This window comes from Salinispora fenicalii (assembly GCF_000514815.1).
In the GTDB taxonomy this organism is placed as follows: Bacteria; Actinomycetota; Actinomycetes; order Mycobacteriales; family Micromonosporaceae; genus Micromonospora; species Micromonospora fenicalii.
Window position 1 is genome coordinate 115,344 of the sequence record NZ_AZWQ01000019.1, and the last position, 98,581, is coordinate 213,924.

The 98,581-nt window shown below is 69.2% G+C and carries 96 protein-coding genes, 1 tRNA gene and 4 pseudogenes (1 of these 101 running past the window's edge); 36 read left to right on the forward strand and 65 right to left on the reverse strand.

Annotated elements, in window-relative coordinates:
• Nucleotides 1–578, reverse strand: the 5' portion of a protein-coding gene (locus B116_RS0109620; RefSeq protein WP_027659950.1) for a carbonic anhydrase. 121 nt of this gene lie to the left of the window's left edge; the window shows 578 of its 699 coding nt (coding positions 1–578); the start codon lies at nt 576–578; the stop codon falls past the left edge of the window.
• 295 nt (nt 579–873) lie between these two features.
• Here B116_RS0109620 and B116_RS0109625 point away from each other — a divergent pair, with 295 nt between their 5' ends.
• The gene (locus B116_RS0109625; RefSeq protein ID WP_027659951.1) at nt 874–1,410 is read left to right on the forward strand and encodes a C39 family peptidase; all 537 of its coding nucleotides are present in this window, start codon (nt 874–876) and stop codon (nt 1,408–1,410) included.
• Between the two features lie 50 nt (nt 1,411–1,460).
• On the opposite strand, the gene B116_RS0109630 is transcribed toward B116_RS0109625, so the two are convergent.
• Complete coding sequence (locus tag B116_RS0109630) at nt 1,461–1,643, reverse strand: antitoxin (protein WP_027659952.1); 183 nt, start codon at nt 1,641–1,643, stop codon at nt 1,461–1,463.
• Nucleotides 1,644–1,743: 100 nt separating this feature from the next.
• On the reverse strand, nt 1,744–2,391 hold the full coding sequence (locus B116_RS0109635) for a dienelactone hydrolase family protein (RefSeq protein WP_027659953.1): 648 nt from the start codon (nt 2,389–2,391) through the stop codon (nt 1,744–1,746).
• A gap of 231 nt (nt 2,392–2,622) precedes the next feature.
• Here B116_RS0109635 and B116_RS27810 point away from each other — a divergent pair, with 231 nt between their 5' ends.
• Nucleotides 2,623–2,799 carry a hypothetical protein gene (locus tag B116_RS27810; RefSeq protein ID WP_018221437.1) on the forward strand — a complete coding sequence of 59 codons (177 nt, stop codon included), beginning with the start codon at nt 2,623–2,625 and terminating at the stop codon, nt 2,797–2,799.
• Between the two features lie 50 nt (nt 2,800–2,849).
• On the opposite strand, the gene B116_RS0109645 is transcribed toward B116_RS27810, so the two are convergent.
• The 15 genes from B116_RS0109645 to pdxH form a co-directional block, all read right to left on the reverse strand.
• Nucleotides 2,850–5,225, reverse strand: a complete 2,376-nt coding sequence (locus tag B116_RS0109645) for a glycoside hydrolase family 65 protein (protein WP_027659954.1) — start codon at nt 5,223–5,225, stop codon at nt 2,850–2,852.
• Nucleotides 5,222–5,977: an HAD family hydrolase gene (locus tag B116_RS0109650; protein WP_027659955.1), complete on the reverse strand. Its 756-nt coding sequence runs from the start codon at nt 5,975–5,977 to the stop codon at nt 5,222–5,224. Before B116_RS0109650 ends, B116_RS0109645 begins: the two co-directional genes overlap by 4 nt.
• Before the next feature lie 59 nt (nt 5,978–6,036).
• Nucleotides 6,037–6,501, reverse strand: a complete 465-nt coding sequence (locus B116_RS0109655) for a DUF4442 domain-containing protein (RefSeq protein ID WP_027659956.1) — start codon at nt 6,499–6,501, stop codon at nt 6,037–6,039.
• A gap of 64 nt (nt 6,502–6,565) precedes the next feature.
• A complete protein-coding gene (locus B116_RS0109660) occupies nt 6,566–7,873 on the reverse strand; it encodes an ABC transporter ATP-binding protein (protein WP_027659957.1) in 1,308 nt (435 codons plus the stop codon).
• A 151-nt stretch (nt 7,874–8,024) separates the two neighbouring features.
• The gene (locus B116_RS0109665; RefSeq protein WP_027659958.1) at nt 8,025–10,220 is read right to left on the reverse strand and encodes a bifunctional glycosyltransferase/CDP-glycerol:glycerophosphate glycerophosphotransferase; all 2,196 of its coding nucleotides are present in this window, start codon (nt 10,218–10,220) and stop codon (nt 8,025–8,027) included.
• 11 nt (nt 10,221–10,231) lie between these two features.
• Nucleotides 10,232–12,196: a DUF5941 domain-containing protein gene (locus B116_RS0109670; protein ID WP_027659959.1), complete on the reverse strand. Its 1,965-nt coding sequence runs from the start codon at nt 12,194–12,196 to the stop codon at nt 10,232–10,234.
• Nucleotides 12,193–12,942 carry an ABC transporter ATP-binding protein gene (locus B116_RS0109675; protein ID WP_018722338.1) on the reverse strand — a complete coding sequence of 250 codons (750 nt, stop codon included), beginning with the start codon at nt 12,940–12,942 and terminating at the stop codon, nt 12,193–12,195. The genes B116_RS0109670 and B116_RS0109675 overlap by 4 nt, the downstream gene beginning before the upstream one ends.
• A 1-nt stretch (nt 12,943) precedes the next feature.
• Nucleotides 12,944–13,771: an ABC transporter permease gene (locus B116_RS0109680; RefSeq protein WP_027659960.1), complete on the reverse strand. Its 828-nt coding sequence runs from the start codon at nt 13,769–13,771 to the stop codon at nt 12,944–12,946.
• Nucleotides 13,772–13,822: 51 nt separating this feature from the next.
• Complete coding sequence (locus tag B116_RS0109685) at nt 13,823–15,220, reverse strand: L-serine ammonia-lyase (RefSeq protein ID WP_027659961.1); 1,398 nt, start codon at nt 15,218–15,220, stop codon at nt 13,823–13,825.
• A 232-nt stretch (nt 15,221–15,452) separates the two neighbouring features.
• Complete coding sequence (locus B116_RS0109690) at nt 15,453–16,613, reverse strand: acyl-CoA dehydrogenase family protein (RefSeq protein ID WP_027659962.1); 1,161 nt, start codon at nt 16,611–16,613, stop codon at nt 15,453–15,455.
• Between the two features lie 34 nt (nt 16,614–16,647).
• Nucleotides 16,648–16,953: a type II toxin-antitoxin system VapB family antitoxin gene (locus tag B116_RS0109695; protein ID WP_018722342.1), complete on the reverse strand. Its 306-nt coding sequence runs from the start codon at nt 16,951–16,953 to the stop codon at nt 16,648–16,650.
• Between the two features lie 184 nt (nt 16,954–17,137).
• Nucleotides 17,138–17,740: a nitroreductase family protein gene (locus B116_RS0109700; RefSeq protein WP_027659963.1), complete on the reverse strand. Its 603-nt coding sequence runs from the start codon at nt 17,738–17,740 to the stop codon at nt 17,138–17,140.
• A gap of 13 nt (nt 17,741–17,753) precedes the next feature.
• Nucleotides 17,754–18,680, reverse strand: coding sequence for an aldose 1-epimerase family protein (locus B116_RS0109705; RefSeq protein WP_018722344.1), 927 nt, complete (start codon nt 18,678–18,680; stop codon nt 17,754–17,756).
• 17 nt (nt 18,681–18,697) lie between these two features.
• Nucleotides 18,698–19,990 carry an MFS transporter gene (locus B116_RS0109710; protein ID WP_018722345.1) on the reverse strand — a complete coding sequence of 431 codons (1,293 nt, stop codon included), beginning with the start codon at nt 19,988–19,990 and terminating at the stop codon, nt 18,698–18,700.
• Nucleotides 19,987–20,652, reverse strand: coding sequence for a pyridoxamine 5'-phosphate oxidase (gene pdxH, locus B116_RS0109715; RefSeq protein ID WP_027659964.1), 666 nt, complete (start codon nt 20,650–20,652; stop codon nt 19,987–19,989). The genes B116_RS0109710 and pdxH overlap by 4 nt, the downstream gene beginning before the upstream one ends.
• 240 nt (nt 20,653–20,892) lie before the next feature.
• Between pdxH and B116_RS0109720 the strand changes: the two genes are divergently transcribed.
• The 3 genes from B116_RS0109720 (at nt 20,893) to sepH (ending at nt 24,688) form a co-directional block, all read left to right on the forward strand.
• Nucleotides 20,893–21,999 carry a citrate synthase 2 gene (locus tag B116_RS0109720; RefSeq protein ID WP_018722347.1) on the forward strand — a complete coding sequence of 369 codons (1,107 nt, stop codon included), beginning with the start codon at nt 20,893–20,895 and terminating at the stop codon, nt 21,997–21,999.
• A 303-nt stretch (nt 22,000–22,302) separates the two neighbouring features.
• Nucleotides 22,303–23,430 carry a phosphoserine transaminase gene (gene serC, locus B116_RS0109725; protein ID WP_027659965.1) on the forward strand — a complete coding sequence of 376 codons (1,128 nt, stop codon included), beginning with the start codon at nt 22,303–22,305 and terminating at the stop codon, nt 23,428–23,430.
• 184 nt (nt 23,431–23,614) lie between these two features.
• The gene (sepH, locus tag B116_RS0109730) at nt 23,615–24,688 is read left to right on the forward strand and encodes a septation protein SepH (protein WP_018722349.1); all 1,074 of its coding nucleotides are present in this window, start codon (nt 23,615–23,617) and stop codon (nt 24,686–24,688) included.
• Nucleotide 24,689: 1 nt separating this feature from the next.
• Here the strand turns inward: sepH and thpR are convergent, their stop codons facing one another.
• From thpR to B116_RS0109755, 5 genes are all read right to left on the reverse strand, one after another.
• The gene (thpR, locus tag B116_RS0109735; RefSeq protein WP_018722350.1) at nt 24,690–25,268 is read right to left on the reverse strand and encodes an RNA 2',3'-cyclic phosphodiesterase; all 579 of its coding nucleotides are present in this window, start codon (nt 25,266–25,268) and stop codon (nt 24,690–24,692) included.
• A gap of 30 nt (nt 25,269–25,298) precedes the next feature.
• Nucleotides 25,299–25,805 carry a hypothetical protein gene (locus B116_RS0109740; protein ID WP_018722351.1) on the reverse strand — a complete coding sequence of 169 codons (507 nt, stop codon included), beginning with the start codon at nt 25,803–25,805 and terminating at the stop codon, nt 25,299–25,301.
• A gap of 79 nt (nt 25,806–25,884) precedes the next feature.
• Nucleotides 25,885–27,165: an MFS transporter gene (locus B116_RS0109745; protein WP_018722352.1), complete on the reverse strand. Its 1,281-nt coding sequence runs from the start codon at nt 27,163–27,165 to the stop codon at nt 25,885–25,887.
• Nucleotides 27,166–27,226: 61 nt separating this feature from the next.
• A complete protein-coding gene (locus B116_RS0109750) occupies nt 27,227–27,676 on the reverse strand; it encodes a MarR family winged helix-turn-helix transcriptional regulator (RefSeq protein ID WP_026321746.1) in 450 nt (149 codons plus the stop codon).
• A gap of 115 nt (nt 27,677–27,791) precedes the next feature.
• Nucleotides 27,792–29,303 (reverse strand): NCS2 family permease, encoded by a 1,512-nt coding sequence (locus B116_RS0109755; RefSeq protein WP_018722354.1) that lies wholly within the window; start codon nt 29,301–29,303, stop codon nt 27,792–27,794.
• 50 nt (nt 29,304–29,353) lie between these two features.
• On the opposite strand from B116_RS0109755, the gene B116_RS0109760 reads away from it, so the two are divergent.
• Complete coding sequence (locus B116_RS0109760; protein ID WP_027659966.1) at nt 29,354–29,599, forward strand: DUF2530 domain-containing protein; 246 nt, start codon at nt 29,354–29,356, stop codon at nt 29,597–29,599.
• Between the two features lie 18 nt (nt 29,600–29,617).
• On the opposite strand, the gene B116_RS0109765 is transcribed toward B116_RS0109760, so the two are convergent.
• A complete protein-coding gene (locus B116_RS0109765; protein ID WP_027659967.1) occupies nt 29,618–30,496 on the reverse strand; it encodes a DUF3027 domain-containing protein in 879 nt (292 codons plus the stop codon).
• An 85-nt stretch (nt 30,497–30,581) separates the two neighbouring features.
• Here B116_RS0109765 and B116_RS0109770 point away from each other — a divergent pair, with 85 nt between their 5' ends.
• Both B116_RS0109770 and B116_RS0109775 read left to right on the forward strand, forming a co-directional pair.
• Complete coding sequence (locus tag B116_RS0109770; protein ID WP_027659968.1) at nt 30,582–32,171, forward strand: MFS transporter; 1,590 nt, start codon at nt 30,582–30,584, stop codon at nt 32,169–32,171.
• Nucleotides 32,168–32,818 (forward strand): futalosine hydrolase, encoded by a 651-nt coding sequence (locus B116_RS0109775; protein ID WP_027659969.1) that lies wholly within the window; start codon nt 32,168–32,170, stop codon nt 32,816–32,818. The genes B116_RS0109770 and B116_RS0109775 overlap by 4 nt, the downstream gene beginning before the upstream one ends.
• Here B116_RS0109775 and B116_RS28990 read toward each other — a convergent pair.
• A complete protein-coding gene (locus tag B116_RS28990; RefSeq protein WP_223874548.1) occupies nt 32,714–33,217 on the reverse strand; it encodes a transposase in 504 nt (167 codons plus the stop codon). The genes B116_RS0109775 and B116_RS28990 overlap by 105 nt on opposite strands.
• A 139-nt stretch (nt 33,218–33,356) precedes the next feature.
• On the reverse strand, nt 33,357–34,079 hold the full coding sequence (locus B116_RS0109785) for an ArsR/SmtB family transcription factor (RefSeq protein WP_027659970.1): 723 nt from the start codon (nt 34,077–34,079) through the stop codon (nt 33,357–33,359).
• Between the two features lie 66 nt (nt 34,080–34,145).
• Here B116_RS0109785 and B116_RS0109790 point away from each other — a divergent pair, with 66 nt between their 5' ends.
• Complete coding sequence (locus tag B116_RS0109790; RefSeq protein WP_027659971.1) at nt 34,146–34,793, forward strand: flavin reductase family protein; 648 nt, start codon at nt 34,146–34,148, stop codon at nt 34,791–34,793.
• 3 nt (nt 34,794–34,796) lie between these two features.
• On the opposite strand, the pseudogene B116_RS28765 reads toward B116_RS0109790, so the two are convergent.
• Together B116_RS28765 and B116_RS26495 are read right to left on the reverse strand one after the other, a co-directional pair.
• Nucleotides 34,797–34,906 (reverse strand): annotated as a pseudogene (locus B116_RS28765) (helix-turn-helix domain-containing protein); the annotation flags it as partial.
• A 120-nt stretch (nt 34,907–35,026) separates the two neighbouring features.
• Nucleotides 35,027–35,209 carry a helix-turn-helix transcriptional regulator gene (locus tag B116_RS26495; RefSeq protein WP_082312773.1) on the reverse strand — a complete coding sequence of 61 codons (183 nt, stop codon included), beginning with the start codon at nt 35,207–35,209 and terminating at the stop codon, nt 35,027–35,029.
• 56 nt (nt 35,210–35,265) lie between these two features.
• Between B116_RS26495 and B116_RS24960 the strand changes: the two genes are divergently transcribed.
• Nucleotides 35,266–35,631: a GNAT family N-acetyltransferase gene (locus tag B116_RS24960; protein ID WP_223874549.1), complete on the forward strand. Its 366-nt coding sequence runs from the start codon at nt 35,266–35,268 to the stop codon at nt 35,629–35,631.
• A gap of 77 nt (nt 35,632–35,708) precedes the next feature.
• Here B116_RS24960 and B116_RS0109800 read toward each other — a convergent pair whose 3' ends face one another.
• On the reverse strand, nt 35,709–36,320 hold the full coding sequence (locus B116_RS0109800) for a pyridoxamine 5'-phosphate oxidase family protein (RefSeq protein ID WP_027659972.1): 612 nt from the start codon (nt 36,318–36,320) through the stop codon (nt 35,709–35,711).
• A 93-nt stretch (nt 36,321–36,413) separates the two neighbouring features.
• The gene (locus B116_RS0109805; RefSeq protein WP_223874550.1) at nt 36,414–36,713 is read right to left on the reverse strand and encodes a hypothetical protein; all 300 of its coding nucleotides are present in this window, start codon (nt 36,711–36,713) and stop codon (nt 36,414–36,416) included.
• Between the two features lie 162 nt (nt 36,714–36,875).
• On the opposite strand from B116_RS0109805, the pseudogene B116_RS26500 reads away from it, so the two are divergent.
• Nucleotides 36,876–37,312, forward strand: a pseudogene (locus B116_RS26500) (macro domain-containing protein).
• Nucleotides 37,313–37,377: 65 nt separating this feature from the next.
• On the opposite strand, the gene B116_RS0109815 reads toward B116_RS26500, so the two are convergent.
• Nucleotides 37,378–37,749, reverse strand: a complete 372-nt coding sequence (locus tag B116_RS0109815; protein WP_027659974.1) for a cyclic-phosphate processing receiver domain-containing protein — start codon at nt 37,747–37,749, stop codon at nt 37,378–37,380.
• Between the two features lie 827 nt (nt 37,750–38,576).
• Here B116_RS0109815 and B116_RS0109820 point away from each other — a divergent pair.
• From B116_RS0109820 to B116_RS28235, 3 genes are all read left to right on the forward strand, one after another.
• A complete protein-coding gene (locus tag B116_RS0109820; protein ID WP_223874551.1) occupies nt 38,577–39,368 on the forward strand; it encodes a hypothetical protein in 792 nt (263 codons plus the stop codon).
• Between the two features lie 304 nt (nt 39,369–39,672).
• Complete coding sequence (locus B116_RS0109825; RefSeq protein ID WP_027659976.1) at nt 39,673–40,158, forward strand: hypothetical protein; 486 nt, start codon at nt 39,673–39,675, stop codon at nt 40,156–40,158.
• A gap of 25 nt (nt 40,159–40,183) precedes the next feature.
• Nucleotides 40,184–40,567, forward strand: a complete 384-nt coding sequence (locus B116_RS28235) for a site-specific integrase (protein WP_223874552.1) — start codon at nt 40,184–40,186, stop codon at nt 40,565–40,567.
• Between the two features lie 131 nt (nt 40,568–40,698).
• On the opposite strand, the gene B116_RS0109835 is transcribed toward B116_RS28235, so the two are convergent.
• Nucleotides 40,699–40,782, reverse strand: a tRNA-Tyr gene (locus B116_RS0109835).
• A 147-nt stretch (nt 40,783–40,929) separates the two neighbouring features.
• Between B116_RS0109835 and B116_RS0109840 the strand changes: the two genes are divergently transcribed.
• The gene (locus B116_RS0109840; protein WP_027659978.1) at nt 40,930–41,424 is read left to right on the forward strand and encodes a YajQ family cyclic di-GMP-binding protein; all 495 of its coding nucleotides are present in this window, start codon (nt 40,930–40,932) and stop codon (nt 41,422–41,424) included.
• A 78-nt stretch (nt 41,425–41,502) separates the two neighbouring features.
• Here B116_RS0109840 and B116_RS0109845 read toward each other — a convergent pair whose 3' ends face one another.
• From B116_RS0109845 to B116_RS0109855, 3 genes are all read right to left on the reverse strand, one after another.
• On the reverse strand, nt 41,503–42,714 hold the full coding sequence (locus B116_RS0109845; protein ID WP_027659979.1) for a tyrosine-type recombinase/integrase: 1,212 nt from the start codon (nt 42,712–42,714) through the stop codon (nt 41,503–41,505).
• Entirely contained in the window at nt 42,704–43,150 is a 447-nt protein-coding gene (locus tag B116_RS25930; protein ID WP_155255741.1) for a helix-turn-helix domain-containing protein, read from the reverse strand. The genes B116_RS0109845 and B116_RS25930 overlap by 11 nt, the downstream gene beginning before the upstream one ends.
• A 427-nt stretch (nt 43,151–43,577) precedes the next feature.
• Nucleotides 43,578–44,294 (reverse strand): SDR family oxidoreductase, encoded by a 717-nt coding sequence (locus B116_RS0109855; protein WP_018722369.1) that lies wholly within the window; start codon nt 44,292–44,294, stop codon nt 43,578–43,580.
• Between the two features lie 231 nt (nt 44,295–44,525).
• Here B116_RS0109855 and B116_RS0109860 point away from each other — a divergent pair, with 231 nt between their 5' ends.
• Nucleotides 44,526–45,407, forward strand: a complete 882-nt coding sequence (locus B116_RS0109860; protein ID WP_027659980.1) for a YoaK family protein — start codon at nt 44,526–44,528, stop codon at nt 45,405–45,407.
• 79 nt (nt 45,408–45,486) lie between these two features.
• Here the strand turns inward: B116_RS0109860 and htpX are convergent, their stop codons facing one another.
• The 7 genes from htpX to B116_RS0109895 form a co-directional block, all read right to left on the reverse strand.
• Nucleotides 45,487–46,356 (reverse strand): zinc metalloprotease HtpX, encoded by an 870-nt coding sequence (gene htpX, locus B116_RS0109865; protein WP_026321749.1) that lies wholly within the window; start codon nt 46,354–46,356, stop codon nt 45,487–45,489.
• Nucleotides 46,357–46,477: 121 nt separating this feature from the next.
• A complete protein-coding gene (locus B116_RS0109870; RefSeq protein WP_027659981.1) occupies nt 46,478–48,061 on the reverse strand; it encodes an NADH-quinone oxidoreductase subunit N in 1,584 nt (527 codons plus the stop codon).
• Between the two features lie 19 nt (nt 48,062–48,080).
• A complete protein-coding gene (locus tag B116_RS0109875; RefSeq protein ID WP_027659982.1) occupies nt 48,081–49,592 on the reverse strand; it encodes a complex I subunit 4 family protein in 1,512 nt (503 codons plus the stop codon).
• Nucleotides 49,589–51,538 (reverse strand): NADH-quinone oxidoreductase subunit 5 family protein, encoded by a 1,950-nt coding sequence (locus B116_RS0109880; protein WP_027659983.1) that lies wholly within the window; start codon nt 51,536–51,538, stop codon nt 49,589–49,591. The genes B116_RS0109875 and B116_RS0109880 overlap by 4 nt, the downstream gene beginning before the upstream one ends.
• Nucleotides 51,535–51,945, reverse strand: a complete 411-nt coding sequence (gene nuoK / locus B116_RS0109885) for an NADH-quinone oxidoreductase subunit NuoK (RefSeq protein WP_027659984.1) — start codon at nt 51,943–51,945, stop codon at nt 51,535–51,537. The genes B116_RS0109880 and nuoK overlap by 4 nt, the downstream gene beginning before the upstream one ends.
• Nucleotides 51,942–52,505 carry an NADH-quinone oxidoreductase subunit J family protein gene (locus B116_RS0109890; protein WP_018722376.1) on the reverse strand — a complete coding sequence of 188 codons (564 nt, stop codon included), beginning with the start codon at nt 52,503–52,505 and terminating at the stop codon, nt 51,942–51,944. The genes nuoK and B116_RS0109890 overlap by 4 nt, the downstream gene beginning before the upstream one ends.
• A complete protein-coding gene (locus tag B116_RS0109895; RefSeq protein ID WP_188116014.1) occupies nt 52,502–53,230 on the reverse strand; it encodes a NuoI/complex I 23 kDa subunit family protein in 729 nt (242 codons plus the stop codon). The genes B116_RS0109890 and B116_RS0109895 overlap by 4 nt, the downstream gene beginning before the upstream one ends.
• A gap of 237 nt (nt 53,231–53,467) precedes the next feature.
• Here B116_RS0109895 and B116_RS0109900 point away from each other — a divergent pair, with 237 nt between their 5' ends.
• Complete coding sequence (locus B116_RS0109900; RefSeq protein ID WP_027659986.1) at nt 53,468–54,529, forward strand: glutathione S-transferase family protein; 1,062 nt, start codon at nt 53,468–53,470, stop codon at nt 54,527–54,529.
• 308 nt (nt 54,530–54,837) lie between these two features.
• Here the strand turns inward: B116_RS0109900 and B116_RS0109905 are convergent, their stop codons facing one another.
• Together B116_RS0109905 and B116_RS0109910 are read right to left on the reverse strand one after the other, a co-directional pair.
• Nucleotides 54,838–55,623, reverse strand: coding sequence for a hypothetical protein (locus B116_RS0109905; protein WP_018724230.1), 786 nt, complete (start codon nt 55,621–55,623; stop codon nt 54,838–54,840).
• Entirely contained in the window at nt 55,620–56,519 is a 900-nt protein-coding gene (locus tag B116_RS0109910) for an ABC transporter ATP-binding protein (RefSeq protein WP_018724231.1), read from the reverse strand. Before B116_RS0109910 ends, B116_RS0109905 begins: the two co-directional genes overlap by 4 nt.
• Before the next feature lie 131 nt (nt 56,520–56,650).
• On the opposite strand from B116_RS0109910, the gene B116_RS0109915 reads away from it, so the two are divergent.
• Together B116_RS0109915 and B116_RS0109920 are read left to right on the forward strand one after the other, a co-directional pair.
• On the forward strand, nt 56,651–57,910 hold the full coding sequence (locus B116_RS0109915; RefSeq protein WP_027659987.1) for a sensor histidine kinase: 1,260 nt from the start codon (nt 56,651–56,653) through the stop codon (nt 57,908–57,910).
• The gene (locus tag B116_RS0109920; RefSeq protein ID WP_027659988.1) at nt 57,889–58,635 is read left to right on the forward strand and encodes a response regulator; all 747 of its coding nucleotides are present in this window, start codon (nt 57,889–57,891) and stop codon (nt 58,633–58,635) included. The genes B116_RS0109915 and B116_RS0109920 overlap by 22 nt, the downstream gene beginning before the upstream one ends.
• A gap of 8 nt (nt 58,636–58,643) precedes the next feature.
• Here B116_RS0109920 and B116_RS0109925 read toward each other — a convergent pair whose 3' ends face one another.
• The 4 genes from B116_RS0109925 to B116_RS0109940 all read right to left on the reverse strand — a co-directional run bounded on the left by B116_RS0109925 (nt 58,644) and on the right by B116_RS0109940 (nt 62,465).
• On the reverse strand, nt 58,644–59,825 hold the full coding sequence (locus B116_RS0109925) for a methyltransferase domain-containing protein (protein WP_223874553.1): 1,182 nt from the start codon (nt 59,823–59,825) through the stop codon (nt 58,644–58,646).
• An 80-nt stretch (nt 59,826–59,905) separates the two neighbouring features.
• Nucleotides 59,906–60,868, reverse strand: coding sequence for an EamA family transporter RarD (gene rarD, locus B116_RS0109930; RefSeq protein ID WP_033667490.1), 963 nt, complete (start codon nt 60,866–60,868; stop codon nt 59,906–59,908).
• Nucleotides 60,869–60,897: 29 nt separating this feature from the next.
• Nucleotides 60,898–61,860 (reverse strand): complex I subunit 1/NuoH family protein, encoded by a 963-nt coding sequence (locus B116_RS0109935; RefSeq protein ID WP_027659991.1) that lies wholly within the window; start codon nt 61,858–61,860, stop codon nt 60,898–60,900.
• Entirely contained in the window at nt 61,860–62,465 is a 606-nt protein-coding gene (locus B116_RS0109940) for an NADH-quinone oxidoreductase subunit C (protein WP_027659992.1), read from the reverse strand. The genes B116_RS0109935 and B116_RS0109940 overlap by 1 nt, the downstream gene beginning before the upstream one ends.
• Before the next feature lie 177 nt (nt 62,466–62,642).
• Between B116_RS0109940 and B116_RS0109945 the strand changes: the two genes are divergently transcribed.
• A complete protein-coding gene (locus B116_RS0109945; protein ID WP_027659993.1) occupies nt 62,643–63,689 on the forward strand; it encodes a glucose 1-dehydrogenase in 1,047 nt (348 codons plus the stop codon).
• Between the two features lie 32 nt (nt 63,690–63,721).
• On the opposite strand, the gene B116_RS0109950 is transcribed toward B116_RS0109945, so the two are convergent.
• The 4 genes from B116_RS0109950 to B116_RS0109965 form a co-directional block, all read right to left on the reverse strand.
• The gene (locus B116_RS0109950; protein WP_018724240.1) at nt 63,722–64,288 is read right to left on the reverse strand and encodes an NADH-quinone oxidoreductase subunit B; all 567 of its coding nucleotides are present in this window, start codon (nt 64,286–64,288) and stop codon (nt 63,722–63,724) included.
• A 134-nt stretch (nt 64,289–64,422) separates the two neighbouring features.
• Nucleotides 64,423–65,925, reverse strand: coding sequence for a pyridoxal phosphate-dependent decarboxylase family protein (locus B116_RS0109955; protein ID WP_027659994.1), 1,503 nt, complete (start codon nt 65,923–65,925; stop codon nt 64,423–64,425).
• On the reverse strand, nt 65,922–67,415 hold the full coding sequence (locus tag B116_RS0109960; RefSeq protein ID WP_018724242.1) for an MFS transporter: 1,494 nt from the start codon (nt 67,413–67,415) through the stop codon (nt 65,922–65,924). The genes B116_RS0109955 and B116_RS0109960 overlap by 4 nt, the downstream gene beginning before the upstream one ends.
• Nucleotides 67,416–67,426: 11 nt before the next feature.
• Entirely contained in the window at nt 67,427–67,762 is a 336-nt protein-coding gene (locus B116_RS0109965; protein WP_018724243.1) for an MGMT family protein, read from the reverse strand.
• A gap of 61 nt (nt 67,763–67,823) precedes the next feature.
• On the opposite strand from B116_RS0109965, the gene proB reads away from it, so the two are divergent.
• Together proB and B116_RS0109975 are read left to right on the forward strand one after the other, a co-directional pair.
• Nucleotides 67,824–68,933, forward strand: coding sequence for a glutamate 5-kinase (gene proB / locus B116_RS0109970; RefSeq protein WP_018724244.1), 1,110 nt, complete (start codon nt 67,824–67,826; stop codon nt 68,931–68,933).
• 52 nt (nt 68,934–68,985) lie between these two features.
• A complete protein-coding gene (locus B116_RS0109975; protein ID WP_027659995.1) occupies nt 68,986–70,227 on the forward strand; it encodes a glutamate-5-semialdehyde dehydrogenase in 1,242 nt (413 codons plus the stop codon).
• A 124-nt stretch (nt 70,228–70,351) separates the two neighbouring features.
• On the opposite strand, the gene B116_RS0109980 is transcribed toward B116_RS0109975, so the two are convergent.
• The 5 genes and pseudogenes from B116_RS0109980 to B116_RS0110000 all read right to left on the reverse strand — a co-directional run bounded on the left by B116_RS0109980 (nt 70,352) and on the right by B116_RS0110000 (nt 75,977).
• Nucleotides 70,352–70,858, reverse strand: coding sequence for a protein-tyrosine phosphatase family protein (locus tag B116_RS0109980; RefSeq protein ID WP_018724246.1), 507 nt, complete (start codon nt 70,856–70,858; stop codon nt 70,352–70,354).
• An 88-nt stretch (nt 70,859–70,946) separates the two neighbouring features.
• Nucleotides 70,947–71,529 (reverse strand): annotated as a pseudogene (locus B116_RS0109985) (transposase).
• 53 nt (nt 71,530–71,582) lie between these two features.
• The gene (locus B116_RS0109990; RefSeq protein WP_027659997.1) at nt 71,583–72,428 is read right to left on the reverse strand and encodes a prenyltransferase/squalene oxidase repeat-containing protein; all 846 of its coding nucleotides are present in this window, start codon (nt 72,426–72,428) and stop codon (nt 71,583–71,585) included.
• 108 nt (nt 72,429–72,536) lie between these two features.
• Complete coding sequence (gene moeZ / locus B116_RS0109995) at nt 72,537–73,787, reverse strand: adenylyltransferase/sulfurtransferase MoeZ (RefSeq protein ID WP_027659998.1); 1,251 nt, start codon at nt 73,785–73,787, stop codon at nt 72,537–72,539.
• A gap of 75 nt (nt 73,788–73,862) precedes the next feature.
• A complete protein-coding gene (locus B116_RS0110000; protein ID WP_223874554.1) occupies nt 73,863–75,977 on the reverse strand; it encodes a hypothetical protein in 2,115 nt (704 codons plus the stop codon).
• Nucleotides 75,978–76,314: 337 nt separating this feature from the next.
• On the opposite strand from B116_RS0110000, the gene B116_RS0110005 reads away from it, so the two are divergent.
• From B116_RS0110005 to B116_RS0110025, 5 genes are all read left to right on the forward strand, one after another.
• Entirely contained in the window at nt 76,315–76,974 is a 660-nt protein-coding gene (locus B116_RS0110005; RefSeq protein ID WP_026322082.1) for a TetR/AcrR family transcriptional regulator, read from the forward strand.
• Between the two features lie 64 nt (nt 76,975–77,038).
• A complete protein-coding gene (locus B116_RS0110010; RefSeq protein WP_018218186.1) occupies nt 77,039–77,266 on the forward strand; it encodes a DUF3107 domain-containing protein in 228 nt (75 codons plus the stop codon).
• 593 nt (nt 77,267–77,859) lie between these two features.
• Nucleotides 77,860–79,533, forward strand: coding sequence for a DEAD/DEAH box helicase (locus B116_RS0110015; RefSeq protein ID WP_027660000.1), 1,674 nt, complete (start codon nt 77,860–77,862; stop codon nt 79,531–79,533).
• 102 nt (nt 79,534–79,635) lie between these two features.
• Entirely contained in the window at nt 79,636–80,844 is a 1,209-nt protein-coding gene (locus B116_RS0110020) for a class I SAM-dependent methyltransferase (RefSeq protein ID WP_027660001.1), read from the forward strand.
• Nucleotides 80,845–81,011: 167 nt separating this feature from the next.
• Entirely contained in the window at nt 81,012–81,428 is a 417-nt protein-coding gene (locus tag B116_RS0110025) for a helix-turn-helix domain-containing protein (RefSeq protein WP_027660002.1), read from the forward strand.
• Between the two features lie 43 nt (nt 81,429–81,471).
• Here the strand turns inward: B116_RS0110025 and B116_RS0110030 are convergent, their stop codons facing one another.
• The gene (locus B116_RS0110030) at nt 81,472–83,610 is read right to left on the reverse strand and encodes a RecQ family ATP-dependent DNA helicase (RefSeq protein ID WP_027660003.1); all 2,139 of its coding nucleotides are present in this window, start codon (nt 83,608–83,610) and stop codon (nt 81,472–81,474) included.
• A gap of 104 nt (nt 83,611–83,714) precedes the next feature.
• On the opposite strand from B116_RS0110030, the gene B116_RS0110035 reads away from it, so the two are divergent.
• Complete coding sequence (locus B116_RS0110035; RefSeq protein ID WP_027660004.1) at nt 83,715–84,512, forward strand: hypothetical protein; 798 nt, start codon at nt 83,715–83,717, stop codon at nt 84,510–84,512.
• Nucleotides 84,513–84,539: 27 nt separating this feature from the next.
• Here B116_RS0110035 and B116_RS0110040 read toward each other — a convergent pair whose 3' ends face one another.
• Nucleotides 84,540–85,286 carry an SDR family NAD(P)-dependent oxidoreductase gene (locus tag B116_RS0110040; RefSeq protein ID WP_026322083.1) on the reverse strand — a complete coding sequence of 249 codons (747 nt, stop codon included), beginning with the start codon at nt 85,284–85,286 and terminating at the stop codon, nt 84,540–84,542.
• A 179-nt stretch (nt 85,287–85,465) separates the two neighbouring features.
• On the opposite strand from B116_RS0110040, the gene B116_RS0110045 reads away from it, so the two are divergent.
• Together B116_RS0110045 and B116_RS0110050 are read left to right on the forward strand one after the other, a co-directional pair.
• The gene (locus B116_RS0110045; protein WP_027660005.1) at nt 85,466–86,800 is read left to right on the forward strand and encodes a TrkH family potassium uptake protein; all 1,335 of its coding nucleotides are present in this window, start codon (nt 85,466–85,468) and stop codon (nt 86,798–86,800) included.
• Nucleotides 86,790–87,458: a potassium channel family protein gene (locus tag B116_RS0110050; protein ID WP_027660006.1), complete on the forward strand. Its 669-nt coding sequence runs from the start codon at nt 86,790–86,792 to the stop codon at nt 87,456–87,458. The genes B116_RS0110045 and B116_RS0110050 overlap by 11 nt, the downstream gene beginning before the upstream one ends.
• A gap of 72 nt (nt 87,459–87,530) precedes the next feature.
• Here the strand turns inward: B116_RS0110050 and B116_RS0110055 are convergent, their stop codons facing one another.
• From B116_RS0110055 to B116_RS0110065, 3 genes are all read right to left on the reverse strand, one after another.
• Nucleotides 87,531–89,084 carry a fused MFS/spermidine synthase gene (locus B116_RS0110055; RefSeq protein WP_027660007.1) on the reverse strand — a complete coding sequence of 518 codons (1,554 nt, stop codon included), beginning with the start codon at nt 89,082–89,084 and terminating at the stop codon, nt 87,531–87,533.
• A 36-nt stretch (nt 89,085–89,120) separates the two neighbouring features.
• Nucleotides 89,121–90,134, reverse strand: a complete 1,014-nt coding sequence (locus tag B116_RS0110060) for a coiled-coil domain-containing protein (RefSeq protein ID WP_027660008.1) — start codon at nt 90,132–90,134, stop codon at nt 89,121–89,123.
• Between the two features lie 233 nt (nt 90,135–90,367).
• Complete coding sequence (locus B116_RS0110065) at nt 90,368–91,180, reverse strand: inositol monophosphatase family protein (RefSeq protein WP_027660009.1); 813 nt, start codon at nt 91,178–91,180, stop codon at nt 90,368–90,370.
• A gap of 334 nt (nt 91,181–91,514) precedes the next feature.
• Between B116_RS0110065 and B116_RS24970 the strand changes: the two genes are divergently transcribed.
• The 3 genes from B116_RS24970 to B116_RS27440 are packed head-to-tail and all read left to right on the forward strand — an operon-like array spanning nt 91,515 to nt 92,744.
• Entirely contained in the window at nt 91,515–91,865 is a 351-nt protein-coding gene (locus B116_RS24970) for a type II toxin-antitoxin system RelE/ParE family toxin (RefSeq protein WP_223874555.1), read from the forward strand.
• A gap of 55 nt (nt 91,866–91,920) precedes the next feature.
• On the forward strand, nt 91,921–92,313 hold the full coding sequence (locus B116_RS26515) for a helix-turn-helix domain-containing protein (RefSeq protein WP_082312775.1): 393 nt from the start codon (nt 91,921–91,923) through the stop codon (nt 92,311–92,313).
• The gene (locus B116_RS27440; protein WP_155245769.1) at nt 92,310–92,744 is read left to right on the forward strand and encodes a hypothetical protein; all 435 of its coding nucleotides are present in this window, start codon (nt 92,310–92,312) and stop codon (nt 92,742–92,744) included. The genes B116_RS26515 and B116_RS27440 overlap by 4 nt, the downstream gene beginning before the upstream one ends.
• Before the next feature lie 14 nt (nt 92,745–92,758).
• Here the strand turns inward: B116_RS27440 and B116_RS27445 are convergent, their stop codons facing one another.
• Nucleotides 92,759–93,157, reverse strand: a complete 399-nt coding sequence (locus B116_RS27445) for a hypothetical protein (RefSeq protein WP_027660010.1) — start codon at nt 93,155–93,157, stop codon at nt 92,759–92,761.
• Nucleotides 93,158–93,623: 466 nt separating this feature from the next.
• Between B116_RS27445 and B116_RS0110080 the strand changes: the two genes are divergently transcribed.
• Together B116_RS0110080 and B116_RS0110085 are read left to right on the forward strand one after the other, a co-directional pair.
• Entirely contained in the window at nt 93,624–94,865 is a 1,242-nt protein-coding gene (locus B116_RS0110080; protein ID WP_223874556.1) for a metal-dependent hydrolase family protein, read from the forward strand.
• Nucleotides 94,866–95,224: 359 nt separating this feature from the next.
• Complete coding sequence (locus B116_RS0110085) at nt 95,225–95,869, forward strand: LysE family translocator (RefSeq protein ID WP_027660012.1); 645 nt, start codon at nt 95,225–95,227, stop codon at nt 95,867–95,869.
• 500 nt (nt 95,870–96,369) lie between these two features.
• Here B116_RS0110085 and B116_RS24975 read toward each other — a convergent pair whose 3' ends face one another.
• Both B116_RS24975 and B116_RS0110095 read right to left on the reverse strand, forming a co-directional pair.
• Nucleotides 96,370–96,558: a DUF397 domain-containing protein gene (locus B116_RS24975; RefSeq protein ID WP_018221516.1), complete on the reverse strand. Its 189-nt coding sequence runs from the start codon at nt 96,556–96,558 to the stop codon at nt 96,370–96,372.
• Nucleotides 96,555–97,418, reverse strand: a complete 864-nt coding sequence (locus B116_RS0110095) for a helix-turn-helix domain-containing protein (protein WP_027660013.1) — start codon at nt 97,416–97,418, stop codon at nt 96,555–96,557. Before B116_RS0110095 ends, B116_RS24975 begins: the two co-directional genes overlap by 4 nt.
• A gap of 957 nt (nt 97,419–98,375) precedes the next feature.
• On the opposite strand from B116_RS0110095, the pseudogene B116_RS26535 reads away from it, so the two are divergent.
• A pseudogene (locus B116_RS26535) lies at nt 98,376–98,581 on the forward strand (flavin reductase); the annotation flags it as partial.

The following is a 98,581-nucleotide window of genomic DNA, read 5'->3' on the forward strand; positions in this document are numbered from 1 at the left end:
GCGGAGCGGTCCAGCAGGGCGGCAACGGTCTGCTCGACATGCTGGTCCACGATCTGGTCGAGGTCGGTGACCCCGGCGGCCTTGGCCCGACGGACGCTCGGCAGCACCGCCTCCACCACCGCACGAAGGTGGCCCGAGGCCGGTACGCCGGTGGCCTCAGCAGAACAGGCCGCCTGCACCGCGCCGCAGGACTCGTGCCCGAGCACCACCACCAGCGGAGCACCCAGCGCGGTGACCGCGTACTCGATGCTGCCGAGCACCTCCGGTCCAGCGGAGTGCCCCGCCGTGCGTACCACGAAGAGGTCGCCCAGACCGCGGTCGAAGATGAGCTCAACCGCGAGCCGCGAGTCGGAACAACCGAGGATCACCGCGAAGGGCTGCTGCCCCTCCGCTAGCGCGATCCGGCGGCCGACATCCTGGTGCGGTCGGTCCGGAGTTCCGACGGCGAACCGCCGGTTGCCGGCGTGTAGCTCGGCGACCGCCGCTCGGGGGCCAACCGGCTGCCGAAGAGCGCCGGAACCACCGGCGGAAAGCTGATCCGCGCCCGACTGCGTATCGGGCGTTTCGGGGCGATTCATGCCCTTACCTCATCCCTGTGGAGGCCCCAACCTGAAGGCCCGGTGTACGGGGACTCGGGCCTCCTCCACGCTCACATGAAGCAAAAAGCACGTCAAGGCATGCGTGATCTGCGCTTCAGATGTTGGTGGCGAACGCCCGGACTCTCGCCGAGGAATGCCCACCGCGTCCGACCCGTTGTAGCTCCGGTACCCCTGGCGTCCCGGACCATCGCGGCCCGGTTCCGCCGCCCGTGCCGAGCGCCGCGTGGTGCTTGCCGTCCCCCTCCGGACGTCAGACCCCCGAAGGAGCCCGACCATGAGCACGATCACCCCCACCGGCCGCCGCTCCGGCGCCGGACTACTGGTCACCGTCGACTACCAGGCCCAGCCCAACTTCTACTACTGCGGGCCGGCGGCGACCCGAATGGCGCTCTCCGCGCTGGGCCGGCCACTGCCGCAGGATGAGGTCGCCCAGCGGCTCGGCACCACCCAGGCCGGCACGGACTCGGCCCTGGACGTCACCCGCGTTCTCAACGAGCTGACCGGCGACGTGTACCGAACCACCGAGATACCGGACATGACGGCTAAACCAGACGAGGTTCACCAGCTTCGCGAGGACACCCAACACGCCCTGGCACAGGGACGCGCGGTCGTGGCCAACGTCCGGGGGACCACGGTCGACACCGACGGCACCCCGCACTCGTACGAGGGGGGCCACTACCTAACGCTAGTGGGCTACCGCGCCGAGGACGACCTCCTCCGGGTCGCCGATCCCGCCGCGGAGAAACGCGAATACTGGATGGCCGTACCGAAGGTCGCCAACTGGATCGCCGAACGCGGCTACTCCTCCTAACCGCCTTCGGGCCGGCCTCCCCAACGGGGAGACCGGCCCATTCGGCTATGTCAGCGGTTCCGGTCACCCTCACCGGTCCGGGACTTCATCATGTCCACGCCGCGGTCGACCTGCTTCTTGTACCGGCCGCCGGTGCGCTCGTTGAGCATGCCACCGGCCTTCTCCATGCCCCGGTCGACCTGCTCGTCCTGCTTCTCGACGTACTCCCTGGCCTGGTCCATGAATTTCTTCATGTGGTCCTCCTAGGGTCGGGGTGTGGCAACGTACGGCGTTCCCCAGCGCCCAGGGGCACAAACACCCACCCACGCCGAGGCAGCGGGGACCGGCCGCTGATCACCCAAGGTGGTCGGTGAACCAGCTCGCCGCCGCATCGGCCACCTGCTCCAGCGCGCCGGGCTCCTCGAACAGGTGCCCGGCATCGGGGACCACCGTCAGCTCCGCCTGCTCCGGCAGTGCCGCCCGAGCCTGCTCATTCAGGGTCAGCACCTGGTCGTCGAGGCCCCCCACGAGCAGTAGGGTCGGCGCGCGCACCCGACCCAGCGCCGGGCCCGCAAGATCCGGCCGGCCGCCTCGGGAGACCACCGCGCCGACCGTGTCGGGGCGCTCGGCGGCGGCCACCAGGGCGGCGGCGGCCCCGGTGCTAGCCCCGAAAAGCCCGATCGGCACCGCACCCACCGGCTCTCCACTGGCCAGCCAGTCGACGATCGCGGACAGCCTGTCGGCCAACCGGCCGATGTCGAACCGGAGCTGCGCGGTTCGCGCGTCGGCCACCTCCTCGTCCGGGGTGAGCAGGTCCACCAGTACGGTGCCGAGCGCGCTGCGATTGAGCACCTGCGCCACCGCGACATTGCGGGGACTCCGCCGGGAACTGCCGCTGCCGTGTGCGAAGAGCACCACTCCGGCCGGCTCCGGCGGCACCCGAAGATCGGCCGTGAGTTGGACGTCCCCAGCCGGAACCGGCACCTCACTCCGTACGTCCATAGCTCCGTTCCTTCCCACCCGCTCGCCCGCCATGCGTACGCCCCGGGCCCGTCCACGGCTCGACGCGCCCACCACCGCCCGGTGGCGCCGGCGTCCCGCCCCGAGCCGGCCCCTCGGCCAGCGACCAGGGTAGGCCGGGTCTCGTTTCGCCCGGGTGGGCTCGGGTACGCGGTCGGTGAGGGCAGACCGTACCGGCGCAGGCGGCGCCGGTGATGGATCGGGAGGATCGCCATGGCGCAGCAGCAGGAGTCTCGACAACAGGCCGCCGAGCGGGAACGACGAAAGCGCGACGCGAACCGTAACCGGGACTGGGCGGACGAGGCAGCGCGGGCGCGTACCGCCGATGATCCCCGAGCGATGGCGCCGCGCGACGCCGCGGGCCGCCCCTCCCAGGGCAGACAGCTGTGAGGCGCTGACATCGGTCGGGGCCCAATCCGGCCCCGGGGCGGGCCCCGACCCTACGGTTCCCGCTCCGGGAGGCGGATCAGCGGGTCCCGGCCGGGCGGCTGCTCCGGGGTCTGGCTCGGCTCACTCACCGATGGGGTCGGCCGGGTCACCGATTCGGCCGCGGTGACCTCGATCCGCTCGCCGTGGTGCAGCAGCTCCAGCCTCTCCTCCGGGTCGCTGTGCTGCAACGTGTAGGTGGTCTGGTGCGGCTGGATATCGACCCGGAGCTGGGTCCGGTGCCAGTGCAGGGAGAACTCCAGCCGGCCCAGCCGGCTGGAGAGCCGGGGCGCAAAACAGAGCGTTCCGTCGTGCTCGCGCAACCCGCCGAACCCGGCGACCAGGGCGATCCAGGAACCGGCCAGGGAGGCGATGTGGACGCCGTCGCGGGTGTTCTCGTTCAGGTCGTGCAGGTCCATCAACGCGGCCTCACGCAGGTAGGTGTGGGCTAGTTCCGGATACCCCACCTCGGCGGCCAGGACGGACTGGGTACAGGCCGACAGCGACGAGTCGCGGACGGTACGGCGCTCGTAGTAGAGAAAGTTGCGCAGCTTCTGCTCCGGGGTGAACGCATCCCCCCGCCAGTGCATCGCCAACACCAGATCGGCTTGTTTGATCACCTGCCTGCGGTACAGATCAAAGTATGGATAGTGCAGCAGCAGCGGGTACTTCTCCGGCGGCGTGTGGACGAAGTCCCACTCCTGGAACCGGGTGAAGCCCTCAACCTGCTCGTGTACGTCGATTTCCTGGTCGTATGGGATATGGATGGAGGCGGCGGCGTCCCGCCATGCCGCCGCCTCCTCATCGGTGACTCCCAGGTGCGCGGCCTCGTCCCGGTACCGCATCGCCGTCTCCGCGGCGGTGATCAGGTTCCGCTGCGCCATCAGATTGGTGTAGATGTTGTCGTTCTTGATGGCGGTGTACTCGTCCGGGCCGGTCACCCCGTCGATGTGGAACTGCCCATGCCGGTCGTGGTGGCCCAGTGACCGCCACAACCGCGCGGTCTCCACCAGCAACTCCAGGCCGATTTCGCGCTCCAGTTCGGTGTCCTGGGTGGCCTGCACGTAGCGGCGAACCGCGTCGGCGATGTCGGCGGCGATGTGGAAACCGGCGGTGCCCGCAGGCCAGTAGCCGGAGGACTCTGGCCCCTCGATGGTGCGCCAGGGGAAGGCCGCGCCGGCCAGGTTAAGCGTGCGGGCCCGTTCCCGTGCGGTCGGCAGAGTGTGATGCCGCCACTGCAGGGCATCGCGCACCGCGCTGGGGTGGGTGTAGGTGAGCACCGGCAGCACAAACATCTCGGTGTCCCAGAAGGCGTGGCCGTCGTACCCCGGCCCGGTGAGGCCCTTCGCTGAGATCGGCCGACGCTCGGCCCGGGTACCCGCCTGGAGCACGTGAAAGAGCCCGAAGCGTACCGCCTGCTGCACCTCGGGGTCGCCCTCCACCAGCACATCGGCTGAGTCCCAGAACTCCTCCAGGTACTCCCGCTGTTCCCGCAACAACCCGTCCCACCCGTCCAGCTGGGCGGCGGCCAGCGCGGCGCCGACCTGGTCCCGCAGCGCCGGCAGCGATCGGCGGCTGGACCACCCGTACGACAGGTATTTCACGACCCGCAGCGTCTCGCCGGGCTTGAGCACGCAGGCGATGGTGGTCCGTACCCAGTCCTCGTACCCCTCGGATTCGATGTTGGTCCGCGCGGTGGTCTGTACCTCGTGCTCCATCGCGGCGGCGAGGCGCAGGCCAGAGACCTTCGTACGGTGGATCAACAGGCCACCGTCATGGGTGGTCAGCTCCTCCTCGGCCAACAACGGCGACTCCAGCACCGCCGCCACCCGCGGATCTTTACTCTGGGCCGGCAGGGTTTCGTTGGCCACCAGCTCCGACTGGACGATCAGCCGCAGTGGCTTGCCGTCCACGACCTCGACCTCGTAGTTGATGGCGGCGGCGGAGCGCTGGCGGAACGAGACCAACCGGGTGCTGCGGACACAGACCTCCCGACCGGCCGGCGACCGCCAGTGCACGGTCCGGTGCAGCGTGCCGTCGCGCAGGTCGAGCACCCGCTCGTGGGCGAGGAGTTCGCCATATCGCACGTCGAGCGGCTCGTCGTCAACCAGCAGCCGGATGAGCTTGCCGTTAGTGACGTTGACGAGGGTCTGTCCGGACTCGGGAAAACCGAAGCCGGCCTCCGCGTGCGGCAGAGGGCGGAGCTCGTAGAAGGAGTTCAGGTACGTTCCCGGCAAGCCGTACGGCTCACCTTCGTCGAGGTTGCCGCGCAGGCCGATGTGCCCGTTGGAGAGGGCGAACACCGATTCGGACTGCGCTAAGACATCCATGTCCAGCCGGGTTTCTCGGACCTGCCACGGCTCGACCGGGTACGCGCGCTCTCGGATCATGCGCCCGGCTCCCGGTTCTCGATCAGCTCCGCGAGGTCCTGCACGACGACGTCCGCGCCCTGCGCCAACAGGGCGTCGGCCTGCCCGACCCGGTCCACGCCCACCACGTACCCGAAGTCACCGGCTCGACCGGCGGCGACTCCGGCGAGGGCATCCTCGAAGACGGCCGCGTTACCCGGCGCAACCCCGAGCCGTTCGGCCCCGGCCAGGAAAGTGTCCGGTTCTGGTTTGCCGCGTAACTTATCGGCGCGGGCGACGAGCCCATCAACCCGGGTTTCCAGCAGCTCCTCCAGCCCTGCTGCGGCGACCACCTCACGGCCGTTGGCGCTGGCGGTGACGACCGCGCGGCGCAGCCCGGCGTCGGCCACCGCCCTGAGGTACGTCACCGAGCCGGGGTAGACGTCCACTCCATGCGTCCGCAGCTCCTGGAGCAGCCGGACGTTCTTGCAGTTGCCGATGCCGTGGACCGTCTCGGCCTCGGGCGGGTCGTCCGGCGTTCCCTCCGGAAGCACGATGTCACGCGAGGCGAGAAAGGTGCGGACCCCGTCGTACCGGGGCCGGCCGTCGACGTACCGGCGGTAGTCCTCATCCGGGTCGAATGGTTGGAACGGCTCGTCGTTGTCGGCGGCGTGCCGACGCAGGAACTCGTCGAACGTCGTCCGCCACGCGGCGTTGTGGACGCGAGCGGTTTGAGTGAGCACCCCGTCCAGGTCGAACAGGCAGGCGGTCACGTGCGCAGGCAGGCCCAGCATTGTTTGAATCTATCCAGCCTGGTCGTGGCGCAGACCGTTTCGGCGGTCAAACGCGCCGATCAGTGCGGACGAAGTGTCCAGACGATGGTCATCTCGCCGGTCGGTTTCCCCTCCTCGGTGGCGATCTCCACGGGTACCGAGAACTCGGGTCGCTCTCCGGCGTCCAGCTCCGCGACCACGTCGGCGACCGGCCGATCGAGCCGCGCGGTCGCCCGCACCGGCCCCATGGCGAGCTTCCGGTACGCGATCTCAGCGCTGACGGCGAGCGGTGTCGCCCGGTCGAGCACCGACGCGAACGCGGCCACCACGACCGCACCGGAGGCGGTCTCGCCGAGGGTGAACATGGCGCCGGCGTGCGGCCCACCGACATGGTTGTGGGTGGCCGGCGTGTCGGGCAGCCGGACCACAGCCTGGACCGCGCCGTCGGCCTCGGGGGCCACCTCGACGAATTCGACGCCCAGCGTACGGGCGAAGGGCACGGCCGCCAGCATGCTGGCGGCCACCTGACTCGCATCGATGCTCATACCCGCACACGTTACCGACGGGTAACCGAGGCGACAAGGCAACGCCCAGCGCCAGATTCCCGTGTCAGCGCCAACCGACGTCGATCCGGGCGCCGTGCTCGTCGAAGAAGTGCAGGGCATCCATCCGGATCCGGATCGCCAGCTTCTGCCCCGGAGATACCGCAGGGTAGGGCGCCAGCCGCACCGCCAACTCCGCTGGGCGACGGTGGTGTCGACCCGGATCGCGAAACACGCTGACCTGCGTACGGCTCGCCGCGGCCTGCGGCCCCTCGTCCGCCGTACCAGCCCGACCGGCGACCCGCCGCATCGCCCGGCCGAACCGACGCAGGCCCCGTCGCCGGACCGCACCCCCGTCTGCCGGCACCGCCGCTTCGTCCACGACGACCGCGGTAGCCCCGATGTCGAGAAAGGCGAGCGATTCGTGCCCGTGATGCTCCAGATGACGGATCTGCCCATGCAACACCGGACCAGGGGTGTTCGGTGCGGTCGGGGTCAGCGCCTCGGCCCGCATACCGACCACGATCCGCTCGCCGTGATAGTGGCCTACCGCCCGGGCCCGCATGTCGTCCCACGGGAGGTGCAACTTCTGCTCTCCGAGGGAGAGCGCGACATATCGGTCCAGGTGCACGTGGACCGCGGCCTCCAGCAGGTTCATCCGCGGGGTGCCGAGAAACGTGGCGACGTAGAGGGTGGCCGGGCGGCCGTAGACCTGAGTCGGGGTACCGACGTCCTGCAGGACCCCTTTGCGCATGATCGCCACCCGGTCGGCCATGGTCAGCGCCTCGGTCTGGTCGTGGGTCACGTAGATGGTGGTGACCCCCAGCTCCCGGGTCAGTCCAGAGATCTCCGCCCGCAGCTCGGAGCGGAGCCCGCTGTCGAGATTGGATAAGGGCTCATCCATCAGGAAGAGCTCCGGCCGACGCACGATCGCCCGCCCCATGGCGACCCGCTGACGCTGACCGCCGGAGAGCTGCCCGGGCCGGCGGTCGAGAATGTCGCCGATACCCAACGCGCCCGCGACATCGGCGACCCGTTCGCCGCGCCGCTCCGCCGCCAGGCCGGCCAGACGCAGCGGAAAGGCGATGTTGTCGCCGACGCTCAGGTGCGGATACAGGGCGAAGTCCTGGAAGACCATCGCCACCGAACGATCCCGGGGCGGCAGATCGTTGGCGAGTTCGCCGTTGAGCAGAACCGCACCGGAGGTCGGATCCTCCAAGCCGGCGACCATGCGCAGCAGCGTCGACTTGCCACAGCCAGAGGGGCCGAGCAGCACCATGAACTCACCGTCGTTGACGTCAAGGTTCACCCGGTCAACGGCGAGGGTGCCGGTCCGGAAGACCTTGGTCACATCCTTGAGCGCGACGGCGGCCACCCGTTCCTCCCCCACCCGACCAACTCGGACCTGAACGACTGTGACGAGCCCCACCCGACCTGTGCATCGGATGAACGTACAGTCTTCGCCGCAGGACAGCTCCGCGGTGGGCCAGCAGAGCAGGACGTTGGGGGATCAGGCGCGGTGGGCGCTAATCGGCCGGATCAGCTTCGGCGACCTCCGCACCAAAGATCCGCTGGACCACCCGTTCGGCGGCGTGGCCGTCGTCGAGCTGGCAGAACCGCTCCCGGAACTGACGTCGCGCCTCCTCTGCCGACGGATCACGCAGCGCACCGGAGCGGACGAGATCGAGCAGACCGGCGAAATCCGTCGCCACCGCACCCGGCGGTTCCGCGACCACATCCAGGTAGACCCCGCGGGTCAGCCGATACGCCGCCCAGTCCGGCGCATACACGACGATCGGCTTATCCAGGACGGCGTAGTCGAACATCGCCGACGAGTAGTCGGTGACCAGCACGTCGGCGGCGAGGTACAGATCCTCCACCCGGCGATAGTTGCTCACGTCGATCACTCGGTCCCGGCTGGCCAACCGTGACGGCTGGCGATTCCGGTCGTGGAAGTAGTGGCTACGCATCAGCAACCGACCGGTTGGTCCCAACGCGGCGAGGAACTGGCCCGGGTCGAACGGCGGCTGATACCCCGGCAGGTGCTCACGGTGCGTCGGCGCGTACAGGACCACCTGATCGTCAACCCCCAGGCCCAACTCGGCCCGGATCCGCAACACCTCCTCGGCAGTCGCGGTGGACAGCCGGTCGTTGCGGGGATACCCCACCTCAAGAGTGGTGTACTTGGCTGGGTAGGCCCGCTCCCACATCTGGGTGGAGAAGCTGTTCGAGGTAATGCTGTAGTCCCACCGGTCCGCCCGGCGAAGTAGCCCGCCGAAGTTCATCCGGCTCCCACCCGGGTAGCGCTGCTGGTCCAGGCCCATCACCTTGACCGGCGTGCCGTGGTGGGTCTGCACGTGCACGGTACCGGGGCGTTTACGGACGAAATCCGGGAAGTTGACATTGTTGACCAGCCAGCGGGCCCGCGCCAACGCCCGGTAGGCGGCAGGGGTGCCGTCGATCACATAGTCCACGCCCGGCGGCAGCGAATCCACCTTGTCCCGCCGAACGATCCACACTCCCCGTATGTGCGGGGCGAGCCGACGAGCGGCTTCATAGATGGCCGCCGGGTTGCAGGCGTAACCGCGGTACCAGTAGGCGGCGTACACCGCCAGCTGCGGGTCAACCGGCCGCAGCAACTCGGCCTGGTAGTACTTGCGCAACCCGGCGCCCCGAGCCCGCCGGGCGGACCGCCTCGCCCGTCGGCGGACCTGCCGCGACTGCCGGGCAACGACGTCCCGCGCTCGGGATACACCGCGCAGCGCGTTGAACGTACGCCACCGACCGGTGGCGACCAGTCGGTGCTTCAGCCCTTCGATCCCTTCCTGGGCCGGCAGGCCCCGCGCCGGACGCCAGCGGTCGTAGTCAGCGCTGATCTGGGCGAAGAAGGCGGATCGCAGGTCCGGGGGAATCCGCTCCCCGGCACCGAGAACGGTCAGGTAATGCCAGATCATCCGTTCGAAGAGCGCCACGCGGAGATCATCATCCGCCAGCTCTCCCTCATCCAGGAACTCAAACACCCGGTGCCACTGGGTGAAGACCTCGAAGTGCCGGTCCCCGAGGGTCCGGGTAATCGCACCGGCCCGCCGCTGCCGGTAGTTCAGGCAGACCCGATCCAGCACCCCGATCCGCTTAGCGCACAGGAACACGGGATAGCTGAACGAGACATCCTCGTACCAGCCAGGGGCGAAGCGCAGCCCGTGCTCGAGCAGGAACTCGCGGCGCAGCACCTTATTCCACGCGGTATGCAGCAGGTGGAGCGTCTCCGGCCGATCACGCAACTCGAACGTCTCCGGTCCGAGCGGATCGGGGAAGACGTCACGCATCCCGCTCCGGGTGGAACGCCCGGTCCACCAGGCGCGCACATGGTCCACAACGAGGACATCAGGGTCGGTGGCGCGCAGCCGCTCGACTACCTCGGGGAGGCACTCCGGCACCAGCCAGTCGTCACTGTCAACAAACCACACGTACTCGCCGGTGGCCTGGTCCAAACCGGCGTTACGGGCCGGACCGAGCCCCTGGTTCTCCGGTAGCCGAAGGGCCCGCACCCGTTGGTCTCGGGCCGCGTACTCGGCCAGGATCTCACCGCTGCCATCCGGCGAGCAGTCATCGACACCAATCACCTCGATATCCGCTACCGGCTGCCCGAGGATCGAGTCCAGGCATTCGCGCAGGTAGCCCTGCACCCGGTAGGCCGGAACCACGAAACTGATCAGTGCCACCCGATCCCCCCCTAACCCGGCGAGCAACCGCTACCACCGGTCGATCCCGCCGCCCTTTTGGCGCGGGCAGGCTTGATCACCCAGGCGAGAGTAACACTTCCTGCTAGTACCAACCAAAAGTAGGCAGCGAGTATAGCTACGCCAATCTCAACAATTCCGGAAATCGCCGATAGAGCCAGCACCGTCGACCGCCCTTCCCAACCCAGCATGGCGTCGTGCAACGGCGGGGCCAGCTTCCGCTTCTCCAATCGTGCGGTCAGGTCGTAATGGTGCAAGGTCAGCACAAAGATATACCCGAAGATCAGCCAGGCTGGGACGCCGCCGAGCACACCGACCGCGACCGCGAAGAGATACTCCGCCGCACGCAGCGCCGCCGGCACCAGCCAGTCCAGGGCCCCGCCGTGCGCGGCCCGAGCCCCCGCGGCGGCCAGCAGCAGCCCACCGAGCCCGACCAACGCCGTCCACCGCGGGAGGGGGTCCGCACCGAAGAGCGCGAGCCCGAGCAACACCGCCGCCACCAGTACCGCCGACACCGCCAGCCCCAGCGGGCCCGGCCAGCGCAACGTCGGCAGGGCGCGGGCCAGCGGTCCGTCGTCGCGATGCAGGCTGGTATCCACCAGATTCAATACTCCGACCTGCATCGAGCGGGCCCGCAGCAGCCGCAGCGCCGCGGTGTACCCAAGCGCCAGCACCATCCCGGTCAGCACCGCGAGGAGGGCGACCCGCTGGTCAAACAGGGCCGCCGCCAGGGCGATCAACGCCCATCGCTCACCGATCGGGAAGACCACCGTCCGCTTCAGCCAGTAGGTCACCGAACCGACGTCGGCCTGCACCCGGTTGGAGGCGGCACTGAGCCGGGCACCGAACCCACCCGACGAGGTCGCCCGCGGCCGACGGGCCGCCTCGTCGTGCATCGCGCCGTACCAGGTGTCGCTCATGTGGCGGACGGTCTGCACGGCCATCGCGGCGATCGCCAGGGCCCAGCCGTAACGGAATCCGGCCTGGGTGGCGCCGTAGCCAAGGCCGGCGTAGACGATGAACTCCTTGGCCCGGTCGGCCATGGTGTCGAGCCACCCGCCCCAGGCGCTGAAGTTACGGGTGTAGCGGGCGAGTTGCCCATCCACGCAGTCCAGCACGAAACCCAGGTAGAGCAGCACCGCACCGGCGACCAACGCGGGCCGCCCCCCGGCGCCGAAGAGCAGCGCAGCCGCCACCGCGAACGCCACCGAGAACATCGTGACCGTGGTGGGGCTCAGCCGGAGTCGGGCCGCCGCCTTGGTCACATACGGCGACCAGGTACTGACAAAGAAGGTGGTGAAGAAGTCATCGCGCTCCTTCACCGCCAGCCGCAACTCAGCCCGGTCCGGGTCGACGGCGGAGACGGCCGCCTCGGCTGCGGCCCGGTCGTCGGCAGCGGTGACCCGGTGCGCGACGAGTAGGCGTACCCGGTGGGCGAAGGTCACCGCGTCGCGGGCCACCAGGTTGGCGAAGAGCCGGTCAACGGCGGGCTCGTCGTCCACCAGACCGTGGGCCGTAGCGGCTCCCACCGGCACGACCTCAGCGGCGGTCGCACGCGCGGCGGCGACCAGGATCGGCAGATTTGCCGGATCCACCCGCAGCGCACCACCAAACACACCGGTGGCCTCGCCGTCCAGTGCCGCCGGCGACCCAGCGGCCACCACCTGCCCACGATCCTCTCGGACCACCGTCCGACCGGGCATCGGCGAATCGGCGAGCACCAGCGCCACCGTCGGCTCAGCCGGGCTGGTCGCGAGGTGCCGCAGGACGGCCGTGTGCGCGACCAGATCAGCGCCGGTGACGAGAACCGGGCCGGTAGCCGACTCCGCCAGGTCAGCCAGCGTGGCCAGGTCACCGACCAGCCGCACCTCATCAATCCCCGCGTGGCGGCACTGTCCGGCCAGGCGGTCGGCGAGGCCCGCTGATCCGTCGTCAGTCAACACGAGCGCGAGCGTCACCGGGCCACCGCCCCGTGGTACGCGGCCAGCGCCTGGGCCATCGTCCCGTCCACTACCATTCGGCCGGCATCGAGGTAGAAGCCGCGCCGGCAGAACCGGGTCAGGTCCTGTTCGTTATGTGATACCAGCACCAGGGTGCGCCCCTCTCCGAGCAGACGGTCGATCGTCGCATAGCACCGCTGGCGGAATTCGGCGTCCCCGACCGCGGTCACCTCGTCCATCAACAAGACGGGGTGCGGCAGGTGCGAAATGATCGCAAATCCGAGCCGGACTTTCATGCCGGACGAGTAGTGCCGCACCGACGTGTCGAGGGCCTGCTCCACCTGCTTGCCCGCGAACGACACGATCTCGTCCACCCGGCGACGCAGGTAGCTCGGTGAGAGACCGTGTAGGCCCCCAACCAGATACAGGTTCTCCCGGCCGGTCAGCTCGGCGGAGAAGCCGGCGGAGAGCTCCAGCAGCGGAGCGACCGCGCCGCGCACGGTGATCCAACCCTCATCGGGGATCAGCACCCCGGCGATGAGCCGCAGCAGGGTGCTCTTGCCGGTGCCGTTGCGGCCGATCACCCCGACCGTGTCGCCGGCCGCAATCGAGAAGGAGAGATCCCGAAGCGGCCAGAACCGACCATCGGCACGACCACCGCGACGCCCCTGGTGCAGGGCGAGGTCCCGCAGCCGCAGTTGCCGGCGGCGGTTCCGGACGAAGCGAATTCCGAGCCCCGCTGCTTCGATGATCTGATCGGCCATCTCACAGCTCCTTGAGGACCGCCGGTTCGAGGCGGCGGAACGTCCACCAACCGACGGCGAGCACCAATAAACAGCCGGTAATCGTGGTACCGAGTAACTGGGCATCGGGGAACTCGTCGGGGTACCAGACCGCGTGGTGTAGTTGGAAGATCCCGACCAGGGGGTTTAGCTCGTACCCGACTTTAAGCCAGTCGGGCAGGCTGGAGTCCCGAACTAGGCCGAAAGGGTAAATGATCGGTGTGGCGTAGAAGAGCACCCGGACGACCAACCGCATGACTCGCTCGACGTCGCGCATCAACACGTTGGCCGCGGAGAGCAACAGGGCCAGGCCGACCAGCAGAACGCCCTGAAGGGTGATGGCCAGCGGGAGGGCGAGCACCGACCAGCCGGGGTGAATCCGCCCCGCCACCGCGTACACCGCCGCGGCCGCCACCAGGAGGGGCAGGCCGGCCAGGTACTCGGCGACCCGCCCGGCAACCCGCCCGATCGGAAAGAACTGGCGGGGAAGGTTCATCGTGGTGATCAACCTGGCCTGGCCGGTCAGCGCGTTGGTCGCCTCCCCCAGCGCGGAGCTAGCCCACATCCAGGCGAAGATCCCGGTGAACAGGAACAACGGGTACGAGTCAGCCGCCTCGCCTAGATACCGACCAGTGTCCCGCTCGTACAGCACACCGAAGACGAACCAGTAGGTGGCTCCGAAGCCCAGCGGCTCGATCAGGGACCAGAGATAACCCAACGCGGACTGCTGGTACTTAACCGCGAGGTCCCGCCGAACGAGGATGCGTAGCGCGCCCCGATGCGACCAGAGTGTCCCGACGCCAGCGTTCACCGCGTCGCCTCCTGCCCGGTCCGCGCCGCACCCCCGGTGCGCCGGTGGCGCTCAGCACTCGATCACGTTGACGGCGAGGCCGCCTCGCGCCGTCTCCTTGTACTTGACCTTCATGTCCGCCCCGGTCTCCCGCATCGTCTTGATCACCTTGTCGAGCGAGACGTGGTGCACACCATCACCCCGCAACGCGAGCCGGGCAGCCGTGATCGCCTTGATGCTAGCCACCGCGTTCCGCTCGATGCAGGGGATCTGCACGAGGCCGCCGACCGGATCGCACGTCAGCCCCAGGTTGTGTTCCATGCCGATCTCGGCGGCGTTCTCCACCTGCTCCGGGCTGCCCCCCAGCGCCTCGGCCAGCCCGGCCGCCGCCATCGAGCAGGCCGAACCCACCTCACCCTGGCAACCCACCTCAGCGCCGGAGATGGAGGCGTTCTCCTTGAACAGCACACCGATGGCGCCGGCGGCGAGCAGGAACCGCACCACACCATCCGGGGTGGCACCCGGCCCGAACCGGTCGTAGTAGTGCAGGACCGCCGGAATAATCCCAGCCGCGCCGTTGGTTGGCGCGGTCACCACCCGGCCACCACCGGCGTTCTCCTCGTTGACCGCGAGGGCGAAGAGGGTCACCCAATCCATCGCGCGCAGCGGATCCACCGCCCCCCGGCCCGCCGTCGACCGCATCGGGTCGGCGTCCATCATCAGACCGCGGTACAGCTCGGCGGCCCGCCGCCGGACCCGCAGCCGGCCGGGGAGCACACCGTCGCGTTCGCAGCCCCGCGCCACGCACTCCCGCATCACCCGCCAGATCTCCAGCAGGCCGGCGCGCACCTCCCGCTCGCTCCGCCAGGACAGCTCGTTGGCGAGCATGACCTCACTGATGGACAGCCCGGTCTCCCGGGTCACGGCCAGCAGCTGCGCACCGGTCGAGAAGGGGTAGCGCACCGGGGTGGTATCCGAGGTGATCCGGTCCGCCCCCGCCGCCGCCTCATCCACGACGAACCCACCGCCAACCGAGTAGTAGGTACGGGCCCGGAGCTCGCCACTGGTCGAGTCGTAGGCGGCGAAGGTCATCCCGTTCGGGTGGTACGGCAGTGACCGGCGGCGGTGCAGCACCAGGTCCCGAGCCGGATCGAAGTCAATCTCATGTGCGGCGAGCAGCGAGAGCCGGTGTTCGGCGCGGATCTGATCAATCCAGCCCTCCACGGCGTCGGTGTCGACCGTCTCCGGCTCCTCACCGGCGAGCCCGAGCAGGACCGCCCGATCGCTGCCGTGGCCGCGACCGGTCGCTCCCAATGAACCGAACAGCTCGGCGCGGATCCGTACCGTCGCGTTGAGCAGCCCGTCCGCCTTGAGGCCGGCGACGAACGTCCGGGCGGCACGCATCGGCCCGACGGTGTGCGAGCTGGACGGCCCGATACCGACACTGAAGAGATCGAAAATACTGATCATTGCTGCACTTCCTCGCCGTCCTACCCGCCGTGCGGGCACCGGTCCGGGTGACCGCCGTCAAACGGACATCCCGGGTGCCCGGATCTGTCGGGCCGGCCGGCCAGCCTACCCGCCCCGGCCCCGACACCCACCCTGATGTCGCAGCCCACACCGGGGCCCGCCCTTGCCGAAGCGGTCCGGCGAGAGCGGACAGGCCGGTCAGCGCGGGCGCCAACCCCTCGCCGGCAAGCGATCAGGCGAAAGCGGACAGACCGGTCAACCGCTGCCCGATGACAAGCTGGTGGATCTCGGAGGTGCCCTCATAGGTAAGCACGCTCTCCAGGTTGTTGGCGTGCCGCAGCACCGGGTATTCACCGGAGACGCCGTTGGCCCCCAGGATCGTGCGGCATTGCCGGGCGATGGCCAACGCCTCCCGCACGTTGTTGAGCTTGCCCACGCTGACCTGGTCGGGGCGGAGCCGATGGGCGTCAGCGAGCCGACCGAGCTGCAAGGCCAACAGGTAGCCCTTGCTCCACTCCACCGCCATGTCGGCGAGCTTCGCCTGGGTGAGCTGGAACCCGGCGAGCGGGCGGCCGAACTGGGTACGGCTGCTCGCGTACTGCAGCGCCGTCTCCAGGCAGTCCCGGGCCGCGCCGAGCGCGCCCCAGACAATCCCGTGCCGCGCTTCGGTGAGGCAGCCCAGCGGCGCCTTCAACCCGACGGCCTCGGGCAGTTGGGCCGATGCCGGCACCCGTACGTCGTCCAGAGAGATCTCCCCCGTCACCGACGCCCGGAGTGACATTTTGCGCCGGATCTCGCGCACCGTCACCCCGGGCGTCCTGGTCGGCACGGCGAAACCGCGGATCCCCTCGTCGGTGCGCGCCCAGATCACCGCGACGTCCGCAATCGTCGCGTTGGTGATCCACATCTTGGTGCCGTGCAGCACCCAGTCGTCGCCATCGCGACGGGCCCGGGTGGCCATCGACGCCGGGTCGGAACCGTGGTCCGGCTCGGTCAGCGCGAAACAGCCGATCGTCTCCCCGGTAGCCATCGTGGGCAGCCAACGCTGCTTCTGCTCCGCGCTGCCGTAGCGCCAGATGGCGTACATCGCCAGCGACCCCTGCACCGAGACCAGAGAGCGGATGCCCGAGTCACCTGCCTCCAACTCCAGGCAGGCCAGACCGTAGGCGATGGCCGAGGAGCCGGCGCAGCCATACCCGGTCAGGTGCATGCCGAGCAGGCCCAGCTTGCCGAACTCCCGGGCCAGTTCCCGGGCAGGCACGCGACCTTCCTCGTACCAGGCGGCGACGTACGGCCGCACCTGCTCGTCAACGAGTTGACGGACGACGGTGCGAATCTGCCGCTCCTCGGCGCTCAGCGACGAATCGACGTCCAGCAAGTCGAGAGGGCTCATAGCAGCACCTTAACGAAGACTCATCCCGCGTCGCTCAGTCGACCGCCGCGGGAAAGACGAATACCCGGGCATGGATCTGGTTACGCTGCTGCAGCGCGGCTCGCAGCGCCCGATGCAGCCCATCCTCCAGGTAGAGACCGCCGTTCCACTGCACCACGTGTGGAAACAGGTCGCCGTAGAAGGTCGAATCCTCGGCGAGGAGTTTGTCCAGCGCCAACTCACGCTTCGTAGTGATCAACTGATCCAGTCGCAACGGGCGCGGAGGGATCTCGGCCCACTGCTTGAGCGTCAGGCTGTGCTCGGGGTATGGACGCCCATCCCGGACCGCTCTGAAGATCACGACAGTTAGCTCCCCTCCCCGCGACCGGCTGCCCCGACCCGGCACCGCTGCACGCGACGCCGCGGGCAGCGGCGCCAATGACCATGTCAGCCTAACCGGCCAAGTCACGCCGTGTTCTACTGCTTTATGCCATTTTCGCCTCGACAGTTCGGTTTATCAACCGGACAAACCGCATTCTTCGGCATTAACTCCATCGACCACGGCGGACCACCTCGTCCACCGGGCGACGTCCACGGCGCAGCGACGATGATCGTTGATCCACCGCACGGTAGCCGATGGTGACCGCGCCGACCGGCTCATACTCCAGGGGCACACCAAAAGCGGCTCGATACTCCTCCAGCCGCTGCGGCGGAATACCGAAAAAGCACGCCCCCAGACCCTCATCAACGGCGGTGAGCAGCATCAACAACGCGGCGAAGCCGGTGTCGATGTACCAGTAGGGCATCGACCAGCGCCCCGTCGACCGGTCCGCCCACCCCTTGTCCGGCTCCGCGTACCGGTCCAGGTATGCCGACCGGTTGGCGTGCGGCACGATGATCAGCGGGGCCCGACGCATTCCGGCCAACCAGCGTTCCCGGCCGCCCGTACCCGGCGTGGTCGCCGCCCAGAACCGATCCCGATCCTCGGCGGCCTCCAACACCAGGAAACCCCACCCCTGGGAGAAGCCCGCCGACGGCGCCCGGATCGCATGCGCCAACACGCGGTCCACCACCTCCGGCGGGACCGGCCGATCCGGGTCGTAGTTACGGACCATCCGACGACGCCGGACCACCTCGACGAACTCCATCGCACCTCCTCGACTACGCCAGCCGGATGCCCCAGGCGCCGCGCCAGGTCTCACCCGGCCGTAACGTAATCAGATCCCGGCCAGAGCGAAACGCATCCGGCGGGCAGGTCATCGGCTCCAGCGCCACCGAACGCCGACGCCGTGGCCCGGGTCGGGTGTCCCCGGTGAAGACCTGCCACCAGCCGAACCGCCGGTCCGCCCAGACCCGAATCCGGGCCTCGCCGTCCGGGGCGGCCAGCTCAACCGCCGAACCGCCGTCGCCGTCACGGATCACGTCACCGAAGGTGTCGTCGAGCACCGCCCGGCCGATCCGACGCGGCGCGGTCCAGTCGTACTCGGTGCCGACGACCGAGGACTGGGCGATCGGTAGTAGCCGCCCGTCCACCTGCAACCGGCTCCGCGCCGGCAACCGCAGCACCACATCGTCCACCGAGCCGCCCGGCACCCGCAGGTACGGGTGCGCCGCGAAGCCGAAGGGCGCTGGTTCGCCGCCGCCGTTGGTCACCTCGTGCTCGGCGTGCAGCCCGTCCGGGCCGACACGCCACCGACTCCGCAGCCGAAGCGACCAGGGATAGCCGGGGGTCGCGGCCAACTCATAGCCGAGCGTCACCGCGTCGGCCGATCGTTCCAGCAACTGCCAAGGCACCCAGTTGACCAGCCCGTGGAAGGCCGCGTTGTGCTCCGGATCGCTGATCGCCAGCTGAAGGTCGCGGCCCTCGAAGTGGTAGCTACCGTCCCGAAGCCGGTTCGGCCAGGGAGCGAGCACCTGGCCGGCGGAGTCCGGGCACAGCTCGGCTGAGCTGTACCCGTCCAGGTGCTCCACCCCGTCGGACCGGTAGGTACGGATTCCACCACCAACCTCGACGATCACCGCCTCGTGTCCGGCAGCCGCGATGGTCCACTGTGCCCCCGAAGGGGCCCACTGCCCGGGGAAGTCCATCCCCGGACCTTAACCGGTCAAACCCGCTGCTCGCTGGCGACAGCGGCCGCCCGATAGCGAATCAGGGCCGGGAAGGCCACCGCCAGCCCGAGCGCGAATACGGCCGAGAGCAGACCACCACCGACCCAGGCGACACCGCTGCCGAAGCCACCCGCCATCGCGCCGGCCCGCAGATCACCGAGGCGCGGTCCCCCGGCGACGACCACCGTGTTCACCCCCTGAAGCCGGCCCCGCATCCGGTCCGGCGCGTAGACCAACAGCATCGACTGGCGAATCACCGCGCTGACCAGATCAGCCGCCCCGGCGACCGCGAGCAACAGGACCATCAGCCAGAGCTGCTGGGCCAACCCCGCCGCCGCGACCGCCAGACCCCAGCCGACTACCACCACGACCAGCCCGAGCCCCTGCCGGCGCAGCCGGCTGATCCAGCCGGAGGTGAGGCCGGCCAGCATGGCGCCGATCGCGATGGCGCTGAAGAGCCAGCCGACCGCCGCCCCGCCGCCGAACCGCTCCTCGGCGATCTCCGGAAACAACGCCCGTGGCATCGCCAGCACCATCGCGATCAGGTCAATGCCGAACGACAACAGCAGCACCGGCGTGGTGGCCAGGTACCGGAGTCCGTCCCTGATCCCCGCCAACCCACCACGCCGCGCCTCGCCGTCGCGAAGCGGCTCCGGCGGCATCGCCGGCAGCCGCAGCGCGGCCACCACCAACCCGGTGAACAGGAGCGCGTCCGCCGCGTACGCGATCGGCAGTCCACGCTCGGTGCCGCCGACCGCGAAGATCAAACCGGCGGCGAGCGGACCGACCACCGAGGCCGCCGTGAAGGCGGTGTAGTTCAGGGTGGCTGCCGCCGGAACCAGCCCCGGTGGCAGCAGTCGGGGCAGAGCCGCGGATCGCGCCGGCGAGCTGATCGCGAAGCCGGCCGAGTGGACGGCCACCAGCGCCAGCAGCAGCACCGGGCTGCCCACGCCGAACGAGGCCTGCGCCAGCAGGCCGAGCATCGTGGTCCAGAGCAGCGCCGAACCGGCGAGCAGCACCCGACGCCGGTCCCGCGCATCGGCCACCGCTCCACCCCAGAGCCCAAAGAGCAGCAGGGGTACAAAACCGGCGAGGCCGAGCAGGCCGACCCAGAAGGACTCTCCGGTCAGGGCGTACATTTCGACCGAGACGGCGACCGAGGTGAGCTGGAAGCCGAACATCGCCATGGTGTTGCCGAGCCACATCCGACGGAACGCCGGCACCGACAGCGGACGCAGGTCGATCGCCCACCGGCCGCTCCGCCGCTGGGCCTGACGCACCTCGGTCACGGCGCCAGCCGCTCGACGACCCAGCCGCCCCCGTCGGTGACACGGAACCGCAGCCGGTCGTGCAGCCGGCTCGCCTGGCCCTGCCAGAACTCCACCTCGTCGGGGCGAACCCGAAAGCCACCCCAGTGCGGCGGCGCCGGGATCGACGACCCGTCAACGAAGCGCTCCGCCACCGCCCGGTACGCGGCGTCCAGCGCGGCCCGGTCCGGGAGCACTCGCGACTGCTCACTCGCCCACGCCCCGAGTTGGGAGCCCCGCGGCCGGCTGGCGAAGTACGCCTCGGTCTCGGCACGCTCGAGCCGCTCCACCCGGCCGGTCACCACCACCTGGCGCTCCAGCACGAACCAGGGGAAGACCAGGCTCGCGTACGGGCTGGCGGCTAGCTCGGTGCCCTTGCGCGACCCATAGTTGGTGAACAGGACGAAGCCGTCCGGTCCATACCCCTTCAGCAGCACCGTACGGGCGCTCGGCCGGCCAGCCGCGTCGGCGGTGCCGAGCACCATCGCGTTCGGCTCGGGCAGACCGCCGGCCACCGCTTCGGTGAACCAGCGGTCGAACTGGGCATACCAGTCACCGGCCAGGTTCGTCTCGGTCAGGCCCAGGTCCGCGGCGTACTCGTTACGCAGGTTCGCCGGCGGCACTGTGTCGCCTGTCACATCCACTCCCCTCCCAGATGGCAGGCCGACCCGTTGTGGCGCTGGCAGCCTGCCCGTACACCCCAGTGTCACTGATCCCCCGACGGCCGTTCCGGCCGGGGATGTCGCGTGAGGCACAACGGTCACGGGTCGAAAGTCCCGTAGTCAGCAGGCAAGATGTCACGAACACATCCCTGAGGGTCGCCATGGGCGCCGGGCCCGACGAGGGCCCGTCCCGGGCGCACCGTGCCAGATCCAGGAGACGACATGGCCGACTTCAAACCGGGACTGGAGGGCGTCATAGCCTTCGAGACCGAGATCGCCGAACCCGACCGGGAGGGTGGCTCGCTGCGTTATCGCGGCGTGGACATCGAAGATCTCATCGGTCAAGTCTCGTTCGGCAACGTCTGGGCCCTGTTGGTGGATGGACGATTCGGCCCGGGGCTACCGCCGGCCGAGCCATTCCCCGTCCCGGTTCACTCCGGTGACATTCGGGTGGACGTACAGTCCGCGGTGGCGATGCTCGCCCCGTACTGGGGTCTACACCAGCTGCTCGACATCGCCGACGAGCAGGCCCGCGAGGACCTGGCCCGGGTATCGGTAACCGCGCTCTCCTTCGTTGCCCAGTCCGCGCGGGGCCTGGGCCTGCCGGCCGTGCCGCAGAAGGAGATCGACAAGGCCTCCACCATCGTCGAGCGCTTCATGAAGCGCTGGCGGGGCGAGCCGGACCCGCGGCACGTCAAGGCCGTGGACGCGTACTTCATCTCGGCCGCCGAGCACGGCCTGAACGCCTCCACCTTCACCGCCCGCATCGTCGCCTCCACCGGCGCGGACGCGGCGGCCTGCATCTCCTCCGGCATCGGTGCGCTCTCCGGGCCGCTGCACGGCGGTGCGCCCTCCCGGGTGCTGAACATGCTCGAGGCAGTGGAGCGCAGTGGTGACGCCGAGGGGTACGTCCGGGGCGTGCTCGACCGCGGTGAGCGGCTGATGGGCTTCGGTCATCGGGTCTACCGGGCCGAGGACCCGCGCGCCCGGGTGCTTCGCCGCACCGCCAAGGAGTTGGGGGCCCCACGCTTCGAGGTCGCCGAGGCCCTGGAGAAGGCCGCCCTGGCCGAACTGCACAGCCGCAAGCCGGACCGGGTTCTCGCCACCAATGTCGAGTTCTGGTCCGCGGTCGTGCTGGACTTCGCCGAGGTGCCCGCCCACATGTTCACCTCGATGTTCACCTGCGCCCGAATGGGCGGCTGGAGCGCCCACATTCTGGAGCAGAAGAAGCTTCAGCGGCTCGTCCGCCCCTCCGCCCGCTACGTCGGACCCGGCCCCCGCCGGCCGCACGAGGTCGAGGGCTGGGACCAGGTTCCGCACGGCGTCTGACCGTCGCCCGAGCTGGGACGAGGTTCCGCAGGGCGTCGCACGGTCGCCCGAACTGAGACCAGGTTCCGCACGGCGTCGGACCGTCATCCGAGCTGAGCCAACCGCACCGGCGGGGCTGTGGCGTACGCCTCACCCCCGCCGGTGAGACCGGCGGCCATCCAAGAGGCGACGGGTGTAAGGATGAGAGCTGGCAGCGCCGCCGTTCGGAGAGGATCGGCCGTGCGCGCCCCGCATTGCGCGCCCTCGATCCACTCCAGCACATCCCCGGCCCCTCCCTCGCCCTTGCGGAAGGAATCCAAGACCGTGGCTGACGCATCGACCATCCGAATTCCCGACGACATCAAACCCGCCGACGGGCGATTCGGCTGCGGCCCGTCCAAGGTTCGTCCGGCGGCGGTCTCCGCGCTCGCGGCGGCGGCGAACGGCTATCTCGGCACCTCGCACCGCAAGAGCACGGTCCGCAACGAGGTCGCCCGGCTACGCCGGGGGATCGCCGAGTTCTTCGCCCTGCCCGAGGGGTACGAGGTCGTCCTCGGTAACGGCGGCACCACCGCCTTCTGGGAGGTCGCCGCGTTCGGCCTGATCCGGGACCGGGCCCAGTTCGCCAGCTTCGGCGAGTTTGGCGCCAAGTTCGCCAAGTCTGTCCAGGACGCACCGTTCCTCGGTGCGCCGACCATTCACCAGTCGCCGGCCGGTAGCGCCCCGAGCCTGGTGGCGGAGGCCGGCGTGGATGTCTACGCCACCCCGCACAACGAGACCTCCACTGGTGTCGCGGTGCCGATTCACCGGGTGCCCGGCGCGGACGAGGACGCGCTGCTGCTGGTCGACGGCACCTCCGGCGCCGGCGGTTTGGAGGTCAACGTCGGCGAAACCGACGTCTACTACTTCGCCCCGCAGAAGTGCTTCGGTTCCGACGGCGGTCTGTGGCTGGCCCTGATGTCCCCGGCGGCGTTGGCCCGCGCGGCCGAAGTCAAGGCCACCGGCCGCTACATCCCGGCCTTCCTCGACCTGAGCACGGCGATCGACAATTCGCGGCTGGAGCAGACGTACAACACTCCCGCCCTGGCCACCATTCTCCTCGCCGCGGAGCAGACCGACTGGATGAACGCGCAGGGGGGCCTGACCTGGGCAGCCAAGCGCACCGCGGAGAGCGCCGGCATCATCTATGGCTGGGCGGAGCGCTCCCCGGTAGCCACGCCGTTCGTCACCGATCCGGCGCTGCGCTCCAACGTGGTCGCCACCGTTGACTTCGTGGACGAGGTGGACGCCACCGCCGTCGCGAAGGCGCTGCGAGCGAACGGGATCGTGGACACCGAGCCATACCGCAAGCTCGGTCGTAACCAGCTGCGCATCGCCCTCTTCCCAGCGATCGAACCAGCCGATGTGGAGGCGTTGACCGCGGCCATCGACCACGTGGTCGAACGACTCTGACCGCCCGTCACGGTGGGTGGCCTTCCGGACCCCGGCAGCCACCCACCGTGATCATTGTCGCAGCTCCGTCGGGAATCGCGGGGTGTCGGTTCCCCCACCTGCGCGCCGATGGGCGTACGGTGGTGCGAGACGCCCGGGTGGCTCGCCTGTGGCGCGGGCCAGCGAAGCGGGACGGAGGCAGACCATGCGCCCAGTACGCTTCGTCGCCCTCTCCGAGGACGGCCAGGCACTGGTCCTCACCGACGAGGTCGGGCGACTTCTCGCGCTCCCCCTTGACGAGCGCGTCTCCACCGCCCTGCACACCGAGCCCGGGGCCGCACCCCTGGCGGTGGCCTCGACGCCGGGCACCGATCCGGCCCCGACCCTGGCCCCACGCGACATCCAGGCCCGGATCCGGGCCGGTGAGTCCGCTGAGGATGTCGCCCGGATCGCTAGCGTCCCCGTTGACCGCGTGCTGCGCTACGCCGGCCCGGTTCTCCAGGAGCGGGCCATGCTCGCCCAGCATGCCCGGCGCACCCGCCTGCGGGGGGCCGAGAAGCCGACCCCGCTCGCCGAGGTGGTCAACGGTCGGCTGTCCCAGCACGGCATCGACACTGAGAAGATCTCGTGGGATGCGTGGCGTCGCGACGACGGGACCTGGCGCATCGTCGCCACCTGGCCCTCCGGCAAGGCCACCGCCCAGGCGGTGTGGGAGCTGGAGAAGTCCCGGCAGTCGGTCACGCCGCACGACGACATGGCGCAGTACCTCTGCGCCGAGCGTCCCATGCCGATCCTCGGGCAGGAATCGACGTCCGATCGTGGTGGCCACGGGCTGCCCGGCCCGGCACGGGCCGAGCCCGGGCGCGGTGGGCACGCCCTGCCAGGTCCGGCTGAGCCCGCCCGGCCGAGCCGCGATCCGATTCGTGCCGGTCGGGACGCCCTGCTCGCCTCCCTGGACCGCCCACTCGGCGGTGCTTCCGGCCGTGGCCTTGAGCCCCGGAGCCCGGCTACCCCGGAGGCGCCGCGGCCACGAACAGTCGCTGGCGGCGCGGCGGCGCTACTCGGCGGCGGCCCGGGTTCGGCCTTCGACGACGACTCGGACGCGCCGAAGGAGGTGCCGGCTGTCCCCTCGCTGGCCGTGCTCCGGCCGCGCCGTACGGGTGCCGCGACGGCGGGCAGCACCGAGTCGGGCGAGAGCAGCAGCAAACCGCGCAAGCGGCTACCGAGCTGGGACGACGTGCTCTTCGGCAGCGCCCCGGCAGCCCGCGAGTCCTCCTGACTCACAGCTGCCAGCCGGCCAGGCGGTCATAGCTTCGGCGCGGGCCCGGTTGGCTGCGCGTCAACACCAGTTCCCGCGCCGACCACTGCGGGCCCTCGTAGGCCTGTAGCGCCGCGACATCGGCCGCCACCTCGGCCGACGGCAGTCGGTCGCGGGGCCGGGCCACCGTCAGGTGCGGGCGCAACGGCTTCTCGTCGTAGCGCAGGTCGTTGGCCCGCAGCCGGGATCGGACCAGTCGTCCCAGCAGGTGCAGCTGCGCCACCTCACCCCGCAGGTCCACCCACAGGACGGTGGAGCGGCCCTGTCCGAACGTCCCGCCGCCAGCCAGGCGAAGCCGCGGCGGGCTCGGCCATGAGTCGCGTGACCGCCGCGCAGCCTGGTCGAGCGAGCGCTCCACGTCCCCCAGCCGGTCCGCTGCCACCGCTGCGAGGAAGGCGAGCGTGACGTGCGCCTGGGTCGGGTCGGCGAGGCGGACACCGACGCCGGCGCCGGCGGCCCTGCCGACTCGCAGCTCCGTGACCCGCACGCGGAGGTGCTCCACCGCCGCTGGTGGCGGGTAGACGGCGACGAAGAGTCTCAACCTGACCGCCGTCGCTCCGCCAACTACCACTCAACGGTGGCGCTGTCGGTGCTCGGGCCGGGCTGCCGGCAAGATCAGCCCCGCCCGGTGCAGCAGTCCCTCGACCCGGACCCGCTCAATCTCCCGGTCCGCCCCGGTCAGCTCGTCCAGGTGCTGCGTGATTCCGAGGGCGGCACAGGCCAGCCGAAGTCGACCGTCGTAGCTGGCGAGCGCCGCTTCATGCCAGGCGGTGGCCCGCCCGTACCCGAACCGATGGCCCCGGAGCTGGCGGAGCTCCGTGGCGAGTTTTTCCAGGGGCTGCCGATCCGGTCGGTCCAGCCGACTCAGGTCGATGTTCCGGGTGAGCGCGTCGGCCTCGACCGCCCGATCCAGGCGAGCGATTATCCGCCGTTCCCGGTGCCGGTTCCGCCACTGCGCCCATCGGAAGGCGAAGCGGTCAACCAGTTCGTCGGCGCAGATGAGCAGGGCGATCAGCATGGGTAGGCACACCACGGCAGCGACCATCAGGGTCACCAGCAGCGCACGTCCCACCTCCACGCCCCGACGCTAAGCCGGTTGCGATCGCCCTGCCACCGATTTGCCGTAATAAACCGTTTTGTCCGCTTGGACGCGGGGCTCACACCCGTTCGGTGACGTAGAAGCGGGGCATCGGCAGCACCCGGAACCGCAGCCGAGCTCCCGAGCGGCGCAGCTGCCAGACCAGGGCGAGCAGCGCGGCGGTGAGGGAGACCAGCCCGCCCATCCAAATGCTGGCCCCGGCGCCGTACGTCTCGGCGAGCCACCCGATGACCGGCGCGCCGACCGGGTTGGTGCCCAGGAAGACCAGCACCCACAGCGCCATGACCCGGCCCCGGAAGGCGGCGTCAGTGCCCAGTTGGATGCGCTGGTTGCAGGCCTGGGCGAAGAAGACCGTGGAGAAGCCGGTCGGCAGGAGCAGCGCCACCACCAGCCAGTAGGTGGGAGCGAGCCCGACCAGGGTGCCGAAGATGGCGCAGACGATGGCCGCGGAGAGCACCAGCCACACCGAGGGGCGGCTGCGACGCCCGGTACCGGCCAGGGCCCCGGCCAGTGCGCCTACCGCGAGGGCGCTGCTGAACAGACCGAACGAGGCGGCCCCGGTGTCGAAGACGGTCTTGGCCAACGCGGCGAGAGTGAGCTGAAAATTGAAGAGTGAGGTGGCGATGACCGAGATCAGGAACATCGGCAGCAGCAGATCCGGCCGACCCCAGACGTAGCGCAGCCCGTCCACAACCCGGGCCGAGTCCCGCTCCTCGCGCGGCGGTAGCGCCTCGCGGTGCAGCTCGGCCGGGCGAATCCGGATCACGTTCACCAGCGGCGCGATCGAGCTGAGGGCGGTGACCAGGAAGACCGGCCCCACGTCAACGGCGGCGATGGCGAGGCCTGCGAGGGCGGGGCCGACGATTCGCGCGGAGTTGAAGGTCGCGGCATTGAGGGAGAGGGCGTTCGGCAGCAGCGGGGTGCCGACCAGTTCGGAGACGAAGGCCTGCCGGACCGGGGTTTCCACCGCGTTGGCGACGCCGAGGAGGGCGGCGAAGGTGAAGACGTGCCAGAGCTGCACCCGGCCGGTGATCACCAACAGGCTCATAGCCAGGGCCAACACCGTCCAGAACAGGTTGGCGGCGAAGAGCAGGACGCGCTTGTCGTACCGGTCGGCGAGCCGCCCGGAGATCAGCGTGAGCAACAGAACAGGAGCGAACTGGAGGGCGGTGACGATACCGAGCGCGGTGGCGGAGTTGTCGCTGAGCTCGAGGACGAGCCAGTCCTGGGCGATGAACATCATCCAGACGCCGATCAGCTTGATCAGCTGTCCGGAGGCGAATAGCCGGTAATTGCGGACCTGTAGGGACTGGAATATCGTGCTCAGCTTCTTCTGCACTCTTGGTGCGCCTCCCTCGCGTACGCGTCATCGCCGTGACGGCGCAGGCGAGGCGGGAGCCTCAGGTACGGGTGACCTGTTGCAGAATCTCTGCTGCCTGGCGCAGCGTCTCCCGTTCCTCCGCACTCAGTTCGGCCAACCGGTGGGCCAGCCATTGGTCCCGAACGCGCTCAAACTGGTCCAGCACCGCTCCGCCCCCCTCCGTCGGGGCAAGGATCACCTGCCGGCCGTCGGTCGGGTGGGGGGTTCGCTGCACGAGGCCGCGCTCCTCCAGTTTCGCGACGATCTTGGTCATCGTCGGCGGCTGAACCCGTTCGACGTCGGCAAGTTCCCGGGGCGTCAGCGCGCCCGCCAGCCGGAGGCTGGTGAGCGCGGAGAGCTGGGTAACCGTTAGGTCACCAACCGGTCTGGCCTGGCGGACCCGCCGGTTGAGTCGGGTAATCGCATCCCGCAGCTGGACTGCCAGCTGCGCCGGTGGCACGCTCTTCGCCGTCACCGTCTGCTCCGTCACTGTAGTTAGCCTAACTAATAAGCCTAGCTAACGACATGCGATATGACCAGGCTCACGCGGAGTACGCCCTACGCGGGGCGCAGGGCCGGTCCGCTACCCGGCCCTGCGCCCGGCGTCACAGCAGCACAGACTCGATCGGCCCGCGCAGGAAATACAACACGAAGAGCGCCGCCACGCCGTACAACAGCGGATGAACCTCCCGCGCCTTACCCCGAGCGACCTTCATCAACACGTACACGATCAGACCGGCACCGATGCCGTTGGAGATCGAGTACGTGAACGGCATCAACACGATCGTGAGGAACGCTGGGATCGCGATCTCGAAGTCGGTCCAGTCGATGGTCCGCACCGCGGTCATCATCAGGAACCCGACCACCACAAGCGCGGTTGACGCGGCCTCGAAGGGCACCACCAACACCAGCGGCGTAAGGAACATCGCCAGTAGGAAGAGCACCCCGGTGACCAGGTTGGCCGCGCCCGTCCGGGCACCCTCCGCGACACCGGCCGCACTCTCGATGTACGCCGTGTTACTCGACACGCTCGCGGCGCCACCGCCGGCCGCGGCGATCGAGTCGACCAGCAGGATCTCCTTCGCCCGGGGCGGGGTGCCCTGCTCGTCGAGCATCCCACCCTCCTGGCCGACAGCCACCATCGTGCCCATCGTGTCGAAGAAGTCGGTAATGATCAGCGTGAAGATGAACATCAGCACGACCAGCCAGCCGGCTCGGCTCCACGAATCGAGCACGTTGAACCGGCCGAGTAGCGACAGATCCGGCACATCCAGGATTCGGCTCGGCAACTCGGGCACGGTCAGCGACCAGCCCTTGGGGTTCGACACCCCGTTGACCACGGACGGGCCGATGTTGCCCAGCGCCTCGATGACGAGCGCCAGCCCGGTCGAGGCGAGGATGCCGATCAGGATCGCGCCCTTGACCCGACGCACCACCAGCACCAGAGTCAGCAGCAGACCCACCACGAAGACCAACATCGGCCAACTGACCAGCTTGCCGCCGATGCCCAGGCCGACCGGGACGGTGGTGTTCGCCGCGTCCGGGAGCCGCCGGACGAAACCCGCGTCAACCAGACCGATGATGGTCAGGAACAGCCCGATGCCGACCCCGATCGCCGCCTTCATCTGGGTGGGCACCGAACGGAACACCGCGGTACGCAGCCCAGTCAACACCAGCACCGCGATGATCAAACCTTCGATCACCACCAGACCCATCGCGTCCGCCCAGGTCATCTCCGGAGCGATCTCGTACGCGACCAGCGCGTTGACACCGAGACCGGCGGCGACCGCCAGCGGGAACCGGCCCACCACACCCATCAAGATCGTCGCCAGGCCGGCAACCAACGCGGTCGCCGCAGCGAGCGCCGGGATCGGCAGCCGTTCCCCGGCGCCGTCAACGGCGGAGCCGAGGATCAGCGGGTTGAGCACCACGATGTAGGCCATCGTGAAGAAGGTCGCCAACCCACCCCGCACCTCACGGCCCAGCGTCGAACCGCGGGCGGATATCTCGAAGTAGCGGTCGAAGCCGTTCCGCGGTGTCGCGGGCGGCGTGGCGTCGTCGGGCGGGGCTACTGCCATCGGTTCCTCGCAGGTGCTCTCTTGTTTCGTCGGCCGCATCGTCGCAGATCGTCGGCCTGCCAGGAAAACTGATCCCGTACGCTTGCTCCGTGCTGAAGCAGCCGCAACCGCGGCCCGAACCGCTCGACCCGCCGATGGTGCCGTTTACCCTCGCCGGGATGGCCGGCTGGGCGATCGCCGGAATCGTGCTGCTGTTCTTCCGCGACCAGTTGGTGGAGACCGGCCGCGAGGGCTGGCTCTGGACCTGCCTGGCTGGGTTCCTGTGGGGTCTGCCCGGTCTCGCCGTGATGAGGCGGCACGACACGCACCGACGTCGCCGCCGCGCCGGTCACTGACCCAGGCCGACGATCACCTCACGGTTGGCCATTCGACTCCGCCACCTCGACAACCTCGGCCGCCGCATCGGCGACCTCCGTCACCTCGGCGACCTCGGCCAACCCATCGGCCTCCCGCACCGAGACAGCCTCCACCGCGCTGTCATCGTAGACGGTCGGTAGCTCCTCGACCGGGGTCTCGGGCGGCTCGACCAGAATCTCCGAGTGCGCACCGCAGCCGTGGTCGGCGCTGACCACCCGGCCGTCGTCCGGGGCGAAGAGGTTGCCACAGGCACCGAAGGACTGGCACAGCGCGCCGGCGAGCGGCAGATAGAAGCCGCAGGTCCCACAGCGGGCAGTCACCGGAGCGGCGGTGGCGATCGGTGCGGTTGGCCCGTGGTCGCCGTCGTACCACCGTTGGGCTGCTTCGCCGCGCCCCTCCCGGGACATCACCCGCGCCCGGCCGAGACCCAACTCCCAGGCGGTCTCCTCGACCGCCGGGTCGTCGGAGAGCAGGTAACCAGGCTGGAGCCGGTCGTCGTCGGGCGGGCTGGGCAGCAGGTCACCCGGGCCGAGGTCACCGGGCTGCAGCCGCTCCTGCCAGGGCAGCCAGCCCGGGGCGAGCAACGCATCCGGGCCGGGCAACAGCACGGTCTCACACACGGTGACCGCACGACTGCGGGGCACCCGGGTGACGGTGACAGCCCAGCGCCAGCCGCGATAGCCCGCGAGCCGACACTCGAAGTAGTGCGTGACGAGGCGATCACCCTCGGCAAGGGTCTGCAGATGATCGCCGACATCCGCCGGGTCGACCTCGGTGATGGCCTCGCGCGCCACCTCGACGGCGGCGGCACAGACCTGGTCGAGACGGGGGGCACGAGCGGAGGCGGACCTGGTCACCCGACCATTGTTCCCCATGCGTGGGACCACCCGACAGGGACTCCCCGAACCAAACGCGGCAGTGGTGGCGCGCATATCGAGCCGATGGGCAAGACTGGTGCACATGCCGTCCTCCGTCCGCTCCGAGCGCTCCTTCCTCGGCTGGACTGTCGGCAGCGGCGTCAAGGCCGTTCGCCTGCTGCTGCGCGGTTCGGTCAACGGCGGCCGCTGGATGACCCGGTCAGTGGGGCGGGCCCGCGCCCGGGGCGCCGGCGGGGAGACCGGCATGGTCCGCCTCTTCGACCTGCACGCGCTCTCCTGCGCCGGGGACACCCTGATCGCGATCGGCTTGGCCGGGACGATCTTCTTCAACGTGCCGCTCGGAGAGGCGCGCAGCAAGGTCGCGCTCTACCTGCTGGTGACCATGATCCCGTTCGCCCTACTCGCCCCGGTGGTCGGCCCGCTGCTTGATCACTTCCGGCACGGCCGACGGTACGCACTGGCCACCAGCATGCTTGGACGGGCCTTCCTGGCATGGTTGATCTCTGACTACATTCACGGCTTCGGCCTGTACCCGGCGGCCTTCGGAGTGTTGGCGCTCTCCCGGGCGTACGGGGTGGCCCGGTCCGCCGCCGTACCCCGGCTCCTCCCGGAAGGGCTCGGGCTCTCCCAGGTCGGGGCCAGAGCCAGCGTGTACGGCACCATAGCCGGCGCCCTACTCGCACCGATCGGTCTGGCCGCCTTCTGGTTCGGTCCGCAGTGGCCGCTGCGGGTCGCCTCGGTGATCTTCCTGGTTGGCATGGTCATCGCCCTGCGGCTACCACCGAAGGCGGACTCGGAGCCGCCCGAGCGGGTACCGCGCCCGCTGCGGGCGCTCCGGCGAAGCTCCGACGACCGTCCCCTCGGCCGGGGCCGCCCGCATGGCCGGCTGGTGATCGCCACTCTGATCGGCGCCGCCACGCTACGCGCGGTCTACGGCTTCCTACTGCTCTTCCTGGCCTTTGCCATCAAGGCCGGCGACCTGACCACCGCTGTCTTCGGCCGGGACCTGGGCGACGAGGCCGCCCTCGGGCTGGTCGGCGGGGCACTGGCGATTGGCAGCTTCCTGGCCACCGCGATCGGCACCCGGCTGCGGATCCACCGCCCGGCGGCGCTCCAATCCAGCGGCATGGTGATCATTGCCGGGGTGGCCGTCCTCGCCACGCTCAAGTTCTCGCTGCTGATGGTCGCTCTGCTCTGCCTGGTCACCGCACTGACCAGCGGCATCGCCAAGCTCGCGGTAGACGCCTCGATCCAGGAGCGCATCCCCGAACGGCTGCGTGCCAGCTCGTTCGCCCACTCGGAGACAGCGCTGATGCTCGCCTTCGTCGCTGGCGGCGGGCTGGGCCTCGTCCCCTTCGATGGCCGGCTCGGCATCGCCGTCTCCGCCGGGGTCGCGACGCTCGCCACGGCCCGCGGCATCCTGGTCGCGGGCCGGCTGCGGGCGGAGCGGCTAGCTGGCCGGCCGTTGGCGGATGACGAACTCGCCGAGGACGAGTCGGCCCTGGTCGAGCCCGCCTCCGACGACCCGACCCCCACCTCGCCCGCCCCGAGACCGGGCACCGGGGGCGACGTTGACCCGGCACCACCGGGGTTCCATCTCTACCGCCCGTCGTCGGCGGTCGGCGGGCCGGGCAGCAGCGACGACGAGACTCGCCAGGGGCCGATCCCGTGACCGGCGTCCTGGTCGTCACCGCGGTTCCCGCCGAGGCCGAGGCGGTCCGTGCGGGGCGGGGGCCGACGGTCACGGTAGCGCCGGTCGGGGTCGGTCCGGCGGTGGCCGGGGCTGGCACCGCCCGGCTGCTGGCCGTGGCAGAGGCCGCCGGCCGCCCCTACCGCCTGGTCGTCAGCGCGGGCGTAGCGGGTGGCTTCCCGGATCGGGTGGAGGTCGGTGGAACGGTCGTCGGCACCAGTGCGATCGCGGCCGACCTGGGTGCCGACTCCCCGACGGGTTTCATCCCCGTGGACCAGCTCGGGATGCCGGCCGAGTTGCTGGGCGCCGGCCCCACCATCACCGCGGACCCAAGCCTGGTGGCCACACTCCGGGCTGCAATTCCGGCCGCCGCGGTGGGTCCGGTGCTGACCGTCAGCACGGTAACCGGAACAGTCGCCGGGACCGACGCGCTCGTCCGCCGGCACCCCGACGCGGTGGCCGAGGCCATGGAGGGCTACGGGGTGGCCGTCGCCGCCGCAGACGCCGGCCTGCCTTTCGTCGAGCTACGCACCATCTCCAACCCGGTCGGGCCACGCGACCGCAACGCCTGGCGCCTCCGCGAGGCTCTCGCCGCCCTCACCGAAGCCGCCGCGGCCCTTCCCGGCTAGAAGGTGGTCGGGTCGGGCGGTCTGGGCATAGTCGGGTCGGGGGCATAGTCGGGTCGGGGGGCATGGTCGGGGAGGTCGAACCGCGGTGTCAGCACCAATCCGTCGCGCTGCTGTTGATAGCCGCACGCGAGTAGGAATCCGAGGCCAGGAACTCTCCTCCAACTGGCGAACCCTGCGCCGCAACGCCGCGTTCTCGTCCTCCACTGACCCAGCCGTCGGCGGCGCCACCGCCCCGGCCGCGTCACCCCGACGCTGATCACCAGCGTGGACCCAACTACGCAACGTCGCTCGGTTCACCCCGAGATCGTCAGCGATCTGCGCGACCGTCGCCCCCGGCTGAGACCGATACAACGTGACCGCATCGGCCTTGAACTCAGCGGGGTAGTGCTTGTTCACCATCTGTCAGGAACCCTGATCTCCCCGGACATCACGCTCCAAGGCTCAAGTGTCCAAGACCAGGGGGACAACTCCCGTCCCGTGCCTCGCGGAGGGACGGGCCAGGCAGGGTTCCGGGTGACGTCGTGAACGTAGGCTCGGACTAGTCAGCCCGGGGCTGGCGCAGCGATTGCTCCTCCATGCCCAGGTGTCGCACCAACGCCTGACGGCCCGCGACGGTGATGGTGACCGCACGGCTGGTACCGATACGGGTGATCCAGCCGGAGGTGAACGCGTGGTGGCACAGTGCGGCGCCGACCGCTCCGGCTAGGTGGGGGCGGCGGGCAGTGAAGTCCAGGCAGGCGCGTAGTGCCGGTCGGCGACGCGCATTGGCCGCGGATACGGCAATGCCGAGATCACCCAGCCAGGCCACCCCATCAGTGGTCAGCGACAACCCGTGTCGCCAGGTCAACAGGCCACGCTCGGTCATCGCGTCGGCTATGGCTACCGCAACGGTGCCAGCCAGGTGGTCGTAGCAGGTCCGCGCGTGCGCCAGAGCATGTCCGCGACGTGCGCCCGCCAGCGACCGCGTGGGAGCCGAGCGGTGTCCGGCCGCGGCGGCCACGGCCTCGATCAGCGGCGCGGCCTGACCGTCGATCTGCAGATATCGGTGTCGGCCCTGACGGTGCTGTACCAACAGCCCCGCGGCGACCATCCGATCAGCGTGCTGGCTCAGCGTCGACGCCGCCACCCCGGCGTGGCGGGCCAACTCGCCCAGTGTCCAGGCCCGTCCATCGAGCAGAACCAGGCACACCATTGCCCGGGTGTCATCGGCGAGCAACGACGCCCAGCCTGCGACCGCCGAGGCGGCCTCGCGGGAGTCCATCGCCCGAGCATGGCACGGCGACATTTCGGCGACCACCGAAACACTTCGGGCCTAGCCTCGCCACCTATGCCAACCCTCAGTGACCCGACTGCCGCCACACACGTAACAATCAGCCCGAAGATCCTGTATTTCGGTACCCCGGTGGTGCTGCTCAGTACCGAGAACGACGATGGCAGTGCCAACCTGGCACCGATTTCGTCGGCATGGGCACTGGGCCACACCGTCGTACTCGGCCTCGGCTCCGACGGGCAGAGCGGCCACAACCTCACCGCACGTCCCGAGATGGTCATCAACCTGCCCGCCGCCCATCAGTGGCAGGCGGTCGAACGTATCGCGTCGCTGACCGGCCGGCATCCGGTACCGGCCAGCAAACGCGACCGGTTTCGCTTCGAACCTGCGAAGTTCACCGCCGCCGGCCTGCGCCCGCAAGACTCACTGCACGTACACCCGCCTCGGGTCGCCGACTGCCCGCTACAGGTGGAGGCCCGGGCCAGCCGGATCCACACCGCCACCGGCGGCGCCTTCCTCATCGTCGAAGCCCAGGTCCTCGCCGTGCACGCCGACGCCGGTATCGTCGTGACCGGCACCGACCACGTCGACCCCAACGCCTGGAATCCACTGATCTACAACTTCCGCCACTACTTCGGCCTCGGCGCCCAACTCGGCCACAGCTTTCGCTCCGAGACGCCCGCGGCCAATCCGAGTTCTTCTTGAGAAGATGTCGCACAACACGGCCAGCACCATCAGCGACAGCCGCTCCGGGTGCCGGTGACCAGCCGGTGAACCTGGGAGGCGGACAAGTCGATCCCGTGCTCGTGCAGCAGCGGCTCTCCCAGGCGCGGTAGCCAATGGTCAGAGGGACGGGCAGCTCAACGACCGCTTGTGGACAACATGGCAGTACGGTCTTCGCGAGTCCTCACCGGAACCACCCATCCCCAGCAATGTTCTCAGAGCCTCCAGGCAGGCAGGCGACGAGTTCGACGCCAACGGCATGGAACAGGCGCTCGACCGTCCGTACCCGGGTCCGCCCCGGGCTGGGCCTCGATTCGCGCCACGGTGCTCTTTCGTACGCCCGAACGCTCCGCCAGCTCGCGTTGGCTCAGGTCGGCCCGATGGCGCAGGACGCGCAACGTGGCGCCGAGATCGAGGCGTGCGCCTCGGGGTGGAGGTCGGGGTGCGCCTCGGGGTGGATCTGCGCTTCAGGATGGAGAGACACAAAACGATGTTCCTCGGGCGCGGACGCGGGCTTCAACAGGCCCGCAGACTGGGAGAAGAGCCGGTGCTCGCCGCCCGGATTCGCTACCTGCCAGAGGTGGTCAAGTTCGAACGCGTGGAAATACGTACCAAGTGCCGGGGAAGAGGCTACGGTCACCTACTGTTCCGTTTCATGATCGACTTCAGCAGGCGAAAAGGGTACGACCGCCTCTACCTACACGCCCAGTCTCGGCCGCAGCAATTCTACGAAGGCTACGGCTTTCACACCGTCGGCAGTCCTTTCGTGTTTTCCGACCATGCGTACGTAGAGATGCTGGCTTCGGGGATGCCAAAGTAACAGCGGGGAAGCTCTGGTCGGGACAGCGGTTTGCCGGATCGCCGTCCCGACCCGGGCCTCCCGCCCGGTCATAGCGGCTATGCCTCGCCCGAGCCCGAGTTACCCGACGGCATGGACGGCAGCGGCAACGGTAGGCCTGGGAGTCCGTCGATGCTGGTGGCGACGAATTCCTTCTTCTCGAAGTACTGCCCCAGCGACGCGTCATCCTCCCGGGAGAAGCGCTTGGCGTGCAGATCCCGATCAACTTCGTAGGTCATCAACGGCACAGCATAGCCGCAGGTATCGCGGATGAGATCGGCGTGCACGATGATAATCGCGCGTAGGCCGTGCAGCGAGGTGTCGATGTGGGGAAAGTTGGACATGACATCACACCAACGTGGGTCATCCCGGAAGACAGGCTCACCGCGCCCATGGATGCGCACAATGTTGGGTGGCCCCTGGAACGCACACCACATCAGGGTGATACGCCCATTCTCGCGCAGATGCGCGATCGTCTCCGCGTTGCTTCCTGCGAAGTCCAGGTAGGCCACCGTCAAGTCGTCGAGGACGGCGAACGATCCAGCGAGTCCCTTCGGCGACAGGTTGACGGTTCCTGACTCGGACAGCGGTGCCGTCGCAGCGAAGAATATCGGCTGCGCCTCAATAAACTCCCTGAGCCGACCAGAAATCTTCTCATGCGTCTTCCCCATGATTGACACCCTTCCAGTCCAGACGAAAAAAGACATTGGCGCACGCCGCCGTCATTGGAGGCGGCTGCTGCTGCCTCTACCGGCTCAGTCGACTCAGATCCACCGCACATCATCAGCCTCAAGAAGCAGCCTCTTCAAGCCACTGCGTGTCTCGGTATCGTGCTTGAAGGTGATGCTGACTCGCCCACCATCGATATGTTCCATCTCTGCGGGAATCCAGAGCTCGGTCAGCAGTGGTATGGCGTTGGTGACTTCGCGAATCGTAAGCACGGACACCTTCTCCACAATTCGGTGCTCCTGACCAGCGGCGTCCACGATGCTCACCGCCAGGCTGCCGGGGAATGGATCACTGGCCCACCGAAGAGCGGTCGCGCGCACGATCACGTCCGTCATATTCACAGCGTAAAGCCTGGGCGCATACCGCCGGAACACGCATCTGCCGCATCGGCGGGTGGTAGCAGCTGTCGGTGGTGGTCTCATGGAGTCCACTACCACGTGGTGGAGTCGGCGGGCCGACATGCTGTCGCCGGCTGTGCCAAGATTTCTGCTGTGGCAATGATCGAGATCGTTATGGGTGACATCACGCGCGAACGGGTCGACCTGCCGGACCCCGGCTGGCGCGGGCCGGGGGTGCGGTCGGCCCCTGCGAGCCGGGTGACGCGAAGGCGACTCCGGCGTTTGACCTCGACCCGCCGGTTCGGCACGTCATCCACACCGTCGGGCCGATCTGGGAAGGCGGTGGCTGCGATGAAGCCAACGTCCTGGCCTCCTGCTACCGCAGGAGTCTGCAGGTCGCTGACGGACTCGGCGCCCGGACAGTTGCCTTCCCGGCGATCGCGACCGGCGTGTACGGCTTCCCTCCCGAGCAGGCCGCCCGAATCTCGGTGACAACGATCAGATCAACGCCAACAACTGTTCAACGGGTACGACTCGTCGCGTTCGACGACGACACTCGGGCGTACCTGCAAGTCGCGATGGCAGCCACCAGGTGACCCATCCGCAGCTAGCCACGAGGCGGACGGCCGACAAAACCTCTTGGACGGGGCAATCGCTGTCACTACGTCACAGTGAGATTGTCGAAGTAGGCAACGTCCGGCGAGTTCGACACGATGTTGACGCGGTAGCCCCAACGCCGGAGGGCCTGGGCCATCTTCGTGGCTCCGGCCGGGTTGGCGGAGTGGATGTTGATGATGCCGACATCAAGCGGTCGGCCATCGAAGGCAGCATGCTCCAGAACCTCGACAACCGGCCAGATCGTGTCGCCCTCTCCAAGATCGTGATCGAGCCACAGTTCGTCCAACCGTTGATCGCGGCAACGCTCGAGAAGTTCCGCTCCCGCGGTACTAGTACGGGCCACGTCCGCGCTTCGGCCGTCAACGAACGAGCGTAGATCGTCTACAAGGACGATTCGGTATTCATACGATGGCACACGAAGATGATGCCGGCCTTGCACCCACCTTGACCAGGTGCATGGATCTGCCTCGATCGGCCCGCCTAGGATGCGGACAAGTCCCTACCAGCACATTTGACGGTTAAGCTTGGGTTCCATATGGAACAGAGCCAGGCTGCTCGATACCGACACCGGGCCTCCTCACCCTGGGCCGGCAACCATACGACCTCCGGGCCGCGTGCGCGTCCTACTGGCTCTCCCGTGGGATCTCCCTGGCGTTGGTAGCCCGGCGGGCGGGGCACAGCATCAAGGTTCTGCTGGAGATCTACGCGAGTTGGATCTTCGGCGAGGAGGCGGCAGCGACGAAGCGGATCGAGGAGAGGTGCGAACCTTCGAAGCTTTCGCGACGGACTAAGCATTCATGTTACCTTTTAGGATGATTTGCTGCCTGTTCATCAACTCCATCCCAGCGGCTTTACTGCTATGACAACGCAGAATGCCCGATCTTATACGGTCGCACCCTGCGCGGCAGTTTCCGAACCTGACTTCCTTGACTGAACGGAATATTGGCCAGTTTTCACTCTAAATGGACGCCAGGTTTGCCGACTCAAAACGGTGACTACCAGCCAAGCAAGAACAAACATGATTAAAACACCCAGCGAGAACCACCGCCGCGAGCCAGAGGCAATAGAAGCCATTCTGATACATACAAGTCTGTCGAATTCACGACAGCGGTGGCAGCCTCCGAACATTGAGCCTCAGGAGTACGGTAGCCAATAGCTGGCCGTGACTTGAAATTGTCGATGCCGTCAATTTCAGATCGCCGAATATTTGGCAATAGCTCATGGGGAGAGGATGGGTATACGATGAGACTCGTCGAACTCGACAGAAGTACTGTGACCGAGAGGCAGATCCGGGAAACGGACGACTACAGGGCAATGTGCCAAAACAATGACCCAGCCCGTGTCCTCACAGCTTGTATCCTCTTCCTTCGCGGTGACTTCGACTCACTCGATGACGCTATCGCGCAAGCGGCACTACAACGGGAAGTCGCCCATACCGCCGAGCAAAAATTAGTGGATCGCGCGACGATGAGGTGGGTTCCGTCAGGACCCGTGGGCGAATCACCTACGAACAACAGCTTCGTCAACCTCATCACCGGCGAGGGCGAGGTGAATCTCTTCGACAGAAGCGCCGAAATGAACTGCTGGGAAGCGGTGATCGTCGCAGCAATGCTGAACGGAAACATCGTGAATCCCGATACGCTGAAGCACCTCTACACCAAGGACGAACCGAGAAGTTTCACACCGACACTCGTTCGCCACCTGGCAATGCAAAGGCACGCCTACAACGGCGCAGGGCCTCTACTGTCTCGCCCCGTCATGGGTGACGTCGTCATGTTCTCCGACCTGGATCATGTCGTACTGGCCACCGGCAAAGGCGTATACGCACCAGCAGCACGAGAAGGCCATCCGGAACAGGCCGGAGGTAGGCAGGTGATTAGCTTCTGGCCCGCGCCGTTTATTAAGAACTTTCAGCCAGGAACCGCGGCGACCGTGTCCCTAACCACGGTGGAAGGCATCCACCAGTGGATACGCGAATACGGCAAGAACGCGGATGTGATCTTCGGCTGCCCCAATTGGCGAGCTCTCAGGTGATCAACTAGCCGTGTGACCAAACAGTAAGGATCGAGTGCAGCATAACGAGCCTCCTCAACATATGACTACCCATGACTGCCGGCCGGAGGCCACAGCCGTAGCTGATCTTTGATAGTCACGTTCTGAGGCCGGGGACATGCGGTTGAAGCGTTGCCTGGTCTCGCATGATGGTTGACGAATCGGCGTCGCAGGATGCTTGACGCCAGGTCGAGATCGAATAGTGCTGGTGTTTCGGTCGATGATAGGGGTGTTGGGCCCTGAGTGGTCATGGTCCTGTAGGCCGTTGCGCCTGTAGGATCTGCTGATGATCGAACCGTCGCTGGTCACTCGGTCGTCGTTGCGGCGCGTGGTGCCGATCGTGGCACCGATGCCGATGGCCAAGCTGCCGACCCGTATGTGGTCCGCCGAGCAGTGGGAACGGATCAAGCTCGGTTACAAGGCTCGCAACATGGACGAGAAGTGGAACGTGTTCGTTGAGGACCAGGTCGCGTTCCTGCATCGCAGTTGGACCGGCAACGGGGTCTTCGAAATGTCGTTTGCGCCCGTTGGTGGCGGTGGTTGGCGTATTTCAGCGGCAGCGGTGGAGTCCGACCCGTCGCGTTACCGTCGCAGCTCTGAACGGTACGACCGGGTGATGGTCGAGCTGGTGCTCAGCACGATCGTGCTCGGTGAGCCTGCCCTGGATCTGCGCGGCGAGCTGGTCGCGCTGACATCGCAGGAGTCTGGACGCACCGATCTCCCTGCAGGCGTCACCGAACACAGTGCGCTCGGGCTGAGGTCTGCCCCATAGCCCTGCTTGATCGCCACATCGAGCAGTGGCCGCCCGGACCCAACAGCCGGCTCTTTGTCACCCGACGCGCGGGCCGGGCGGGATCTACATCGCCGCGAAGAGCCGGCCGGTTACCCGCAATGCGATAGACACGGCGTTCCGCAAGGCCCGGGCTGCCGCGTTTACCCCGATCGAGCAGGCATCGCCGCTCGCACGCCGACCGTACGACCTTCGGGCCGCATGCGTGTCCTACTGGCCCTCCCGTGGGATCTCCCCGGCGCTGGTAGCCCGGTGGGCGGGGCACAGCATCAAGGTTCTGCTGGAGATCTACGCGAGTTGGATCTTCGGCGAGAAGGCGGCAGCGACGAAGCGGATCGAGGAGGCGTTCGAGCTCTTCCCCGACAGCGACGGGGACATCCGCCCCACCTGATCAGGCCCGAATTTCGGGGGACGTATGGGGGACAGATAGCGAGATCAAGTGGCACCGAGTGAGACCGAATGAGACTCACGAAGAAGGCCCCTGACCGGCGTTTGCGCTGGTCAGGGGCCCCTTTCTGCACCTGGTGGCGGGTGAAGGATTCGAACCTTCGAAGCTTTCGCGACGGATTTACAGTCCGCTCCCATTGGCCGCTCGGGCAACCCGCCAGGGCACCCGCCGCGTCATGACGCGGCGGTGAGAGCAAGGATAGCGGCTCGCCCCGACACGGCCGCAACCGGGTACCGTCAGGGGGCGCACGGCTGGCCCGTAGTGCACATAACAGGACAGACCGCCAGGACAACAGGAGTATCAGCATGGCAGCCAACCCGTCGTTCGACATCGTGAGCAAGGTCGACCGTCAGGAGGTTGACAACGCCCTCCGCCAGACGGAGCGGGAGCTCTCGACGCGGTTCGACTTCCGGGGCACCGGCGCCGAGATCTCCTGGTCCGGCGAGGAGGCGATCAGCCTTCGGGCGGAGACCGAGGAGCGGGTCCGAGCCGCGCTCGATGTCTTCAAGGAGAAGCTGGTCAAGCGGAACATCTCGCTGAAGTCGTTGGACGCCGGGGACCCGCGCGGGTCGGGTAAGGAATTCAAGGTCGACTGCAAGGTGATCCAGGGCATCGAGACGGACAAGGCCAAGGCGATCAGTAAGAAGATCCGCGACGAGGGCCCGAAGGGTATCCAGGCGCAGATCCAGGGTGACCAACTCCGCGTGACCGGCAAGAAGAAGGACGACCTGCAGGCCATCATCGCCATGCTGAAGGGTGAGGACTTCGGCGTGGCACTCCAGTTCACCAACTACCGCTGAGGTCAGCCCGGAATGTGCCCGCGACCAGGAGCAGAGCAACCCGCCAGGATCGCGGGCACAGATCTGGCACAACTCGGCTTATCGTGTCCCCCGCAATCCGGTCGAGCGGAGCAACGCCGAGTCAATCAGGGATCTGGTCGTGTCGACCGCATCCGGCCAGTGGCCGACGTAAGTGTTCAGTGTGATCGTTGGCGTGGTGTGGCCCAACGCGAGCTGGACAGTCTTCACGCTCGCCCCACCGTGAATCAGCACCGTGGCATAGTAGTGCCGCAGCGAATCAAACCTGGTCCCCTTCGGCAGGCCGGCCTCGGCCACGGCCAGCGGCCAACGGTGCGACCAGCTGTTGCGATTGATCGGTGCCCCGTCGGTGTCCAGAAAGACCAGCTTGGCCAACCGGCGGACCGGCCGGCGCGGGTCTGTGTCGTCGTCGATCTCCACCTCGGTCACCGGGAACGCCTCGATGTGCCGGGAGAAAGCCTCGCCGACGACATCGCTCAGGTCCACGGTCCGCTTGCTTGTGGGCGTCTTCGGCGGGGCGAGAAACGGCTTGCGACCGGCGGTCACCTTGAGCTGCTGCACCACGCTGATCTTCCGGCGCAGAAAGTCGATGTGCTCCAGCTCCAGGCCCCACAACTCACCCTGCCGAAGCCCGGAACCGGCCGCGATGACCGGCTGAGCCTGGTAACGGCCCGGCCGGCCGTCGAACAAGGCAAACGCATCCGACAACGCGTACACCTGGGCACCTGTCGGCACCCACAGGTCCGCCCGATCAACCTCTGGTAGCTGGATGCCCTGGCACGGGTTGAAGTCAATCACCCGGTCGATCGCCGCCGTGGTGAACATCGACACCAGGTAGGAGTAGACAACCCGAAGGGTGCTCGCCTCCAATACCCCGGACCGGTCTTTCACCCAGCTCTGCACGTTACTCGCCCGCACCCTGGCGATCGGCACCTTCCCCATGATCGGATAGACGTGGACCCGCAACGCCCGCTCGACCCGCTCCGCCGTCGAGTCCTGGTGCAACCGGCCCTTCCGCCATTCCTCGCCGTACGACTCCACGGTGACCCGGTCGGCCGCCTGGTCGACATACACGCCACGGGATACATCAGCCCGCATCGTGGCATCGTGCCTCTCGGCATCCGGCTTCTTGGCAAAAAGCGCCTCGCGCTTGCGGCCGGCGTCATCGACGTACCGAACGCGCCAGCGTTTCCCACGGCCGTGCCGCTTGGACGGCACCCGTTCGCCGTCCGGGCCGCGCTTTGTCAAATACCAGAGATCGTCAACGGCCATCCCGGCCCACCTGATAGCGCTCCGGGGTCCATGGCCAGCCCGAGGGCGCTTGCCATTCCGCGTCGGGCACCTCGGAAAAGTACTGCTTCGGATCGACAGTGTCGATGATCGTCTGACCGCGAATCCATGCACGCACGGGCAGCGCAGGGATCGGTCCGCCGACAGGAACCAGCTGATAAGGCGTGTCTTCGTTCGCGTCGATCGGCATGAGCAGGTGCACCGGTGCCACGTCGAGCACGTAGGCCAGCACCAGCCATTCCTCCACTGTGACGTACGAGCGGCGTCCGGATTCGAAGTTGGTGACGATCGACCTGTCCAACCTGGTGCCGAGCTTCGCTATCTCTTCGCCCAGGCGCTGCGCAGACCAGCCCCGGCCCTCCCGAAGTTCCTTGACGCGGTTTGCGATCGCGCGGTGCGGCGTGAGCAAATGTGTCACGGACACACAATAGCTTGCCTGCTGGACACAGCCGCAACGCACGCTAACGTGCTCTCTGCATACGAGATTGAGCGTCAGAAGTGCAATCATGCGTGACAAACGCACCCTCGCCACGACGGCCAAGCGGGCCGCCGCCAAGGATGGCGACCCAGTAAAGATCATGAAGTCGCAGGAAGCGGTAGGGGTCGCCGGACAAGTCGTGGTGCCGGCATGGCCCCGGCTGACCACCAGCGACGCCGCTCCGGAAGCCTCATCACGCTGCTGGCCACTCGGGTCGCCGCCGGAGAGGGTGGGCCGGGCGCTCGGGTCGCCGCCGGAGAGGGTGGGCCGGGCGCTCGGGTCGCCGCCAGGAAGGGTGGACCGGGCGCTCGGGTCGCCCTTCGAACGGGCCTGGCGGCGACCGGACTCTCCGTTGGGCCCACCACGGTCAGCGCTGCGGGCCTACGACCTGCTCGAAACGAAACTCCCGGATGAAGCAGTCCCGCGGCTGACTGACCGCGAAGAGCACGCAGTCCACAACAGATCGTGCGGTCAGGTCGTCGGATGCCGCCCGTGGACCGTGTTGCACGAAGTCCGGTGGGAAGAGGGAGATGACTCGAATTCCTTCGGCCCGTAGTCGATGGGACATGATCTCGGCGAAGCCGGCCTGGGCGTGCTTGGCGGCGTAGAAGGCGGGATGGGCTGCCGAACGGTGGTGGCCGACCTCGCCGCAGGCAGAGATCATGTTGACGATGTCCGGCCGCGTTGACGCTCGCAGTAGCGCCAGCAGGTGTTTGGTCAGCAGAACCGTACCGGTCGCGGCGCCGCTGATCGTGGCGATGATGTGGTCATCCTCGACGTCGCCGAGGTCCGCACCGGGCAGGTAGCCAGCACCGTTGTTGACCAGGACGTCGAGGTGGTCGGTACGCTCGGCCAGCGCCGCCGCGAACGCGCGTACCGAGTTGGGGCTGGTCAGGTCACAGCCGAAGGCCTCGCCGCTCCCCCGCCCCCGCTGTCGGATTATTTCCGTGGTGCGTCTGGCTGCCGCCTCGTCGCGGGCGGAGACAAACACCTGCGCGCCGTGCTCAGCGAAGGCGGTCGCCAGGAGGCGTCCGGAGTCGCGCCCGGCGCCGGTAACAGCAACCCGTAGTCCGTCGAGATTCACCACAAGATCAGAGCAGTTGAAGCTGACTTGATGTCAAGAGTGGGGTCACCTGCGGTGCCCCTCGGATGCGCCCGTGCCTGGTCCGGAGCATGAAAGCTGACAACGGGGGAAGAAGCGATCCCGGCGATGGTCGCGAAGGGTGACCAGCCGGAAGGGCGACGGACCGGGAAGAATGACGGGTCGCGAAGGGCGACGAACCGGGAAGACTGACGGGCCGGGAAAGGCAGCCGGATGCGGGGGGCGGGAGCGCAGGACGCGAAGTTCGGCCACCCGGACCTGTCGCACCGGGCTGTGGCGCGTCTCCTCGTCGTACTCTCCGCCTCCTCCGGCTGCCTCGACGTGTTCTGTGTGACACAGCTCGGCGGGTTCTTCGCCAGCGTGATCACCGGCAATCTGGTCCAGCTCGGGCACAATCTCGTCGCCGTCGATCCTCGCCTGCTCAGTGGCGGGTCCGTTGCGGTCGGCGGCTACGCGGTCGGTGTGGCCGGCGGCACCCTACCGCTGCGTCACGCCGGGTTGGGCTGGCGTTCCCGTACCCACGTGGTAACCGCGGCCCAGGTGCTGATCCTGGTCGGGGTGGCGGGTGGCTGGTGGGCCACCGGAGGGCAGCCCGGCTACCCCGCCTCCCTGGTTCTACTCTTCGGCGCCGCGACGGCCAGCGGGATACAGAGCGTGGTGACGATCAGCTCCGGAATACCCCACGCCACCACGACGTACCTCACCGGATCGCTCACCTCCATCGTGCGGGGGGTGGTCTTCGACCCGCACCGGTTCGCGGCGGGTGCGGCCGGCGTGACCCGGTTGGTGGGGCTTCTCGGCGGCGCGGTGCTCGGCGCGGTGGTACTGCGGGTCGCGCCGCTCTGGGCGCCGGCACTCGCCGCGGCACTGGTGGCCTCGGTCCTGGCCACTGCGATCGCCATCAGCCGGTCACGCCGCCGGCTGCCGTCGCGCTCACCGAGCGAAGACGAGCAGTCACCAGGCGAAGACGAGCGTTCACCGGGCGAAGATGAGCAGCAGGATCACCGTGAGGATCGCGCTGATCAGCACCGAGCCGAGGCAGCCAAGGCGGTTGGAGAAGAAGACGAACACGGAGGTCGTGGTACCCACCGCTGACTGGTTCAGGCACCGACTTGCGCCACGGCGGCCAGGACCTGGGCCGCACCGGAGGAGCCGGTGCCTGAACTCAGCCGAGTCAGCGGTACTGGATCGGGCCGGCGCTACCGGCCATCTGCTCCAGCCGGGCGACCCGCTCCTCCATCCGGGGGTGGGTGGAGAAGAGCGCCGCCATGCCGCCGCCCTTGAACGGGTTGTCGATCATCAGGTGGGCGGCGCTGGTGAGCTGTCCCTGCGGCGGCAACGGACGCGCCTGGGTGCCCTTGTGAATCTTCCGAAGGGCGCTGGCCAACGCCAACGGATCTCGGGTGAGCTGGGCGCCGGAGGCGTCCGCCTGGAATTCGCGGCTACGGCCGATCGCAAGCTGGATCAGCGTGGCGGCGATCGGTCCCAGGATGATGGTCAACAGCAGCACCACCGGGTTGCGCCCCTCCTCGTCGTCACCCCCGAGCCGGATGAAGAACGCCAGGTTGGCCAGGGCGGTGATGATGCCGGCCAGGCCGGCGGCCACGCTGGAAATGAGAATGTCCCGGTTGTAGACGTGCGACAACTCGTGCCCGATGACCCCACGCAGCTCGCGATAGTCGAGGATCTCGACGATCCCCTGGGTGACACAGACGGCCGCGTTCTGCGGGTTCCGACCGGTCGCGAATGCGTTGGGCTGTCTGGTCGGGCTTACGTAGAGCCGGGGCATCGGTTGCCGGGCCTCGCCGGCCAGTTCCCGCACCATCTGGTAGAGCTCGGGGAACTGTGCCTCACTGACCGGTTGGGCCCGCATCGCGCGCAGCGCGAGCTTGTCGGAGTAGAAGTAGCTGACGCCGTTCATCCCCAGCGAGATGACGACGGCGATGACCAGTCCGCCACTGCCGCCGAACCAGTAGCCCACCGCCAGGATCAGGGCGGTGAGCAGGCCGAGCAGCGCGGCGGTCTTCAGACGGTTATGGTGCACGGTCACTCCTTCGGTGCGCGGACCGCGTCGATCCGCTGACCGGTTCAACACCACCGGTACCCGTCAACCATCCGTCATATGGCTGTGAAATGCCTGGTAACGAGGGGTGCAGGCCGCTGGGTCAGCGGGCGGCGAGGTCGAGCACGAGCTGCGGGGCGAAGCCGACCACCAGCGCCACGACCGTCGCCGCCGCCAGGACCACCGCGACTGGCTTGGCCCGGACCAGCACCGCTGTCGGATCGGCTGGCACCACCGCCGGACCGGTCGCGACCGCTGCCGGGTCGGTCGCCGCCACCACCGGGTTGGCCGCCGTCGGACCCCTCACCGCCGCCGGGTCGGTCGGTACCGCTGCCGGCCGGTCGGTGGACCAGAGCCCGGCGACGACCCGCAGGTAGTAGGCCAGGCCGAGCACCGCGTTGACCGCCACCACCAGGGCGAGCCAGCCGGCACCGCCGTCGAGCAGCGACCGGACCACGGTGACCTTGGCGAAGAGCCCGGCGAGGCCGGGCGGCAGACCGGCGAGACCGACCAGTGCCAGCGCCAGCCCCACCGCCGCCCAGGGCCGGCGCCGGGCCGCGCCCCGCAACTCGTCGAGAGTGCCGCCGTCCGCGCCCGCCGGTCGCAGTGCGACCACGGCCGCGAACGCCGCCAGCTCCAGGAGCACGAAGAAGACCGTGTACGCCACCGCTGCCGCGTACGCGGCGGCACGGGCGTCAGCGGTCCGGCCCGCGGCGAGGGCCAGCGCGCCGAGCGGCGCGAGGATGTAGCCCGCCTGGGCCACCGAGGACCAGGCGAGCAGCCGTACGGTGCGGCGCTGGCGCAGCGCCACCAGGTTACCGACGGTCATGGTCAACACCGCGAGCAGCGCGAGCACCGGGCCGGTGATCCGGGCCGGCAGTGCGTGCTGCACCACCGCGAGCAGGGCCACCACCCCGCCGAGCTTCGAGACCGTGGAGAGGTACGCGGCCACCGGCAGCGGTGCGCCGTCGTAGGTGGTGGGCGCCCAGGCGTGGAAGGGCACCGCCGCCACCTTGACCGTCAGCCCCACCACGACCAGCGCCACGGCGACCGTGGTCAGCGGGATGTCAAGGAGCTCCGGCTGCTCGGCGAAGAGCACCCCGAGCCGGCCGAGGTGCAGCGCGCCGGTGGACGCGTAGAGCAGGGCCGCCCCGAGCAGGGTTAGCGTCGTGGCGACCACGCTGACCACGAAGAAGGTCACCGCCGCCTCGATGCTGGCCAGGTTGCCCCGGCGCAGGCCCACCAGGACGTACAGCGGAAGGGTTAGCGTCTCCAACGCCACGATCAGGGTGATCAGGTCACCGGCCGCACCGAGCGCAACCCCACCGGTCATCGACGCGGCGAGTAGGAAACAGTACTCGCCCACCGGCGTCGCCCCGGCCCGCAGCAGCGGCCCGGAGAGCCCCAGCACCCCCAGGGTGAGCAGCGCGACGAGTACGGCGACCAGGGCCGCCCGGCCACCGAAGACGTACGAGCAGTCGGCGCCGACGCAGAACGTACGACGTTCGCCGCCTCCACCGACGAAGATCGCGCCGGTGGCCGTGGCGAGCGCACCGAGCGCGGCGGCGGAGACGGTGACCCGCGCCCGGGCCACCAGCAGGTCGGCGAGGAGCACCAGCACCGCCGTCCCGGCGGCCAGGTACGCCGGCAGCAGCGCCACGTTGTCGACGATCTGCACCATGCTCATGCCCGAACCTCCACCCAGCTCACGGGCGCCCCGCCAGCAGGGCGTCAACCGGCACCTGGGCCACGCCCAGGACCAGGATCGGGGCCAACCCCACGGCGAGCGTGAGCAACACCAGCGGCGCCCAGGTCAGCAGTTCCGCCCTCGCCACACCCGGCCCGACCTGCGCCACCGCCGAGCTGGCTCGGCCGTGGGTGACCTGGCGGAGCAGTCGCAGGAGGTACGCGGCGGTGAGCGCACCACCGAGCGCCGCGAGGACGGCGAGGGTCAGCCAGAGGGGACCACCGACCCGGACCGCGGCGACCACGGCGAAGGCCTCTCCCCAGAAGCCGGCCAGGCCGGGCAGGCCCAGCGAGGCGACGGCGGCGAAGCCGAGCAGCCCGGCCAGCCGGGGCGCGGTCTCCCGCAACCCGGACAGGTCCGCCAGGTCACCGGTGTGCGCCCGGTCCTTGATCGCGCCGGCGAGGAAGAACAGCAGGCCGGTGATGATCCCGTGCGCGATGTTGCCGATCAGGGCTGCCCGCAGGCCGGTACCGGTGAGCGTGGCGACACCGAGGAGCACGAAGCCCATGTGCCCCACGCTGGAGTACGCGATCAGCCGCTTCAGCTCGGTCTGCGCCAGGCAGACCAGGGAGCCGACCAGGATCGCCGCGACAGCGAGCACGCCGAGCACCGGCGCGGCCCATTCGGCGCCTTCGGGGGCGACGCCGACCGCGACCCGGATCAGCCCGTAGGTGCCCATCTTGAGCAGCACTCCGGCGAGGATCACGCTGCCGACGGTCGGTGCCTGGGTGTGCGCGTCGGGCAGCCAGGAGTGCAGCGGCCACAGTGGGCTCTTCACCGCGAAGGCGAGTGCCAGCAGGGTGAACGCGGCGAGTTGTGGGCCGCGGGAGAGTCCGGTGCCGCCGGTCAGCGCCACGATGTCGGCCGTGCCGGCAGCGGTCACCACCACCAGGACGCCCACCAGCAGCAGCACTGAGCCGAAGAGGGTGTAGAGGGCGAACTTGCGGGCCGCCCGGTACCGGTCCGGCCCACCCCAGCCAACGATGATCGCGTACATCGGCAGGAGGACGACTTCGAAGAAGACGAAGAAGAGCACCAGGTCGAGGGCGAGGAAGGTGCCGAGGATGCCCACCTCGACCACCAGCAGCAAGGCCACCAGGGCCCGCCCGCTCCCCCCGCTGGGGACCTTCCACAGGGTGTAGCCGCAGCAGAGCAGGGTCAGCAGCGCGGTCAGCACGACCAGCGGCCAGGAGATGCCGTCCACCCCGAGGTGGAAGCGGAGGTCCAGACCGGGCACCCAGGGCAGGTCCACCTGATGCCAGGGGCGGACCGCGGGGCTCGGATCGGTGCCCGCCCCGGCGTCGTCGCCCCCCACGACCAGCGGCAGCGCGGCGACCAGGGTCAGCCCGGCGGCCACCGTACCGACCAGGCGGGCGGCCCGGTCGTGCCGGAGCGCGGCGACGACCGCCGCGCCGGCCGCCGGCACCGCCAGCACCGCGACCAGCAGGACCTGCCCCATGAGCCCACTCATGCGTCGCCTCCGATCAGCACCGCCGCCAGCCCGATGAGCAGTGCGCCGGCCAGCACGCCGGCTGCGGCCCGGGGCAGCGTGGCGCGGTGCCACGCCGCCAGCCCGCCCCCCAGCCACCAGGCGACCCGACCGCTGCCGGTGACCGCACCGTCCACCACCACCTCGTCGGCGGTACGCGCGCCAGCGGCGAGCCGGCCGATCGGGCGTACCACCAGGGTCTGCTGGAGGTCGTCGAGCCAGAACGCGCGGGCGGAGAGCGGTCGCAGCGGACCCAGCAGCACGGCCGGGTCACCGGCCGGATCTCGCCGCCAGCGGGCCCAGGCGAGCCCCGCCCCGAGCGCCAGTAGAGCGAGCGGCAGCAGCACGGTCGGGCCGAAGTGCACCAGCGGATCGGCGGGCAGCAGCTCCGCGGGGCGCTCCCGAGTGGCCGGCCCGTACGGTTCGAGCCACCCGGCGAAGGTTCCGGAGAATCCGGCCAGACCGAGCAGCGCCGCCGGGACGGTCAGCAGCAGCACCGGCCAGCGCAGCACCGCGGGCGGGTCGTGTGGCTGAGGCAGCGGGCTGCGGGGCGCGCCGAAGAAGGTACGCAGCAGCAGCCGGGTGGCGTACCCGGCGGTGAGGGCGACTCCGGCCAGCCCGGCCAGCCAGACCGACCAGCCCACCCAGGCCGGCGCGGGGCCGCCGTGCCGGGCGGCTTCCTCGGCGGCGTACAGCACGGAGTCCTTGCTGAAGAAGCCGGACAGCGGCGGCAGCCCGGCCAGCGCGCCGAGGCCGACCAGCATGGACCAGAAGGTCACCGGCATCGTGCGGCGCAGGCCACCGAGCTGGGACATCAGCGCGGTACCCGCGGCGTGGATCACCGCCCCGGCGGCGAGGAAGAGCAGCGCCTTGAAGGCGGCGTGGGTGAGCAGGTGGAACAGGGCCGCCGCGGGTGCGCCCACGGCCAGCGCGCCGGTCAGGTAGCCCAGCTGGGAGACCGTTGACCAGGCGAGGACCCGCTTGAGGTCGTCCTGGGCGATGGCGGCGAACGCGCCGAGCAGCAGGGTGATCGAGGCCAGCACACCGAGCACCGCCAGGGCGACCGGCACCTGCACGAAGAGAGGGAAGAGCCGGGCGACGACGTAGACCCCGGCGGCCACCATGGTCGCCGCGTGGATCAGCGCGGAGATCGGGGTGGGGCCGGCCATCGCGTCGGGCAGCCAGGTGTGCAGCGGGAACTGGGCGCTCTTGCCGGCCACCCCGGCGAGCAACAGCAGGCAGGCGGCGGTGAGCAGACCGGTGGCGTGGTCGTGGCCGAGCACGTCGGCGATCCGGAAGCTGCCCGCGGAGACGCCGAGCAGCGCGATCCCGAGCAGGAAACCGACGTCACCCACCCGGGTTACCAGGAAGGCCTTCATCGCGGCGCCGGGTGCTGCGGGCAGCCGTCGCTCATGGGCGATCAAAAGGTACGAGCAGAGGCCCATCACCTCCCAGCCGACCAGCAGCAGGATGAGGTCTCCGGCGACCACCACCAGCAGCATCGCGGCGGTGAAGAGGCTGATCTGGGCCGCGTACGGCGGGTAGCGGTGGTCGACGTCCACCTCGTCGTGTGGGCCGTTCCGGAGGTAGCCGATCGAGTAGACCTGCACCGCGAGGGCCACCGCGGCGACGGCGACCGCCACCAGCGCCACCGTCGAGTCCAGCCGGACGCCGAGGGTGACCGTCAGGTCGCCGAAGTCGATCCAGGTCCGGGTGGCCTCGGCCGGTGCGTCGAGGGTGGCCAGCAGCGCGACCGCGAGAAGTAACGACAGGGCCGCGCCGGTCGTCCCGAGCGTGATCGCCGCCCGACGGGCCCGCTGCCGCGCCGCACCGGCTTGCGGGGACGCCGGCGGCAGCAGGAGCCCGAGCAGGCCGGTCACCAGGGGTACGGCCGGCAGCAGCGTGCCGAGCAGGGTGGGCGTGCTCACCGGTCTGCCTCCCCAGGGGTGGCCGCCGCGGCGGGCGGGGGTGCCGACGGCTCGGCCGGAGAGTTCGGCGACGGGGCCTCGGTCGGGGAGTTCGGCGACGACGGCTCGGCCAGCGGCACCTCGTCCACGGCCACGCTGGCGCGCAGCCGGTAGAGCTGCAGCACGATGGCCAGCCCGACGCCCACCTCAGCAGCGGCCAGCACGATCACGAACAGCGCGAAGACCTGGCCGCCGTGCGGCAGCTGGGATCGAACGGTGGTGTCGGCGGTGACCAGGATCAGGTTCACCGCGTTCAGCATCAACTCGACCGCGATCAGCACCAGGATGGCGTTGCGCCGGCGCAGCACCCCGTACGTGCCGAGCCCGAACAGCAGGGCGGCGGTGACGTAGGGGATGACCGGCCTCACCGGGACCGCCTGCCCTCGGCGGAGGTGTCGCCCGCTGCGCTGTCGCCGGCCTGGTCCACCGGCGACCGTCCGATGTCCGGGCGGGACAGGATGATCGCCCCCACCAGGGCGGCGAGCAGCAGCACCGAGAGCACCTCGAAGGGCAGCACCCAGCTGCCGAAGATCTGCTCCCCGATCCGTTCGGCGCTACCCGCCGTGGGCAGCGGCACCGACGACCATCGGTACGCGTCCACCAGCAGCGCGGCCAGCCCGAGCCCGGCGCCGCCGCCGATCAGCGCGGCCGGCCAGCCCGGTCGGTCCAGATCGGTGGAGGCGCCGATCGGAGCACGGGTGAGCATCACCGCGAAGAGCAGCAGCACCACCACCGCCCCCACGTAGATCAGCACCTGCACCCAGGCGACCAGTTCGGCGGTGAGGACCAGGTACATCCCGGCCACGGCGGCGAGGCAGAGCACCAGGTAGAGGCCGGCCCGGACCAGGTGTCGGGTGGCCACCGCCAGGGCACCGGAACCGACTGCCAGCGCGCCAAGGGCGAGCAGCAGCGCGTCGGTGCCGGTCACGGGGTCGGGCCTTCCCCGGTGGCATTCTCCTCAGCTGGTCGGGACCCGGGGCGGGGCGGTGGGCGTTCAGCAGAGCGGGGCGGAGCGGCCGCCGGGCGATCCGCGGGGCGGGACGGGGCCGCCGGGCGATCCGCGGGGTGGGACGGGGCAGCCGCCGGGGGCTCGGCGGGGTTGGCCGGGATCGCGGCCTTACGCGCGGCGGCGGTCTCTTCCTTGGCCGGCTCGCCGTTCGGGTCGTGCGCCGGCGGCGGCGGGACGGTGCCCATCCACTCGCCCAGGTGCTCCTTGTCGTGCAGGAGGTCCTTGATGTCGTACTCGGCGTACTCGAACTCCGGGGACCAGTAGAGCGCGTCGAACGGGCAGACCTCGATGCAGATCCCGCAGTACATGCAGAGCGAGAAGTCGATGTCGAACCGGTCCAGCACGTTGCGCTGACGGGCACGGGCCGCCCCGGGCACCACCACCTCCTCCTTGTGCGAGTCGATGTAGATGCACCAGTCCGGACACTCGCGGGCGCACAGCATGCAGACCGTGCAGTTCTCCTCGACCAGCGCGATCACGCCGCGGGAGCGCGGCGGCAAGGCCGGGGCGACATCCGGGTACTGCTGGGTGGCCGAGCGGCGGGTCATCGTCTTCAACGTGACCCCGAGCCCCTTAACCAGGCCCACGCCGGGCAGGCTGCGCTCACCGTCGGCCGGGTCGCTGCGCTCGCTGGGGTCGGTCATGCCGACCATCCTGCCCTGTGCCCCCCGGCGGGCGCGACCACCACCCGGCGCGGAGTGCGGCGGGCGGCCGGTGCGGGCGGCGACCATCGGCCGGGGCGAGCTGCGGCTGTCGGCCACAGCCGGCGGGTGACCCATCGGTCGGGCGAGGCACGGCCGGGTTACGGCGCGACGCTTCGTGCGCCGTCTGATCCGGAGATGATGGGTGGTGGGCGCAGCGCGACGACCAGAGGGGGCAGCGTGACCGAGGGCGCGACGGCGGGCAGCGGCGAGGCGGCGCTGCGCCGCACCGGCGGAAGGTACATCGAGCCGGGCGGCGAGTTCACCCGGGATCAGCGCTACATCGCCACCCGGATCACCGCCGACGGCGGGGACGGCTGGCCAGTGGAGCCGGGGCGGTACCGGCTGGCGGTGAGTCGCGCCTGCCCGTGGGCGAACCGGCTGGTCATCGTCCGACGGCTACTCGGGCTGGAGGGTGTCCTCTCGATGGCGATCGCCGGCCCGACCCACGACCGGCGAAGCTGGAGCTTCGACCTCGACCCCGGTGGGCGGGATCCGGTGCTGGACATCGAACGACTCGCGGACGCCTACTTCGCGCGCTTCCCCGGCTACGACCGCGGGATCACGGTCCCCGCGATCATCGACGTACCGACCGGGCAGGTGGTGACCAACGACTTCGCCCAGATGAGTCTCGACCTGTCGACCGAGTGGACCGCGTACCACCGCGACGGGGCACCGGAGCTCTACCCGCAGCGGCTCCGGGACGAGATCGACGAGGTGAACGCGGTGGTCTTCGCCGATGTCAACAACGGGGTCTACCGCTGTGGCTTCGCCGGCAGCCAGTCGGCGTACGACCGGGCGTACCAACGGCTTTTCGACCGACTGGACTGGCTGAGCGACCGGCTGGCCGAACGCCGCTACCTGGTCGGGGAGACGATCACCGAGGCGGACGTACGGCTGTTCACCACGCTGGTCCGCTTCGACCCGGTCTACCACGGCCACTTCAAGTGCAACCGCAGCAAGTTGACCGAGATGCCGGTGCTCTGGGCGTACACCCGGGACCTGTTCCAGACCCCCGGATTCGGCGACACCATCGACTTCGATCACATCAAGCGGCACTATTACGAGGTGCACGGGGACCTCAACCCGACCGGGATCGTCCCGCTCGGGCCGGACCTGGCGAACTGGCTGACACCGCACGGTCGGGGGGAGTTGGGTGGTCGCCCCTTCGGCGACGGCACCGCCCCACCGCCGCCCCCACCAGCCGAGCGGGTCGACCCCGCACACACCCCACTGCGCTGACTGAGCCGCCGTGAGTCGCCGCCGGTGAGCCCCGGAGGTCGAGAGCGTCGACGGTCGGCCGGTCCGGCCTTGTCGTCGGTCTCGAAGTCTCGGAGCAGTGCGTCCGTACGAACCTCGGGACGACATGTCGATCCTTGGCGAGCGAGGTGAAACCGCCCCGCCCAGCTGTGAGGCCGAGGGCGGGGCAGTTCGCTGCCATACGACGCTTGTTGCGACCCCGTCAGACGTGATGAGTGACGCGCAGGGACGCCTCATGCCCAATCCAGAGTTCTTGACCGTGGCGACGCCGGGCTGCCGTGTGTCGCGCATCAGGAAACCTCCCGCCTCAGGGTCCGCAGCAGGCCGGCGACCAAGGGCACGGCCACCCAGGCCAGTACCGAGACCGCCAGCCGGCCCCACTGCCCGGCGGTCATCTCATTGCCGTAGAGCGGTTCCATGGTGATCGAGGTGTCGAGCCAGTTGGCTGGTCCCTGCAGCGCCGAGATCATCGCGGCGAGGATGCTCCAGACCGTCGGCAGCAGCAGATAGCCGACGATCGCCAGCGGGGTGTTGAGCAGCAGCAGGCCAAATGCGGCCCCCATCAGTACGTTGACCAACTGGATCACAGCCGCGTTTAGTACCAACGCCCACTCGCCGTCCCAGCTTCCCGCGCCACCGGTGGCCTTGGCGGCGAGGGTACCGGCGGCGGCCACAGCCAGGCTCACCAGCACCGACGCGAGTGCCGCCAGCACCACCGCCGCGAGTTTGGCCAGCACCACCCGTTCCCGATGTGGAACCAGGGCGTACGTGGTCAGCGCGGTGCGCTGCGTCCACTCCGAGGTGATTGACAGGATGCCGACCACCGGCAGCAGCAGGCCCACCGGGAGCAGCGACGGAGCGAGGAAGCCGGTGAAGGTCTGCTCCGCGTCGTCCAGCACGAACAGCTGCACCACGGCGATGGCGACCGCGATCAGCCCGATGGTGGCCAGCAGCCAGCGGCCGGCCCTGGTGTCGGTGAGCTTGCGTAGCTCGATCGAGGTCAGTCGGGCTATGGACGGCCTGACGGCCGCGACGCGGGAGTCCGTCTCGGTGGTGGGCTCGGCGGTCATGGTCACTTGACGGCCTCCTTCGTGGTCGCGCCCGCGGTGAGGGTGAGGAAGAGCTGTTCGAGGCCGCCGCCGGCGGCGGGCCGCAGCTCGGTGAGGACCAACCCGGCGTCGGCGGCGGCCTGGCCCACCACGCCCGGCTCGGCGTGCACGACGAAACCGCCATTGGTGTCGGCGGTGGCGTCCAGTGCAGCCCGCTGCAGAGTGAGCCACAGGGCATGCGAGTCCCGTGCCCGGACCAGGGTGCCCGTGTCGGCGAGCAACTCATCCCTGCCGCCCTGGGCAACAATCCGGCCGCCCCCGATCACCAGCAGCCGGTCGGCGACCGCCTCCACCTCGCGCAGCAGGTGCGACGACAGCAGCACGGTGCCACCCCGGTCAGCGAAGTCGCGCAGCAGGCCGCGCATCCAGTAGATGCCCTCTGGGTCCAAGCCGTTGGCCGGCTCGTCGAGGATCAGCACCCGGGGGTCACCGAGCAGCGCCAGCGCTAGGCCGAGTCGCTGCCGCATCCCCAATGAATAGGCACCGACCCGCCGCCTGGCGGCGACCGCGTTCAATCCGACCAGGTCCAGCACCTCGGCGACCCGGCTACGGTCCACGCCCATCGTCGTGGCGGCCAGGGCCAGCGTCTCCCGCCCGGTGCGCCCCGAGTGCTGGGCCGAGGCGTCGAGCAGCACCCCGATCTCCCGCCCCGGATTGGGTAGCTGCCGGTACAGCCGGCCGGCGACCGTTGCGCTGCCGTCGGTCGGCGGGGTCAACCCGCAGATCATCCGCATGGTGGTGGATTTGCCGGCACCGTTCGGCCCGAGGAAGCCGGTAACAGTGCCGGGCTCGCAGTGGAACGAGACGTTGTCGACGACCGTGTGCGGGCCGTACCGCTTGATGAGGTGTTCGACCATGATCATGGCATCGAAACTGCCGGAACCACCCGGCGGTGTGCTGCGGCCGGCCGACTGTCGTCGGGTAGACCTTGGACCATGACCGGCGTCGACTTTAGTAGCTGTCGGGTCCCCCGGCCGGTCCCTACGATTGACCAGTGACCAGCGCCGCCGTATCCGAACACTCCTGGCTCCTTCCGAGCACTCTGACGGCCCCCACGGCCCGAGCCCGGCGGACACTGCGGGATTGGTTCGTCGACAGCCTTTGCTTCCTGGTTGCCCTCGGCTGGGCGGTGGTGGCGTGGGACGATTCGCTGTCGGCCGAGCCGGCGTTGGCGCTGAACGCCGGACCGGGCTGGCTCAACGAGGTCGACCTCCTGGCCAGCCTGGTGCTCTGCGGTGCTCTCTGGGTCCGTCGGCGCTGGCCGGTGGGCCTGGCGTTGGCCAGCCTGCCGCTGGCGCTGTTCTCGGTCGGTGGCGGCGCGGCGCTGCTGATCATTTTGTTCACGGTGACCGTGCACCGGCCGTTCCCGGTCGCCGCCGGCATGTTCGGTGCACACCTGCTCGCCACGCCGATCCATCTGCGGCTGCGCCCCGAACCGGTGACGTCGCTGTGGTTGATCGTGGGTTGGACCCTGTTGACCCTCGGGGCCGTGCTGGCTTGGGGCATGTTCGTCCGGGCACGCCGGCAGCTGGTGGTGTCGCTGCGGGAGCGGGCGCACCGGGCCGAGGCTGAGCAACAGCTGCGAGTGACGCAGGCTCGACAGTTGGAACGTACCCGCATCGCCCGGGAGATGCATGATGTGTTGGCGCACCGCATCTCGTTGCTCAGCCTGCACGCTGGAGCACTGGAATTCCGTCCAGATGCCTCGCCCAAGGAGGTGGCCAGGGCGGCCGGGGTGATCCGGGACAGCGCACACGCCGCCCTGCGGGACCTGCGGGAGGTGATCGGAGTACTCCGGGCGGAGACCGGAGTGGCGGAGGGCGCCGAACCGGAACGACCTCAGCCCACCCTCGTCGACGTGCCGACGCTGATCGGCGAGTCTCGAGCCGCCGGTGTCCGGGTGAGTGTCGTCGAGGAAGTCGCCGACCGGGTGGAGCTGCCGCCCGCGGTGGGGCGCAGCGTGTACCGGATCGTGCAGGAGGGGCTGACCAACGCCCGCAAGCACGCCCCGGGTGCGGTGGTCGACGTGCGGCTCGCCGGGTGCCGGGGCGACGGGCTCACTGTCGAGATCCGCAATCCCTGGCCGGTAGGTGCGGCGAGCCCCGTTGCCGGCTCCGGTGACGGCATCCCCGGTGCCGGGACTGGGCTTATCGGTGTGGCCGAGCGGGTCGGTCTGGCGGGCGGGCGACTGGAGCACGGACGGGACGCAGCCGGGCACTTCCGGCTCGCCGCGTGGCTGCCGTGGCCGGCCTGACCAGTCCGTCCGGCGAGCCGGGCCCGGTGGGGTCAAGCGGCTTGCCGGGTGGTGGGGGGGCACCGGCCGGTCCGGTTCGGGTGTTGATCGTCGATGACGATCCGCTGGTTCGGGCTGCGCTGTTGATGATTATCGACACTGTGGCGGATCTTTTGGTGGTGGGAGAGGCCACCGACGGCACCGAGGTGCCCGCTGCCGTGGCCGCGTACGCGCCGGACGTCGTGTTGATGGACATCCGGATGCCGCGGCTCGACGGGCTGGCGGCCACTGAGAAGTTGCGGTCCACGACCAACCCACCCGAAGTATTAATATTGACTACCTTCGATGCTGATGAGCAGGTGCTGCGGGCGTTGCGGGCTGGGGCGGCTGGCTTTCTGCTAAAGGACACCGCACCGACTGAGATCGTGCACGCCGTCCGGCGGGTGGCAGTGGGTGAGACCATGTTGTCTCCGACGGTTACCCGCCAACTGGTCGCGCACGTCACCGGGGGCGTTGGCGCCGATTCACGCCGGCAGCGGGCGCAGGGGCGTCTTGCCGTGTTGAGTGAGCGGGAGCGGGAGGTCGCGATCGCGCTCGGCCAGGGCCGCAGCAACGCCGAGATTGCGGGGGAACTGTTCATGAGTGTGGCGACAGTCAAGGCGTACGTGTCGCGGCTGCTGGCGAAACTGGACCTCAACAACCGGGTCCAGGTGGCGCTTCTGGTCCACGACGCCGGTCTGGTCTGAGCAGAGGGTCAGACGGGCAATGGCCAGCGGAAGACACCGGCACGGCCACCTCCGCCCTGGTGGCGAGCCGGGTGATCGAGCCACGCGTACTGGATGCCGCCAGTGGTGGCGGTGATCCCGAGACGATCGCGTCGCGGCTTGTGGTGGTCAATCCACGACCGCCACGCCGCTTCGACGGTGTCCCACAGCCGCCTGGAGGACGACTGCCGGACGTACAGCGGCCCATCGGCACATCGTTCTGCGGTGGCGATATCAGCTCCGTCGTGGACGGTAAGGCCGGTATGCGCCAACTCGTTGTCGAAGTGCTCGACAAAATGCAGCGTCGGCTGGTGGAGCAGGAGCCACAGCCGAAAGTCGGGGTCAGCCAGCGCCTCGGGATCAAGGCCACTGACGCCGAGGCCCGCGAGATCATCAGAAACAGGTTGGGGCTGGTCGGCGAGGAAGCCGACCGGCATCGCCCGGGTGGCAGGACGCATCGCCATGAACCACGCCTGTTCCACGTCGAAATGACCGGACACCTTGTCGGGGCCAGATTTGGTCAGCACCGCGAGCGCCCCGCCCATGGTTAACGGGGTGACGATCCGTCCGCCGTCGGCAAGCTGATCGATCCATGCTGGTGGCACCCCTCGGGTGGCGCAGGTCGACAGGATGCGGTCATACAGGCCGTGACCCTTGACGCCCAGCGCACCGTCTCCGGCAACCACCGTGGGCGCATAACCCACGGCATTCAAGCGGCCGGTGGCTTCGGCCACCAGGGCGGCGTCGATGTCCACACTGACCACGTTCTGCGCGCCGACCCGGTGGCACAGTAGGGCGGTGTTGTAGCCGGTACCAGTACCGATTTCTAGCACGCGGTGACCGTCTGTAACGTCAAGGATATGCAGCATCCTGGCCACCAGTGACGGTAGGGAGGCTGAGCTGGTGACGACCCTCCTGTCCTCGTCAGCCACCCACTGGGTCACCAGGAAACGGTCCGTGTACGCAGCTTTCAGCCACTCCGGACGGTGAGCGGAGATGGCGCCGTCCACGAGCCGGCTGGGACGGTTGTACTCGTCAAGTTCCCAATATCGAGGTACGAACACGTGTCGCGGGGTGCCCTCGAACGCCGCCCGCCACTGGTCATCGGCTATCGCGGATTCAGCGGCAAGCTTGTCTGCCAACGTAGCCGCCCACGGCTGCCAGTCAGTCAATTCGTCACCCTTTCTCCAGTAGGTCAGCAGGTAGCCGGGGGTAGTTCGCCCGGAACCAGTCACTACTCAGGACCGACAGTTCAGCCCGAAACGATCTTGCGCTCTTGCTGAGGTGAAGTACCCGACCTGGGTTGAACCGCGGGCAAAGCTCCTTCCGCAGGGTGCGGGGGGAGGCGGCGGGCGGCGCGGACGGCATCGACGGTGAAGACGGCGAGCGCGAGCCAGACCAGGGCGAAGCCCGCCAGGCGCGCGGGAGGCATGGGCTCGCGGAAGATGATGACGCCGCAGCCGAGTTGGAGAATCGGGGCGAGATACTGAAGCATCCCGAGGCTGGTGAACGGCAGCCGGTTGGCCGCACCAGCGAACAGCAGCAGGGGAATCGCGGTTGCCGCTCCGGCCGAAACCAACAGGGCGGTGTGTCCCGCCGACACCGCCCCGAACGCGGCCCCGCCGGTGCCACCCAGCCACGCCAGGTACGCGAGCGCGGGGAGGGCGAGGACCGCCGACTCCACGAAGAGCCCCTCGGCGGCGGGTAGGCCGAGCCTCTTCTTGACCAGCCCGTACCCGGCGAAAGTGAACGAGAGGACCAGCGCCAGGTACGGCGGGCGGCCGTAGTCGACGGTCAGCACCACGACCGCCGCCCCGCCCACGCCCAGGGCCGCCCACTGCGCGGGGCGCAGCCGCTCCCGCAGTACAAAGACTCCGAGTAGCACCACGACGAGCGGGTTGACGAAGTATCCGAGGGAAGTCTCCACCACCCGCTCGGAGTTGACCCCGTAGATGTAGGTGCCCCAGTTGAGGGCGACCAGCACGGCGGCGACGCCGAGCGCGGCCAGGGCCCGTGGTCTGCGCAGCAGCGCCCGCAGGAAGCTGCGGTTGCGCATCGCTGCCAGCACCAGCGCGACGAAGACCACGGACCAGACGATCCGGTGGGCCAGGATCTCCACCGGGCCCGCCGGCCGCAGCAGTCTCATGTAGAGCGGAGAGAACCCCCAGAGCACGTACGCACCGATGCCGTACAGGTAGCCGAGCTTGCGAGGCATCACTCCGCAACGCTAAGGGACGGCATGCGTTACAGGGCGATGCGGACGGTGACGGTCAGGACAAGCTGGGCCAGCGACACGGGGACCAGCACCAGCCAACAGAGCCGCTGGAGCTGATCCGCACGCAGGCGCGGGTAGCTGACCCGGAACCAGATGATCACGAAGCTGACCGCGGCGACCTTGAGCAGGGTCCAGAGCCAGCCGAGCTGCGCGTCGGCGAACGGCCCCTGCCAACCGCCGAGGAACAGCACGGTGGTGAGCGCGGCGATCACCACGACCCCCACGTACTCGGCGAGCAGGAAGAACGCGAAGCGCAGACCGGTGTACTCGGTCAGGTAGCCGAACACCAGCTCCGAGTCGGCGATCGGCATGTCGAACGGCGGCCGCCGGATCTCGGCGAGCCCCGCTACGAAGAAGACAATCATCGCGGGGGCCTGCCAGATCAGCCACCAGGGCTGCCACGCCTCGACGATGCCCGGCAGGCTCAGGGTGCCGGCCGCCATCGCCACCGACGCGGCGGCGAGCACGAACGGCAACTCGTAGCCGAGCAGTTGGGCCGCGGCCCGCAGACCGCCGAGGAGGCTGTACTTGTTGGCGGAGGCCCACGCCGACATCAGCACGGCGACCACCCCGACACCGACCACGGCGAGCACGAAGAAGAGCCCGATGTCCAGCGGTTGCCCGACCAGATCGCCCGGCCCCAGTGGGATCACCATCAGTACCAGCAGGTAGGGCACCAGGGCCACCACCGGGGCGAGCCGGAACACCGGACGGTCCGCCCCGTGGGGGGTGATCTCCTCCTTCTGCACGAACTTCACGCCGTCCGCGATCAGCTGCGCCCAACCGTGGAAGGCGCCGGCGTACATCGGGCCCAGCCGGCCCTGCATGTGCGCCATGACCTTGTGCTCGGCCTGGCCGACCAGCAGCGGCAGCGTGAGGAACGCGACCAGCACCCCACCGACCCGGAGTAGCAGCTCTGCCCAGAGCGGCATCAGGCCGTCCCCCCGCTCTCGGGGGAAGTTGGTGCCGGGCCCCACTCCCCCGGCGCCGGCACGCCCGGTGGGCGCATCGGCCGGCGACCGCCACCGGCCTTGGCCTCGCCCGGTTCCTTCGCCCCCGGCCAGGGTTTGGCCACCCGGGAGGCGAGGACGAACTCCTTACGCAGCGGATGCCCCTCGAACTCCGGGGGCAGCAGCAGCGGCTTGAGGCCGACGTGGTTGACGAAGTCGATGCCGAACATCTCGTGCGTCTCGCGCTCGTGCCAGGCCGCACCCGGAAAGATGTCGACCACCGAGGCGACCCGTGGCGCCGAGCGAGGCACCCGGGTGCGCAGCAGCAGCCCGTGCCGACGCGTACTGGACCACAGGTGCACCACCACGTCGAACCCGGCGGCCAACTCGTCCACCGCGGAGAGCCAGTCGAAGAAGTCACAGGCCAGTTCAGCGTCGTCCCGAGCCGCGCGCAGCGCGTCGGTCCAGCTCTCCGCGGGCACGTCAACGGTGGCGCGGGCGTACGCCTGACCGCCGGAGACCGAGGTGGTGACCTCGACCGGGGCGAGCAACGCGGCCATCCGCTGGCCTACCTCGTCCAGAGTCATGTCGCCGATCCTATGACCGCTGGCGTCGGCGTGCGTTGCCCAGCGGCGGCCAATCTCCACCGCGCCGACGGCCGGCCGAGGGCGTGGCCGCGGACTCTCGGCCGGTCGGTGGCTCGATCGGGGGTCCGCGTGGCATTCGGCGCTCGGCGCCCGCCTCCCTCGGCGAAGGTCAGGATCATGCGCGCAGTGACGGTTTCTCCCCGGGGCCCCGGCTCGCTCCGCCTGGTCGAGGACTGGCCCGAGCCGGCCGCCGAGGAGGGCGCGATCCTGGTCGAGGCGCTGGCGGTGGGTGTCTGCGGCACCGATCAGGACATTATCGCTGGCGAGCGTGGTGACGCTCCCCCCGACCAGGAGCGGCTGGTCATCGGGCACGAGTCGCTGGGCCGGGTGCTGGAGGACCCGACCGGCACCCTGCGCCGCGGGGACCTGGTGGCCGCGATCGTTCGGCATCCCGACCCGGTGCCCTGCCCGAACTGCGCCGTGGACGAGTGGGACATGTGCCGCAATGGGCTGTACACCGAGCACGGCATCAGCGGGCTTCCCGGCTTCGCGCGGGACCGGTGGCGGGTGCAGCCGAAGTTCGCCGTGCCGCTCGATGCCACCCTCGCCCGGGTGGGGACGCTGCTGGAACCAACCAGCGTGGTCGCCAAGGCGTGGGAGCAAATCGAGCGGTTCGGCCAGCGCGCCCGGTGGGACCCGCGGACCGTCCTGGTCACCGGCGCCGGGCCGATCGGCCTGCTCGCCGCGCTGCTCGCCACCCAACGTGGACTGACCGTGCACGTACTGGACCGAAACACGACGGGACCGAAGCCGGGCATGGTCCGGGCGCTCGGTGCCAGCTACCACACCGGGTCGGTCAATGAGCTGGACTTCCAGCCGGATGTACTGGTGGAGTGCACCGGCAGCCCGACGGTGGTGCTGGACTCGATGTGCAAGGTCGGCCCGAACGGCATCGTCTGCCTGACCGGCATGTCCAGCGGCGGCCGGACCATCGACTTTGATGCCGGGGCGCTGAACGGGACGCTCGTGTTGGAGAACAAGGTGGTCTTCGGCTCGGTCACCGGCAACCGCCGGCACTGGGAACAGTCCGTGGCGGCGCTGACCCGGGCCGACCACTCGTGGCTGGACTCCCTGATCACCCACCGGATACCGATGTCCGACTTCACGACCGCGTACGAGGTCAGCGACGAGAAAATCAAGGTGGTCCTGGACCTCACCGCCTGAGCTGGGGACGCTCAGCCAGGGAACGGGTCGGGTCAGGACGGGTCGGGCGGACGGACTGGAGGGGCGGTCAGCGACTCGGCCGAGCGAGGGGCGGGGGCGTCGGCCGGTGCGGCGAGGGCATCCGGACGGGAGACCCCGCCGATGCCGGCCTCCTCGGCGGCGATCTTCTCCTGCAGCCGCAGGATGCCGTGCAGCAGCGCCTCCGGCCGGGGTGGGCAGCCCGGAACGTACACGTCGACCGGGATGAGCTGGTCAACGCCCTTGGTGACCGAGTACGAGTCCCAGTACGGCCCACCGCAGTTGGAACAGGCACCGAAGGAGATCACGTACTTCGGCTCCGGCATCTGGTCGTAGAGCCGCTTGATGGCGGGCGCCATCTTGTCGGTGACCGTGCCCGACACCACCATGAGGTCGGCCTGCCGGGGACCGTGCGCGAACGGGATCACCCCGAGGCGCATGAAGTCGTGTCGGCTCATGCTGGTGGCGATGAACTCGATCGCGCAGCAGGCGAGGCCGAAGTTGAAGACCCAGAGCGAGTAGCGCCGGCCCCAGTTCAGCACGAATCGGATCGGCTCGCCCAGCACAGCCGGCACCTGCACCTCGGGCCTCCCTCATCCGTTCCCGGTACGACAGTCAACCACAGCCCCCGCGGCGGCGCCCGACGCAACCGGGCCGGTGTCGACCCGGTCGCGCCGGCAGACGCCAGTTGCGCCGCTCGGGGGCGTCCCCGCCGTCAGTCGTGGGACCAGGTGGGTCGTTGCAGCAGGCCGACGAACTCCATGAGCAGACGCTCCTGTAGCGCCGCCGGCACCTCTTCGAGCATGGTGTTCACCACGGCCATCCGGTCCGGCACCGGCTCGGCCGACCCGGCGTCCGCCGCCTCGCCCAGGCCGAGACCGAGCCCGGCCGCCAGGCCGGCCACCAGGTCCGAGGTCAGCCCTTCCGGGGTCAGTGAGCGGGCGAGGGTGAGCAGTTCCGCAGGGAGCTTGACCGGCCCGGCCGCCCGGGTCGCCGCGATGGCGTCGGCCAGGTCACCGCCGAACTTGGCCACCACCGGCGCCACCGACGCGGTCACCGTCAGGTGCACGGTGCGCGGCAGACCGGCGTAGGCGAGCTGCGGTTGGGTGTGCCAGCCCCGCGCGGCCAGTTCGTCCACGAGCACGAAGAGGTCCAGCTCCGGATCGGTCGCGGTAAAGCAGATCACGGTCGACTCGGGCTCGGCCACGAGCCGCAGCCCGCCCGTGGCCCGGACGACGTCGGCCAGCTCTCGCACCGCGTCCCGGGTCACCGCCGCCAGCCGGAGGTAGCCCTCCTCGCCCAGGTGACGCAGGGTCGCGTAGGCGGCGGCGATCGGCCCGCCGGAGCGGGTGGAGGCGATCACTGGGTTGATCATCGTGTAGCCGGGCCAGTCGGCGTGCACGAAGTACTGCGGCTTGCGCAGCTCCGGGTCCCGGTGTAGCAGGATCGACACGCCCTTCGGGGCGTACGCGTACTTGTGCAGGTCGACCGAGATCGAGGTGACCCCGGGTACGGCGAAGTCGAACGCCGGCACCGGTTCGCCGAGGCGGCGGAGCCAGGGCAGGGCCCAGCCACCGAAGCAGGCGTCCACGTGGCAGCGCACCCCGGCGTCGGCGGCGACCGCCGCGATCTCGGTGACCGGGTCGATGACCCCGTGCGCGTACCCCGGGGCGGAGGCGACGACCAGCACGGTTTCGGGGCGGATCGCGGCGGCGATGGCGGCCGGGTCCGGGCGCAGGGTCTCCGCCGACACCGGCACCATGTCCACGGCCACCCGCAGGTAGTGGCCGGCTTTGGCGAACGCGGCGTGCGCGGTGACCGGCATCACGATCCGGGGTTCGGTGATCTCGGGGTGGGCGTCCCGGGCCGCCTTCACCGCCAGGATCAACGATTCGGTGCCCCCGCCGGTGACCGAGCCCACCACGTCCGGCGCAGCCGTGCCGGGCCCGCCCCCGAGTAGCTGGGCGGCGGCACCGACCAACGCGTTCTCCATCGCGAGCAGGGACGGGAAGGCGGTCGGGTCGAGCCCGTTGACGTGGGCGCTCTCCGCGTGCGCGGCGGCGGTCAGCTCATCCAGGCCGGGAACCGCCGGGTCGTAGACGTACGCGAACAGCCGTCCGCCGTGGGTGGGCCGGTCCCCGCTGCGCAGTGCCCGGATTCCAGCCAGCACGCGCTCCGCCGGCAGTCCGTGGGCGGGCAGCCCCGCTTCGTCGATCATTCAGTGGTGCCCTTTCCGTGGTTTTCGGTGACCGTACTCCCCGCCGGATGTTCGGACTCGTGGACAGGTGGCTCCGCCATGGCGTTGCCGAGATCGACGGGGGTTAGGGCGTAGGGGCGTAGCAGCAGGGTGGCGGCACCGACCAGGATGGCGGGGAGGACGGTGAAGCCGAGGAGGATGCCGAGCCGGGCGGAATCCGGCTGGGTCGCGGCGGCTCCGGTGTCCGACGAGAGGTAGCCGGAGAGCTGGAGCACCAGACCGAAGATGCCCGGTCCCAGCGCCAGTCCGAAGGTCTCGCCGGCGGTCCACACCCCGGTGAAGACGCCTGCCTGCCGGCGACCGGTGCGGGCCTCGTCGTAGGCGATGCAGTCGGGCAACATGGCGAGGGCGAAGACCTGCTGGCCGGCGTACCCGACGCCGATCAGTGCCACCAGCAGGTAGATCCCGACGGCGGGAAGCACCTCGGCAGCGACCAGGGCCAACGCACCGGCTGCGAAGAGGAGCGCGGCGGCGACCAGCCCGGCGAGCTTGCCGAATCGCTGTCCGAACCGGCTCCACAGCGGCATGACCAACAGCGCCGGCCCGACGAAGCAGGCGAACAGGACGGTCGGCCCGCTCTCCGGGTTACGCAGGATCTGGGTGGCGAAGTAGTTCACCCCGGCCAGGATCGTCGCCACCCCGGCGGACTGGATCACAAAGCAGGCCAGGAGCGCCCGGAACGCTCGGTTACGTCCGGCTATCGCGAGTTGGGCCCGCAACGACGGCTCGCTCTCCTGCACGATGCCGATCGGGGCGGACCGGGTGCCCACGAACGCCCCAACCGCTCCCAGCAGGATCAGGCCGGCGACGAAGAGCCCCATCCAACGGTGCCCGGTAATACCGCCGCCGCCCGCGTCCCGCACCAGCGGGGCCACCGCGCCGGAGACCAGGATGGCCAGCGCCAGCACCGCGATCCGCCAGGTCATCAACCGAGTGCGCTCGGTGTAGCCGGTGGTCAGCTCAGCCGGCATCGCCACGTACGGAACCTGGAAGAAGGCGAACGCGGTCGCGGTGGCCAGGAAGGCCAGCGCCACGTAGCCGCCGGCCGCCGCCCCGGTGCCGAACGGCGCTGCGAAGATCGCGGCGAAGCAGATGGCGAGCGCGATCCCGGCGCCCAGCAGGTACGGGCGGCGAGCTCCCCACCGGGAGCGGGTGCGGTCGGAGATCCGGCCGGCGACCGGGTTGACCAGCACGTCCCACGCCTTCGGCAGCAGCACGAGCAGGGCGGCAATTCCCGCCGTCACGCCCAGCGTGTCGGTCAGGTAGGGCAGCAGAAGCAGCCCGGGTACGGTGCCGAAGGCCCCGGTGGCCAGCGACCCGGTGGCGTAACCGAGGTGCACCCGGCGGGGCAGCGCCTCGCCTCCGGACAGCCCGGCAGTGTCGCCGGCCGGCGTCGGGAGGGCGGCGGAGCCAGCAGCAGGTGGACCGGTTCCAACCGGCGGCGCGTCCATGGCGCCGAATATTACTCGCAAGTATGGCGGCGGTCACATCCCTGCTCCGGCGACCAGCCCGCCGCCCGCAGGTCAACCCGGTCGCCGCGCAGCGGTGTCCCCTCGGCGAGCAGCCGGGCCCGGGCCGGGAGTTCATGCCCGGGCGGGAGCCGGCCGGCCGAGTTCACCACGCGATGCCAGGGCACACCTCCGCCGTAGCGTGCCAGGATCGAACCGACCAGCCGGGGCGAGGCGCGTCCCGAGCGCTCGGCGAGCGCATCGGCCACCGCCCCGTACGACATTGCCCGGCCGGGCGGGATGCGCTCGACCAGTTCCAGCACCGCCTCGACATACTCCTCGGGTCCCACGACGTGCCACGATATGGGAGCCGGGCCGAGTCCTGACCGACCGACATCGCAGAATGGGCGGGTGCGAGACAAGGTGACGGCGGCCCGGCTGGTGGTCGTCAAGATCGGCTCTTCCTCGTTGACCACGGCCGCTGGCGGCCTGGATGACGGGCGGGTGGACGCGCTCGTGGACACCCTCGGCGCTCTCGCCGCCCAAGGCCGGGAGGTCGTGCTGGTCTCCTCCGGCGCGATCGCCGCGGGGTTGGCCCCACTGGGGTTGACCCGCCGCCCCCGGGACCTGGCCACCCAGCAGGCCGCCGCCAGCGTTGGCCAGGGGCTGCTGATCCGGCGCTACGCCGCCGCCTTCGCCCGGCACCAACGCGCCGTCGGTCAGGTCCTGCTCACCGTGGACGACCTGACCCGGCGGGTGCACTACCGCAACGCGTACCGGACCCTGCGCAAGCTACTTGACCTGGGAGCGGTGCCGATCGTCAACGAGAATGACACGGTCGCCACCGAGGAGATCCGGTTCGGCGACAACGACCGGCTCGCCGCCCTGGTGGCCGCCCTGGTCGACGCCGATCTACTCCTTCTGCTCTCTGATGTGGACGCGCTCTGGACCGGGGATCCGGCCCGCCCCGGATCGACCCGGATCGCCGAGGTCCACGACGAGCGGGACCTGTCCGGGGTGGCGATCGGTGGCGCCGGCCGGGCCGGGGTCGGCACCGGGGGCATGGTGACCAAGGTGGAGGCAGCCCGGATCGCCACCGGTTTCGGCATCCCGGTGGTCCTGACCTCCGCCGACCAAGCGCCCGAGGCGCTGGACGGCAAGCCGGTCGGCACGCTCTTTCACCCCGGTCAACGCCGGCCGGCTGCCCGGTTGTTCTGGCTGGCGCACGCCACCACACCGCGTGGCCGGCTGCAGCTTGACCCGGGCGCGGTCGCGGCCGTTGTCGACCGGCGCAAGTCACTGCTACCCGCGGGGATCACCGCGGTGCGGGGCGCCTTCACCGCCGGCGATCCGGTTGACCTGGTCGACGCCGACGGCGTGCCGGTGGCCCGCGGGCTGGTCAACTATGACGCGGTGGAGCTGCCTGGCCTGCTCGGACGCTCCACCGCTGAGCTCGCCACGGCCCTCGGCCCCGGCTACGAACGGGAGGTCGTCCACTGCGACGACCTGGTGCTGTTGTGAGGCCGGGGCGCTGTCCCGGCACGAGTCCTTCCCCCGATCCCAAGGAGCGCAGATGAGCATCGTCGAGCAGGCACGACGAGCCCGGACGGCGGCGGCCGAGTTGGCCCTCGCCACGCGGGCGGGCAAGGATGCCGCGCTGCACGTGATGGCTGACGCGCTGGTGGCGCGGACCGCCGAGATCCTGGCCGCCAACAGCGCGGACCTTGCCGCCGGACGTGCCGGTGGGCTGAGTACGGCCATCTTGGACCGGCTCGCCCTCGACTCGGGGCGGGTGGCCGACATCGCCGACGCGCTCCGCCAGATGGCCGCACTCCCCGACCCGATCGGCGAGGTGGTCCGGGGGTCGACCCTCCCCAATGGCCTACAGCTGCGGCAGATTCGGGTGCCGTTCGGGGTGGTGGGGATCGTCTACGAGGCACGACCCAATGTCACCGTTGACGCGGCCGGCATCTGCCTGAAATCTGGCAACGCGGTACTGCTGCGGGGCTCCTCCTCCGCCGCCCGGTCGAACGCCGCGCTGGTCTCGGTGCTGCGCGACGCGATCATCGACGCCGGCCTGCCAGCGGACTCGGTACAGCTCCTCGACGCCACGACCCGCGATTCGGTCAAGGAGCTGATGCGCGCCCGGGGCCTGGTGGACGTCCTGATCCCGCGCGGCGGTGCGGACCTGATCCGCACGGTTGTCGAGGAGTCAACCGTCCCGGTGATCGAGACCGGGGTAGGCAACTGTCACGTCTACGTTGACGCCGCCGCGGACGTGGAGAAGGCGGTCGCGATCGCCCTGAACGCGAAGACGCAGCGCCTCTCCACCTGCAACACGGCCGAGTCGCTGCTGGTGCACACCGCGGTCGCGGACGCCTTTCTGCCCCCGGCGCTGGCCGCGTTCGCCGCGGCCGGGGTGACCGTCCACGGCTGCCCGCAGGTCGCTCGATACTCCACAGCCGTGCTGCCGGCGACCGACGAGGACTACGCCACCGAGTACCTGGCGGCGGAGATCTCGGTTGCCGTCGTCGAGTCGCTGGACGCGGCGGTCGCGCACATCCAGCGGTACGGGACGGGCCACACCGAGGCGATCGTGACCGACTCCCAGTCGGCTGCCCGCGAGTTCGTGGCCCGGGTTGACGCGGCGGCGGTGATGGTGAACGCCTCCACCCGGTTCACCGACGGCGGGGAGTTCGGCTTCGGTGCTGAGATCGGCATCTCCACCCAGAAGCTGCACGCCCGCGGGCCGATGGGGTTGCCGGAGCTGACCAGCACGAAGTACGTCGTGACCGGCGACGGCCAACTACGCTGACTGCCGCCGGACCGGGCCGGTGTCCCGGTGCCGAGATCTGGGCAGGGCAGCGCTGGGACCACGCCCAAGCTAGGGCGTGTTTCAAAAGTTGCACCGCTGCCTGCGATCTTCGGCTGGAGAGTTTTCAGGGTTGGGTGGTGTTGCCGAGCCGGTGGCGGACTGTCACCGACAGGTCCTCGGCCCAGGCAAGGCGGTGTTCGCCGACTCCGTCGGCGGTGACGGCGCGTAGCCGGGTTAGGGTGAGCATCGCCTCGTCAGCGTCGAGGTCGCAGGCGCGTAGCAGCGCGTAGGTGAACATGCCGGTGCGATGTATGCCGGCGGAGCAGTGTATGACCACTCTGGCGCCGTTGCGGATGTCGTTGGCCAGCGTCGTCAGAGCGGTGACGATCTCGTGGTGGCGTGGGGGTGGTGGTTGTTGACCGTTGGCGAGTTCGACCCAGATCCACTCCAACCCGGCCGCTTTGGCCGCGGATCCGATCGCGAGGGCGCCCTCACGCCTGGATAGCAGCGTGACTAGGTGTGTTGCGCCCGCGATTCTCATTACCGGCAGTAGCTTGACCTTCGGCCGGTGCATGACCGCGAGAGCGCCTTCAGCGATACTGACGAATTCGATGCCCGGCGCCTGGGTCATGACGGCAGATGATAGAAACGCATACCCGCCCAGCCAAGGGGTTTTCGTGGCCCGGAGCCGGTCCTTCGAGCGTTTGGTGAGATCAGAGCTATTCGTTGATCGCGGCTATGGTGACGGTGGCCTCATACCGGACGGCGAGCGTGTCGTACCTGGTCGACACCGCGCGGTGGCGCTTGAGCCGGTTGATGCCGCACTCCACCGCGTGCCTCTGCTGGTAGATCTCCTTGTCGAAGGTGGGCGGCCGACCACCGGCGGGGCCCTTGTTACGCCGGTGAGCGGCCCGGTCGTCCTTGATGGGGATGGTGGCCTTGATACCTCGCCGACACAGTAGGGCACGGTTGGCCTTCGAACTGTAGGCCTTATCTGACAGCACCCGGTCCGGGCAGGTGCGGGGACGTCCCCGACCCGGCCGGGGTACCCGGATACCGGCCATTGAAATTCCGCTTCCGGGTGCCGTCACGCTGCCAATGCCGGAACAGCCCATACACCGTCTACCAGGGCCCGTACCGGGCCGGCACATCGCGCCATGGCGCGCCCGTACGAGTGCGCCACCGAATCCCGTCAACGAGCTGCCGCTTGGTCCACACCGGCGGGCGACCCGACTTCTTCCCCTTGGGCAGCAACGACTCCAGCCTGGCCCACTGCCGATTGGAAAGATCACCACGACCCACGCCGGCAGCGTCTCACAGATCGTCAGCACAACTTATGAAACACGCGCTAGGTGCTAGGCGCTAGGCGCTAGGCGGCAGGCGCGGATCGCGGTCAGCGTCGCGTGGATATCGAACTGGTGCCCGTCCTCGCTCTCCCAGCCCCCATCGCTGCGCTGGGTCTCGGCGAGTCGGCGGCGAGCGCGCACCAGGACCCGGTCCTGCGGGTCCACGCCGACCCGGCGCAGCGTCGCGGCCAGCCAGGCGACATTGGCCGGGGTCATATCGCCGATCCGCTCGGTGAGTGCCACCTGGATCCGGGCGGACTCCTGGTGCATCTCCTGCCGGAACAGCACCGCCGCGCTCAGCCAACCAGCGGCGAGGAATGACGGCCAGGTCCCGTCCGGGCCCAACCGGGCCGCGAGGGAAAGCGCGGCGCCGTGCACGACACCCGCGTACGCACCGCCGACCCGGGCGTCCAACGGCCCGGCCGCCCGGGCATCCAGGCCGGCGACGCTGAGCCAGAACGCCGCGCTCGCCGTCAGGTAGAAACTCGCCTCCGGGTCACCCGGCCGGGCCCACTCGGGGGCGGTGTCGGCCAGCGCGGCGTCCTCTTCCCAGCCCCCCTCCGGTAGCTGGCGCGCGGCGAGCCAGTCCAGCGCCCGCCGAGCCGACGACCGGCCGAGGCCACCGAGGTCGTCGAGCTCGCCGAGGCGGAAGCAGGTCGCGTCAACGGAGGCGGTCTCCCCCTCGACGTAGGCCGGCCAACCGCCCTCCGGCAGCTGCCCGGTCTCGGCGACCGCAAACACCTCCTCAGCCGGCGGGGTGCCGGTGCGCAGTCGGGCAAGCCGGGCCCGCTCCACCACGTCTCCCCGCGCCACCACGTAGCCGATCGCGGCCTCGATATCCACCACGGCGGTCACGCTACCTGGGCAGATGCGATCCCGCTCCAGGGAATCGGCCGCCCGGCGCCCGGTGCTCGCCGCAACGTCGAGCACCGGGGCGTCCCACGCTGACCAGCCCTGGCCCGATCAGTACGCGGGCAGCGACGGGTCGACCTGTTTGATCCAAGAGAGGACACCTCCCTGGAGGTGCACCGCGTCCCGGAAGCCAGCGGATTTCAGCGCGGCGAGCGCCTCCGCGGACCGGACGCCGGACTTGCAGTGCAGCACGATCTGTCGGTCCTGCGGGAGCTTCACCAGCGCCTGCCCAGAGATGATCTCTCCCTTGGGGATCAGTGTGGAGCCTGGAATCCGGACGATCTCGAACTCGGCCGGCTCCCGCACGTCAACCAGGAAGAGCTCCTTGCCGGCGTCCTGCCACGCCTTCAGCTCCCCCGCGGTGATCGTCGCGTCCGCCGCGGCCTCCTGAGCCTCAGCCGACACCGCACCGCAGAAGTCCTCGTAGTCGGCCAGCAGGTCAGTGACCGTGGGGTTCTCGCCGCAGAGCGCGCAGTTCGGATCCTTCCGCACCTTGATCTTGCGGTAGCTCATCTCCAGGGCGTCGTAGACCATGAGTCGGCCGACCAGCGGTTCACCGACACCGGCGAGGAGCTTGATCGCCTCGTTCACCTGAATCGAGCCGATTGACGCGCAGAGCACGCCAAGTACGCCGCCCTCCGCACAGGAGGGCACCATGCCGGGCGGAGGAGGCTCCGGGTAGAGGCAGCGGTAGCAGGGGCCATGCTCAGCCCAGAACACCGACGCCTGCCCGTCGAACCGGTAGATGGACCCCCACACGTACGGCTTGCCAAGCAGCACCGCCGCGTCGTTGACCAGGTACCGGGTAGCGAAGTTGTCGGTGCCGTCCACGATCAGGTCGTACTGGGCAAAGATCTCCCGGACGTTGTCCCGGTCCAATGCCGTGTTGTGGATCTTCACCTCGACCAGCGGATTGATCTCCCGAATGCTGGCGGAAGCGGACTCGGCCTTGGCTCGGCCGACGTCGGAGACGCCATGGATGATCTGACGTTGGAGGTTGGACTCGTCAACGGTGTCGAAGTCGACGATGCCGAGCGTGCCCACCCCGGCGGCGGCGAGGTACATCAGCGCCGGAGAACCGAGGCCACCGGCACCCACACAGAGCACCCGGGCGTTTTTCAACCGCTTCTGCCCCTCGACCCCGATATCCGGGATGATCAGATGGCGCGAGTAGCGACGGATCTCGTCAACGGTCAGCTCGGCGGCAGGCTCGACGAGCGGGGGCAGCGACACGGTGAACTCCCCGAGGATCGGCAGTGGCGAACCGCGCCATTGTCGCTCGCCGGGCAGGCCGGCGGCCATGAGCGGGGACACGTCGCCCGAACTGCGGGAACGGGAATAGCCCGCCGGGCGTGGACCGCCACCGAAGCGGGCGCGCTATCCGGCGTCCCCGAGGTCAGCGAGCAACGCCTCCAGGCGACGATTCACCGCGGCCAGGGTGGCCCGTACGACCGCTTGCCGGGGGTCACCGGCGACCAGCGCAGAGCCGGCGAGCTGCTCGACCCACCCGTCACAGACCAGCAACACCACGACCGTCGCCACCTCGCAGTTGCCCAGTGGCACCAACGTGGCGTGCTCGACGAAGCAGCGTCCTCGGTCCGGCTGCGACCCCGGCACACGCAGCAGCTCATCCACCGCGGCGGCGGCGGCCGCTGCGCTGAGCCGCAGCATGTAGCCGTCCACTGCCGGCCCGGTCGCATAGCCGGTGGCAGGTGAGCCGGCGGCGAGCAGGCGGACCTCCACGGTCGCGTCGAGCCCGAAGGTGCTCACCTGCACGTGGTCGAGCACCACTCGAGGTCCCGGCCGACCACCGGTGTCAAGCGGGCGGGATGGGGCCAGCTCGGTCGCGCCGACCTGCCCCCCGCCGTACGACGTCTCGGCTGTCGCCGGGCCGTCGGTGGCCCCGCTCACCATCGCGGCTGGCCCGTCCACGGCTGCCCGACCCCAATGCGGTCCGCTGGAGTAACGCCGGCGATGCGGCGGGTCCGACCGGGCCTCATCCTGACGGTCGGTACGCGTCGGTAGGCCAGCCGGGGGCCGTCCAGCGGGCGCCACCGGTCCGTCATGGGCCGGCCCGTCCGGCTGCCGGTGAACGGACGACATCACCTCGGCGGGCTCCTCGGGCATGTTCTGTGGGGCGGCGGCGAGACCCAACCGTTCCTGAAGGAGCCGGGCGACATGCCGACTCACCTCGGCCGGGTCGGCACCGTCGGCGAGGTCCAGCCGAAGGCTGTGTGCGCCGGACTGGGTACGGCGTAACGCCGCGTCCCGGACACCCGCCACCCCACGAACCGCACCGAGAATGGCGTCCACGTCGAAGCCCTCCGGACGTTCGCGCAGCGGAGCGGGCTCGTCGGCCTGGCGGAGGTGAGTGGCGATACGGGCGAGTTCTGGGGTCTTGGCGGGCGCTTCCGCAGCTGGCAGCTCCGGCACAACGGGCACATCCGGTTCGGCGGGGACACGCTGCGGCAACATCGCGGACACCGCCTCCGGCTGTCGGTCGGCGTCGGCCAACGGCGCCGGCTCGGGGGCGGACCGACGCGCCGAGTAGGGGGGCGCACTCGTCGCAATGGGCTCGGGCGGGGTGCGGTCCCAACCACCGGGGCCACCGCGAGCAGACGCGGTTAACGGGGGGCCCGCCTCCGCCGAACCGGTCGGCTGCTCCGGCACCCAGGCGGCGGAGGCGTCCGACGGCTGGTGGGACGGGTCGGTGGTGGGCTGGCGCTTCGGCCGGACGTCGGAACGACGGCCCGGCTCGGTGGGGAACGTCGAGGCCGGCTCGACCCGGACCGGCTCGTAGGCCCGCTGTGGCTCGGCCGCCCAGGCGGGACGCTCCACGCTTGGCTGGCGCCCCTCGCCCGCCTCGGTCGCGTCGGGGTCCGAACGGAACCGGCGCCCAGTGGGCTCCCGCCGCTCACCTGCGGCATCCCGCGAAGTCCCGCCCCGAAACCGCCGCCCGGTTGGTTCCGGTTCGTCCCATCCATCCGGCTCCGCTCGGGCCCGGCGACCCGCCGACTCCGGTTCGTCCCATCCGTCCGGCTCCACCCAGGCCCGGCGACCCGCCGGCGGCGACTCGGCGCCGGCCTGCGCGGGCGCCCACTCGGCTCCCCAACTCGGGCCGGGCCAGTCCTCCGGTGGCGATGTGGGCTGGTCAGCCACCGGCCGAGGAGTGGGCTCGGCCGGCAGGTCCGGCCGGTCGTCCCGGCCGACCTCGGAGAATCGGCCCCCGGCCAGCGCGGGCGGCTGCTCGGCGGTAGGCACGGGCGCGGTCGGCCGGCCTCCACCTGCCTCCTGGGCCGACTCGCCCGAACGGCCCGGCGGGGCACTCACCGGACCTGGCCGACTACCCGGCGGGGCGCTCACTGGACTTGGCCGGATACCCGGCGGGGCACTCACCGGACTTGGTCGGCTACCCGGCGCCTCCGGCCCGGGGTATGGGTGACCATTTGTCCGGTATCCATTGAGGTGGGGGCGGGGACCGCTCTCGGTCATGCCAGACGGAGCGGGCAGGTCACCGTGGCGCGGAGAGGAATCGCCCCAACCAGCGGACGAGTCAGATCGACGCCAGGGTGTGGCTGCTTCCGGCGCCCAGGCTCCGGTGGGGGGCACCCACGGACTGTCGGAACGGGAGTGGACCGGCTGTGGGCCGGTCTCGTCACCGTGCTCTCCCGGGGTGGCGGCACCGGGTTGCCCTGCATCACTCACCGCGCGCTCCTTGGTCGCCCCCGCTGAGGCTACCGTGTGGTGACAGTGGCGATAAGTTACGGCGGCGGGCCAATTCCGGGACAGGCAGTGATCCTTGACCGGTTCGGGTGATATGCCAGCTCGTATGAAGAACTCGGAGGCTCCCATGACCGCTGTGGGGAACGGCACCCAGACCGCCGGCCGGCCCACCCGCCTACCCCGGTCCGCCCGCCGCAGGCAGTTGCTCGCCGCGGCGCAGGAGGTGTTCGTCGCGCAGGGCTACCACGCAGCCGCGATGGACGACATCGCCGAACGTGCAGGGGTCTCCAAGCCGGTGCTGTATCAGCACTTCCCCGGCAAGATGGAGCTCTACCTGGCACTGCTTGACACCCACTGCGACACGCTCGTGGCAAAGGTGCAGGAAGCGATGCGCGGCACCCTCGACAACAAGGAGCGGGTGAGCGCCTCCGTCCGGGCGTACTTCGACTTCGTTGACCATGAGAGTGAGGCATTCCGCCTGGTCTTCGAGTCCGACCTGCGCAACGACCCCGCGGTACGGCAGCGGGTCGAGCGGGTGGAGCAGGGCTGCATCGCGGCGATCACCGACACGATCATCTCGGATACCGGCGTAAGCCGGGCACACGCGGAGTTGCTCGCGTCCGGCCTGGTCGGGGCGGCCGAGACGGCGGCGCAGTTCTGGCTGGCCCGAGGGCGGCAGGTGGCGAAGGGGGAGGCGGAGGCGTTGGTCGCCGCGCTCTCCTGGCGAGGCATCGCGAGCTTCCCGCTGCAAGGTGAGTCAGCCTGACCGCCGCCCCCGTGATCGGATAGCCTTCGCAAGGCGGCATTCTCGCCCCAGCGGAGGAGGCACAGTGGAGGTCAAGATCGGCGTGCAGTACGCGCCGCGCGAGCTGGTTCTGGAGAGCGCACAGTCGCCGGCCGAGATCGAGCGGATCGTGACCGACGCCATCGCCGGCGACGGCGGCACCCTCTCCCTCACCGACGAGAAGGGGCGGCGGGTCATCGTCCCGGTCGACAAGGTCGCTTACGTCGAAATCGCCGAGGCGTCCTCCCGGGCGGTCGGATTTACGGTCCGCTGACCAGCGCCCTGCCACGGCAGGTGCCGAGGCACTTGCCGTGGCGTGCGTCCGGCAGGCGGTGAGCGACGCCGACACCCCACGCTCAGTGCTTGCGTCGGAGGTCGGCGAGTCAACCCTGGGGATAGCTCCCCGGTTCACCCCCCCCGGGGGCAAGGTAGGCGGTTGGCGCCACCTCGCAGAGTCGTGGCCACCCCTCGACGGGCCTCGCCCCAAGCGTGCTGCCGGCGAGCGGAACGACCATCGCCCTTGCCTCGGTAGCCCGCAGTTGCGCCGCCTCGAGCAGGCGAAGGCGCCGGCTCTCCCCGGCCTTCCCGGCACCACCTGCCGGAATCTGAGCAGCGCCGGAGAGGTTCAGGTAGAATAGAACAGTTGCCGTGGGCTCCGACCGACGTTCGATCTCGATCTGGTCCAACAATCGATCTGGTCCAACGATCGATTAGTTCCCGTTTCGATCTGGTCGCAGCCGGCCCGCGGCGCGCGTGCGGCCCGGTCCGGCTCGGCGATTCGCCACCCGACCGTGTGGCCCGCGCCACACCGTCCGCGCCTCGAGGACTTAACGGGGCGCACCCACGAGAGGGCACCCCCACATCGAGATGAGCGAACTCACCCACAACCTCATGGACGGCACCGAACTTGCCGCCACCGCATCAGTACGCCCGGAAGCGCCCACTTTCGCCGAGTTGGGCGCCCGTAAAGAGACCGTTGACGCGCTAAACGCCGCTGGAATCACCCGAGCCTTCGCCATCCAGGAGTACGCGCTGCCGATCGCGCTGCGCGGCGTTGACCTGATCGGCCAGGCCCCGACCGGTACCGGCAAGACTCTCGGCTTCGGCGTGCCACTGCTGGAACGGGTCTTCGCCCCCGCCGAGGGCGGCGACGGCGCCCCGCAGGCGCTGGTCGTTGTACCAACCCGCGAGTTGGGCATCCAGGTTGCCAAGGACCTCCAGGCCGCAGGCAGCACTCGTGGCGTCCGGGTACTGCCGATCTACGGCGGGGTGGCGTACGAGCCGCAGATCGAGGCGCTCCGCACGGGTGTGGAGATCCTGGTCGGCACCCCCGGTCGACTGCTCGACCTGGCCAAGCAGAAGCAGCTGAAGCTGGATCGGGTCCGCGCGCTCGTCCTGGACGAGGCCGACCGGATGCTCGACCTGGGCTTCCTCGACGATGTCGAGAAGATCCTGGCGATGCTGCCGGAAGAGCGGCAGACGATGCTCTTCTCGGCCACGATGCCGGACCCGATCGTCGCGCTCTCCCGGCGCTTCCTGCGCCGGCCAGTGACGATCCACGCCGGGCACACCGCCGAGACCGGCCCGTCACCGCAGACCCAGCAGTTGGCCTACCGCACCCACTCACTCAACAAGATCGAGATCGTGGCGCGAATCCTCCAGGCCAAGGGGCGCGGGCTGACCATGATCTTCACCCGGACCAAGCGAGCGGCCGACCGGGTCGCAGCGGATCTGGACTTCCGCGGCTTCGCCGTGGCCGCCGTCCACGGCGACCTCGGCCAAGGCGCCCGGGAGCGGGCGCTGCGGGCCTTCCGCACCGGCAAGATCGACACTCTGGTCGCTACCGACGTGGCCGCCCGGGGCATTGATGTCAGCGGCGTTACCCACGTCCTCAACTACGACTGTCCGGAGGACCAGGACACGTACACCCACCGGATCGGCCGGACCGGCCGGGCGGGGGCGAGCGGGGTCGCGGTGACCTTCGTCGACTGGGACGACATGCCCCGCTGGCGAATCATCGACAAGACCCTTGGCCTGGAGATGCCGGAGCCGCCGGAGACCTACCACACCTCCCCGCACCTCTACGCCGAGCTGGACATCTCCCCGGAGGTCACCAGCACCCTGCCCACCGGCGCGCGGACCCGAGCCGGGCTCTCCGCTGAGGTCGAGGAGGACCTCGGCGGGCGGCCCCGCCGCGGCGATGGCCGCGGGCCGCGCCGTGGCACAGGCCGGGACCGCCGCCGGGGCCGCGGTGGCGACGCCGATTCTGAAGCTGGCGCCACCACCGACCAGGGCGAGGGGGGCGAGGCCGCGGAGCGCACCCCCCGCCGCCGGCGACGCCGTCGGGGCGGCGAGGTGATCACCGCCGGCGAATCCGCGGCATCGACCGTCGAGACCGGCGAAGCGGCCACCGCCGACTCGCCGGGCATTTCGGCGCCGAAGCCGCGGCGTCGCCGGCGACGCCGCGGCGGTGGCTCCGACACCGGCACGACGACCAAGACAAGCGACACCGGCACGGCGGCCAAGACAACCACCGACTGAACACGCCGCGTCACTGCCGACGTCCCTCGCTGGCACCAGCGAGGGACGTCGCGTGCTCGGCCGCCCGGAGCGCCCCACCGCCGATCCCCGGAGGATGACACCATGCCGGAGCCCCTGCCCGCCGCGCTGGCCGAAGTGCGGACGCTACTGCTCGACACCGGGCTCACCCGGGCGGTGGCTGCCGGTCATCGCCGCGGACTTCGCCCGTCGGTGCACCGTGCAGAGCTACGACCGGTCACCCTCAAATCCGGCCCCCGCCTCCAGGTCATCACCGCGAACGGGAGCGCGCCCCACACCCGCAACCTCGACCGAGGCGCGGAAGCGGAGGCGGCGGTGGACGCGCTGCTGGCCGAGCCCTTCGGCAACTGGCACGTCGAGACCACAGCGACCACCCTGCAGCTCCGAGTCACAAAATCCGGTGCGGCACAGGTACACCGCACGGCGGCCCCGCCGGCAGCCGAGCCGGTCGGCCACGACCGGACGAAGGCCCACCTACTCGATCCCGGTGACCCGATCTTCACCGTGATCGGTGGGTCGGCGGCCAAGCGGCGGCAGGTGGACGCCTTTCTACGGGCGCTCGCCGCGACACTCCCGGACGGGCTCCACGGCCCACTGCGCGTGGTCGATCTGGGCTGCGGGAACGCCTACCTGACCTTCGCCGCGTACCGCTGGTTGACCCAACAGGGCATCGATGTCCACCTGGTCGGCGTTGACATCCGCGAAGACCAGCGCCAACGCAACACCGAGCTGGCTCGACAGCTCGGTTGGGCCGATCAGGTGCGTTTCGTGGCGGGAACGATCACCGATGCGGCCGTTGGCCCCGACCCTGATCTGGTGCTGGCCCTGCACGCCTGCGACACCGCCACCGACGAGGCGCTCGCGCGGGCTGTGCAGTGGGGGTCTCGCTGGGTGCTCGCGGCGCCCTGTTGCCACCACGACCTCGCCGCCCAGCTCCGCTCTCAGCCCACCCCGCCCCCGTACGAGCTGCTCACTCGGCAGGGCATCCTCCGCGAACGGTTCGCCGACGTACTCACCGACGCGGTCCGGGCCGGACTGTTACGGCTGCACGGCTACCGGGCCGAAGTGGTCGAGTTCGTTGACTCCCGCCACACACCGCGCAACCTGCTTATTCGGGCCCGCCACACCGGAGCGTCCCCGACTGGTGAGCACTGGGCGCAGTACCGGACGCTGGTTGACGGTTGGCGGGTCACGCCGAGGCTAGCGACCCTGCTCGGCACACCAGCCGGCACGACCGCGACAGAGCCGACTAGCCGCCCGGCGGGCATCACCACCGACCCGACCGACCGATAGCCGACCGGCGGGCATCACCACCGACCCGACCGACCGACCGACTCAGCATCCACAGTGGTTACTCACTAACCACGGCCGCCGTACTACCCTCAAGCTACGCACCGTCGAGTGTCGATTCTGGATGATGCGAAGACTGCACCAGGCCGAGGGGAGGAAGATCAGCTGGGATGGCTTCGGGAGAGGGAACCGCACAGGCAGCGTTCGCCCGCTTCGTCCGGCGCGCCATCGACCATGCCCGCGCAGAGCGCGGCTGGACGGTGACCGACCTGGCGGCCCAGACCGGGATCGGCCGCTCCACCGTCTTCCGCTGGCTCGCCGGTGACTGGCATGACTACCCCGAGTTGGCCAAGGTACGGGGCTTCTGCGTCGCGCTCGATCTACCCGTGGCCGCCGCGTTCCGCGCTCTCGGTCTGCCGGAGGCCGGCGCCCCGCTGCCTCGACACGGCAACGACGGCCCGGTCGAGGCCGATGTCCGGGCGATCCTCGAACGCCTCGCCGACCCGGCGTTGTCGGTCGAGGAGAAGCACCACATCCGGGATCTGCTGCGCTACCTGGCCCAGCGCCCAGTCCGCCAGCCGGACTGATCCCGCAACCAGCGACCGCCAGAGTGCCGGCCGGACTGATCCCTCAACCAGCGACGGCCAGGGCGAGCGGAAGCACCTCCGGCGCTCCCGCCCGACGCAGTTCCCGGGCCACCATCGCCATGGTCCACCCCGAATCGACGAGGTCGTCAACGAGCAGCACCGGCCCGTCCAGTCCGGTCAGGGCACCGGCCAACTCCGACGGCAAAGTCACCGAGCCGTGCAGGGCGCGTACCCGTTGGGCGCTGTTGCCGCGTGGTCCGCCCCCGGCGGACACCACAACGGTGCCGAGCAGCGGCATTCGCCCCACCGCGGCGATCCGCCCGGCGAGGGAGGCGACCAGCCGGGCATGACGGGAGCCGACCGCGACCACTCCGACGGGGCGATGCGGCCAGGGGTCAGTGCCGTGTGCCCACTCCCGAAGCACCTCCACCACGGCGGCAACCACATCGTCGGGCGCCTCCACGTCGACCGTGCCCGGCCCGACGAGTTCGCGCAGCCGCCCGCCCCAGCCAAGATCAGAAAGGCGCCCGACGGCCCGACCGGGCAGAGCTTGCTCCGGGACGGCGATCCGCCCCTTGAGGGGAACGCCCACGGCAGCAAGGCCAGTCGGCCAGAGTTTTTTGGGGGCAACCCCGACACCGGGGCGGCCGAGGAAGGCCTCGGCTGCCCGCAGGGCGTTATCGGACAGCTCCTCGGTGAAAGTCGGTGCGGCACACCGATCGCATCGACCGCAGTCGGTTGCCCCAGCGTCGTCCAGGCACTCCCGCAGATAACGAAGGCGGCAGCCGGAGGTGGTCGCGTACTCCCGCATCGCCGCCTGTTCGGCGGTGCGGGCCGCGGCGACGCGACGCAACCGGGCCTCGTCGTAAGTCCAGGGTTCACCGGTAGCGATCCAGCCACCGCGTACCCGGCGGACCGCGCCGTCAACGTCGAGAACCTTGAGCATCAGCTCCAGCCGGGTGCGGCGCAGGTCCACGATCGGCTCCAGCGCCGGCGTGGAGCGGGGGCGGTCGGTGGACAGGGCGGCCAGCACCGACCGCACCTGATCCTCGGGCGGGAAGGCCAGCGTGGCGAAGTATCGCCAGATCGCGGCGTCCTCGGCACCGCCGGGCAGCAGCAGCACCTCGGCGTGGGCGACAGCCCGGCCGGCCCGGCCGACCTGCTGGTAGTACGCGATCGGCGACGGTGGCGCGCCGAGGTGTACCACGAACCCAAGGTCGGGCTTGTCGAAACCCATCCCGAGCGCGCTCGTGGCCACCAATGCCTTGATCTTGTTGTCGAGGAGATCCTGCTCGGCGGCGCGCCGGTCCGCGTCGTCAGCCTGGCCGGTGTACGAGGCCACGGGGTAGCCCCGGGACCGAAGGAACTCGGCGGTCTCCGCCGCCGCGGCCACCGTCAACGTGTAGATGATGCCGGAGCCGGGGAGTTCGTCCAGGTGGTCGACGAGCCAGGCCAGCCGGTACGCCGGGCCGGGCAGGTTGACCACGCCGAGCCGCAGCGACTCCCGGTCCAAGCTGCCCCGCAGGACCAGGGTCTCGGGCCCCGCCCCGAGTTGGGACGTCGCACCCAGTTGCTCGGCGACGTCCTGGGTGACCCGGGCGTTGGCGGTGGCCGTGGTGGCGAGCACCGGCGTACCGGCCGGCAGGTTACCGAGGAACGTCCGCAGCCGGCGATAGTCGGGGCGGAAGTCGTGCCCCCAGTCGGAGACGCAGTGCGCCTCATCCACCACGAGCAGCCCGGTGGTGGCTGCCAGCTTCGGCAGTACGGTGTCCCGGAAGTCCGGGTTGTTGAGCCGTTCTGGGCTGATCAGGAGCACGTCCACCGCCCCGGCGTGAATCTCCCCGGTGATCTCGTCCCACTCGTCGAGGTTCGCGGAGTTGATGGTCCGGGCGCGGATGCCGGCCCGGACAGCCGCATCGACCTGGTTCCGCATCAACGCCAGCAACGGGGAGACGATCACCGTCGGTCCGTGCTCGCCGGCCGTCCGCAGCAGCGCGGTGGCCACGAAGTAGACCGCTGACTTACCCCAACCGGTGCGCTGGACGCAGAGCACCCGCCGCCGGTCGACCACCAGCGCCTCGATCGCCCGCCACTGGTCGTCGCGGAGCCGGGCGTCTTCACCGGCCAGCCGCCGCAGCACCGTCTCAGCCTGCTCGCGTACCGCCGTTCGATCCTGGCCCATCCGGCATTTCTACCAGTACCCTCTCGTGTTGGCCGGCGGCCGTCGGCTTACCTGGCTATGTGAGGATCGACTGCGGCATTCCCATAGCTGGAGAGGCAGCACTCATGACGCAGCGAACCTGCGCCACCCCCCTGGTCCGAAGGGCCACCGTCGGCTCAGCCACCTTCCTGGCCGCCGGTGTTCTGCTGGCGGGGTGCGGACTGACGAGTAGCGAGCCGCCACCGCCCCCCACGCCGAAGGACGCCCTGCTCGCCGCGGTGCCGGACGAGGAGACGCCGGCGTTCCGCTTCTCCGCCGTGGACGCCGCCGGCACCCCGGTCACTGGCTCAGTTGACCCGACCGGCAAGGGGATGGAGCTGAACATCGCCCTACCCGAGGCCGAGTCGAATTTCAGCCTGACGATGTCTTTCCGGGTGGTTGACCAGCGCTCCTGGTTGAAGGCGCACTTCGAGGACGCGGTGGAGCTGAACGAGCTACTCGAATTGCCGCGGCAGTGGATGGAGCTGGACCAGAGCAAGCTGTCGAGTCCGCAGGTGTATGACGGCGCCGACATCGGCAACGCCGGTGTGATCATCCGGGCCGCCGACACGGTGCAGCAGCAGGTCGACGGCTCCTACACCGGCACGGTCAACCTGACCGATGAGCCGGAGATCGCCGAGGCGGTGACCGAGGTGGACATCGCGGAGTTAGGCGAGCAAGCGACATCGATCCCGTTCACAGCGGTGATCGGGAGCGACGGCCACCTCGACACGCTGACCATGGACCTCCCTGCCGTTGACGAGCAACCGGCCACCGAGTACCTGGTGCGGTACTACGACTACGGCAACGCGCCGACGGTCGCTCCCCCCACTGGTGACGTGACGCCAGCACCGGCCGCGGCGTACGAGATCTTGGACGAGTGAGCGGACGGCGGCGGGGCGCTGCCACCATCACCGACCCAGGACCGACCCGCCGTTGACACCGAGGACCTGCCCGGTGACGTAGCCGGCGGCGGGGCCGGCGAGGTAGCGGACCGCCGCGGCGATCTCCTCCGGGGTGCCGGCTCGACCGACCAGCGTGGCCGCGACCTGCCGGGCGTGCCCTTCGGGGGTCATCCGGCCGCCGAAGAACTCGGTGTCCGCGACGTACCCGGGGCTGACCACGTTGACCGTGATCTGGTCCGGCCCGAGCCGCACCGCCAGGTCGTACGCCCAGCCGTGCAGTGCGGCCTTCGCCGCGGAGTACGGCCCGCCGCCGCCCCGCTGCGCCACGCTCGAGCTGACCAGAACCACCCGACCACCGGGGCGCCGCAGTGCCGGCCGCAGCGCCTCAGTGAGCAGGACGGCGGTGAGCAGGTTCGCCTCGAGATTGGCCCGCCACTGCTCGGCGACCCCAGCCAGGGTGTCGGGTTCCCCACCGAGGTAGCCCCCGGCGTTGTTGACGACCACGTCGACTGCCCGGCCATCGACCGCCTCGACCACCCGAGAAACCTGCTGCGGATCAGCCAGGTCCGCCACCACCGCCCGGACCGCGCCGGGTCGGGCGAGGTCCCAGGAGAGCCGAGCCGTGGTGGCCCGCAGCGTCTCCTCCCGCCGGCCCACGACGAGCACATCGAAGCCGTCAACGGCGAGCGCCTCTGCGGTGGCTGCCCCGATCCCGGTGCCGCCTCCACTGATCACGGCCAGCCGCTCGCCCATGCACTGTCCCCCTTCGAAGCCACCGTCGATCAGGAGGTTAGCGGGATACGCCCGCATCGGGGTGCCACCGGCCGTAGGTTGACCTGAAACGCCCACTGAAGGCCGGTTTATCCTCGCTGGTCGACCCCCGGAGTGCCGTTTCCACCCCGCCCCTCCCGGTGAAAAGTGAAGATTGTCGGGTGCATTGGCTGTTACGGCGCCCCGTTCGACTGGTGCCGGTCTGGTTCGGCACAACGATCCTCATCGGCACCTTCGCGCTGATGCTGCCATGGGCGACCGGCCAACAGCGGCACACCCCGTTCGTCACCGCCCTCTTCACCTCCGCCTCCGCGGTCTCGGTGACCGGCCTGGCCGTGGTGGACACGCCAAACTACTGGAATGACTTCGGCCTAGCGGTGATCACCATCCTCACCCAGGTCGGTGGGCTCGGCATCGTGACCGGCGCGACCCTGGTCATCCTGGTGGTATCCCACCGACTCGGACTGCGTAACCGGCTACTCGTGCAGGCCGAGACCGCCGAATTCGGCCTCGGTGATGTCCGCCGGCTGCTGTTCCGGATCGCCGCCATCGCGCTGACCGCCGAGGCGATCATCACCATCGTCCTGACGCTCCGCCTGTGGGGTAAGTACGACTACGCCTTCGGCGAGGCGCTCTGGGTCGGCGTCTTCCATGCCGTCCAGGCCTTCAACAACGGCGGCTTCGCCCTTTACAGCGACGGCCTGCTCGGATTCTCCAGCGACGCCTGGCTCATCCTGCCGATGGCGTTCGGGGCACTCCTCGGCGGACTCGGCTTCCCGGCCCTGTTCGAGGCCGTCCGAGGTAGGCGCCACCCGACGAGCTGGTCGATCTCCACCAAGCTCACCATCTGGGGCAGCGCGACGCTGCTGATCGTCGGCTTCCTCGCCCTCTTGGCCGCCGAATGGTCCAACCCGTACACGCTCGGCATTCGCCCGTGGCCGGAGAAGATCCTCGCCGCGTTCGCCCAGAACGCGTTCTTCCGTACCGGCGGATTCCATGTGATCAACATCGAGGCGCTGGGCGAGGAGAGCATCCCGGCGATCACCGCACTGATGTTCATTGGCGGCGGCAGCGCCAGCACCGCCGGTGGCATCAAGGTCAGCACCTTCTTCCTCCTCGCCTTCGTGATCTGGGCCGAGCTGCGGGGCGAGCCAGATGTCACCATCCGGCACCGCCGGATCGCCACCGCCAGTCAACGACAGGCGGTCACGGTGGCACTGCTCGGGGTGGCACTCGTGTTCGCCGGCACGGTGACGTTGATCCTGCTGACCGAGGGGACGCCCCACCACGTGGCGCTCTTCGAGGTGACCTCGGCCTTCAGCACCGCCGGCCTCTCCCTCGGCGTCGCGCCCAACCTGCCCGACAGCGGGCAGTACGTACTTATTGTTCTGATGTATGTCGGTAGGGTCGGGTCGCTGACCCTAGGGTCGGCGCTCGCGCTGAACACCCGACGACGGCTGTACCGCTACCCGGAGGAGCAACCCCTTGTCGGCTAGGAGAGACCAACACAGCGGGGTCATCGTGGTCGGGCTCGGACGCTTCGGCTCCCACGTCGCCGACACACTCGTGCAGCTCGAGCATCCGGTACTCGCCATCGACCAGGATGCGGAACGGGTGCAGCGGTGGGCCGACCGAATCGACCGGGTCGTGCAGGCCGATGCCACCGAAGAGGGGGCGCTGCGCCAGCTCGGCGCGGAAGACCTCGAACGCGCCGTAGTGTCCATCGGCGCCTCGATGGACGCGAGCGTGCTGTCCGTCCTAGCCCTCGCTGACCTGGGGATCCCACAGATCTGGGCGCGGGCCCGCTCGCCGGAGCACGCGAAGATCCTCACCTCGGTCGGGGCGCACCACGTGATCTTCCCCGAGGCGGAGGCCGGCGAACGGCTGGCCCACCTCATCGTCAGCCGGATGCTGGACTTCATGGAGTTCGGCGACGACTTCGCGATCGCCAAGGTCCGCACCCCGGAGAGCCTCACCGGCCGCCCGCTGCACGAGCTAACCCCACAGGACCGCCATGGAGTACGGGTGGTGGCGGCGAAACTAGCCGGGAAACGGTTCCAGGCCGCCACCGACGACACCGTACTGGCCTCGGAGAGCATGCTGATCGTGGAGGGCACCATCGAACAGGTGCAGGCTTTCGCTGCGCTCAGCTGACCCCGGCGAGGCCCACCAGCCGGCGACGATGCCGTAGGTCGCGGCGGCGAATTCAGCCGGGACCGGCGGCGGTCACGCGGTCGCGAGCAGCTGGTCCACCGGGGCATAGTCATCGGTCAACACCAACGCGTCGCCGACGAACTCCTGCAGCGCCGTGCCGTCCAGCACGACCGCAGCCGGGTCGACCTCGCCCAGCCGCTCTCGGATGGCGGCCAGCGGCAACGGCGCGTCCGAGGCCACGATGACGAAGTTGGACCCCTGCTCACCGGCGAGCGCGGCCGGCGGAGCGATCAGGGCTACCTGCCGGAACTCTGCCGCGACAGTAGCCACCTCACTACGGATGAAGCGTAGGGGCGGATAGTCGATGACGTTCTGCACGTACCCGCCGCCGGGACGGATCACCCGGCGGATCTCAGCGGCCATCTCCCGGGTAGCGAGGTGCCACGGCACCACCAGATGCCCGAAGGCGTCCCCCACCACCAGGTCCTGACTCTCCGCCGGCTCGGCGGCGACCAACATCCGGGCGTCCCCCACCACCGCGCGCAGCTCCGGCCCCTGACGCACGCCAAGCTTCTCCTCGCCCAGCTCGACCAGCCCGCCGTCAATCTCGAAGACCACGTTCTCGGTGCCCGGCCGGGTGGCGGTCAGATACCGCGGCATGGTGAAGCCACCTCCGCCCAGGTGCAGCGCGTCCAGCCGGCGCCCCGCGGGTGCGATGACATCGGCGACCGCCCCGAACCACCGGGTGTACGCGAACTCCAGGTAAGTCGGGTCGGCCAGGTCCACGTACGAGTGCCGGGCCGAGTTGAGCAGCAACGTACGCCCACTCGCCCGGCCGGGGTCGGACTCAACGCGGGCGCAGTGGTAGGCCGTCTCGATGTCACACGGGTTCGGGGCGACCGTGGTCAGTCCGGCGCCGAGCAGGCCGAGCACGGCCAGACTGGCCGACACCCGGGCCGGGCCGGTCAGCTGCTCGCCCGCCGTCCGCCCCAGCCACCAGCCGAGGATCAGCCCGGTAAGACCCAGCGAGACCGCCAGGCCGAGCAGGATCACCGTGCTGGGCAGCGCGGCCACCAACACGAAGCCGGTGACCAGGGTGGCGGTGACCGCACCCAGGGTGCCGATCGAGGAGAGCCGACCCACGACCTGGCCGGTACGGCGCAGGTCGGACAGCTGGAGCTTGACCACCATCGGGGTGACCGCCGACAGCAGCATCGCCGGCAGGAAGACAGCCAGCGCGACAAGCAGCAGAATCGCGGAGGCCGCCCCGCCCCGCAGCACCTCCCCGGCGTACCGGACCACGGGCAGGGTCACCGCGGTGGCGATCCCGGCCAGCACCAGCGCCGGGGCCAGCAGGGTACGTGGGTCCCGACGGTCCGCCAGCCACCCGCCGACCCACGCTCCGTACGCGATCGCGGCCAACGCGATGCCGATCACCGAGCTGGTCACCTGGAGGGTCACCCCGACGTACGGACCAACGAGGCGCAGCGCGGCCGTCTCCAGCACCAGGACTGCACCGCTGGAGAAGAAGACCAGAAACGCGGCCAGCCCTTTGGGCAGGGCGGAACCAGTCGCCGACCCGAGTCGGGCCGACCGGACGGGAGTCTGGGGCGAGGCGGAGTTCACCCGCGCGATGGTACGCAGCGAGGCTGGTCGCCCGAGTCAGTACATCGAAACATGAACGTGATTGGTGTGGTCGGCGGCGGGGCTCCCGCCGCCGCTATACGCTCGCCAACCGGTATTCGGCATCCATATCTGCCTATACCAGATGACGTACATCACGCCGAGTCGGCCCGCATTGTTCTTCAGGTAGGTCGCGAGCTGATCACCGTACGCCTTGTCGCCGCCGGTCGCGGAGACGTTCTTGAACCCGCTAGAGGCGGCGGCGAAGTCGCAGGCCTTCCCCTTCGGGTGCTCGCCCCCGCCGCCGCTGCGGTAGCAGGAGACGTACCGTTTGAAACCATCTGCCTGGGACTGCTTGAGCATGTGCAGGGTGCGCGGAGAGATGCAGCCAGAGGTGGTCGGGTCGTTGACCGAGCAGGACTCCGACGGCCAGGAGCCGTCCGAACTCCGGGGCGCTGACGCGGCGCTGGCCGAACCGCCACCGAACCCGGAGCCGCCACCCGAGCTGACGGCGGCGAGCGCCACCTCCGCCTTCTTCTTGTTCTTCGCCAAGATGTCGAGCTGCTTCTCCTGCTCGCGGACCTCGGAGTCAATCGCGATCTTCGCGTTCTTCGCCGCCTCCCGGACCTCGGTCAGTTCGCGCACCTTACGGCCGTCCCGCTGGGCCATCACGTCCAGATTCATCGCCCGATTCAGGAACTCGTCGGGCGACGCGCTCTCCAACAACGTCGCCATCGGGGTAAGTCGACCCAACCGGTACGACTGCGCGGCCACCTCGCCCACCTGAACGGTCAGGCCTGTCAGCTCCGCCTCGACCGTCTTCAGCTCCGTGGTCAGCTCCTCTTGCCGACGCTTGGAGTTCTTTAGCTTGGCTGTAGCGTCGATGTGCGCTTTGGCGGCGGCCGTCAGCGCTTTCCGCAACTTCTCGCTGCCGCCCTCTCCCGGCTCGGCCTGGGCAGGCACCGCGCTGAGCAGCACCGCCACGGCCACCACCACCGCCATCGCGAGGACAGTCAGCGGACGGGAGCCCCCGCGGGGCGGGACTGTGCGCACAGTGGATCCTTCCCGAGTGCCGTCAGCCCCCACGATCCCCGCTGGTCGGCACCCTATCGGCGGCCAGCGGGCAGAGACCGTCGGCCACGATACCGGACCGACCACCGCTGTGAGACCCCCAGATCCGCAAGCTCTCCCCGGATTGACGCTGGGTGGCGCACACCGTTACCCGGTGCAAAGTGCCGGGCGGCGGACACCGTCACACACTGCCTGACGCTGGGTGGCGCGCGTCGTCACGCTCCGCCGAAGAACGCCTCCCGAACCGCCTCCCAGATCCGCTCATCCGCCGCGACGAGCAGGCCCTGCCCCTCGACGCCCGGATGGTACTCAGCTCCGTCGAAGCGCCGGGCGACGCCACCGGCGGCCCGGACCAGATGAGTGCCGGGCACATGGTCCCAGGGCAGGGTGTGCCAGTAGAGCACGAACTGCTGCACCCCGAGGAGCAGGTCCAGATACTCCCGCCCGGCGCAGTGCTGGCCGGGAAGGAGCTCGCCCAACCGGGCACCGGCCTCCTCCACCCGCGGACGCAAGGCCGCCGGCAGGTAGCGAGCCATCGCCGCGCCCCGTAGCCGGCCCAGGTCAGCCGGTGCTCCGGCCGTACGCACCGCATGCCCGTTGACGTACGCCCCCACACCGGGGTGCGTGACAGCGAGCGTGCCGACCACCGGGTCGAACATCCACGCGGCGCTCGGTTCTCCGTCGATCAACAGGGCCACCATCAGCGCGAACGGCGGGCGACCGGCAGCGAAGTTGCCGGTGCCGTCGATCGGGTCCACCAGCCACACCGGGCCGGAGCGACGCAGGTGCCGCAGCAGCTCCGGGTCCTCGGCGACGGCCTCCTCACCGACCACCACCGAATCGGGCCGCAGCCGGCGCAGACCCGCCGAGATCAGCTCCTCCGCCCGCCGGTCGGCGACGGTAACGAGGTCGCCGGGGGCCTTCTCCTCGATGTCGGCTTCGTCCAGCTGGCGGAACAGCGGCAGCACAACCTGGTCAGCCGCCGTACGCAGGAGCGTGCTGACCTCGTCGGACAGGTTCTCAGTCACGGGACGGACGTCGCTTCTCGACCGCCTCTCGGACCACCGTCTTCCTCATCTCCCCGTTCTACCGCCTCCCGGGCCCCGCCGGGCTCGTCCGGGAAATCCCCGCCGACCGACAGCGGCAGCCCGGCCGCCGCACCTGAGGGCAACCAGGGACTGACTCAACGGGACCGGGACCCCGATCCACCTTGGCAGCAGCAACAGCCTCGCCCTGCCCACGTCACGCAACAGGACCGAGTTGGACACTGGGCGTTCTATCGACCAAGCTATCGGCCATACCGTCGACGTGGCCCAGTTCACACCCGCAGACTGGATTGACCGGGCCACCGGGCCCTGACGCATGAGCCGACGTTGGGACTTCTACGCAGCGCCCGGCGGGGGCGATCCGGTACGTCGAGAGATCCTTAAAGCCAGGCTCACGAAGGCGGAGACTGCCAAGCTCCAAACGATCATGGATCGGGTTGCCGAAGGACGTGCTCGACCTGGCGACGTCAAGCCGCTGCGCGATGGGGTGCTCGAGGTGCGCGTCCGGGTAGGCGAACGGCGAATGAGGTTGGCCTACGGCGAGGGAGCGAGCAACCTGGTCCTACTGGCGCTCCACTTCTTCCAGAAGCAGCGTCAGAACGAGAGTCGCCACGTCGACATCGCGGTAGATCGTTTCCGTGACTGGAAGTCACGACACGACAAGTAGTGTCATTATCGCCTCTAGGCGATACGCTGGGGCGGCAACCAAGGGGAGCCACGACATGGGGAACGAACTTTTCGATCTACTCGGACTAGATTCGGACAATCCTCACATTCGAGCAGCCCTGGAAGACGCCCGAGACGTCGAACGCTTGATCGACACACTCATCGGTCTGCGGGTTCGTCAAGGCCTTACTCAGGCGGACGTGGCCAGCGAGATGGAAACAACTCAGTCTGCCGTCTCGAAATTCGAACGAGCCGGCGGGGATCCAAGAATCTCCACCGTCCAACGCTACGCGAGGGCTTCGGGCGGCCGGGTACGACTGATGGTAGAGGTTGCCGGCCTTGCCGCATCCTGGAAGGCGAGCTACCACATACCGGCATCCGTCGACAGCGAAAGTGACGAGATGGAAACTCCCGCCGAATTGCGCCCCGTGATCGAACTGGCTTCATGACCTCAAAAACCGTCACCACTGCTGCAGAGTTCACCTCGCTTCTCAGCCTCGAGAACGTGCGCGTTTACGAGGTATCAGCACGGCGACGTGACGGCTTCGACATGAAAGAGATACCGGTCGACGGTGACTCCTCAGATCTTCATGTCCAGCAGGCACTATTAAATGGGGAGTTCATCTTCCGTGCGCAGATAGAGCTACGCGGAAGCAAAGCAGTGATCAGGGTCGACGTTGCGGCGATATTCGGCCTGACTACACCAGTGAGCAAGCCGACAGATCAAGTTCTTGACGACTTTGCGCATGGAGCTGGCCTCCCTACCGTAATGCCGTACCTCCGGGTACATGTGCAGCAAGCGGCGAGACTTATAGGCGTACCCGCTCCATTGCTCAAGCACTACTGGGGCAATGAGTTGCGGCAACTTGAGATCCGCTAGTTCATCCTTCGAACCTAACGTCCATGCCGTGCGCGTTCCGCCCACCGGCCACGGTCGTTGCGGTAGCGGGCAGGGACCAGGAACTGAGGTCGATTGAACCAATATATCATGGCGACTAAGGCCGCCGACAGCAATGTGAGGACTATCAGTACGTTCTGGACGGCGTCGATCAGATTCGTTGACAGGCTGGCGGTGGGCTCGATCCAGGTTGTCCCCAGGAATGCCGTGCCGAAGGTAAACATCAAGGCAATCGCGGCCACGCATCTGTCCTGGTGTCCATCCGGGAAGTAGTTCTTCCAATTGAACCACGATGCGAGGGCAACGAGACACGATGCGGCTGTCATTAAGAGCCCAAGGGTGAGAACGAGGCCAGACGCACGGTCGGGAATTGCTGCGTCAGCGATCGCGGTCACGCTTCCTCCGTTTCGTGCGGACCAGCAGCTCGTACGAATAAGACCATGAGCAAATCCGCTTCCCGATTCCCTTGCCAAGCTCGCTGGCTACGATTCCTCCAGCTCTGGCACCGATTACGCCGCTACGATAAACCTACCAGCCCGCCAGCTGCAGTGCCCATTGCGGCACCTATCGTACGCGCCTGCCCAATGCGTCAGCCATTCCTCGGCCTGCACCAGTAGCGACAAGATTCGGCTCATGCCCACAGCGGCCCGCAGCACGACTCTTTACGCTCTGAAGGGCAGCTCCCGCGCTGTTGGCAACATCAATGACACTAACTTGATCTTTAACCTGTGCGGTGTGGCAGGGGATCAAGTTAGACCTGCAGCCGATGGCGGTGCCGATTGGGTCCGGCTTCACCCACTCGCCCGTCGCGGGTTCGAGCAATCGGCCCAGCTCAGGGGTCAGACGCCCTAGCGTCAGGTCATGAGGATGTCGATAGCGAACGCGCGGGTCTTCGATGGCAGATCGGATGTGCTCACCGAACCGACCACCGTGACCGTCGACGGTCAGTTCATCGCCAGCCTCGGCGACTCGCGGGGCGACGGTGAGACCATCGACGCTGTCGGGCATACCCTGATACCCGGCCTGATCGACGCCCACTGGCACTCGGTTCTCGCCGGGGTCTCTCAACTGGAGATCGCGACTTCCGACCCCCGCTACATTATGCTTCGAGCGGCCCAGCAGGCGGAGCGGACGCTCCTACGCGGGTTTACCACGATCCGCGACACCGGCGGTCCTTCGTTCCCGCTCAAGCTTGCCATCGACCAGGGCGTGACGCCCGGGCCGCGCATCTACCCAAGCGGCGCGATGATTACCCAAACCTCCGGCCACGGTGACTTCCGAGTCAGGTCCGAGTTGCCGCGCGACCCCTCTAAGCCGCTGTCGGCCTTCGAACAGGTCGGCATCAGCGCGATCGCGGATGGCGTCGACGAGGTCCTACGGGCGGCGCGGCAGCAGCTGATGCTCGGCGCCACCCAGTTGAAGGTGATGGCTGGCGGCGGCATCGTATCGCCCTACGACCCGCTGGACGTGACCCAGTACACCGAACCCGAGATCCGAGCGGCGGTGGACGCGGCCGCTAACTGGGGAACCTATGTGACCGTTCACGCGTACACCCCGGCGTCGGTCAGGCAGGCCGTCCGGGCCGGGGTGCGCTGCGTCGAACATGGGCAACTGCTCGACGATGAGACGGTTAAGATGCTGGCCGACCGGGGCATCTGGTGGTGTCTTCAACCGTTCCTCGAGGACGAGGCCAACTCCATGCTCGACCCGGCGAGCCGGGCCAAGCAGAAAAAGACCTATGCCGGCACCGAGCGCGCCTACGAGATGGCCACAGCGCATGGCGTCAAGGTGGCCTTCGGCTCCGACATCCTGTTCGACCCTAAATTCAGCGAGCAGCAGGGTGCGCAGCTGGCCAAACTCGTGCGCTGGTATGCACCCGCACAGGTGCTGAGGATGGCGACTCACGACAACGCGTCGCTGCTGGCGATGTGCGGTGAGCGCAATCCCTACCCCGCGCCGCTCGGTGTCGTCGAGCCCGGCGCATACGCCGACCTACTGCTCGTGCGTGGCGACCCGCTGGCCGACATCGACCTGATCGCCGATCCGGCCAATCTGGCCGTCATCATAAAGGACGGCCAGATTGTAAAGAACGAAATCAAATAACTCGCCGTCTTCGGCGGGACCGGACACCAAGAAATCGAAAACCGCGAATCCCCATCAACGTCGACCAGGTTAAAGATCAAGCTAAGAGATGTCTAGTAGCCCTGGTGTCCGACAGCCCGTCCAGTTCCGCAGGTTGGTCCGGCTGGTCGCCGGGCAGGGCGGTGACGCGATCGCGGACGGGCGGCCGGGCCGGCAGTGGTCACTCGACCTCGCCGACCGGGTGTTGCTGGTCACCACCTACTGGCGCACGAATTTGATCATGCGCCTTCATCCCTCAGGGAAGCTGCCCACGGCTCGTTCGGGCCCCGGAATCGCCCGTGATAATGTCGCCGCCCGGATTACCCGAGCGGGCGGTTTGCATGGTCACAGTCGGCATGTTGGTTGGAATCGGGCTGGTGGCGTTGGGGCTGGTGCTCACGCCGGGGCCGAACATGGTCTACCTGGTTTCTCGGTCGGTCACGCAGGGCCGGCGAGCCGGGCTGGTGTCGTTGCTGGGCATCGCCGCCGGGCTCCTGGCCTATCTGATCGCCGCCGTGGCGGGAATCGCCACGCTGTTCGCGCTCGTGCCGCCGCTCTATACGGCGGTGAAGCTGGCCGGGGCAGCGTACCTGGGCTGGTTAGCCTGGCGGACGTTGCGTCCCGGGGGCCGGTCGGCCTTCGCTCCGGTGCCACTACCATCGGACGGCACGCGGCGCCTGTTCACCATGGGGCTGGCGACCAGCCTACTCAATCCGAAGGTCGCGATTCTGTACGGTTCGTTGCTGCCACAGTTCGTCGATCCGGCACGGGGGCACGTGGCGGTGCAGAGCCTGCTACTCGGCCTCACCCAGATCCTGGTCTCCCTCATAGTGAACGCGCTGATCGTGCTCACCGCCGGTTCGGTGTCGACGTTCCTGATTCGCCGGCCGGTCTGGATGCGAACGCAGCGGTACGTGATGGGTACCGCATTGGCCGGCCTGGCGATACGGATCGCGGCCGACCGGTCTCGGGCGGTCACCACCTGAGCCGCAACTGCACGCGTGCCGGCAGGTCAGCCGGCTAAGACGCTTCCTCGCAGGCGAGGCCCGGAGCCACTGGTTGATGCTGGCGATGGTGCCGGTGGCTTCGATACCCCGAGGCACTCGCCTGGCAGGAGGCACAGGACGAACTGATCGTCCGACTCATCCGGGCAGGCCACACGCCAGCACAAGCCGAGTCCTGGGCGGATCAGATCCCGCCCTGGAAGCAGGCATCCCCAGAAGCAGTCGGGACCTTCGCGTCCGCTCTCGCGGACCTATGGGAGCAACGTCGACGCGAAAACCCAGTCCCCCACCGAAGGCAACTGGCGGTGGGCCGCACAAGCCTGGACGGCCCACCGCATCCACAACTAGGCCCTATCCAGGGCTTGGGCATGGCCTTCTACATCAGCGCCTTCGAGAGCGACGAGTTCGACATCTGCCAGCACGTACCCCAGACATGCTTAAGCCCCCGACGTTGACGCGCCGGGGGCTCAGTTGCTCGCTTGTCAGCGCCGGGCGTGCTGCACGAACGCCCGCCACGCCTCCGGACCAAACACCAGAGCCGGCCCGGTGGGGTCCTTGCTGTCACGAACGCCCACGACGCCGGGAAGGTTGCTGGCAACCTCCACGCAGTTGCCACCGGTGCTGCCGCTTCGGCTGCTCTTGTGCCACTTTGCACCGATCAGATTACTCACTGATGCTCCTTGAGTGCTTGCTTGATGAGGTCTGCCGAGCGGAAAGGGTCTAGTGCAACCCCGTCGAGCGCCACCCAGGCCTCAGCGTATGCGGCCACCTCCCGGGCCTTCTCCAAGTACAGGGCCCCGGTTAGCGACTCAGAGTAGACGGTCGTTGGCTCGGCAGGACGTGTGCCCCGCGCCGGAAAGTCCACGATCACGAATCCGCCAGCGAGTGACACATGGTGGGGGGCGGTCACAATCGGTACTACCCGAATCGTGACGCTCTCCCGCATAGTGGCGTCTACAAGGTGTTGGAGCTGCGCCGGCATCTCCGGCGCGCGCTGCCGTAGTACCGCCTCACCCAGCACAACGTCGAGCTTCGGTGCACGGGGGACCCCACGCGTCAAAAGTTGCTGTCGTTCGAGCCGGACCGATACCGCTTTGGCCACTTCCGCCGGTTCGATGCCAGGCTTGGAACGTAGGACGCGCTCCGCGTACTCCCGGGTTTGGAGTAGCCCCGGCACGAGCGCCGGTTCGTACTGACGTAGCCGATCGGCTGCTGCCTCCATGCCTACATACAGCTCAAACCAGTCGGGGATGGCATCCCCGTATGCCTGCCACCACCCCCGCGCTTTGCTTTCACCCGCCAGTCCCACCAGGACCTGACGGATTTCGTCCGAGGTGCCGTAGAGGCGACACATCAGCTCGACATCGTGGGTGCGGACAGATGTCTGCCCCCCTTCAATGCGATACATGCGCGCCCTGCTCCATTCAAGCTGTTTTGCAGCCGTTTCGAGGGGCCATCCGGCCTCTTCGCGAGCCTGTTTCAGATACCGGCCGAGTTCCCGTCTTGGCACGCTTGATCCGACGCTCGTCACGTCACCATCCCTCACGTCTCAGTTTGCCCGCCGATCCGTTTCACTTCATCCACATGATGCACACACAATGAGCCGGTGTAAATATTTCAGCGAGATTTTCGCTCGGAGTGTTGCGACCTTGATTGCTTCAGGTAATGCTCTGTCCACCCTGCCGAGAGCTGTTTGGACTCTAGGAGCGTCAATGCTAATGATGATCTCGGTAGCAGCCCCACAGACCGATGGCCGCTGGGTGCGAGCGAGTCGTCCCCTGGACCCAAACCCACCCATGAACCGGCAGAAGCTGTCGGCAGTGCTTGTGGTGACGCTCGTTGTTGCCGCTGTGGTAGTCGAAAGGCTGAGGGTGACGACCCGGCCCTTAGCTACCAGTCACAGACTCGGGCCGGGGACGCCCTCCGCCGGTCAGGCCTCACCCCAGTTTGTCCGCCCCATAACGGTTCGGGTGCCGCAACGGGTCCCGGTGCGGGCCGCGCCGGATGCAACGCCATCCCATTCTTTAGAGGAGGTCGAAATGCGTATCCGCTGGTTCAGCCGCCGGAAGAGCAATCCGCCGGCACGGCCGCACCATGCGGCCCGAGCGCACCGCACGGTCGGGCCACACCGCGCGAACCCCCCGTACCGCCTGGCAGCGCCGAGCCCGGTCCGGCCAGTCAATCTGCCGGCGTGGATGACTCAACCCACCGTCGCCAACCCCCAGGTAGGCCGCGTCGGTTGGCTCACTCCGGCCCAGCAGTGGCGAGCCAACGGAGGTCGCTGGTGACCGCGCACCGGCCGCCCGCCCAAAGCGCCGACAGGCGAGACTGAGGGAGCATCGATGGTCGGCATTGCTACTGCCGTGGTCGTTGGGCTCGCCGTTGGCGTGATTCTGGGCCTGGTGACCAAAAGCCGCTCGGGCAGTTGGTGCCCCCGGTGTGGTGACCTCAAACGCTGCCTACGTGACCACGCGGGCGGGAACCGACCATGATCCGCGCACACGACCCCATGCGCCCGCTCTGGCGGTGCCGGGCCTGCGGCGCCGACTGGCCCTGCCAACCCGCGCGGCTCGCGTTGCTGGCCGAGTATCGCGGCAGGAGGTCAGCACTACTGGCCCACCAGGACAAGCTCCTGGCCGAGGCATCAGATCAGCTATCCCGACTCAACGGCACCAGACCCGACCTCAGGGAAAG

Coding starts and splice junctions, on each gene's coding strand:
- B116_RS0109625 (WP_027659951.1), top strand. CDS start 874: ATGAGCACGATCACCCCCACCGGCCGCCGCTCCGGCGCCGGACTACTG.
- B116_RS0109685 (WP_027659961.1), bottom strand. CDS start 15,220: ATGATCAGTATTTTCGATCTCTTCAGTGTCGGTATCGGGCCGTCCAGC.
- B116_RS26515 (WP_082312775.1), top strand. CDS start 91,921: ATGGGGAACGAACTTTTCGATCTACTCGGACTAGATTCGGACAATCCT.
- B116_RS0109790 (WP_027659971.1), top strand. CDS start 34,146: ATGCCAACCCTCAGTGACCCGACTGCCGCCACACACGTAACAATCAGC.
- B116_RS0109960 (WP_018724242.1), bottom strand. CDS start 67,415: ATGGACGCGCCGCCGGTTGGAACCGGTCCACCTGCTGCTGGCTCCGCC.
- B116_RS0109945 (WP_027659993.1), top strand. CDS start 62,643: ATGCGCGCAGTGACGGTTTCTCCCCGGGGCCCCGGCTCGCTCCGCCTG.
- B116_RS0110040 (WP_026322083.1), bottom strand. CDS start 85,286: ATGGGCGAGCGGCTGGCCGTGATCAGTGGAGGCGGCACCGGGATCGGG.
- B116_RS27810 (WP_018221437.1), top strand. CDS start 2,623: ATGGCGCAGCAGCAGGAGTCTCGACAACAGGCCGCCGAGCGGGAACGA.
- B116_RS0110030 (WP_027660003.1), bottom strand. CDS start 83,610: ATGGGCCAGGATCGAACGGCGGTACGCGAGCAGGCTGAGACGGTGCTG.
- B116_RS0110085 (WP_027660012.1), top strand. CDS start 95,225: ATGGTCACAGTCGGCATGTTGGTTGGAATCGGGCTGGTGGCGTTGGGG.
- B116_RS0110015 (WP_027660000.1), top strand. CDS start 77,860: ATGAGCGAACTCACCCACAACCTCATGGACGGCACCGAACTTGCCGCC.
- B116_RS0109840 (WP_027659978.1), top strand. CDS start 40,930: ATGGCAGCCAACCCGTCGTTCGACATCGTGAGCAAGGTCGACCGTCAG.
- B116_RS0109910 (WP_018724231.1), bottom strand. CDS start 56,519: ATGATCATGGTCGAACACCTCATCAAGCGGTACGGCCCGCACACGGTC.
- B116_RS0110020 (WP_027660001.1), top strand. CDS start 79,636: ATGCCGGAGCCCCTGCCCGCCGCGCTGGCCGAAGTGCGGACGCTACTG.
- B116_RS28990 (WP_223874548.1), bottom strand. CDS start 33,217: ATGGTGAACAAGCACTACCCCGCTGAGTTCAAGGCCGATGCGGTCACG.
- B116_RS0109785 (WP_027659970.1), bottom strand. CDS start 34,079: ATGGACTCCCGCGAGGCCGCCTCGGCGGTCGCAGGCTGGGCGTCGTTG.
- B116_RS0109935 (WP_027659991.1), bottom strand. CDS start 61,860: ATGCCGCTCTGGGCAGAGCTGCTACTCCGGGTCGGTGGGGTGCTGGTC.
- B116_RS0110035 (WP_027660004.1), top strand. CDS start 83,715: ATGACGCAGCGAACCTGCGCCACCCCCCTGGTCCGAAGGGCCACCGTC.
- B116_RS0109870 (WP_027659981.1), bottom strand. CDS start 48,061: ATGAGCATGGTGCAGATCGTCGACAACGTGGCGCTGCTGCCGGCGTAC.
- B116_RS0109755 (WP_018722354.1), bottom strand. CDS start 29,303: ATGCGGCCGACGAAACAAGAGAGCACCTGCGAGGAACCGATGGCAGTA.
- B116_RS0109645 (WP_027659954.1), bottom strand. CDS start 5,225: ATGATCCGAGAGCGCGCGTACCCGGTCGAGCCGTGGCAGGTCCGAGAA.
- B116_RS0109765 (WP_027659967.1), bottom strand. CDS start 30,496: ATGGGGAACAATGGTCGGGTGACCAGGTCCGCCTCCGCTCGTGCCCCC.
- B116_RS0109705 (WP_018722344.1), bottom strand. CDS start 18,680: ATGGACTTCCCCGGGCAGTGGGCCCCTTCGGGGGCACAGTGGACCATC.
- B116_RS0110080 (WP_223874556.1), top strand. CDS start 93,624: ATGAGGATGTCGATAGCGAACGCGCGGGTCTTCGATGGCAGATCGGAT.
- B116_RS0109825 (WP_027659976.1), top strand. CDS start 39,673: ATGATCGAACCGTCGCTGGTCACTCGGTCGTCGTTGCGGCGCGTGGTG.
- B116_RS0109655 (WP_027659956.1), bottom strand. CDS start 6,501: ATGAGCATCGATGCGAGTCAGGTGGCCGCCAGCATGCTGGCGGCCGTG.
- B116_RS0109820 (WP_223874551.1), top strand. CDS start 38,577: ATGAGACTCGTCGAACTCGACAGAAGTACTGTGACCGAGAGGCAGATC.
- B116_RS0109675 (WP_018722338.1), bottom strand. CDS start 12,942: ATGGCCGATCAGATCATCGAAGCAGCGGGGCTCGGAATTCGCTTCGTC.
- B116_RS0109860 (WP_027659980.1), top strand. CDS start 44,526: ATGCGGGGGGCGGGAGCGCAGGACGCGAAGTTCGGCCACCCGGACCTG.
- sepH (WP_018722349.1), top strand. CDS start 23,615: ATGCGCCCAGTACGCTTCGTCGCCCTCTCCGAGGACGGCCAGGCACTG.
- B116_RS0109630 (WP_027659952.1), bottom strand. CDS start 1,643: ATGAAGAAATTCATGGACCAGGCCAGGGAGTACGTCGAGAAGCAGGAC.
- B116_RS0109650 (WP_027659955.1), bottom strand. CDS start 5,977: ATGCTGGGCCTGCCTGCGCACGTGACCGCCTGCCTGTTCGACCTGGAC.
- B116_RS24970 (WP_223874555.1), top strand. CDS start 91,515: ATGAGCCGACGTTGGGACTTCTACGCAGCGCCCGGCGGGGGCGATCCG.
- B116_RS0110005 (WP_026322082.1), top strand. CDS start 76,315: ATGAAGAACTCGGAGGCTCCCATGACCGCTGTGGGGAACGGCACCCAG.
- B116_RS0109805 (WP_223874550.1), bottom strand. CDS start 36,713: ATGACGGACGTGATCGTGCGCGCGACCGCTCTTCGGTGGGCCAGTGAT.
- B116_RS0109800 (WP_027659972.1), bottom strand. CDS start 36,320: ATGGGGAAGACGCATGAGAAGATTTCTGGTCGGCTCAGGGAGTTTATT.
- B116_RS0109940 (WP_027659992.1), bottom strand. CDS start 62,465: ATGACTCTGGACGAGGTAGGCCAGCGGATGGCCGCGTTGCTCGCCCCG.
- B116_RS0110000 (WP_223874554.1), bottom strand. CDS start 75,977: ATGACCGAGAGCGGTCCCCGCCCCCACCTCAATGGATACCGGACAAAT.
- B116_RS0109635 (WP_027659953.1), bottom strand. CDS start 2,391: ATGGACGTACGGAGTGAGGTGCCGGTTCCGGCTGGGGACGTCCAACTC.
- moeZ (WP_027659998.1), bottom strand. CDS start 73,787: ATGGCCGCCGGCCTGCCCGGCGAGCGACAATGGCGCGGTTCGCCACTG.
- B116_RS0109875 (WP_027659982.1), bottom strand. CDS start 49,592: ATGAGTGGGCTCATGGGGCAGGTCCTGCTGGTCGCGGTGCTGGCGGTG.
- B116_RS0109980 (WP_018724246.1), bottom strand. CDS start 70,858: ATGACCCAGGCGCCGGGCATCGAATTCGTCAGTATCGCTGAAGGCGCT.
- B116_RS0109770 (WP_027659968.1), top strand. CDS start 30,582: ATGCCGTCCTCCGTCCGCTCCGAGCGCTCCTTCCTCGGCTGGACTGTC.
- B116_RS0109700 (WP_027659963.1), bottom strand. CDS start 17,740: ATGGAGTTCGTCGAGGTGGTCCGGCGTCGTCGGATGGTCCGTAACTAC.
- B116_RS0109895 (WP_188116014.1), bottom strand. CDS start 53,230: ATGACCGACCCCAGCGAGCGCAGCGACCCGGCCGACGGTGAGCGCAGC.
- B116_RS0109845 (WP_027659979.1), bottom strand. CDS start 42,714: ATGGCCGTTGACGATCTCTGGTATTTGACAAAGCGCGGCCCGGACGGC.
- B116_RS0109955 (WP_027659994.1), bottom strand. CDS start 65,925: ATGATCGACGAAGCGGGGCTGCCCGCCCACGGACTGCCGGCGGAGCGC.
- B116_RS0109720 (WP_018722347.1), top strand. CDS start 20,893: ATGGCCGACTTCAAACCGGGACTGGAGGGCGTCATAGCCTTCGAGACC.
- B116_RS27440 (WP_155245769.1), top strand. CDS start 92,310: ATGACCTCAAAAACCGTCACCACTGCTGCAGAGTTCACCTCGCTTCTC.
- B116_RS0110025 (WP_027660002.1), top strand. CDS start 81,012: ATGGCTTCGGGAGAGGGAACCGCACAGGCAGCGTTCGCCCGCTTCGTC.
- B116_RS0109690 (WP_027659962.1), bottom strand. CDS start 16,613: ATGAGCCCTCTCGACTTGCTGGACGTCGATTCGTCGCTGAGCGCCGAG.
- rarD (WP_033667490.1), bottom strand. CDS start 60,868: ATGCCTCGCAAGCTCGGCTACCTGTACGGCATCGGTGCGTACGTGCTC.
- B116_RS0109975 (WP_027659995.1), top strand. CDS start 68,986: ATGAGCATCGTCGAGCAGGCACGACGAGCCCGGACGGCGGCGGCCGAG.